The organism is Verrucomicrobiaceae bacterium (assembly GCA_016713035.1).
In the GTDB taxonomy this organism is placed as follows: domain Bacteria; phylum Verrucomicrobiota; class Verrucomicrobiia; order Verrucomicrobiales; family Verrucomicrobiaceae; genus Prosthecobacter.
Genome location: JADJPW010000011.1, coordinates 1 through 115,343, shown reverse-complemented (window position 1 = coordinate 115,343; position 115,343 = coordinate 1). Strand labels below are relative to the sequence as shown.

Below are 115,343 nucleotides of genomic sequence, written 5' to 3'. Positions count from 1 at the left end.
GGCGGTGGTGACGCTGCCGAATGGGCTGGAGGTCATCGTGCGTGAAGATCAGGCGCATCCGTTGGTGAGTGTGCAGGTGTGGATCAAAGCCGGCAGCTTGCAGGAGCAGCAGCACACGGGTGCAGGGATCGCCCACTGCGTAGAGCACATGCTTTTTAAAGGAACGGAGAAACGCAGTGCGACAGAGATCAGCCAGGGCATCCAGCGGCTCGGCGGCTATGTGAATGCTTACACCACCTTCAATCGCACGGTGTACTGGATCGACGGACTCGCAGAGCATACGGATGGCTACTTGGACATCCTGGCAGACATGGTGCGGCACTCCAAGATCGACGCTGAGGAGCTGACGCGTGAGATGGATGTGATCCGCCGTGAGATGGCCATGGATCATGATGATGCGAGCAGCACACTGCAGCATTTGATCCTCTCCACCGCATTCCGCCAGCATCCGCTGCGGCATCCGATCATCGGCCACCGCGAGGTGTTTGATCAGATCACACGGGCGGATGTGGCGGGCTTCGTGCAGCAGCATTACGTGCCAAACAACAGCTTCATCGTCATCGCGGGTGCGGTAAAGACGGAGGCTGTGATCGAGGAGGTGACGCGGCACTTTGGCACCTGGAAGCGCCGCGCTTATGACCCTGCACTCTTACCCGATGAGCCGCGGCAGCAGAGTGGGCGCTTCGCTGCAAAAAACTTCGCCACGGACCTCACACGCATCGCGTTTGGCTGGCAGATCCCTGGGGAAAGCCATGCGAACAAGCCCGCGCTCGATGTGCTAGCCTTCCTGCTAGGCAGCGGACGTAGCTCACGGCTGTACCAAGAGCTGCGGGAGAAAAAAGCACTCGCACACTCGGTCTGGGCCGGTGCGTGGTGCGCGGCGGAGTGCGGCATTTTCATGACGGAGGCAGAGTGCAATCCGGGGGACCTCACGGCCGTGAAAAGTGGCATGCGCCGCGTCATCGCGGAGATGCAAAATAGCGGTCCAGGCAAAGCAGAGCTCGAAAAAGCCGTGCGGGCGACGCTGGGGCACCAAATCCGCACTCTGAGCACGGTGAAGGGGCAGGCCAGCTCGCTGGGCAATGGCTGGTTACTCAGTGGCGGGCTCGATTACCAGCGTGAGTATCTGGCCACCATCGCCAAGCTGACGCCACAGATGATCCGCGATGCCGCACGGCGCTATTTGCCTGCGGATGGCTTTACCACGGCCATCGTCGGACCAGACGTGGAGACAAATGGTGTGGCCAAAAAAGCGGACGATGTCAGTGCCCCAGTGATCCATGAGTTCACGCTCAAAAATGGTCTCAAACTCTTCGTCGGAGAAAATCCGCGGCTGCCGCTGGTGAGTCTGCGTGTGAATTTCCTCGCGGGCGTGCCTGCGGAGACGGACACGAATGCCGGGGTGACGCAGATCACCGCCCAGATGCTGCTCAAGGGCACGCGGAAGCGCAGCGCCGCACAGATCGCTGCGGAGCTGGAGAATCGCGGCGGGCAGCTCAGTTGCACGGCGGATGCGCATCGTTTCATCTTCGGCGCGGAAGTCATGCGTGGAGATGAGGTGGCCGCGCTGGGACTCATCACGGATCTGATTCAAAATCACACCATGCCGGTCGCTAGCCTAGCGGGTGTGAAGAAGCGCCAAATCGCCAGCATCCAGGAGGAGCAGGAGGACCCACTCACCGTGGCGCTGCGGAAGGCACGGCGTGAAATTTTTGCCGGGCAGCCTTTTCACCGCACCGCACTGGGGACGGAGAAAAGCGTCTCCGCACTGCAACTCGCGGATTGCCGCGCAGCGCTCAAAAATGCCCTCTTTGCCCAAAATGGCGTGGTGAGCGTGTTTGGCGATGTGAAGGCTGTAGTGGTGAAAAAGCAGATCGAGGCCGCTCTGGGCAAACTGCCACGCGGAGCTCGCCACGCGGCCCATAGCCGTGTTTTTGAGCCCAAATCGCCCCCTACGGCCTTCACCGAGCACTTGGAGAAGGAGCAGGCCGTCATCGTCGTGGGTTTTCGCACGGTCGGACTGGCGCATGAGGACATCCCCGCGCTGCAACTCATCGACGAAGCCTGCAGCGACATGGGTAGCCGCCTCTTCAACCGCATCCGCGAGGAGCTAGGCCTCGCTTATTATGTGGGCGCACAAAATTTCGCCGCGATGGGAGCGGGCGCTTTCTACTTCTACCTGGGCACCGATCCGGCGAAGGCGAAGCTGGCGGAAAAGGAGCTGATGGCCCAGATCGACGACCTCGCGAAGAACGGACTCACCACCGCAGAGATCGAGCGAGCCCGCACCGCATGGCGCAGCAACTGGCTACGCAGCCAGCAGGGCAATGGCGCGATGGCGGACATCCTCGCGTGGAATGAGATCAGCGGCCTGGGAGCGGGTTATTTCCAAAAACTGCCCGCTATCATGGCCTCCATCGACGCGGAGAAGCTGCGAAAGGTCGCCGCGAAGTACTTTGGCGCGAAGAAGGCCTTCATCGTGCGTGTGCTGCCAAAAGCGTGATGGCGCAGCCCTTGACCTGCTAGTGCACCCGCGCTTCTGATCGCCTGCCATGCGTATCCTGCTGCTCGAAGATCAATCGAAGCTCCTCTCCTTTGCCAAAAAGGGCCTGGAGGAGCAGGGCATCCAAGTGGATGCCGTGAGTGATGGCGATGAGGCATGGGAGATGGCCACCAGCGTGCCCTACGATGCGCTAGTGCTCGATATCATGGTCCCTGGCCGCGATGGCCTGAGTATCCTGCGTGGACTGCGTGAGAAACGGAGCAGCGTGCCGGTGATCCTGCTCACCGCACGCTCCACGCTGCCAGAGAAGATCGAGGGACTGAATTTGGGCGCGGATGATTACATGACGAAGCCCTTCTTTGTCGAGGAGCTGGCCGCACGCCTGCGCACGGTGGCGCGGCGCAAGGTGGGTGAGACGAGCCACATCCTCCGCGTGGAGGATCTCTCCATCGACCTACTGGAGCGCAAAGTCAGCCGTGCAGGCGAGCTCATCGAGCTGAGCACGCGTGAGTTCGAGCTGCTGGAGCACCTGATGCGCAGCCCAGGGCGGGTTTTTGGCCGCATGCAAATTTATGAGCACGTCTGGGGCTACAACATGGACCCAGAGACGAACTTAGTGGAGGTGTACATCCAGCGCCTGCGCAGCAAGATCGATAAAGACCACGATAAAAAGCTCATCCGCACCGTGCGCGGTGTGGGCTATGCGCTGGGTGGCGGATGAGGGATGGTGGGCTCTACTCGAACTTTTTGATCAGCAGCGCGGAGTTGTGGCCGCCGAAGCCGAAGCTGTTGCTGAGGGCGGCGGTGAGTTTCGCGGGGCGGGCGGTGTTGGCGCAGATGTCCACATCGACTTCGGGGTCGAGGTTTTCGACGTTGATGGTGGGCGGGACGACCTGATCACGCAGGGCCATGATGCAGGCGGCGAGCTCGATGCCGCCAGCGGCTCCGAGGAGATGCCCGGTCATGGATTTGGTGCCAGAGACGAGGAGGCCTTTTTGCGCATACTCGCCAAAGGTGCGCTTGATGGCGCGGAGCTCGCAGAGGTCACCGACGGGGGTGGAGGTGGCGTGGGCGTTGACGTAGCTGACTTCGTTGGCGTTGAGCTTGGCGTGGCGGAGGGCCATTTCCATGCATTTGGAGGCTCCGAGGCCTTCTGGATGCGGTGCGGTGAGGTGGTAGGCATCTGCGGTGACGCCGTATCCGGCGAGCTCGGCGTAGATGGTGGCTCCACGCTTCTTCGCGTGCTCGAGCTCCTCGATGACGACGACGCCGGCGCCTTCGCCCATGACGAAGCCGTCACGGCCGATGTCCCAGGGGCGGGAGGCACGCTCGGGCTCATCATTGCGCATGGAGAGGGCCTTCATGTTGCCGAAGCCGGAGAGGCCGCAGGGGCGGATGGAGGCCTCTGAGCCGCCGCAGATGATGGCGTCTGCATCGCCGAATTTGATGATGCGCCAGGCTTCGCCGATGTTGTTGTTCGAGGTGGCGCAGGCGGTGGTGATGCACATGTTCGGGCCCATGAAGCCGAATTCGGTCGCGATCATGCCAGTGGCGATGTTCGTGATCATCATGGGGATGAGGAAGGGGCTGACGCGGCCGGGGCCTTTGTTCAAAAGGATCTCGTACTGGGTCTCGATGGTGCTGAGGCCACCGATGCCGCTGCCGACCATGACGCCGATGCGGTGCGGGTCGAGTGCGTCTGGATTGAGCGCGGCGTCTTTGGCGGCCATTTTGGAGGCGGCCATGGCGAGCTGGAAGAAGCGGTCTGCACGGCGTGCTTCCTTGTGGTTGTTGAAGTAGGGCGTGGGATCGAAATCGACCACTTCACCGGCGATTTTGCAGTCGTACTTCTCCGTGTCCATGGACTGGATGCGACGGATGCCGCTTTTTCCTGCGACGAGATTTTTCCAGAAGTCATCCTTGTTGTTGCCGAGGGGGGAGACGACTCCGATCCCGGTGATGACGACGCGACGTTCGCTCATGAGTGTGTGCTGATTAGGGGTTGGATTTGGAGGGCGAGAGAACACGGTTTGCACACCGGGGCAAGGGAAATGACGATTCGGAGTGCGTGAGGGAGCCTCAGGCGGTGCGGGCGCGGATTTCTGCGGCGGCCCAGGTGGCGTGCTCGGCGATGAGGGGATGCGGATCGTGCGTGGCGGCATCTAGGGCGGGTAGATCGGCGCTGGTGCCGATGTTGCCGAGGGCGACGCAGACATTGCGCAGGAAAGCGGGGCGTTTGATGCGCTTGATGGGTGATTTGGCGAAAAGGGCGCGAAAGGCGTCGTCATCGAGCTGGAGAAAATCTCGCAAGGGCATGCGGAAGACGCTTTCACGGGCCTGGAAGGTCGCCTCGTGGGAGATTTGCGCGAAACGGTTCCACGGGCAGGCATCGAGGCAGTCGTCACAGCCATAGACGCGGCCACCGATGGCGCGGCGGAACTCTAGGGGGATGGGGCCTTTGTTTTCGATGGTGAGGTAGGAGATGCAGCGGCGGGCATCGAGCCGGCGCGGTGCCAGGATGGCCTGGGTGGGGCAGGCGTCGATGCAGCGGGTGCATTTTCCGCAGAGATCGCGTGCGGGCGGATCGGGCGGGAGATCGAGGGTGGTGAGGATGTCTGCGAGGAAGAACCAGGTGCCCATGCGGCGGTGGATCTGCATGGTGCTCTTGCCACCCCAGCCGAGCCCGGCCTCACTAGCGAAGTCACGCTCCAAAATGGGCCCTGTATCGACGTAGCGCCGCTGGGTGCCGCCGTGGGCGGTGAGGAAGTCTTCGAGCTGGCGGAGCTTTTTTTCGATGAGGTCGTGGTAATCGTCATTCCAGGCGTAGCGGGCGATTTTCCAGTCGTTCTGCGGCCCTGGGCCTTGGTAGTAGCTGAATGCGAGGACGATGATGCTCCTGGCCCCCTCCAGCACGAGGCGTGGATCACTGCGGCGCTCCACATTCCGCGCCATCCAGGCCATGTCGCCGTGCATGCCCTGGCTGATCCAGGACTCATAGAGGGCACGGTGGGCCGCAGGTGCGGCGACGGCCACGCGGCAGTCATCGAAGCCCAGTTCCCGCGCTTTGGCAGCGAGGGCGGTTTTCAGTTCAGCAGCGGTAGCAGCGGCAATCATTGCGCCATCCTTCTTTTGCATGTCTGTTTTCTCAATTCCTCTTTTCCTCTGCTGATGAATCTGCTGCCTTGCCCGTATCTCCCTGTACCCGCACGCGAGTACACGGCGGCAGACATCACGGCGCTGGGGGCGGAGCGTGGGGCGGCCTTTCACGCGACATGCCTGCTGTATGCGCAGAGCCTGTGGATGGCCGGTTTTCCAGCGAAAAGCCTGCTGCTGCTGAATCGAGCTCTCTCGGTGCCGCCAGAGGCTGCCTCGGCTCCGCCGCCGTACCGCGCCATCGCGTGGATGCTGGCGAATCGGCCCGTGGGCAGCTTCATCGGCAATCCGCGTCGGCATTGGCAGCATTACGCCACGCGGATGAATGAGCCGCAGCGTGAACTCCGCGTGTGGCGTGCGTGGGCCTGCTGGCAGCTCGCACGGCTGCTGCTGCCGGAGGCGGAATTCCCAGCGGATCATGTGCAAATCCGCGCGGAGGGCATCGTGGAGCCTGTGCGGAGCGAGATCGAGGCGCATCTGCCTGCGGCGGATCTGGCAGAATGGCTGCCGCTACTGCCCGCAGCACCTGCGCCGCCTGTCACCCGTATCCGCCGCATCCTGTGGGAGGAATTATCCATCATCCAGACGCTCGCCCATGAGATCTGGCATGCCTGCTACCCCGGCATCATCCCGGTGGCACAGATCGACTACATGCTGGGCCACTGGTATGATACCCGCGTCATGGCGGCAGAGATGGCCGAGCGCGGAGTGTGGTTCGCCCTCATGGAGGTGCAGGAGCATGGCGCGGTGGGCTATCTGAGCTTTGAGCGAGTGAGCGGTGAGCCCGTGCTCTTCATCAATAAGCTCTATCTGCGGCCCACGATGCATGGACGCGGTCTAGGGGCTGCGGCGCTAGATTGGGCTGCGCAACGTGCGGTGGAGCAAGGCTGCACGCAGGTGCGGCTGCGGGTGAATAAACACAATGCCACAGCGATCCGTGCGTATCTGCGTGCGGGCTTCTCCTTCGCTGGGGATGTCGTCACGGACATCGGCGGCGGTTTTGTGATGGATGATTACGTGATGGAAAAACGCATCGCATGACGATGCATCCAGCGAAGTCGCTGCACTCGGCTCATGCAGCAGCAGCGGCGGCGGCGGCTTTGTCCACCTCGTCCCACGGGATCTCGGAGAGCTCTGCGTTGGGATTGCGGCGCTCGAAGTAGTTGATGGCCCATTGGTCGCTGAAGAAGACGACCCAGCGATTTTCGGCGTCCTGGGCGGTGGTGACGCCACCAGGGATGTCGAAGTCCTCGATGCTGCCGCCATCCTTCGTGCGCACCCAGCGCAGGACGGTGTAGGGAGCTTGTTCGAGGCGGCTAGTGGCGTTGTACTCGCTCTCCAGGCGGTATTGCACGACTTCGAACTGCAAGGGGCCGACGGCACCGAGGAGTGGCACGCGTTGGCCCGCGTGTGGCTGGATGAATTGCTGCACGACACCTTCGCTGAGGAGCTGCTCCAGGCCTTCGCGGAAGCGCTTGAAGTGGGCGGTGCTGGGGTTGTGCAGGAAAGCGAAGACTTCCGGGGCGAAGCGCGGGATTTCGTCGTATTTGAGCTTCGGATCGGTGGAAAGCGTGTCGCCGATGCCGAAGCCGTAATTGCCGACGATGCCGACGACGTCACCGGCGTAGGATTCGTTCACGGTCTCGCGGTCCTGGGCGAAAAGCTTCTGCGAATTGGCGAGGCGCACGGTTTTGCCAGTGCGAGTGTGTGTGACCTGCATGTCACGCTCGAACTTGCCGCTGACGATGCGGATGAAGCTCATGCGGTCGCGGTGACGCGGGTCCATGTTTGCCTGGATTTTAAAAACGAAGCCGGAGAAGGCCTCCTGAGTCGGCTCGATGATACGGCCATCGGCGGACATGCGCGGCGCAGGCGGTGGAGCGAGATCGAGGAAGCCATCGAGGAGCAATTGCACGCCGAAGTTGTTGCTCGCACTGCCGAAGAAGACGGGCGTGAGCTCTCCACGGTCGATCTTTTTGCGATCGTAGGCATGGCCGGCACCTTCGAGCATTTCGATCTCCATTTTGGCCTGCTCCAGCGCATCGCTGGCGATGTGTTTGGCCACGAAGTCGTCATCCAAGCCGCCGACTTTCTCTGGAGCGCGGTAGGCACCATGTGCGGTGCGTTCAAAGAGATGCACGTCATGCTTGATGCGGTCATAGACGCCACGGAACTGCTGGCCGAGTCCGAGGGGCCAATTGATGGCGCAGGCACCGATGCCGAGGACAGTCTCTAGCTCATCGAGCAACGTCAAAGGCTCGCGGGCGGGCCGGTCGAGCTTGTTCATGAAGGTGAAGATGGGCACGCCACGGCGGCGGCAGACTTCGAAGAGCTTGCGTGTTTGCGCCTCGATCCCTTTACCGGCATCGATCACCATGATGGCGGCATCCACGGCGGTGAGCACGCGGTAGGTGTCCTCGGAGAAGTCTTTGTGACCCGGCGTGTCGAGTAGGTTCACAATGCTATCTTTATACTCGAACTGGAGCACGGTGGAGCTGACGGAAATGCCGCGCTGCTTTTCCAGCTCCATCCAGTCGGAAGTGGTGGCACGCTGGTTTTTGCGAGCGGTCACGCTGCCAGCGAGTGCGACGGCACCGCCATAGAGGAGGAGCTTTTCGGTGAGCGTCGTTTTACCGGCGTCCGGGTGCGAAATGATCGCGAAGGAGCGGCGGCGGGCGATTTGGGCTTCGTTGGGCATGAGAGGGGGCGGCTGTCATGCCGCAGACGGGCAGGCAGGTCAAGATGTGGTCCATGCCACGGCCTGCCAGGGCAGGGCTTGCGCACCAAAATGATGCAATTGTACAGATAGAAATGAGGACAGGATTAACAAGATTTTCAGGATTATGCAGGATTAACGGCTTGTAACTTGATAGCGGCTTAACATCAGCAAGGGCAGAGCTTTGAAATCGCCGTGACCAGACCGAGTTTCCCAGGATAAATCCTGCATAATCCTGTAATCTTGTTAATCCTGTCACCTGTTTGATTTGTTCCAGGTTCATTTCGTCATTTCATGCGTAAGCACTGCTGCCAGGGGCTCACTCCCGCGCCTGCGAGTCGATGCAGATCGTCACGGGGCCATCATTGATGAGGGCGACTTTCATATCCGCTCCGAAAATGCCACGAGCGACAGGGCGACCGAGCTCGGCCTCCAGCAGCGAGAGGAAGCGCTCGTAGAGCGGTATGGCCTGCTCGGGCCTCGCCGCACGGATGAAACTGGGGCGATTGCCCTTTTTCGTACTGGCATGCAGGGTGAACTGACTGATCACCAGGATGCCACCACCGGTGTCTTTGACGCTGAGGTTCATTTTCCCATCTGCATCGCCGAAGATGCGCATCTGCGTGACTTTCTGCACCAGCCAAGTGGCATCTTCCTCGGTATCCACGGCCTCAATACCACAGAGAATGAGCAATCCAGAGCCGATCTGGCCCGTAATGGCTCCGTCGATGGTGACAGAGGCTTCGGACACGCGTTGGATGACGAGACGCATGATCAAAGGCGGCGGGTGAGGGCCATCAGCCTGGACGGCGGTCGATGGTCGATTTCACACGGTCGAGCGTCATGGTGACAAAACCGCCCACACCAGCCTCCTCGGCCTCTGCGGTGCCAGTGACATGCAGACGGCGGATGTAGTGCTTATCGAGGAACTCGACGACACGCTCCGATGCACCCAGCACAGCACGGTGGACATGCAGCACGGGTTTTTTCTGCTTCTTGGAGTAGGAAACGGCCTTTTGGGCAGGCCCGGTAGCCTTTGGCCCCAGGGTAAAGACCACGGTGGCATCGGAGTCACGCACGTTCGACTCCACGCTCTCCAGCGGGGCCTCTGTGGCGGTTTCTTTGAGCCGATATTTCGGGTCCAGTGGCTCATCGCTCGCGAGCATCCCCGCTGGGCACCAGCCGCCGTGTGGCATTTCATTTGCGAGAGCCCAATCGAGTGCGGCACGATCCGCGCCGATCCGGGAACTGGTGATGATGGAGATTTTAAAGGGCATGATTAGGGTGGTCGAAGAACCCGCAAAGCGGCAGCCAAGGCGGCAGGCGGCCTCACATCGCAGTTGGAGGCATACTTATGGAGAAGAAAAGCAAATCCAGCGATTCTTCTACGTCTCCTCATAAAGTAACCAAGCCCTCCGAGCTCGAAAAAGCACCCATAGTGCCCTCGAAGACACTGCGGCACCTTTTCAAGGGTGGTGATTTTCCGCGTAAATGGCTTTTAGCAGACCTCCATTCGAGTTTGGCCACTATTTTTATGCGTGGCTGAAACTGGGCAGTGGCCAAAAAAAAGCTCCGCAGTTTTGCGGAGCTTTCTATGAAGGAAACGAGATACGGGCCTCACGGTGGGGGAGGCGGCGGGGGTGGCGGAGGACCTCCTGCGCCGGATGTCGGCCTTGTATTGCTGAGGGCTGCTCCGTGAGTGCCAGTGAACACCGAATTGATGTTGGCTGGGTCATCATTACGATGGCGGTGGATGAGTGAGCCACTGCCACCGAGGTAGAAGCGCAAGCCACCCATGATGTACTTGTGATCATTATAACCGAGGCCGCCTTCGACAAAGACGGCCATGCCCTTGATGGGTGTGAGATACTCTAAACGAGCGAGGTAGAAATTCCGCTCGAAACGATTTTGGTATTCCGCCGTCAGGGCGAGGTTTTCTGTGAGATAAGCCGTGGCGAACAACCGAACAGCTACAAAATCTATCTGGGTCGCTAGGTTTGGGATCAAGCCTGGAATGACATGTAAGTCAGCGTGATTGTAACCGACAAAGGCACCTAGCGTCAGTCGGCGAAGGTAGAGCTCACCTTCGAATCCGACGAGCACATCTGTAAAGTCGGTGCTGTGCTGGAAGCCGGTAGCCAGACCGAAAAGGCCTTTCGCTGGATTGCGGGTGAAGAAGTGCCCCCCAGCTCCATAGATGTCCGCTTCAAATGCTCGAAGATAGCTCGCGTCGATCTGTGCGCCATAGTGTTGGCCCATAGGTAGCGAGAAGCTAGCAGCTCCACCACGCAGATAGTTGCTATTGATCGCTCCATAGATGCCTTCGATCTTGCCATTTGGACCAGATACAGCGGGATCAACAATGGAGGCGTTTGCAGAGTTCGCGATGCTAGCGACAGGCCCTCCCGCGAAAGCCTGTGTGCAAAACGCTATTCCAGCGAGGAGGAGTGGGAGTGGGCTCGTGTATTGCATAGGCATGTGGTTGTGGTTTTGTGAGTTTAGTTTGTTTTGAGGTACAAACACAATGCCTATTTTTAGTGATCTTATGTTCATCGACTTATAAGTCGGATATAAAAATAGTCTGGCTTACCGTAGCACTTCACTCGAACCCGCAGAACCAAGTGATGCTACATTGCGGTGAACATGAACCATGTGGGCAAAGTATGGCGCTGATGGGGGAAGCCATCCCTACGCCAGCTCAACGCCCGAAGCGGCCGGTGACACGTCCGCGCACTCCGACTCCGAGCTGTACACCGCCTCCCAGGCCTACCTGGCCCTGGACGCCGTAAGAGATGCCATAACCTGGGCGTGCATAGCCGAGCGCGGGCCATACAGGTGGGTAAAAGGCATGTCCACCACTGGGGGGCACATAGTAGCCGCTGGAGCCATAGACGAGTGGATTGATGCCGATGTTATCCCAGCCGTGGCGGTGCTTTACGACATCCTTTCCATCGACGACGGGGCCGTGGATGGGCGGCAACTCTGGGATGAAGACATTCGGGTATGCGGTGACTGCGGTGAGGTTCCCGACGGGCCAAGCCGCTCCCTGGGCCTGCATCTGCGCCTGGGCACGCTGCTGTGCCTCGGCAAAGAGACGCATGTTTTCGCGGTGCTCATTCATGAAGGCCTCGAACTCGGCCGCTTCAGCTTCTTTGCTGGCTTTTTCTTCGGCGATGCGGCGTTTCTCTGCGGCGGCTTTGCGTGCATCGGCGAGCTTGCGGGTGTACTCAGCGGCTTTGCGCGGACTATATCCGTATTTGCTGCGCATGGAGGACGGCAGATCGGTGAAGAGGATTTTCGCTGCTCCACTATTATGCGTAAAGGAGATGCCGTCTGGATGCACACGGACGACTTTGCAGCCAAGGTACTTTTTGCCGCGCAGTGTGCTGATGGTCTCTGCCTGTGTGGTGGCAGTGAGTGTGGTGAAAACGAGAGCGAGGAGTAAAAGCAGGTGTTTCATACGATCTGGCCTCCATTTGGACATGCTCGCGCATGTTCCGTTCGGCATGCTGCGTCGTCCAGCGCAGTGTTTGCGCATAATTATGGATGGAAAGTCAGAAAGGCCTGACGATCTGGCTTCTTCAAGCAGTCGGGCAACTGAGCCAGAAGGTCGTGGTGTTGTTTTCAGAGGCGACTCCGAGCTGCATACCCATTTGGTGGGCTAGCATGGCAGCGATGGTGAGCCCGAGCCCGAGGTGGTGGCTGGGTTTGGAGCCGTGAAAGGGGCGGAAGATGTCCTGCATCTTTTCCGGCGGGATAGTGGAGCCAGTATTGCTCACGAGGATGTCCACGCGGCGTTGCTCCGCAGGTGTGATGGTGCCTGGGCCACAGATTTTCAGGGCACAGCGTCCTCCGCCTTTTTGGGCGGCTTCAGCGGCATTTTTGAGGAGCTCTAGGAGGAGTTCTTTGAATTTGCTGGGGTCCACCACGACGGGCGGTAAGCCGGGCTGCACATCGGCCTCCAGAACGACGCCGTTTTTCTGGGAGGGGTCCATGAGTGAGGTCTCCACTGCTCCCAGGTAGTCATTCAGCGAGAGGGATTGCGGGCTGAGCTTGGCACAGCCGCCAGCAGCGCGGATGCGCTCACTGAGTCCTCCGACACCGGTGGATGCCTCTTTGATATGCTGCATGTTTTCCATCACACTGGGATCGAGATCATCGGCCATGAGGATGAGGCTGCTGAATCCCTGAATGACGGCGAGCAAGTTATTGAGCTTGTGAGTGAGGCCACGCAGGAGCTCCTGGTGAAAGCCTTCGCTGTGTTCGTTACCGAGATTCAGATGAGTGGGGAAATAGAACTGCATAGAGCAAAAAAAGGGCGCGGATGAGGGAAGCGCAGGAACCTAGCAACTCTGCCCTCTAGGTGGCAAACGTTTTCGCCGCTGGAGGTGGAGCTTCAGAGAAGGATCTAGCTTACTGGGCCTGTGGCTTGGTGGGGGCGGGGTCTGTTGGCTTGACGGCGGTGGTCAGCTTTTGCTCGTGCTGGATGAGGTCACGTAGGACCTGAACGGTTTCAAATTTCACGGGCTCGACACCATAGGGGAATTTGGAGCCGTCAGAGGCGGTCTCTTCTTCTTCATCTTCCTTTTTAGCGGTTCGCATGCCGGTATTCTGCTCCTTGGTGAAGGTGGATTCGAGGACGAGCTCTGGGCTATCCACGTTATCGAGCGTGAGGCGATAGATTTTGAATCCTTGGTCTTTAAGGCGGTCTGCGACTTCCTTGGTGCGCTTGGAGCGGTCTTCGGTGATTTTTTCGCGACGTGCTTCTGTTTCGAGGCGTTCCTTTTCACGCTCGGCGAGGTTGAGAGTGACCGTATTTTTATCGAGGCGTTCTTTGAGGCGCTTGGCGTCCTCTTGGATGATCTGGAATTCGGCATTGGCCGTGACGCGGGCTTGAGAGGCCGTGCGGAGCGAGTCAATAGGCAGGGCGTCTTTGCGCACGGCTTTGAAGGGGCGGGACTCGATGTTGTCGTAGGGCAGTGGGTTTTTCGCTGCGTCTTCACCGATATCGAGGACATCATAGCGATTGGGCAGCGTGATGTCTGGGATGACGCCTTTGAGCTGAGTGGAGCCACCCGCGATGCGGTAGAATTTCTGGATGGTTACTTTGAGCGAGCCTGCGCGGTCTTTTTTGCTGAAAAAGGGCATGTAACGAGCCACATCGAGGATGGTCTGCACGGTGCCTTTACCAAAGGTCGAGCTGTCTCCGATGACCACGGCCCGGCGGTAATCCTGGAGCGCGGCAGCGAGAATCTCAGAGGCGGAGGCAGAGGCTTTATTGGTGAGGACGATCATCGGGCCGTCATAGACGGGTTTATCACCTTCACTGTCTTTCCAGGTGATGCTGCCGCGCCAGTCCTTTGCTTGGACGACGGGGCCCTGCGGCACAAAGAGGCCGGTGAGCTTCACTGCTTCATCGAGGGAGCCACCGCCATTGTCACGGAGGTCAAAGACGAGGCCCTGGATGCCTTCCTTCATGAGGCGGCGCAGGAGCCGCTCCACATCGGTGCTGGCGCTGATTTCGCCACGCTCCATATCGCCGTAGAAGTTGGAAAGATTGATCCAGCCGAGCTTGAATTGCGGCCCGAACTCGGGCGGCGTGACCAGCATTTCTGCGTTGGCGAGTTTTTCCTTCAGAGGCACTTCCTCACGCACGATGGTGATGATTTTCGGGGCACCCGTGGGGTCTGCTGCGGTGATGACTTTCAGGCGCACGGTGCTGCCGATGTCGCCACGGATCATGTTGACGATTTTTTGCAGCTTGAGGTACTTCACATCGACGAATTCGGCTTCGCCCTGGGCGACGGCGATGATGCGGTCGTTGAGCTTCAGAGAGCCTTCTTTATCGGCTGGGCCACCGACGACGATGCCCTGGATCTCTGCGGCGTCGTCTTTGGTTTGGAGCAGGGCTCCGATGCCCACCAGCTTGTGCGTCATGTGCTGATTGAAGCTATCACGCTCATCGGTGCTCATGTACTCGGTGTGCGGATCATAGGCGGTGGCCAGGGAGGAGAGGAAAAAGTTCACCGTGTCCTCGTTGTCGTTTTCGTTGGTGACTTCGAGCAGGCGGTCATAGTCTTTGGCCACGCGTTCGGCGGGGGGGAGATCATCGTCGCTTTTCTCCTTTTTAGCCTCCTCGGCCACTTTGGGCTCGGGTTTGCCTTCAGCTTTGGCTTTAGCGGCTTTTTTAGCTTTCTCGCGTGCTTTGGCATCATCGGAGATGCGCTCCTGGAGGAGGTTTTCCTCGATGATGTCGAGCCAGAGCTTGTCGGCTTCTTGCTTGTTCTTGGGCCAAGGTGCTTTGTCACGCTTCAGCTCGACGACACGCCCGGAGTCAAAGGTGAACTTCTGTTCCTTGAGTGCTTTTTTGGCGAAATCGACGCGTTCTTTCACGCGCTGCTTGAAGACCTCGTAAATTTCGAGCGCGGGGCTGATGTTGCGCATCAGGAGGTGGTCATCCAGCGTGGTGTCATACTTCTCGCGGAAGCCATCCACGTCCTCCTGGGTGAAAAAGGTGTGTCGGAAGTCGATGAGGTCGAGAAAGTTCGCCAGCATGTCCTTGGACATGGCATCATCGAAGTCGCGATGGGAGTAGTGGTGGTTTTGGAGCATGTAGGCCACATGCATGGCCACCTGGCCGAAATTCGGATCTTCAGCCCGCGAGTAGGAGGAGAAAGAGAGGGCCGCCGCTGCTGCGAGGGCGAGAAAAGACGAGGGTTTGGCAATCATGGGCTTCCTTAAAGAGGGTATAACGTGCCGCGTGGGGGTTTTAGCGCGGGAATTGTGCCGTTTCCGCCTTGAATTGTCCACCGGTTTCCAGCAATTCGAGACCCATGACAAACATCCAGATCTACACAGGTGGCATCGCTGAGACGAATTCCCATCTTTTTACTTTGCCCGGTGGAACGCTGCTCGTCGATGCGCCAGAAGGAGTGGCCGAGTGGCTCCGAGAGCGCAAAATCCATGTGGATGTGCTGTTTCTCACCCATCAGCACTTTGATCATGTGATGGACGTGGCAGCCCTCAAAGCAGCGCATGGCTGCCGTGTGGTGGCCTGGGAGCCCTTTTCGCCCCAGTTGACGCTAGAGGGGCTTTTCAATGCCTTCATGGGCACCCAGATCAACGTACCTGCCTATGAGGTGGATGAGATTTTGAGCTCAAAGTCGCTTGTGACGGCCTGTGGAGTCGATTGGAGGCTATACCATGTGCCAGGGCATTCACTAGATAGCGTCTGTTTCCACTGGGAGGCGGAAAAGCTCCTCTTCGGTGGCGATGTGTTGTTCGCGGGCAGTGTGGGCCGCACAGATCTACCTGGTGGATCGACCAGCAGGCTCATCCGTGGCATCCAGGAAAAGCTACTGCCGCTAGCGGATGATACCCGCGTTTTCCCCGGCCATGGAGGCGATACCACCATCGGTGCAGAGCGAGTGAGCAATCCCTATCTGGTGTGATCCTTGCCAGCGGCAAAAAAGCGACCTAGCATCCCACCAACATGAAAATGACTCATTTCGCTCTCGCCCTGATGGCTCTGCTCGTCTGCATCACTGGCTACCTAGCCTGGGAGGGCAATTTGGCCGCCAAAGGCCAACGCGAAGAACTCGAATACCAGCGCAAAAAGATCGCCGCGCTAGAAGCAGCCTATCCAAAGCGTGCCAGCAGCTTCGAGCCCGTGAGCAATGACCGCGTGACAGAGCCCGCCCCACCACCCCAGCTACCGGGGACCCCCGCCGTGCCCACCGCCCCCGCCCAGCTCACTGCGCTGCAAAAACAAGTCCTCGGCATGGCCGTCGTCGCCCGCATCACCACCGTGGAGCTCGAAAAAGGCTTTGTGATCATCAATGCCGGGAAAAATAAAAAACTCACCCAAGGCCAAGCCTTCGACATCCGCCGTGGAGATGGCGTCATCGGGCGCGTGCTCATCAGCGATGTCATCGAGGAAGCGGAAGCCGTAGCGGACATCGACGTGAAGCGGAATCTCCCCGGCGTCACCCTTGAAGCCGGCGATGAGCTCATCCTGCCGGTCACCAAACCCTGAGCGCAGCCCCGCCTTTCTCAGACCCCATCTCATGCCCAGGGAGCGACTCGATTTAGCCATGCTGCGCCTGGGGCTCGTCCCCTCACGTGAGCAGGCCAAAAGGCTCATTCTCGCGGGCGAAGTGCGCATCGGCGACCGCCGCATCACCCAGCCCGGCTGGGAAGTCCGTGAGGGCGAGCAAATCATCCTCCGCCAACCTCCCAAATTCGTCTCACGCGGCGGATTGAAGCTCGAAGGTGCCCTGGAGGCCTTCCAAATCGACGTCACGGGCTTCACCGCGCTAGACGTCGGCGCCTCCACTGGTGGCTTTACCGACTGCCTCCTCCAGCGCGGTGCGAAAAAAGTCTTCGCCTTCGATGTCGGCACCAACCAGCTCGTCTGGAAGCTCCGCAGCGACCCCCGCGTCATCAGCCGGGAAAAAACCAACGTCCGCCACCTCCAGCCCGCCGATGTCGGTGAGGAGGTGGACATCCTCGTAGCGGACGTCTCCTTTATTTCCCTCACACTCGTATTACCCGCAGCACTGAGTGTCCTGAGGCCCGGTGGGCAAGCCGTGGTGCTCGTAAAACCCCAATTTGAGCTCTCCCGCGAGGAGGTCGGCAAAGGCGGCATCGTCCGCGAGCCAGCCCTTCACCAAAAAGCCTGCGACAAGATCGAGACCTTTGTCCGCTCCATTCCCGAGCTCGAATGGCGCGGCATCGTCGAGTCCAGTCTCCAGGGCACCGATGGAAACAGAGAATACCTCGCTTGGTTCCAAAAGAAGATCGACTGAGGGCCGAGGTGGGCCATGCGGGCGGTCAAAACGCTCGAACCAAAAAGTGAACAATTCCATTTCAGGAGCTCCTGGAACTCTCGCCGCGGTATCACGATCCATAAAAATCGTAAGTTACACTAGATGTGAGAACTTGGAATCAGCGCTCTAGAGATCACCTCATATCTAGTAATTAGATTATTCACACTCCAAAGGCCAAAAGTTAAGAGTTATTTATTTTACACTTTACGTTTTTATCAGCATTGAGAGCAATATGTGATAAAAAATGAAATTTTGATAACAAAACTCTTGCAAGTGCAGTTTAATTATCATAATCTAGCGGCACACACGAGAAAACAATGAAAACAGCCATCCACTCCCATCGCACTAACCTTCAGAAGGGCTTCAGCCTCTTCGAAATGCTCATGGTAGTCGCTTTCATTGGCATCTTAGCCTCCATCGCCGTCCCCATGATGAGCACGGATGATGGATTCTATGCCGCACGCGATCGTCGCAATGCCCAGGAACTCGTCTCCACGAGTGTGATGGCGCAGGCTGCTGGACTCGACTTCGTCCGTGGAGACAGTCTAGAAGACATTTTACGAGCCGTCAGCCGTGGTGGCGTGGTCACCCGTGGATCGCTCAAAGGACGCAGCTTTTCAGTCCCAGGACTGAGCGAGGAAGACATCAAAGGTGCCGCCAAGTATGTGAGCCTTAATAATGGTGCTCTCCAGTATTCTTACGCTGGCCAGACCTCCGTGGCCGCCACGGTCAGCTACCGGATGGAGCAATAAGCTCCGTCTCTCTCCCACTTTCGCCGCCCCGTCTGGAGATCTTCTGGCTGTTGACTCCAGGCGGGGTAAGGCGAATCACCAGAAACGGAGAGAATGTGATCAGGTAAGGATCATTGTAGCCTCGCGTCAGCAAAATTTCACCAATCCGCATCCACCTCGAACTCATCCGGCACCTTCACTCGGTCCGTTTTGAAGCGTTGGATCGAGCGAACCATCGCTGGGGAGGTGTGTTGCTCGAACCAGGAGGCGGAGCACCACGGGTAGTCCGTCGCGACACGGGCGAGTCCGTGATGCACAGCGTTTTGATGTGTGTAGTTCAGCCTGGCGAAATAGGAGGTCGGGTGGGTAAGCTGTGTTTCGCGGAAATTGTGCCACACATTGCGGTCAGGTGTGCCGTCGAGGCGGTTCACCCAGCCTCCAAGCTTGGAATGCAGCACGCTAAGCATGTCCGGCAAAGTCTTCGCCGAAGCAGGCGACTTCGCGACAAAGTGGTAGTGATTGGAGAACACCGCCCAAGCCTCCAAATCCCAGCCATAACTCGCAGCCACGGTCAGCAATCCACGCTGCAAAACCTCCAACCGTTTTGCCCCGCGAAAGTGATGTGCTTTGAGGTGCGTCGCTGCCGTCACGAAATAGGTCCCTCGCTCAGTGAGACGGTGCGGCGGCGCATGCGGCCAATGGATGACGGGCGGTGTCTCCAGCATGCCGCACAGGTGCAAGGTACACGCGTTTTGGCAAATCACGCCTCAAGGAAATGGCATGCCGCAACGAAGGGTGACTGAACCTACTTCTTCGCCTTCTGAGCGATGGCTTTGTAGTAGCTTTCGATGGCGGCGCGGTATTCGGGGGCGGCTTCGGTGAGGTCGTCGGCCATTTATGGAGGAGGCATGGCTCACGAAGATATGCCTGCGGTTCAGTCCGGATTCACACGCCCGTCAATTTTGTCTTTGGCACCACCTATGTAGCCTTCATCGCGGCTGAGGAATTTAAAGAACCAGTTTTCCATGGTTCCCGAACCATTCTTTTCACCCGTGACTTCCACAATGCCATCTACGCCGACTTTCCAAACGATAGGTTTTTTGTCGGAGCCGAGCTGTCGAGTGCCTGACCCGTCACGCTTAAAGTCAAATTTCGTTCCGAGGCCAGTTTTCCAAGTACGTCCGGCAAAAAAACGTTCGACTGATTTTTCGGGCGATGCTGGCGTTCCTGCGGTGTCTTTAATCACTCGGCCAGTCAGCCGTTCGATTTCCTCTTTGACTTCAATAGCCTCGGCCAGTTTCCCAGCTTTGGTATGCTTTTCCAACAAGCGGAGCAGCTCCTTCTCATAGGTGGCGTTGATTGGTTCCAATGCACGCTTGGTCGCGTCTTGGTAGGATTGCTTCAAACGACCCAGTTCAACATCAGCGGACATCAGGGGCGTTGCACCGAAGACAAAAGGCAGGAGCAGAAAAGGGATGTGTTTCATGGCAGTTAAAGACTACCAAGTGAGCTGCCGACTTGGCAACTTCTACTTCTTCGCCTTCTGGGCGATGGCTTTGTAGTAGCTTTCGATGGCGGCGCGGTATTCGGGGGCGGCTTCGCTGCGGGTGGCTTCGGTGAGGTCATCGGCCATTTTTTGAGGCAAATGGCCCCAATCGCCGGGGACGAGGACGGTGATGGTGCCGAGCTCGCCTTCGGCCTTCACGAGCTGGCTCTTGTTGCCGCCTTCGTTGCTTTGAGCGCCGTTTTGCTGACTCTGCTGCTGGTTCTGAGCCATCTGCTGCGGGCTGGGTTGTTGGCCGGGGGTTTGGCCGCTGTTGCGGGAGTCGGCCATTTGTTGCTGCTGGGCTTGTTGGGCTTGGTTGAGGGAGTTTTGGGCTTGTTGGCCTTGTTGCTGGCCGGGTTGGCCCTGCTGGCCTTGTTGCGGCTGACCGCTGGCGCTTTGCGCGGCGGGGTGGAGTTGGGCGTCGATTTGGTCGAGGGCTTGGGCGAGCATTTGGCCCTGCATTTGGGCGAGGGGGCTGGTGAAAAGGGGCGGCGCGGTTTTGCTGTTGGTGGCTTCGGCGGCTTTGGCGGCCTGGGCGGCGTTCGCCTGGGCTTGCTGGGCGGCTTGGGGATTGGCCTGGGGCGTGGCTTGGGTGGCTTGGGCTTGTTTGCCGGCGGCTTCGAGGGCTTGGGCGGCTTCGGCGGTGGTTTGGGCGGCGGGTTTGTCGCCGAGGCGGTCCTGATGGCGGGCGACGCGTTTGAGGTCGTTCGCGGCTTCGAGGGTGGCCATGCCGGTGCTGCTGAGCTGCTGGCTTTCTTTGGCGACGGCGGCTTCGCTTTGCTGGGCGGTGTCTTTGGCGAGGGTGGCGAGGGCTTTCTGCATGGCGGGGTTTTTCGGCAGCTCTTTTTCAAGGGCGGCTAATACGGCCTGCGGGTTCTCTTTGGCGTTTTGAGCCATTTCGGCGAGTTCCTGTGCTCGCTGGTAGGATTCGTCGAGGGGCTCTTGGACGCCGAGTTCCTGCTCCATGCCGGCCATGGCGGCCTGCTCAGCTTCGGTGAGCTGCTGGCCGTCTTCGAGCTTCTGCATGTTCTGAGCGAGCTGGTTCAGGGCCTGCGCGGCTTGCTGCTGGGCATCGGCGGCTTGCTGCAAATTTTGGGCCTGGGGTTGGCTTTGGGTGGCCTGGGCGGCTTGTTTGAGGTTCTGGGCAATTTGAGGGGTGTTTTTCTGCATTTGGGCCAGGGCGACATCGGCGGCGCGGGCCATCTGCATTTCGGGTTTTTGCGTCAAATCGGCGGCGTTGGCTTCCTGACGGAGGGCAGCCTGCAAAGCGGCCATTTTCTCGGTGTTTTCGGCATTTTCGGCCTTCAAGGCCTGCGCCTTCTCCGCGACGGCGGCGACGGGTTTTTCGGCTTTGGCTTCGTTGGCGGCGTTTTGGGTCTGCTCCTGCGTTTTCTTCAAATCGGCGGCGACCTTCTTCATCATGTCGCTGACCTCGGGGGTGAGAATGGCGAGATCGGCGCGGGCAGCGGTGGTTTGCGGTTCGATGAGGGCGGCGAGCTCGTTGGCCTTCATCTGGGCCTGGGCGGTGGCTTGCTGAGCGGGGTCTTGATTGAGCTGCTGGTTCGGCTGGGCCTGGGCGGCTTGATTGGCGAGGTTTTTGTTTTGCTCGGCAGCGTTCTTGGCGGTGTTTTTGGCTTCTTCGCTGAGCTGGCGGAGTTGGTTGGCGGCCTGGGGATTTTGTTTGGTCAGCTCGGCGGCAATGGTGGTGCGGCTGAGCTGGTTTTGAGCCTCAGCGAGGGTTTCGGCGGCGGATTTGGCCAGGGCGGCGGTTTGCGGGAGGTCCTGTTTATTCGCAGGCTGCATGGCGGCCTGCTGGGCGCTGGCGAGGGCCTGGGCGGCTTCTTGGATGGCGGCGTCGGCCTCAAGGGTGCGGGCGATTTGGGCGAGCTTTTCGGTCTGCGCTTTGGCGGTGGCGATCTCTTCGGGCGTGGCGGCTTTTTTGGCGTTCTGGGCGAGTTCGTCGATGGCGCGGGAGGCGCGGTTGGTGTCGAGCGCGGCCTGGGTGTTGGTGAGCTGGTTTTGCTCGCGGAGTTCGGCTTGGTCCTGGAGTTGTTTGGAGGCTTCGGCGAGTTTCTGCTGAGCACGCTCGGCGGGGGTGATGCCGTCTTTTTCCTGCTTCTGCTTTTTATCGGGCTTTTTCGCAGCGGATTCGGCCTCGGCGAGGGCTTGGCGGGCTTCGGTCAAGGCGACGAGGGCGGGGTTGTCCTGACGCATGAGCTGCTCGCGGCGCTGCTCGGCTTCTTTGGTGGCTGCTTCGGCGATCTGGCGCGTGGCGTCGGCGGTTTGTTGAAGGCGATTGCGGAGGTTATCGCTAGCGCCGTAGAGGTGCTCGGGGCTTTTGGTTTGATCCGGCTTGTCGAGCGAGGCGTTGAGATCGGTGGCGGTTTCGGTGAGCTGTTTGTCGAGGGTTTTGAGCTGACCGGCGTGACGCTGGCGGCTGGTTTCGTCGAGGGTGATGAGGTCTTTTTTGAGGGCCTCGGTCTGGGCGATCATGGCCCGCTGCTGCTCCTGCCACTGCGGGCGCTGATTGGCGTCGCGGTTGGCGGGCAAGGCGTTTTCGGTGAGGAGTTTGGCCTGGCGCTGGAGCTGCTGGGATTCCTGGGCGGCGATCTTGGCGGTGTCTTCATTGGCGAAGGCCTTGGCAGCGCTGGCGATGGCATCGGCGTCGGCATCGGCCACGCGGGAGGCTTTTTTGAGGGCGTCGAGCTGTTCGGTGTCGCCTTTTTCGAGGGCGGCCATTTTGGGCAAAGCCTCACGGCGGAGCTGGGCGAGCTTTTCGCCGAGGAGCTGGGCCTCAGCGGCATCGAGCTGATTCGGGGCGTTTTTGGCGGCTTCTTTGAGGTCGGTCCAGAGCTGCTCAGACTGCTCTTTGACCTGCTCCAGTTCGCTCTGCGCCTTGGCGAGGGCGGTGTCGGCATTTGCAGGATCTTTTTTCTCCTGCTTGCGGACTTGGTCGAGGGATTTGGTGAGCTCGCGGGTTTGCTTGGCGAGGGAATCGGCCCGCTGCGCAAGGCGTCGCTGGTTTTCGGCCCAGTCACGCTGACGCGGATCAATGGTCTGCTCCAGAAGGATGACGCGGACGGTCTGGGACTCGGCTTTCTGGCCTTTGAGGTCGGTGGCGATGAGTTTCAAGAGCACGGCATCGCCCGCTTTGACACCGAGGGGGGCGAGCGGGAGGAGATGGGTGACTTGAGCTTCTTTGGTGGCTTTGGTGATGACGAGCGGGGTCTCGGTCCATTTGGTGCCGTTGATGGCGTGAGAGAGGGAGACGGCGGCGAGGCCCACGTCGTCGGTGGCGAGGCCGGTGAGGCGCACGGCTTCATCCGGGAGGAGCTCGATCTGCTGCGCGGGCTCGGAGATCTGCGCGGTGGGCGGGAGGTCGGGGATGCTGGTGATGCGCCAGGGGGTGGTTTCTTCGTTGGTGAAGCCGGTTTCATCAGCTTTCAAAAGAACCAACCATGATTGGTTTTCCGTTTTCACTTCGATTGAAGCAGCAGCGTGGCTTGCGTAATTCTCGTTGAATACAGTCAGGGGGTAGACAGCCTTGTTTGAGGTTTCCGCATTCAATACGAGTTGGGCCTCGGATAAGTAGTCGTTGGCTTCCAACACCACTTTGACGGTGGAGCCTTCGAGGGCCTCCAGGTCGCCCTGGTCCTCTGTGAGCTTCGTTTCGGGCAAACCGGTGTATTTGGGCGGGACGATGGTTTTTTCGAAGCTGACGATGCGTGGCCGTGCGCGGGCGGAAAGCGTGTGCCAGGGCGTGATGGCATCCTCGGCGTGGACGCGGTATTGGATGTCGTTTTGACCGACGGGGACGAGTCCGTCGAAGCGGTTGCTGCCAAAGGCGGTGAGCTCGATTTTGCGCGGGCGGCTGCCATCGGTGAGGATTTCCAACGTGGCGGTCGCGGCCTTGGCACCTTCGGTTTCGATGATGAGGGGCACCTCGCTGCCGATGGGGGCGAGCGTGGAGGCGGGTGCTGGCTCGACGATGGTGATTTTGAGCGAGGCGGGGCGCTCGAAGTTGGCAAAAGGTACGGCCGCCCGGACGAGGAAGCCGGGGAGGTGCAGGCCGGGGATGAAGCACAGGCCGCCGACGACTGCGGCGGTGCCGAGTGCGGCGAGGAACCAGGGCCGCAGTGAGCGACCAGGCAGGCGCTTGTCCCAATCGACGCCTTCGACGGCGGTGGCGACATCGTCTTGGAGCTTTTGGCGGAATTCGGCGCTGTCTTTGACCTCGCCAGAGGCGGAAAGCTCCACGGCGGCGAGGATTCGCTCGCGGAGAGCGGGCTCAGCCGTTTCGATGAGCTTGGCGGCACCTTCTTGGCCTTTTGCCTGCGAGATGAAGCGCAGGGCGACTTTCCACGCAGCGAATGCAGCTCCAGCGTAGGCGGCGAGGGTGAAATAGGGCCGTATGGCATCCGGCATGAACCACGCACGGTCGAGCAAGGCGATGACGGTGAATGCCGCGAGTGCGATGGCGATGGCGCAAAGGATGCCGCGAGTGCGGAGCAGCTCAGCACGGCGAGCGCGGAAGGCATCGAGCGAGGCGAGCGTGGCGGGGCGGAGGGAGAGATTCATGGAGGAAAGGCCTGCGCGGGGAGATGGGGACTGAAAGCTGAGAGCTGAAAAATCGGGAATGGGGCGTCAGGGAACGCGGAGGAGATAGGTGTTCTCTCCGTTTGGAGGAAAGGAAAAGCGAGGACTATGGGAGGACTCTTCCCTTGCGATGAAACAGTCTCAAAAAAACACCCCCGGCCAGCAGAGCTGACCGGGGGCGGTTCCAACCATGGAATCAGACTAACCGAGAGAGTGAATTAGAAGGCGAGGGAGAGCTTGGCGCCCCAGAAGACTTCGTTGTGGGTGGTGAAGTTCAGAGCGGAGCGGGTGTCAAAGCTGTGATTCCAGGCCACGTAGGGCGTGAAGGTCGCAATTTTGGTGAGCTTCATCGGAGCACTGATGGAGGCCAGCAGGTGGGTGAAGCCCGAGCGGGGTGCATTGGCGAGCGGGAGGCCGACGTTGTTGGTCAGGGCGGAGCCATTGCCAGTGTAGTAGTCGATGCCATAACCGGTCTGGACGGCAGGGACGATGCTGAGCCAGTCATTGACGGCCCATGTGTAGTCCGCACCGAGCTGGAAGTAGGAGCCACCGACGCGGAAGTCGTAGTAGTAGCCGCCGTAGAGGTTCGCAGCACCGAGCGGGACAGCGACGGTGAATCCGACCTCACCAGCACCTTTGATGCCGAATTCTGGGTCCGTGCCGCCATTGGCACCACCGGGGGGGAAGGAGCCCGAATAGGTATCTGGATAGAAGTAGTGGAGGTACTGCACGCCGAACTTGGCCCAGCCGGCGTTGTAGTTGAGGGAGGCGAGGGCATCGATCTCGGAATAGTCAAAGCCGCTGCTGTTCTTCGGATTGCCGAAGGGGGTCTGCACGGTGGAGATGTAGGTGGCACCGAGGCCGAGGGAGAGCTTCTCTGTGAGAGGCACGCTGAGGTTCAGCGAGGACCAGACGATGTTATCGGCAAACCAGAGGCCACGGTAGTAGTAGCGGCTGTCATAACCGGCATCGAGCGTGGCTCCGATGCTGTCAAAGAGCGCGGAGGGAGCTGGTTCGACGGGAGCAACGGGGTTTTTCGGAGCCGGGGCGGGGGCGGTGCCTGCTAGCGCTGTGGATGCGGCACTGAGGGCGAGTAGCGTGGTGAGGCGGAGGAGCTTCATGCGTGGAGGTGTGTGTTTGAGTTGAGTTGAGTTGAGGTTTTGCCCACCCGAAGCCGGGTAGTTGAACGACCACTCCTCTCAGCACGGCCCGTGCCAGCTTTTCTGCCGAGTTAGAAAAAATCCATCCGCAGGAGTCCTGCGGCTCCTTTTCACGGTCTGCCGAGCATACGCTTCAGCTCATCCTCGGAATACGTCTTCTCCCCAGCGCCGCTGCCGGTGGGGCGATTCTCGATGATCTTGGGCCACTTACCCCTGCTCATGCTCCGCGTCAGTGCTGGATCAGTCTCGAATACCTGGTTGCCTTCGCTGGCCATGTTCTTGTTTTCACGGGACATCATGGTGGCATTGCGGTTCAGGGATGTATCGAAGGCCTTATCCCCGATCTGGCTGGATTTCCCCGCCTGACTAAAGGCATCGTTGCCATAAGGGGAGGAGCCCAATCCTGCGGCGTAGTTCACCTTATGCCACTTCATCCCGCCTGCTTGGCGATTCCCGCTGAAGCTGCCGTAGCTGTGCATCTGCTTCTGGTAATGCGAGCCGATGTTCCGATCCCCACCGCTCGTCATCATCTTCTCATACCGGCTGCGCTTTTCGATGCTTGGCATGTCGAGCCGCTGTTGCAGAGTTCGTTCTGAATCTGGTTTGGAGCTTTTCTTTTTCTTCTTCGGTTCACCAAAGCCGCCGCACGAGCACAAAGCCACCGCGCAGAGGCAGAGGGCGAGCACTGGAAGTCGTTTCATCATGGTTGATCAGGCGTGAGGGAGCGTGGCGTGTGAGTGTCCCTCAATCGCCACGCAGTTCAAACAAAGAAACAGACTCTCTGCGGTGCTCAATTCTTCGCTTTCTTGCCTTTGCCCTTCTTTTTCGGCTGCTCAGGGGGCTGAGGCTCGCCATCGAAGGCCTTGTTGCCATGGGTGAAACGTGGTGGCGGCATGGTTTCGCCGAGTTCCTTCTGGAGGCGCAGGATTTCGGCCTTGAGCTCCTTCACAGTGTCTGCGTATTCGGGGTCATTGTAGAAGCTCTTGGTCTCCAGCGGGTCCTTTTTGCGATCCAGCAGCTCCCAGTCGTCCACGTCCGGCTTGTAGTAATGGATGAGCTTGTAGCGATCTGTGATCACGCCGTAGTGCGGGCGCACGCGGTGCGGCACGGGATACTCGTAGTAGTGGTAGTAGTGCGATTTTCGCCAATCGGCAGGCGTTTTACCTTTCATGATCGGCACGAGGCTGCGGCCATGCACGCCCTCCATCGGCGGAGCCTGCGCGATGTCGAGAAAGGTGCTGGCGAGATCGACGAGGCTAGTGAGCTGCGAGTTGCTGCTGCCGGCTGGGATGACACCGGGCCAGCGGGCGATGAACGGCGTGCGCACGGACTCCTCAAAGATCCAGCGCTTATCGAACCAGCCATGCTCACCGAGATAGAAACCCTGATCGCTGCTGAGCATGACGACGGTGTTCTTGGTGAGATCGTTTTTATCGAGGTAATCGAGCACACGGCCCACGTTTTCATCCACCGCCTTCACGCAGGCGAGGTAGTCGTGCATGTAGCGCTGGTAGCGCCATTTGACCAAATTACGGCCCGTGGGCGCTGCGGCGGCGTATTTAGCGTTTCGTGGCTCGTAGTAGTCATTCCAGGCTTTCTTCTGTTCCTCGTTCAGATTGCCAGGCACGACGAGTTTCGCGTCGCGCTCGGTAAAGGTGCGGTCGATGCCCATGTCGTGATCGCTCACCGCTTTGCTACGGCCGCTGTAGGCATCGAAAAGCGTCTCCGGCTCATCATAGACACGATCCTTGTCAAAACCGAGCAGGCGCAGCGGCGGCTCCCACTCGCGGTGCGGAGCCTTGTGCTGGCACATCATCATGAAGGGTTTTGTTTTGTCGCGGGAGTCCAGCCATTTCAAAGTGAGGTCGCCGATGATGTCGGTGCAGTAGCCTTCATACTTCACCGGTTTGCCATTTTCGATCATCGGTGGGTTGTAGTAGGCACCTTGGCCAGGGAGGACGTTCCAGTAGTCATAGCCCACGGGATCGGTCATGAGATGCCATTTACCGATCACGGCCATTTGGTAGCCGCTTTTCTGCATGACCTTCGGGAAGGTGGGCTGAGAGCTATCGAACTTGCTATTGCTGTTGTTGTAGAAGCCGTTGGCGTGCGAGTACTTGCCGGTCTGGATCACGGCACGCATGGGGCCGCAGATGGAATTCGTCACGAGGCAGCGGTCAAAGCGCATGCCTTCTTTGGCGAGGCGGTCCATGTTTGGCGTATCGAGCAGCTTCCGCTTGTCGCCATAGGAGCTGATGGCCTGGAGCGCGAGATCGTCGCAGAAGATGAAGACGATGTTGGGCCGCTCTGCGGCACGAAGGGCGACCGCAAAGGTGAGGAAGGCGAAAAGAAGACGAATCATGACTGGGAGGGCGTGTGAACGCTCATTCAGCCGGATTCTTCGTCATGCTGCTAGCAAAAAGTCAGCCGCTTCGGTGCACTCATGCTGGAGTAACTACCTCCACCTGTTCGGTGGGTGGTGATTCGGCCAGCCCACTCACCACCTTCAGCGGAGCGACGATGTTCACGGGCCAGGGCTGGAATTTTTCGATGATGCCCGGCGCGAGTTCTTTGCCTGTCTCATACGCTTTGCGGAACATCTCCAGCTTCGCGTCAATGTTATCGACGTGATGCAGCGCGATGGCTTCTGGCGTCTTCGGTAGCACGGGGAGCCAAATTGCAGCTCACCGTGATGCGCGGCGATGAGGTGCAGCAGGTGTAGCCGCGTCGTATCGGCGCTGGGCTCCAGATGTGTCCACTCGGCGGCTTCTGGGCGCTCCATGACATCTCGCCACATTTTGTTCACCAGCTCCATGCCCAGCGGGATGTGGCTCAAGAGCTCCGCTGTGAGATTATGCGGCTGGGTGAAGCTATTTTCCGCATGCGCATTCTCCCAGAGTTTGCCGCAATCATGAAACAACACGCCTGCGATCAGCAAATCGCGGTTCAGGGCTGGATACACGCCACAGATGGCCACCGCGCAGCGCATCATCTGCGCCACATGCTCCACTAGGCCGCCACGGCGTGCGTGGTGGTTGCGCCGGGCCGCTGCGGTGCGCTGGAAGCGCTCGCCATGCTTTTCTAGAAACAGCACGCAGAGTGTGTGCAGCCGTGGATCGCGGATTTCACCGGTGAAGCGCCGAATGTCGGCGTAGTCGGCCCTTTGTTGCACGGCGAGGTCTGGATCACCCAGCAGCAGCGTGGAGCGCTCTGGTTCACTCAGATGCCGCAGACGTGGCTGCTTGGGCTCCAGGCCGTATTTTCCAGTGTCGATCCACTGCGCCGCTAGCTCGATGAAGTCGCCGCGCTTCAGCGAGCCGGCATCGAGAAAGAGCGGATTGTTATCAAACACACGCCACAGCAGTGAATCGCCCGCATCGGCCAGTCGGATCTCCAAAAACGGTGCGCCACCTGCCGTGGTCCGCTGCGAGTGCTGCTCCACCTGCACATGGATGCGGTAAGGCTGCGCTTGGGATGAGGCGACTTGCTTGAGCTGCGGGATCGTCAGCAGATCGAGATCGGCGGCGGTGGTTTCGGACATGTGGCAGAGCGTAGCGGGCCTTTGGGCGCTGTCATCAGGCCAGAATCTCCCGCACCACATTCCCATGCACATCCGTGAGGCGGAAATCGCGGCCCAGGTGCCGCCAAGTCAGCTTTTCATGATCCAAACCGAGCTGGTGCAGGATCGTGGCATGCAGATCATGCAGATGGACTTTGCCCGACACGGGTCGAAAACCGAAATCGTCCGTCTCGCCATGCGTGATGCCTGGCTTGATGCCGCCACCGGCCATCCAGGCACAAAAACTCTCCGGCTGGTGCTCGCGCCCGTGTTTGTCGATGGGTGATTTCCCACTGAGATCCTGACTCCACGGTGTGCGGCCGAATTCACCGCTCCAGACCACGAGTGTGTCCTCCAGCAGGCCGCGAGACTTCAGGTCTTTGATCAGCGCAGCACAGGGGCGATCCGTTGCCATGCACATGTTCGGCAGTTTGCTCGCGATCCAGTCATGGTGATCCCAGCCGCTCATGGTGACTTGGACAAAGCGCACCCCGGCCTCGCTGAGTCGCCGCGCGAGCAGGCAGGCGCGGGCATTCGGATCGACACCTTTTTCGCCCACACCGTAGAGTTTTTTGGTCGCTTCCGACTCGCCGGAGAGATCCATGAGCTCCGGCGTGGCTGTTTGCATGCGAAAGGCCGTCTCTAGGCTCTCGATCATGCCCTCCATGCGTGCATCGCCGCCGCTTTGCGCCAGGAGGCGGCGATTCATGCGCTGGGTGAAGTCGAGCCTCGTCCTTTGCGCCTTCGCATCACCAGTGATGTCCGCGAGGTAGTCGATGGGCGGCTCTTTGTCGTTCTTTGGGATGACGACTTTCGTGCCCTGATGAGCAGCGGGCAAAAACGAGGAGCTGTACAGCCGCGTATCGCTATCTGGCAGGATGGTGATGAAGCTGGGCAGATTCGCACTTTCAGAACCGAGCCCGTAGCTGATCCATGAGCCCACGGAGGGCCGCGCCTCGGTGGTGTAGCCGGTGTGAAACTGGAGCGCGGCAGGCTGGTGCTGATTATTGTCCGCATGCACCGCGCGGAGCATGCAGATCTCATCCGCGATGCTGGCCGTATGCGGCAGCAAGTCGCTGATCATCAGGCCGCTCTGTCCGCGCGGCCTCACGGTGCCCTGTGTGGCCAGGGCCAGGAATTTATCCGTGCCGACTCGCAGCTCATTGGTATTGATCGGCGCATGGATGGTCTGGCCGTGCATGCGCCGGATGTAGTCCTTTGGATCAAACAAATCCGGCTGGGATGGCCCGCCGGACATGAAGAGAAAGATGACCCGCTTCGCCCGCGCCGGCAGCTGCGGCTCCCGCGCTGCGAGTGGCCCACCCGCCGCATGCAGAGCGTGGTGGCACGCCAGCGCACCGAATCCCGCCGCGCTACGGCGCAGCCAGTCACGGCGGGAGAGTGGCATGGCGGTGGACTTTTTCATGTCTTTAAAGCGTGTATTACGAGTCGGTTCATTCAGCAGGCTGTGAGAAGGTGTGCAGAGTCATCCAGATCACCGACGGAATAAAAACTCATTCGAGGTGAGCAGCGCATGGCAGAGCTCGATCCATGCTTTTTCTGCGGGCAGGGAATCGAGTAGGCTCATGGCCTCCTCACGCTCGGCAATGCTGATCGGGCGGTTTAAGACGAGAATCCACAGTCGTTGGAGCCGCTCTGCGGTGGGTGATTCCGCCTGGGTGATGCGCTGCGCGATGTCGGTGGCGCGAGCGCGGATGAAGTCACTATTCAGCAGATAGAGAGCCTGTGTGGGGACAATGGTTTCTGGCCGTTTGCCAGCGATCTGGGCGGGCTGGGTGAAATCGAACACATCCCGCAGCCGCGCGGTGCCCGGCTGCGCGGCAGTGCGGATCACGGGGAGAAAAATCGTGCGCTGAAAATCCTGCACGGCCCGTGCTTTTTTAAAGCTGAAGGCTGGTGGATTCACCGCGCCGGGACTGAGGCTCTGCACATTCTCCGGGAACTCCAGCGGCAGCGCCGTGCCGCCATGACTGGCGATGAGCTTGCCACTGAGTGCCAGCATAGAGTCCCGCAGCGCCTCCGCATCGAGCCGGAAGGAATTCTGCATCACCAGCCGCGCATCCGTGAGGCTGCTCTGCCGGTAGGCCCTCGAGAGCACGATCTCACGAATGAGCTGCTTCTGCGACCAACCGTTCTTCATGAACTGCGTGGCGAGGTGATCGAGCAGCTCGGGATGGCTGGGCCTTTCGCCACGCGTGCCGAAGTAATCGACCGTGCGCACGAGTCCCTCACCGAAGAGCTTCTGCCAGATGCGATTCACCGTGACGCGGGCCGTGAGTGGATTGCTCGGGTGGGCGATCCAGTCAGCCAGTTGCACGCGGCCACTTTGGCCCGGTGGGATGGCTGGAAAGGCGGCCCAGCTCGCGACACGGAGCGTGCCGCGTGGCACACTGCTGCCTAGGGCGTAGGGATTGCCACGGATGGTGATGCGCATGTCGGCGGGTTTTTCGGCATCACGCACGGCAAAGGCTTTTGGCACCGTGGGCGCAAAGAACTTGGCGTGCTCGATAGCGGCCTGGAGGGCCTTCACATCGGCTTTTTGGGCCTTTTTGGCGGCTAAATCGGCCTCCAGCTCCTGGAGGCGTTTTTGGTGATTTTCAGCCACTTTTTGCCGCAGAGCCATTTCGGCCGGTTTTTCCGGCAAATCGCTTTTGAGCACGCTGCTCCACACGCCGTTGTCCGTCTTGTAAGTGCTGCGAGTGCTCCGCAGGATGCCCGCGATGGCGTAGTAGTCACTCTGGGCGATGGGATCGAATTTATGATCGTGGCAGCGCACGCAGCCCAGCGTCATGCCGAGGAAGGCGGTGCCGATCTTGCTGACCTGCTGATCGACGAGATCATGCTCCATTTTTAATTTATCGACCGCGACGATTTCGACATCACCGAGCACGAGAAAACCGGTGGCCGTGATGCTTTCCGCCGTGGGAGTGGCGAGTAGATCCCCGGCGATCTGCTCGCGGATGAATTGATCGAAAGGTTTGTCGTGATTGAATGCGTCGATCACGTAGTCGCGGTAGCGCCAGGCATGCTCCGCAAAGACATTGTTCGAGGTGCCGATCTGGTCGGCGTAGCCAGTGAGATCCAGCCAGTGGCGTGCCCAGCGCTCACCAAAGGCGGGATCGGCGAGCAGCTTATCAATGTAAGCTGGATCGGTGGGATCGGACGCATCGCTGGGATCAGGAGGGAGCCCCAGCAGGTCAAAGGAGAGCCGCCGCCGGAGCGTGGCGGCATCCGCATCTGGTGCCGGGGTGTGGCCATCTTGCTCCATCTTCGCCAAAAGGAAGGCATCGAGCCGCTGCCGGGGCCAAGCGCTGTTCTTGACGGCAGGAGCAGCCGGATCACGCACAGTCTGGAAGGCCCAGAATTGTTTTCCAGCTTCGAAGTCGATGCTGCGGGCTGCTGGGGCCGTGGTTTTGGCCACGCGTGTGTCTGGGGCTCCCTGGGCGATCCATTTTTCGAGCACAGCGACTTCACTCGCAGGGAGCTTCCCCTTCGGGGGCATCTCAAAGTCGGGATTCGTGTAGCGCACGGCCTCGATGAGTAGGCTCTTGGCAGGATCACCGGGCTTGATGGCCGGGCCGTGGTCCCCGCCTGTCTGCCAGCCGCTTTTCAGATCCAGTGCCAGTCCACCTTTGATCTTCTTCTCATGCGAGTGGCATTCGTAGCAGCGCCTTTGCAGCAGAGGCAGCACCTCCTGCTCGAAAAGCGCCGCGCCATCCTCCGCATGCGCGGTGAGGGCGAGCAGCAGATATGGCAGGAATCGTTTCACGCTTGGAAAGACGGTGGATCTAGGACGTTGCTTACACAGTCCACTTTTTACCATGCGCTTCCTGCTTCTTTATCTCGCTGTTCTTTCCTGCTCGCTTCTCGGCGCAGTGCCGCCGAACATCGTTTTCGTGCTCGCAGATGATTTTGGCTATGGCGATCTGGGCTGCATGGGGGCCACGGACATTCGTACCCCGAATATCGACCGTCTCGCGGCAGAGGGTGTGCGCTTCACGGATTTCTACGCGAACGCTCCCGTCTGCACTCCGACGCGGACGGGCTTCATGACCGGCCGCTGGCAGCAGCGTTGCGGCATCGAGTTCGCTTTCGGCTACCAGGTGGAGCAATTCCGCCGCGTGAAGGGCGAGTGGGTGCCGGAAAAGGACTTTCACGGACTGGGGCTGCCTTTGACGGAGATCACGCTGGCGCAGAAGCTCAAAGCAGCGGGCTACGCCACGGGTGCCTTTGGGAAATGGCATCTCGGTTTCAAAGATGAGTTCAATCCGGTGAATCGCGGCTTTGATGAATACTTTGGCGAGCTGCTGGGCCACGCTGATTATTACCAGCACGCCTATTATGATGGCACCTATGCGCTGCGAGATGGCCTAGCCCCGGTGAAGACCAAGGGCTACTTCACCGATCTGGTGAATGAGCGTGCGGTGAACTTCATCCGCACGCATGCGAAGCAGCCCTTCTTCCTGTATGTGCCGCATCTCGCTGTGCATGCGCCTTTTCAGCCGCCAGATGCACCACAGACACCCATGGTGACAAAGGACAGCATGCACCACGGCAGCCGCGCCATCTATAAAGCGATGGTCGAGCGCATCGACAAAGGCATGGGCATGATCTTGGCCGAACTCGAAAAAAACGGCCTCGCGGAGAATACGCTGGTCGTTTTCTCCAGTGACAACGGCGGTGAGCGCTACAGCCGCAATGCGCCGCTGTTTCATCACAAAGCCACCGTGTGGGAAGGCGGCATTCGTGTGCCATGCGTGATGCGCTGGCCCGCCAAACTGCCGAAAGGCAAAACCACGGCGCAAATGGCCATCACCATGGATTTGCACGCCACCTTCGCCGCTGCCGCAGGTGCCAAAACTCCGCCAGAAAAGCCGCTCGATGGCATCGACCTCGTCCCGATGCTCACTGGTGGCGGAAAGCCCGTGGATCGCACCTTCTTCTGGCGCATCGACCGCTCAAACCGGAAGCAAAAAGCCATCCGCCACGGCAAATGGAAGTACATCAATGATGGCAACACGATGGACCTGCTCTTTGACCTAGAGGCAGACATCGGCGAGCGAACAAACCTGGGCTACCAGCATCCAGAAATCATGGACGACCTAAAATCACGCCTGAAAGCGTGGGAGGCGGAAATCGACGCGACGGAGAGAGAAATCTGGGTGAAATAGCCGCCCCCCAATCTCCACCCCTCCATGCTCCGAACTGTCTGTTTTCTCGCACTCGTTTCCTGCCTCTCCGCTGCCGATATCTCACTCACTCCAGGCAACCTCACCGCCGTGCTCGAACAAGCTCGCAAGGCTCCGAAACCCGTGCGCATCATCGTCGAGGATGGCGTGCATCCGATCACGGAAACGATCACACTCGGCAAAGATGACTCACAGGTGACATGGAGCGGCAAGAACGCCGTCTTCATGGCTGGCAAGCCCATCACCGGCTGGGTCAAGCAGGGCGCGATGTGGAAAGCCGCACTGCCGGACAAGGCGTGGAAGTTTGAGCAGCTCTGGATCAATGGCCGCCGCGCCACGCTGGCTCGTTCGCCGAACAAAGGCTACCACCACATCACCGAGGCGGTCGGAGCGGGTGTGTTTCCGGATTTGAAGGAGAACATGAACTTCCACGCCTTCAGCATTCCGGCGGAGCAGTTCGAGGTGCTCAAAGGCATCCCACAGGCCGAGCGCGACGACGTTTTGATCACTGTGACTCATGCCTGGGCCGTGGGGCAGTGCCGCATCAAGGCGCTGAACGACGAAGCGATCGCCGTGCAGATCAAAGGGCGGGCGCGGTATCCCTTTGTCGAGTTCGAGCCGGATCAGCGCTTCTGGATGGAAAACTACCGCGCCGCGCTGGATGCGCCGGGCGAGTGGTTTCTCGACAAGGCGAAGAGCGAGGGGCTTTACCTCCCACTGCCCGGCGAGGACATGACGAAAGCCGAAGTCATCGCACCCGTGGTGACGAAGTTCATCGTCATGAAAGGCGCACACGACGTGCGCTTTGAAGGCATCTCGTTTCAATACAGCCAGCATCTGTATCCCGCCGATGGCCTGCACGACGGCCAGGCTGCAACGACGAGCGATGGCTGCATCGAGATCGAGGACTCACGCGGCATTCACTTCGAAAACTGCGAGATCGCCCACATCGGCCTGCACGGCATTTGGTTCAAAAACGGCTGCGCGGACTCCTCGGTGAAGCATTGCCACCTGCACGACCTCGGCGGCGGTGGCGTATATGTCGGCGAAACGGCCCGGCCCAATGAAGAGCGCGTGAATCATCACATCATCGTCGATGACTGCATCATGCAGCACGGTGGGCGGCTGCATCCGAGCGCTTGCGGCGTGGTCTTCACGCACACGCAGCACTGCGCGGTCACGCATTGCGACATCGGCGACTTTTACTACACCGGCATCAGCGCCGGATGGAACTGGGGCTATGGCGACACGGCCTCGCGGCAGACGCTGGTGGAGAACAATCACATCCATCATCTCGGCTGGGCTTATCTGAGCGACATGGGCGGTTTTTACGGCCTCGGCACCTCGCCCGGCACCATCATTCGAGGCAATCACGTCCATCACATCGCCAGCCATCGCTACGGCGGCTGGGGACTCTACAATGACGAAGGTGCCACCGACACTCTGATGGAAAACAACCTCGTGCACGACACTTGGAACGCGGGCTTCCATCAGCACTACGGCTACTTCAACACCGTGCGGAACAACATCTTCGCCTTCGGCAACTCCGCGCAGATTCAGGCCTCGCGAAACGAAGCACGGCTGCGATTCCGCTACATGAACAACATCGTCGTCTGGGACCCCGCATCGCCACTGCTCGATGGCGGCGAATGGAACTGGAAGCTCTTCGACAAGATTGATCGCGGCGATCCGAAGGACAGCCTCATCTTCCGCAAAAACCTCTACTGGCCCACCGACGGCAATATCCCCGCCAAACTGACCAAAAGCCACTTCACCTGGGAAGAATGGCGCAAAATGGGCCGCGACCGCGAAAGCCGGTTTGCTGATCCCATGTTCGAAAATATCGAGAAACGCGATTTTCGCCTCAAACCCGGCTCACCAGCCGAAAAGCTCGGTTTCAAGCCCTGGGACCTCACCTTGGCCGGAGTCCGCAAAACCGAAGCCGCATGGCAAGAACTCGCCGCGAAAGGCCACGACTATCCCACGTGGCAAACCGACGCCAAACCGTGGCCTGCGCCGCCTTACAAGGTCGATCAGAGCTTTGAACGCGCCTCACTTGGCACCCTCGGCATTCGCAACGCCAAATACTCCACCGAAAACAAGGGCGAGAGCATCGGCGTGACGGATGAAGTGGGCTTTGCATCCAAACGCAGCCTCAAAGTGCAGGACGCCCCCGGCTTGAAGCACAGCTACGATCCCGTGCTCGACATCTACCCGAAGTGGGCCGAGTCCGGCACTTACCACGTCACATTCGACATCATGGCCCAGCCCGGTGCCGACTGGTTCTTCGAGATGCGGAACAAAGCCGGCGAGTTCGGAGCTGGGCCGTATGTGCGCTGGCAGAATGGCAAGATTTCCCCTGGCGTGCAGGGCCATCCCGTGCCGTTTGCAGTCGCACCCAACCAATGGGTGCATGTGGAAATCATCGCCACCCCCGAAGTCGCCGCCACGGCTACCACACCCGTCAAGCCTGGCACCTGGACGGTCTCCTTCACCTGCCAGGATGGTGAGAAAAAAGGCTACCTCACCTTTGCCGCCAAACCCGGCTGGACCGACGCCCACTACCTGCTCTTCAGTGCCCTGGGCACCACGAAGACAGCCTTCTTCATCGACAACGTGAAGCTGGAATCGCGCTAGCCTTACCTATTCAACAGCTTTCACATCAGCATCACTGATGCTTAGTATGCTTACTGGTGGAGGGAGCATCATGGCGAAAGGCAATCCCATCTCATATATTCCAGTATTGCAATATATGGCAAGATGATGAACAATCTTGCGTTTACCACCACTCCATTCACACACATGTCTTTCGCCCGCACTCCATGGTATGCCTCTGTCACTCGCTATCAGTGGCTTGTTTTGATCGTCGCTTCATTGGGATGGATCTTTGATGCGTTTGAAGGGCAGATCTACAATCTCACGCGGGCGGACATGCTGCCGGATCTGCTGGATGTGAAGGCGGATGATCCTCTGGTGAAGCTGTGGGGTGAGCGCTTCCTGGGCATCTTCCTCATTGGTGGGACCTTCGGCGGGTTGTTGTTCAGTTCGCTGGCGGATAAATGGGGGCGCAATCCGGTGATGGCGCTGACGATCTTGTTTTACTCGGTGTTTTCCGGCATCACAGCTTTTGCCGATGAAATCTGGCAGGTGGGAGCGCTACGCTTTCTGGTGGCGATGGGCGTGGGCGGTGAGTGGGCCGTGGGCGCGGCGCTGGTGGCGGAGGTTTTCCCAAAGGAGGCCCGTGAGCGTGCAGGGGGCATCTTTCATGCGACGAGCGTGGCCGGGCTGTGGCTCGCAGCGGCGGCGGGACTCTGGGTGGGCACGGAATGGCGCACGGCCTACCTGATGGGGGTAGCTCCTGCACTGCTAGTCCTGTGGGTGCGGCTGAGCATCAAAGAGCCGGAGAGCTGGAAAGCCGCCCGCGAGGCGAAGAAGGAGCGCATGGGGAGTTTTAGCGAGCTGCTCGGGGACCCGCGCTGGCGGGCACGGGCGATTTTCGGCGCTCTGCTGGCGATGGTGGGCCTGGCAACTTTCTGGGGCGTGGTGGTGGCCGGGCAGGACATCGCGGCTGAGTATCTGAAGGGTGTCAAAGACCCGGACTGGTCCAGCAAGTCCAAGATCGCCTTTGGCTTCATCCAGACGGCGGGGGCGGGGGCTGGGATGCTGGCGTTTGGCCCGCTGGCGGCACGCTGGGGCTGCAAGAAGACCTTTGTCGTAATGCACATCGCGGCGCTGATCATGACGCCCATCGTCTGTTGGGTGCCGTGGCAGTTTGGCAGCTACACGCTGCTGTTGTTCTTGATGCCCGTGTTCGGCTTTTTTGCGCAGGGCATTCACGCGGGTTATGCGGCGTATTTTCCAGCGCTGTTCCCCACGCATCTGAGAGCGACGGGTTCCGGCTTCTGTTTCAATACGGGCCGCATCTTGGCCGCTCCGGTGCTGATCTGGCTCTCCGCATGGATGAAAGCGACTCTGGACCTGCGAGTGGCGATTTCCTGCCTGGGTGGCTTCTTTTTGCTGGGACTGGTGTTCTTGGCTTTCCTGCCTGAAACGAGCGGCGAGGAGCTGCCGGAGTGAACGAACTCAAGGCACCCCAGGCACCCACGTCTCCATCGCCAGGCTGGCGGCACCGAGGGCTCCGGCATCATCGCCGAGTCGTGATGCGATGAGCCGGAGGGGTTTCCCCTTCAAGGCGGGCACTGCATTTGCCATGCCGGTGGCGATGTCGGCACAAAACGCATCACCCAGAGCGGTGAGGGGGCCGTGGAGAAAGTAGCTGTGGGTATCCAGCAAAAGATGCAGGCTGGCGAGGACGCGGGAGTAGTCGGCGATGATGGCCGCGCGAGCTTCGTCACGTTGACCAGCGAGGGAGGCGAACGCGGTATGGAGGTCCGCAGGCTGGCTGGCGCGTTTGGTTTTGCCGGTGAGACGACGCCAGACGGCGGGTGAGGAGAGCGAGTCGTGCAGCTCGCCACCATCGGCCAAGGGCCAGCGGCCGATTTCACCAGCGGCGTGCTCGGTGCCAGTGACGACGCGCCCGCCGATGACGATGGCGATGCCAAATCCGCTGCGCGGGCCGAGGATGACGAAATCAGCCAGATCACTGGCTCCGCCGAACCAGCGCTCGGCGAGGGCGATGGTGCGGAGGTTGTTATCGAGCGTGACAGGCACCTCGTGCTTGGCGTGGAGCGTTTGGGCGAGTGGGACATCTTTCCAGCCTTCGATGAAGGCGTAATCGCGGGCGGTGCCGCTGACGGGATCGACGATGCCGGGCACGCCGACGCCGATGCCGAGCAGCGGGCAGGGGGTGCCTTTAGCCAATGCGCTGATCATTTTATTGATCTCAGTGATGACGGCTTTGGGGGTGACGGATTCGGGAAGCGTGGTGCTGCGGGCCTCGGTTTTCACACCGGAGAAATCCACACGCACACCCTGAATGCGCTCGGCATTGAACTCGATGCCGGCGAACCACCCGGCATCTGCGTTGGTGGTGAGGGATCGCTTGGGGCGGCCCATGGGGGCTTTTTCGAGGCCGTTTTCATGCAGGTGACCGCTGGCGATGAGCTGGTCAGCATACTGCCCCGCCGTGGTGGGTGAGAGGCGGATGACATCCGCCAGAGTGCGGCGGGAGGTGGCCCGCTGGCTGCGCACATGCAGCACGGCCTGGGCGAGGAGATGGCGATGGTCTTCGGGGTTGCGCATGAAGGGGATGAAGAAATGACGAAGGGTTTCTACCACCTCAGATCATGAACTCCATCATCACTTGTTGCGATTCCTCGCTCGTTCCGAGACCGAGGAGGGTTTCTGCGACGTGTTTGGCCTGACTGCGGAGTTCGGGCACGGCGATGGTTTCCCAGTAGGTGCCACGCAAAATCGGCCCGAGGGCGAGGAGGAGCGGTGAGGGCTTGCCATCACGATCGACGACGATGTGATCAGGCTGAATGCGCACACCCATTCCCATGTCGTCTGGGGCGATGAGGCCGCGACGAAGCAGGTTTTGCAGCAAGACGGATTTGGTGGCTGTGAAACGCGTTTGCGGGCCGGTGGCGTTGAGCACGAGATCGCCTTCGAGGTGCTTGCCGCTGCTCAAGACGACGCGCACTTGGCCTCCAGCCGCCTCCACGCGCTCGATGTTCGCCGCATGAATCTGGAGCTGGCCTGTGAGCTGGGCGCTGGTGATCTGCGCATAGATTTCTGGGGCGATGCGGTGCCGGAGGATGTTCCAGCGTGCGGCGTGATGACGTGCGAAGGTTTTCTTTTCCTCCAGGGTGAAACGCGCCCAGATTCGCTGCGTGTGCGGGCGCATCTTATCGACGATGATGGCGGGGTTGGCTCCCATTTCACGCAATCGGGTGCAGTGCTGCTCCATGAGCGCGGTGAGCTTTTCGAGGCCGAGGTTGGCGAGGTCGGTATCCGGCGGAGGGAAGTCGGGATAGTCGATGCCGCGGAAGTGGGAGTTCGGCAGCCAACCATGCCTGGAGACGGCGTGGATGCGACCGAGCCAGCCGAGTGAGCGCAGCGTGATGATGGCATCGACAGTGGTCAATCCAGTGCCGAGCAGGATGATGGTGCCGATGTCAGGCGGCAGCTTTTCATGCCAGGGCAGCCACGGGTTGCCGACCCAAGCGGGATGAGCGGTGAGGGCTTCGGAGCCTGGGAGATCAGCCGGTGCTTCATTGCCGGTGGCGAGCACGATGCGGTCGGCTTTGACCTCCCGACCGCAGGCTAACTTTACCGTGCCATCACTCTCCACACCCACCGCCTCACCTTTGACATGCTGAACCTCAACAAGGTGGTGATGAGCGAGCGATTTGAGGTAGTCGCCATAGATGGCTCGCGGGATGAAGCGCTCACGCAGCTCGTAGTCGGGCACGAGATCGTAGTCGCTGCGGGTGCGCAGCCAGTTCACGAAATGATCCGGCAGATCGGGAAAGGCGGACATGTTCCGCGCGGCGACATTGAGCAAGTGCTCCAAGCGCCGCGTGCCATACGCCACTCCTCGGCCTTCGGGACGGTGATCGTTGATGATCGTGATGCGCGGAGTGTTCGTGGCGAGCCGGACGAGGTTCACCGCGGCGAGCGTGCCGCTGTAACCACCACCGAGAATGGCGATGTGGGGCGTGGTTGCAGAGTTCATGAAAAGAGGTGCGGAAGGGAGAAAGAGGTTGAGCATCTGTATATATTCCAGTATTGGAAGAAATGCAATCGCGCATTGCTCTCATCATCCTATGAATGCTCTCATTGTCACCACCGCCCTGAAACCCGGCAGCAAAACCCTCTCCGCCGCCCGCACTGTCCAACAACGCCTTGTATCCTCTGGCATGACCGTGGACCTAGCCGATCTGTCCGCAGAGCCACTGCCGCAGTGCGATGGTGCCACCTGCTACGCGGATGAGCGGGTGAAGGCGATGACCGTTCGTGTGAAGAACGCGGGCCTCATCGTGATGTGCTTCCCTGTTTATAACTACCAGGCGAACTCGGCGGCAAAAAACTTCATCGAAGTGACCAATGAGGGTTGGAAGGACAAGGTGGTGACCTTTGTGGCGAACGCGGGCGGTGACCGCTCGTATCTGGCCCCGCTGCCGCTGGCGAACTCGCTGATGGTGGACCACCGCTGCGTGGTGGTGCCGCAGTTCCTCTATCTATCCCCAGCCGCCTACGATGCCGCCGGGCAAGTGATGCTGGAGGGCCTCACTGGAGAGCTTTTTGAGCAGCAGATGAAGTCCGCCTGCCATCTGGCGCAGTCCTGGGCCACCCGCTGAGATGAACGCCTCTGTATTGACCTGCCTATGAAACGCTTTGCCCTCTCACCCCACGGCCCTGAAGTCTCCGCCCTCGCCTACGGTGTCTGGCGTCTCGCCGATGACCCTGATGGCTGTGATGTCGCCCGCGTGCGCCAGAAGATCGATACTTGTCTGGAGCTGGGCATCACCACCTTTGACCATGCGGACATCTACGGCCACTACACCTGCGAAGGATTGTTTGGGAAGGTGCTAAAGGATGCGCCGCACCTGCGTGACCAGATGGAGATCGTGACGAAGTGCGCGATCAATGTTTCGTGCGAGAATCGCCCCGGCACGCGGGTGAATCACTACGATGCTACGGCAGCTTACATCACGGCCTGCGTGGACCGCTCGCTGAGTGAGCTGGGCACGGACCACCTCGATGTGCTGCTGGTGCATCGCCCAGACTGGCTCACGGACGCGGCGGAGACAGCAGCGGGGCTGCAATCCCTGATGAAGGCTGGCAAAGTGCGCAGTGTGGGTGTCTCCAACTACAACACGCATCAGAGCGCCCTGCTGGCCCGCTTTCTGGGCCATGCGCCAGTGACGAACCAGGTGGAGCTGAGTCTCGCCCGCATGGATGCGATCTATGATGGCACGCTGGACCAATGCCGCTTGAACGATACGCATCCCATGGCCTGGAGCCCGCTGGCAGGCGGCAAGCTGATGACGGCGGAGGATGCGGACAGCGTGCGACTGCGGGCAAAGCTGGTGGAGCTGGCGCATCTGCATGGCGTGACGCCAGACGCCATCGCCCTAGCCTGGGTGGCGGCGCTGCCCAGCCGCCCGCAAGTCGTGATCGGCACGAATCAGCCTGCGCGGATACGCCAGGCCGCCGCAGCGGACACCGTGAAGCTGGATCGGCAGCAGTGGTATGAGCTATGGGAGGCGGCGAAGGGCCATTCGGTGCCCTGAGCCCATTCCAGGCTGGTGCTTGGATCAAAAACACGAATGGCAAACCGAACCACCAGCCAGATAAAAATGCTCGACGGTCAAAAAAACCTTGTCACATATTCCAATACTGCAATAACTAAAGTCGGCACGCCGTTACTCTTCTTCACCCCATCCCCGCTCACCACCATGTCCCCCATCTCCCTCCGCACAGAAGGCCGCCAATGCGAAGTCGCCTGGTTCTCCGCACTCTGCTCCGACGACTATGAGTTCCTCGGCGTGCCTGATGGCAGCCTCCGCAGCAGCTATGAGCACTGTGGCGACATCGTGCGCAAAGCGGATGCTCACGGCTTTCAAAACATCCTCCTGCCCTCCGGATGGATCGCGGGACAGGACGCCCTAGCCTTTGCCTCCGCGTTGGCACCACAGACGCAGCAGATCAATCTACTCGTCGCCCTGCGCATGGGCGAGGTGTGGCCGCCGATGCTCGCGCGTGCCCTAGCCACCGTCGATCACATCCTCAAAGGCCGACTCTGCATCAACATCATCTCCTCCGACATGCCCGGCATGAAAGAGAGCAATGAAACCCGCTACGAACGAGCCAGCGAGATCATCCAGATCCTCCAGGGCATGTGGCGCACGGACGGCCCGTATGAGTTCAAGGGCAACCACTACAACATCTCCCTGCCCACCACCGAGCCCGCGAAGACTTATCAGCAGAACGGCGGCCCACTCATGTATTTCGGCGGCATCTCGCCCGCCGCACAGGATTTGTGCGCGAAGCATTGCGACGTTTTCCTCATGTGGCCGGAGACGGAGGACCGCATCGCCGAAACCATGCGCGTGATGTCCGAAAAAGCCGCCGGTTATGGCCGCAAGATCGACTTCGGCTTTCGTAGCCACGTCATCGTGCGCGAAACTGAGGCCGAGGCCCGCGCCGCTGCGGATCACCTCATTTCCAAACTCGATGCCGCCAAAGGCGCGGAGATTAAAGCCCGCTCGCAGGATAGCAAGAGCGCCGGGGTCATGCGTCAGGACGAGCTCCGCGCCAAAAGCAAAGACCTCTACATCGAGGATCATCTCTGGAGCGGCGTCGGCCTCGCCCGCAGCGGCTGCGCCAGCGCCATCGTGGGCGATCCCGATCAAGTGCTCGCCAAACTGAATCGCTACATGGACATGGGCATGCGTGCCTTTGTCCTCAGCGGTTACCCACACCTCGACGAATGCGATCTCTTCGCGAAATACGTGCTGCCAAAACTCCCGACCTGCCGCATCAACGAACTGCAAAACCGCCGTGTGGCTGATCCCGTCACACCCTTGACGACCGCCCCTCGCATCTAATCAAAATCCGTCACCCTCAGCCCTTCTCTCTCCGCCTTATGCCACCTGTTCGTTTCGCTCTCGCCGGATTCGGCGCTTGGGGAAAATTCCATGCGCAATCCATCGCCGGAAACCCCGATGCCCGCCTTGTCGCCATCACCGCGCCTTCCGAGGCTTCGCGGGAGGAAGCTCGGAAACTCTATCCTGAAGCCCAAATCTTCGCCGACAGCCTCGAAATGATCGCGCAGGCCGATTTCGACATCATCGACATCGCCACGCCGAGTCACACGCATCGCGAAATCGCGCTCGCGGCCATGCAAAAGGGCAAACACGTCCTTCTAGAAAAGCCGATGGCCATCACGCTCGAAGACTGCAAAGCCATCGTAGCTGGCGCACGCGATCACGGCGTGCATCTCGCAGTCGGCCACGAGTTGCGCCTTTCCTCACAGTGGGGCCGCATCAAAGAAATCATCGCCGCAGGCACCATCGGCGATCCGCAATACGTGCTCGTCGAGCTGCTGCGCAAACCCTACCGCACGGGAGCGAGCGGCTGGCGCTATGACCAGAACCGCGTCGGCTCCTGGGTGCTGGAGGAGCCCATTCACTTCTTCGATCTCGCCCGCTGGTATCTCGAAGACAGCGGCGACCCCGTGGAGCTCTACGCCTATGGCAACTCCCGCGATCCGCAGCGCCCCACACTCTACGATAACTTCAGCGCCATGTTCAAATACGCCAATGGCAGCTACGCGGTGGTATCGCAGACTTTGGCCGCCTTTGAGCACCACCAGACCGTCAAGGTCAGCGGCACCAAGGGCGCACTCTGGGCTGGCTGGAGCGGTGCGCTAGATCGCACCCTGGAACCCAACGCGTTTCTCAGAGTCTTCGACGGTGAAAAACTGGAGGAAGTGACGCTCACCAAGCAAAGTGGGGAAGTCTTTGAGCTGCGGGAAGAAATCGCCCAAAGCATCGACATGGTGCGTCGTGGTAGAAAACCCATCGCCACCGGCCTGGATGGCCTCTGGAGCGCCGGACTATGCCTCGTCGCGGAGGAGTCCATCCGCCAAGGCAAACCATTGCCAGTGGGAAAGATGCTACAGTTTTGAGTGACACGCACTTCTTCACAAAACCACACAACCAGTTTCACGCCGAAACCTCCATGAACACCCGCCGCCATCATTTGAAATCCCTGGCCGCACTCGTCGCTGCCGGGCGCCTCCCCTCGCCAACCTTGCATGCACAAGACCGCCCCGCACCCTCAGAGCGCGTCACGATGGCCGTCATCGGCACGGGCAGCCAGGGCACGCAGGACATGCGGGGCTTCCTCCAAGACGAGCGCGTGCAAGTGGTCGCCGTATGTGATGTGGAAAGGCAGAGCGCACGCTACAATCGCGCCTTCAAATCTGATTTCGGTCGCGAGCCAGCACGCCTCATCGTGGACCAGCACTACAAGGAAGCCTCGCCCACGAAATCAGGCAGCGGCAGCTTTTGCAAAGCCTATGAAGACTTCCGTGAAGTGCTCGCTCGCGATGACATCGACTCCGTCCTCATCGCCACCCCTGACCACTGGCATGTGCCGATGAGCATCCTCGCCGCCAGGGCCGGAAAGCACATCTACTGCGAAAAACCCGTCTCGCTAACCGTGCGGGAAGGCAGAAAGCTCTGTGATGAAGTCGCCAAGGCCGGCGTGCGCTTCCAAGTCGGTTCTCAGCAGCGCAGCGACATCCGATTTCGCATGGCCTGCGAGTTCGTGCGCAATGGTCGCCTGGGCAAGATCCAGCATGTCACCATCGGACTCGCCAGCCACAATCGGGACAACAACAAAAGCGCCCACCTCACCGCCACCGAGCCAGTGCCCGAGGGACTGAACTACGACCTGTGGCTCGGCCCCTGCACGGGCGATCTCCCCTTCTGCCCCGCACGCCTGCACAGCAACTGGCGCTGGCTCTGGCCGCACGGTGGCGGCAATGTGACCGACTTTGGAGCCCACCACCTCGACATCCTGCAATGGGCGCTCGGCATGGACGGCAGCGGCCCCGTGGAGATCTTTGATCCCAAACCCGAATGGCCAGCGAAAGGCGGCTTTTATCAGACCCCGGAACTCTTCTCCTTTGGCGTGCGCTACGAAAGCGGCATCACCGTGACCGTCACCGATGCAGAAAAAAACAAATCTGGACTGGTCTTCGAAGGGGAGAACGGCAAAACCCTCACCGTCGGCCGTGGAGCCCTCCAGAGCACGCCTACCGACCTGCTGCGTGACCGCATCCGCCCAGAGGAGATTCATCTCTACGAGAGTAAAAGTCACTCGCGCAATCTCATCGACTGCATCCTCGAAAAACGGGAAACCATCTGCCCACCCGAAGTCGGCCACCGCAGTGCCACCATCGCGCATCTGGGCAATATCTCCCTGCGACTGGGCCGTGGACTGCGCTGGGATCCAAAGTCCGAGAGCATCCTCGGTGACGACGCCGAAGCGGCCGCCATGCTCGCACGGCCAGCCCGTGAGCCCTGGCAGATTTCATAACGCCAGACCATCGAGAGCGGTGCCTTTAGTTTCGTCTTTATCCCTCAATCCGAGTGTCAGGTTTCAGGTTCTCCGAATCACGGTGTTACGAGGCATTGCCGGAACTCCTCAAAAAGTGTGGCACACAACGATCGCAACGCTTTGAACCTGAGCGCTTGATACTTTGAACTTGAAACTTGAACCAAGTTTTTAGGTTATCTCATGCCCGCCACTCTCCACGTCATTGATGCCTTCACGGACAAAGCGTTTGGCGGCAATCCGGCGGCAGTTTGCCTGCTCGATCAACCTGCGGACGAGACGTGGATGAAGTTCGTTGCGCGGGAAATGAACCTGTCGGAGACAGCTTTCTTGGAGGTGATCGACGAGGGTTTTTCGCTTCGCTGGCTGACGCCCACCGTCGAAGTAAAGCTCTGCGGTCATGCCACGCTGGCGGCTGCATTCACGTTGTGGGAGACGGGAGAGCTGTCGAGGGATCAGGCCGCGCGTTTTCACACGTTGAGCGGCTGGCTCACCTGTCGGCGCGATGGCGACTGGATCGAGATGGATTTCCCAGCAGTGGTCTGTGTGTCCAGCGATGCACCGCGAGGATTGGCGGACGCTTTGGGCTGCGAACCGATTGCCTGTGGCTTCAACGGCATGGATTATCTTGTCGAAGTAGCGAGTGAGCAGGTGCTGCGCAGCTTGACGCCCAACTTCACCGCGCTCTCGACGCTACCGATGCGAGGCGTCATCGCGACGTGCCGAAGTGAGGCACCGGAGTTTGATTTCATCTCCCGCTTCTTTGCGCCTGCCGCAGGAGTGAATGAAGATCCCGTGACCGGCTCCGCGCACTGCGCTCTCGGCCCATACTGGCAGCCGCAGCTCGGCAAATCAGACTTCACCGCCTACCAAGCCAGCGAACGAGGTGGCGTGGTGAAACTGAGTGTGAATGGTGATCGTGTGCTGTTGCGTGGCCGGGCCATCATGATGAGCCGGGTAGAGCTGATGCATGGAACTCTGCCAACTCGTTGATCATGCGATGATCAACGATCACGGTAAGTCGGTCCATACCGAGGAGGACTGCAACCCACACGCCACCGCGCTCTTCATGAGTGACGCGTGGTATTGGGCAGCCGTGGATGAGCAGCCGAAGCTAAATGCCAAGTCGGACCTCGTGGTGGAAATTTGTGACAAAGCTCATTCCAGCCTCGACTCGGCAATTTCCCAGAAGTTGCGAGCGGATAAGCTGCTCCTTGACGCTGTTTTCTCTCGTAAGCTCGCCGCATTTGTCTTTTGCCATTCGTCGGCTTCCGGCAAAGTAGGTTTTCGACTCCATGAAACGCCTTCTCAGCCTTACTTTGCTAACAACGCCTCTTTTTGCTACTGAGCCTGCCACCAGCGTCACCGGCACTCCCGGCATGGTCGCTTTCTGGGACTTCGTGAAGCGTGAGTCGGACGGTCAGAAGCGTTTCATCGCCCATGTGCCCGCCGGCTCAAAAACCGACTACCCGCTCGATGCCGCGAACTACATCAAAGACTACTGGGGAGCAGGTCGTGAGGCCACGTATGCCGATTTTCCTCTGCTGGGTCGTGGACCCTTCGGAAATGCCGTCCGCATCGTCAAAGAAACCGATCCCGACTTCCGCCCCTTCCTCTTCGTGCCGCGTGAGCGATTGCACGACACGCCACTCGACATCAAAGGCGCGGGTAAGTCAGTCACGGTCGTCGTGTGGGCCATCCGTGAGAGCGGAAATCACGCTCTCGCAGGTATCTGGCATGAAGGCACCGATTTGAAGGAGAAGACCACGACCACCATCGCCAAAGTGGAGCGTGGGCAGCGTCAATACGCGCTCTTTGCCGGCCTGAACAAGCAAGGCAGCGCCTGTGGCCATGTCTCGGAGAACGGAGCCAGCTCCTTCCTGAACAAATACGCCCTCCACAAGTGCAACTCCACCGACCTCGCGCCCGAAGTGCCCGCCGAATCGTCCGCCGAGGTGCTCGACAAGTCCTGGCAGTGCTTCGCGATGAACTTTGATCATGAAAAGGACGAACTCACCGGTTGGCTGAACGGCGTCTCCGGCGACCGCTGGCTCGACAACCCGAAAAAGGATGGCCTTATCAAGTCCGCCTACAACGCCTACATGCAGGGCTACTTTGCGACGCTGCCCGGCAAACAAGACGGCGAGGACGAAACCTTCCCCAAAGAGCAATACTACAACCCGCCCGAAGGTGAGCCGCTGAACGTGAAGGTGCTGCGTGAGTCCGCCGATGAACGCGTTGAGCTGCGCGAGCACCGCTTCACCAAGATCGAAGTCACCCTGCACGGCGGAAAAGAGGTCGCCCGTGACCTCGTGGCGCTGCGCCTGAACCCCTGGTGGTATCCGCACGACCTCTACACGCCAAAGGAACCCAACGGCGGCGGTCCCTTCACCATCGGCCGTGTCATTCACAGCAGCCGCAGCGTGGGTTTCACCGGCTGGATCGGCGGTGTGGCGGTTTTCAATCGGGCTCTGAGCGCGGAGGAGTTGGCAAAACTGTCGGCGATTCGATAAAGTGGCTTCAGGCGAAACTCTGCATATCCCATGCGGCTTTAGCCGCAGCCATCGGGCAATCACCGAACCATCTGCTTTCTTCAGGTGTTGGTAGAAAAATGTCCAAAGCAAGCCGTGGCTGGCAGATTAGAGATGCATGGCCAACTGGGCCACGTCTCGCGATTCTCACCCACATGCCTTCCCTCAAACTCATTCTGGCCTTATATTTCGTGGGCCTGTTCCCACTCTCAGCGATGGCGCAGGATCAGGTGGCGATGCTGCTGCACGAGCGCACTTTCAGGTCGCTTCAGGGGCCGTTGGAGCAATATGTGCAGGATGTGGAGGCACGTTTTCCGGTGAAGATGCATGTCATCCAAGGCAAATGGGAGACGCCGAAGGCGGTGCGGGAGACCGTTAAGAGCCTGCATCGCGAAAAGGTGATCAACGGCGTCGTCCTTGTCGGTGCGATGCCGATGCACCGGTTTTTCATGCATGAGAATGCCAATCCAAATCCGGTCTATTATGAGGACTTCGACATTGCGTTTGTGGACAAAAATAAGGACGGCGTGGACGATTCCTACGTCGGCAACCTGCAACTCAAAGTCTGGGTGGCGAACATCCGAGCGACCGAAAAGGCTCTGGAAGATGATCTTCCCGCACTGCGGCGATTTTTTGCCAAGACGCACGATTTCTACACGGGCAAGGTAGTCCCGGAACCGCGCACGCTTTTCTTCAGTTCAGACGAGCCCACAGAAGATTGGGCTGGGTCGGGAGATTGGTTCAAGCGGCGCGGTGGTGCCCGCTTTTCTGCGCCGGGGGATGTGACGATCCTGGAGGGCAAGGGCTGCACGCACAAGGCGGCGCTGGAGGCCTTCAAGAAGCATAGCTACACTCTCACCTGCATCGCGCTGCACTCGGATGAGACGGGGCACGCGTTGTTTGACGAGGATCTGATGGCGCAGGAAATCTTCGACTTTAAGACCGGATCGCTCATCACCATTAGTCATGGCTGTTTTGCGGCGAACTGGACTAAGACGGAGAAGGATGACAACGGCCCGAATTGCGGCCTGAGCTGGGTATTCTCGAAGCATCTCGGCCAGGCCTTAGTCGGCCAAGTCCGCAGCGGCGGAGTTGGTTTCGATGATCTCATTTACGAGCGCCTGCGTGCCGGAGATTATCTCGGGAAAGCCTATCTGCCGTGCAAGCAGGCGCACGAGATTGAACACGCTATGGGCGACAAAGCACCTGGCGATATCGTCTCCGGCATTCTGATGATCGGGAACCCGTTCTTGATGCTCAAGCCGGTGAAACGTGAGACTAACACACGCCTCATGATCAAAAACGCGGTCTATGGCGATCTCGCCAACAACACTGTGGTCAATGTCACCCAAAAAGTGGCGGACTGGATCGAGGAGGCACTCCCGGTGGCTGCTACGGCTGAAAACTTTGGTGACCCTGCGAACGGCATCGAGAAACAACTGAAGGTCGATTACACCCTGGATGGGGTCGATGGGACGATGACCATCGAAGAGGGAGAGTTATTGAAGATTGGGAAGTGAGTTCACCTTTTCTGCTCTTCTCATGGACACTCATTCAGCTGCTCGACGTTACGGAATCTTCTGCGTGCTCTTTATCGCTCTGGCGACTGTCACGGTGGCGGCGGAGCCGATCACGCGGATTGCGGATGTTCGTGCGTTGTCGCGTGAGGTGGCTGCAGAGGGCTTGCCGGTGCGGGTGCGCGGTGTGGTAGAATGGTTGCGCGGGGGCAAGGGGCCTGATTTCACTTTGGCGGATGAATCGGCGGGCATTTATGCGCTACCGAGTGCCGAATCAAAGGCGGAGGCGGAGGCGTGGAAGTTGCATGCGAATTTGGAGATCGAGGTGGAGGGGGTGACGAGCGCGGGGGGCTATGCGCCGGTGATTGTAGCGCAGCGAGTTTCGGTGCTCGGTCCGGGAAAGGCGTGGCCGCTGAGGAAGGTGAGCATCGCGCATCTGAGTGGTGGGCACGAGGATGGGCAGCGGATCGAGTTGGAGAAGGTGGTGGTGCAGTCGGTGATCGAGGATGGGGAGGACGAGATGCGTGCTTTGCGTGTGTGCAGTGGCTCGGGGGACTACACGCTTTTGTGGATGAAAAAAGAGCCGTGGAATGAACCGGAGAAGGTGATCGATGCGGAGGTGGTGGCGCGAGGGACGGTGCTGACGCTGTATAACTCGCGCCTGGAACAAACAGGGGTGCGTATCGCGGTGAGTGCGATGGATGACTTCACGTTGATGAAGTCGCCGCCTGATCCGTTTTCGGTGCCGCGAGTGGAGATTGGGGCGTTGCGGTTGTTCCGGCCTGAGGGCGTGTCACGGCATCGGCGGTCGGTGGAGGGCTCGGTGACTTGGGTGTCGGCGACGGAGCTGGTGATCGAGTCGGAAGAGCGTGGCGTGAGTGTGCGAGCCACGACAGCAAAGGGCATCCGGGTGGGAGATCGCGTTTTGGTTTCGGGCTTCATCGAGGCGCGGCAGCCGATCGCGTTTTTTACCAATGCGGCGGTGAAGAAGATCGCCGATGGCGAGGCACCGCCTGCCGTGACGCCGAGTGTGGAGGAGATCCTGAGAGCGAGCCATGATAACTCAGGTCGGTCCTGGGGACTGCCACCGAAGGATTTTAATTATCGACTGGTGCGGATCAAAGGCACGCTGATGGCCCATCTCGCGGCTGGGACTGAGGCGTTTTCCATTCAGGCGGAATCCGGCGAACAGGTGGCGGTGAGGTTTGCCTCGGGGGCGGGTGGATTCTCGCAGGCTCCGCTGGCGGGCAGCGTGGTGGAGGTGACGGGTGTGGCCACGGTGCTGCATGGTCCGGGCGATCCGCTGCCGGAGTTTCGGCGTCCGGTGGGCGTGGAGCTGCTGCTGCGTGAGGCGGGTGATTTGCAGGTGCTGAGTGCGCCGTCGTGGTGGACGCTGAGGCGGCTTCAGTTGGCCTTGGCCGGTGTAGCTGCTTTGCTGAGCCTTGTGATGGCTTGGGTGCTGCTTTTGCGCCGGACGGTGAAGCGGCAGGCGCTGCGCATCGAGAATGCGCTGCGCACGCATCGTGACGCAGAGCTGGAGCACGAGGCGGCAAAGCGGGAGCGCATTCGCCTGGCGGGTGATCTTCATGATGGGGTGCATCAGCTTCTCAATGCGGCGTCGTATCGACTGGAGAGTGTGGCCAGACTTTCGGAGAGTGATCCTGTTGCGGCACTGCCGCATGTGGCGGCGGCGAAGAAGATCCTCGACCGCAGTCAGCATGAGATGCGCTCCATCATGTGGGGTATTCATGAGCTGGCGAAAGGCGAGCCGGATTTCTCCGAGCTGCTCACTCATGCGCTCGCGGGCATGGATCACTGGCCTGCGGATGTGGTGAAGGTGAGTCGCGAGGGCTCGCCGCAAGCGGTGCCTGCACGTGCGGCGGGGAGTCTGCTGCTGCTCACGCAGGAGGCGGTGCAAAATGCGCTGAATCACGGGCAGGCGACCGAGATCCAGGTGCAGGTGAAATTTGCCGATGAGGCACTGCATTTGACCATTGAGGACAACGGTCACGGTTTTGATTCGGCGACGGTTCAACCCACCGCGCAGGGTGGACTGGGCTTGGGCAGCATGAAACGCCGCGTGGATGAACTCGGGGGCACGCTGCAACTGACCTCCGCGCCCAGGCAGGGCACGCGGCTGCACATTGAACTGCCTTGGGACGCACTTGCGTCTCTTTTTCCGAAAACCCCTTCTCCAAACACAGCCCCATGACCTCTGCCAAACCCATCCGCATCCTGCTTGTCGATGATCACGCGGTGCTGCGAGAGTCGCTCGCCTCCATGCTGGCACTGGATGCAGCCTTTGAGATCATCGGCCAGGCCGGTAATGCCAGTGAGGCGATCCAACTCCATGCCGCGCTGAAGGCCGACATCACGCTGCTGGACGTGCGTCTGCCGGGAAAGGATGGTTTTTATGTGCTCGAACAACTGCTCCAGACGAATCCGCAGGCCCGCGTGATCTTGTTTGCCTCCAGTTCGCTCGCCAATGAGGTGCGCCGTGCTCGCGATCTGGGTGCTCACGGCTTTTTGCCAAAGCAGGTCACACTGGAACAACTCAGCCAAAGCATCCTCCAAGTGCATGAGGGCAAGAAGTGCTGGGAACACTCGAATACCGTGCCCCAGCCGCTCATGGAGGCCCTCAGTGCACGCGAACTGGAAACGCTCGATGGTTTGCGGCGTGGACTCACCAATGTGCAAATCGCCAAAGCTCTCGGCATCAGCGAGCACACGGTGAAGCATCACGTCAAAGCCGTGTGCGGCAAGCTGGATACCTCCGACCGCACCGAGGCGGTGGCACGGGCGTTTGAATTGGGGCTGCTGTAGGGGGGATCTCCCACCTCCAAAATAGCCTGATCGGGCCATATCGGTGATCGGGTTCTGGGGTGTCTCTATAACCTTGCCTTTTTGGTTATATGACAAAGCCCCTCAACCAAGCGCTCCGACAGCTTTTTTTCCTGATACGTTCACGGCCATGCCTGGGTTTGCTGGCAGCATGGGCCGCTCTGAGCACGTCTGGCTTAGCTGCGACTGGCACTTGGACTGGCCCCGGCACCACGTGGGACACTAGCGCCACCAACTGGTCCGGCGTCTCCGGCACCCCTTGGGACAGCACCAACGGCGCGACCAACAACGCCATCACCGGCAGTGACCTTACCGTCAGCGGCACGGTTTTCACCAACGGCATCACCTTCAGCGCCACCAAAGCCATCAGCGGTGGCACGATCACGCTGGCGGGCAGCAATCCGTTCATCGACGTGACCACCTCCGGCCAGACTGGAACCATCTCCTCGGTTCTCGCTGGCACTTCCGGTTTCACCAAGACCGGCGCAGGCAATTTAACTCTCACCGGCAGCAACACCTTCACCGGAGCACTCACTGCAAACGCTGGAACCGTATCCTTCTCCTCCCTCAACTCAGCGGTCAGTTTGGTCCTCGCTGGCGGCAATTTTACGGCCAACGGCAACACCACGGTGGCTTCGCTGGCAGCGAATTCCGCAGGCGGGATTACGGTGAATACCAGCTATCTTACCGTGGGCTCTCTGACCGGCTCCAGTGCGTTGACGGTAACGCAGGGCACGGGGACACAATATACAAGCGGTCTCAAATTGACCGGCACCTCGAACAGCGGCTTCAGTGGAACCATCACCGCTGGGGCCTCGCTCTACCTCGCCAACGAGGACCTGCTTGGCACCAACGCTAATGCGCTGACTCTAGGTAGCGCTCTATATAATAATAGCGGAGTAACCACGCTCACGGTGGCGAACCATCGCATCACTCTGACGAGCGGGGGGCATAGCTTGAATGGTAACATGAATCTTACAGGCGGCCTCACCGGCACCGGTGGGATCAGGGTGCGAAGCGCTTCTGCCGGTGCAATCGTGATTGGGGGCACGACCAACGATTACGCTGGCAACACCGAGGTTTACACCGACAGCGGCAACAACTCGACCCTGCGATTGGGTGCGGGCAATGTCTTGCCCTCCGGCACCGGCAAAGGAAATCTGCAGTTGACCACGTGGAGCACCGGCTATGCGATCCTAGACCTGAATGGTTTCAACCAAACCGTCAATGGCCTAAACAACAGCAATTCCGCTGGAACTAGAGCAATCATCGACAACGTGACGGCGGGCGGCAACGTCACGCTGACGGTCGGCGCCGCGAACGCCACCGGGAACACCTTCGCTGGCGTCATCAAGAACACGACCGGGACAGTGAACCTCACCAAGATCGGCACCGGCACCCAGACTCTCACTGGCGCAAATACCCACACCGGTGGAACAACCGTGAATCAAGGCACTCTGACCGTCGGCACGGGCGGCACCCTCGGTGCGACCACCGGGGCACTCACGGTCAGCAACACCAACAGCACCGCCGCCGGGACGGCCTCCGTCCTCAATCTCGCCACCGCCGTGGACACCACAGTCGGCAGCCTGAGTGGAACGATTGCCACGCCGACCAGTGGCACCAACACCGCCACTATCAATACACAGACAGGCCGCAACTTCACCGTCAATCAAACCGCCGCTGGCACCTACGCCGGTGTCATCGCTGGAGCAGGCAGCGTGACCCTCGGAAGCCTGAGCACCAATACGCTCACTCTCACAGGCACTAACACCTACACCGGCACCACCACCGTCACCGCAGGCAGTCTGCAAGTGGGCAGCAGTGGCACCGGCACCACCGGCACAGGAGCTGTCACGGTGCAGACAGGCGGCACCATCTTCGGCACGGGGACCGTGAAAGGTTCCACCTTCACTGCACAGAGTGGCTCCACCGTTCAGGCTGGCGATGGCACCGCACAAGCCAACTACGGCACACTGAACTTCACGCCTGCATCGGGCAGTGGCACCTTCGACTTCCAGAGCGGCAGCAGCACCATCTTGGGACTCAATCCAGGGGGGACAGGTGATTTGCTGAACTTCAACGGCTTGTCGGCTGGCACCTTGAACTTCAATGGAGGCCTCACCGTAACGGCCCCAGGCTACACACCCATCGGTGTGGATGTCTTTAACCTCCTAGATTGGACCAACATCTCCACCACCACCTTCGCCAGCCGTTTCAGTGCAGGCTCTTACAGCGGCTATCTCCTCGGCAATGGTGATGACAATCTAGGCTTCAATCTCCCCGACATCTCCAGCTCCGGCTACGCCTGGGACATCAGCCAGTTCACCACCAACGGCACCATCAGCACCGTCTTCGTCGCACCCGAGCCCAGCCGCGCTCTGCTGCTCATGCTCGGCCTCATGGGTCTCATTGCTCGCCGTCGGCGTCGCTGACTCTCGACCAAACCCTCGGCATCAGTGAGCACACGGTGAAACATCACGTCAAGGCCGTGTGAACCAAGCTGGATACTTCTGATCGCACCGAGGCGGTGGCTCGGGCATTTGAGCTGGGGCTGCTGTAGGGGGCGCTTCCACCTCCAAAATGGCCTGACCGGGCCATATCGCCAATTCCCTGGTGAGTTAGGGATAGAGCAGTCCTGCCATCCATCTTGGATGCCCAGCCCGGGACGCATCGACATGGCACCTGAATAGGCCCCTCTACTGCCCAACCATGAAAAAATATCTTTTGCAGAGCTGCCGAGCGATCACCGCTGCAGCAGTCGTCTATGTGAGCCCCAGTGCCTCCGCTGACGTCACCAAAGCTGATAACACCACCGCTCTGAATCTCGGCGGTAGCTACACGGGGGGCGTTGCACCAACCGGAACTGATCTGCTGCTCATTGATAGCACTTTGACTGCGGCGAGGACGGCGGCTCTGGGCGGCAACGTGTCGGTCTTGGGCATCGCCGCCACCTCTGCGAATGCACTGACGATCAACAACACCGCCGGTGCCACCCTCACCATCGGGGCCAGTGGTATCACCAAGTCTGGAGCCGGCGGATTGACCTTTAACCACGCGACTAGCCTGGGCGGAAATATAACGATGAGCACCGGCACCTCGGCGCTGTCGTTCAATGGAGGCCTCACACTGACTGCGAATCAGACGTGGGCGATAGCGAATAGCCGCATCAATTTTAGTGGCCCCCTAACTACCGGGGGAAATACCCTGAACATCTCTGGCACGAGCGGCAGTTCTGGCATCGTGAGTTTTTACACCACCAACACCCTTGGCACAGAAATCACCTTTGGGACGATGGATCGGATATACGTCCAAGGCGGCACGGTCACGTTCAACGGCACGAACAATACCAATTCGAGGTTCCAAATGTTTGGCGGCACAGCGAATGTCGCTTCCATGGGCAATCTGACCGGAGCCAGCAGCATTGGCAAAGATAGTGCCTATGTTCAGTCAGGTGCCACGCTCAACTACACGGGAAACACCTTCTCCAGCAACAAGGGCTTCAGTCGTGATAACAATGGCAACTCAACAATCAACGTCACCACATCTGGCCAAACCCTCAGCATGAGTGGCAATCTCACCACCGGCACGGCCACTGCTACGGGCGGTTGGGTTTTTGGAGGGGCTGGCAATTTGACACTGACGGGCGTCATCAATAACGCCAACAACACCACAGTCACAAAAAATGGCGCAGGCACACTCACCCTGGGTGGCCTCAATACCTACGCTGGCACCACCACAGTGACCGCAGGCAGTCTGCAAGTCGGCATCGCAGGAACCGGCACCACCGGCACAGGCGCTGTCACGGTGCAGACAGGCGGCACCATCTTCGGCACGGGGATCGTGAAGGGTTCCACCTTCACTGCACAGAGTGGCTCCACCGTTCAGGCTGGCGATGGCACCGCACAAGCCAACTACGGCACACTGAACTTCACGCCTGCATCGGGCAGTGGCACCTTCGACTTCCAGAGCGGTAGCAGCACCATCTTGGGCCTCAACCCAGGTGGGACGGGTGATTTGCTCTCCTTCAATGGCTTGTCGGCTGGCACCTTGAACTTCAATGGAGGCCTCGCCGTGACAGCCCCAGGTTACACACCCACCGGCGTGGAAGTCTTTAATCTCCTTGATTGGACAAACATCTCCTCCACCACCACCTTCGCCAGCCGTTTCATTGCGGGTTCGTATGGCGGCTACCTCCTCGGCAATGGTGATGACAATCTGGGCTTCGATCTCCCTGATATCTCCAGCTCCGGCTACGCCTGGGACATCAGCCAGTTCACCACCAACGGCACCATCAGCACCGTCTTCGTCGCGCCCGAGCCCAGCCGCGCTCTGCTGCTCATGCTCGGCTTCGCAGGCTTTGTGACGCGTCGCAGGCGTCAGTAGCTCCATCGAACCTCTGCGGCCAATGCATTGAGTGTGTCGATTTGCGGTCAGTGACTGAACGAGAGCTGGAATAGGCTAAAAAGATGTCCAAAAAGGCCCGACTTCGGCAGAGAGTGGCTACATGGACTTCGCACCCACCCATCCCTCCACCCCGCCGCTGACGCATCAGCAGTTCATGCGGCTGTTCTTGGAGTCAGAGCGGGAGTTGTTGCGCTATGTGATGGCACTGGTGCCGAATGTCAGTGATGCGCGGGATGTAGTGCAGGAGACGGCGGTGGCGCTGTGGCAGGCCAGGGAGAAGTATGATCCTGCTAAGCCTTTCATTCCTTGGGCTTGTCGCTTTGCGCTGAATGAGGCGCGGATGCATCTGCGGACGGAATCACGGCGCCGACGGCTCATTGATGAGGATGTGGCGGTGCTGTTGGACGAGCGGCGTGTGGAGGTGGCTTCGACGTTGGATGTGCGGCGTGAGCATTTGCGGGATTGCCTGAGCCGATTGCCGGAGGAGCAGCGCCGGCTGGTGCGTGGCTACTATTTTGATGAGGAGAGCATTGAGGCTCTCGCGGGGCGACTCGGTCGGGGTGTGGAGGCGATTTACAAATCGCTGCAACGCATCCGGCAGGCCCTGCACCAGTGCATTGAGCGAAAACTTCAACAGGAGTGTTAAACGATGAAGAACGATCACCCAGAACTCAGCGATCTCATCCAGGCCTGCCTGGACGGTCAGGCCTCGGACGAGCAAATCACGCGGCTCAATGCCGAACTGCGATCCGATGCGGCAGTGCGTGATTTGTATCTGCAACTGGCGGACACGCACTCCTGCCTCGCGGTGGATGAGAGTCTGTGGATGGATGAAATCGCCGATGTCCGCGCTTTCGAGGCACCGACGCGTCAGCCATCGACGTTCAACTGGCTCAACTGGCGGCCCATCGCGGCAGCGGCAGCGGGATTGGCTCTGGGCATGTTTTGCACGTCGGTGGTGTTTGCCTACACGCAGCCGAAAGCGCCCGTGGTGGTGAGCAAAGCATTGCCTGTGGCGGATGCGGACTTTGAATCGGGATCGCAAGTGCCTGCGCGGGGCATTCCTTCGCAGGCGGGGGCTTGGAGCGGTGACTTCTCACGCGTGGTGACAGCGGAGAATGGCATCACACCCAAGCAAGGCCAGCACATGTTGCGTATCCTGCGAGCGGACCATGAGCTATCTCCAAAAAATACACTCAGCTATGTGGGATCAGTAGCACAGGTGATCGATCTGCGTCCGCTGCGAGCGGAGTTATCGGGTGGCGAGCCATTGGTCGAAGTGTCCGCGCAGTTCAATGCCATCCCGATGCCGCAACGCGGATCGTTCGAGTTCAACGTGAAGGCCGCAGCCTTTCGTGGCGACATCGCCGCTGCGCCGAGGCTTTGGGAAGATCATGAATCCAGCGTGAGCCGATCCGCTCGCACCGTGGTCGCCGACTCCGATGCAGCGACCTGGCAATGCGTCTCCATGCCACTGGTGGTGCCAATGGATGCCGATTTCCTCGTCATCGAAGCCGCCGTGGTCTCCAAAGCCCCTCAGTCGGAGCAAAACGTGGCCGAGTTCCCCGGACACTACGTCGATCAAGTCGAAGTCCGCCTGACCGGCTCCGCCAACGCCTGGGCTGTGGCCCATAACGCGAACTGACGCAGAACAACACGCCGTTAAGCCATCTTCTGCTTCCGCATGTTGCAGCAGACCGGTGTGGAAACCGAGCCGCTCGGGAGCGGGACATCCGCCGGGAATCCATCGGCAGGATCAGTGGCACTACCATGAGTGAATCTGTGAATGGTGGTCGAACTCGCTGTGGCCGCCGCTATCCCTGATGCCTTTTTCGAAACTCCTTCGGTGTCATACCGGTGCGTTTGCGGAATTGCTGGGTGAAGGCGCTCTGGTCGCAGAAGCTATGGTTGAGTGCGATTTCGACGATGGGGGCGGAGCTTTTAGCGAGAGCTTCTGCGGCTGATTGAATGCGTGTTCGGATAAGCAGCTCGTATGGGCTGAGCCCGAGGGCGGAGCGGAGTTTACGGTGCAGGTGGCGTTCGGAAAGGCCGGCAGCTCGGGCAAGCTCACCTGTGGTGACGATCTCGTGGCAGTGCTCGCGGGCGTATTGCACGGCGGCGGTCACCTCACGCACATCGTGGTGGTGCATTCGGTCCTCGTCGCGTCGGGTGATGCCCATGACTCCGATGACTTTGCCACCCTTGTCTCGCACGGGCAGCTTGGTGCAGAGGAACCAGTTTAGGTTCCTCTGCTCGTCATACCAGACCTCAAGGCGGTTGATGAGTGCTTTTCCACTGCGGATGACTTTTTGATCGTCCTCACGGTAGGCCTTTGCGACCTCCGGCGGGAAGAACTTTTCGTCCATCGCGCCGACGAGCTCGGTCTCGCTCTTAATGCCGAATCTCTCGAAGGTGGCGCTGTTAGCAGCGATGTGGCGTCCCTGGTCATCCTTCATGAAAAAGAACACTCCGGGCATGTGCTCGAAGATGACTCGGACGCTCTGTTGATCGGCGATTTTGGCAAAGAACTCGGCTTGAAGGCGGGGCAGGCTCATGGCCGGATTTTAACAAAGAATGGCGGCCTGTCTCTAAACATTGGGAGCAGATCAGGCTAGGATCGGAGCAAGTTTATCACACTCAGACCGCTATTCTGAACCGAGTCTTTTGTCCCGGTCGGTGACCAAGCGGCGCAGATTTTCAAAACCAGCCACGAATCACCCATACGCACGCCACTTTGCCATGCAAAACATACTCACCCACGCCAAGGACTCCGCGATGAGTCACGAACACTTTCCCGACATCAAGGCCATCGTCTATGAAGGGCCAAAGACCAAGAACCGCCTCGCATTCCGTCACTACAATCCAGATGAAGTGGTGGGCAACAAGACCATGCGTGAGCACCTGCGCTTCTCGCTCGCGTATTGGCATGCTTTGAAGGGGACTTCTTCCGACCCCTTTGGTGCGGGCACACGCCAGCGTCCCTGGGATGATGGCGGCGACAGTGTCGAAAACGCAAAGCGTGTGGCCGATGCTGGCTTTGAGATGATGCAGAAGCTGGGCTTGGGCTTTTACTGCTTCCATGACCGCGATGTCGCTCCCGAGCTTGATGATCTTCAGGCCAGCAGTGATGCACTGGATGCCGTAGCAGATCATCTCAAAGGGCTTCAAGAGCAGACAGGCATCAAGCTCCTCTGGGGCACCGCCTGTCTTTTTGCCCACCCGCGTTACATGCACGGGGCGGCCACTAGCCCGAATGCGGACGTGTATGCTATCGCCGCAGCACAGGTGAAGAAGGCGATGGAGGTCACACATCGTCTCGGTGGTGAGGGCTACACGTTCTGGGGTGGTCGTGAAGGCTACGCGACGTTGCTCAACACCGACATGAAGCGTGAGGTGTCGAACCTCGCCCACTTCCTGCACATGGCCGTGGACTACAAAAAGAAGATCGGCTTCAAAGGGCAGTTCTACATTCAACCCAAGCCACGTGAGCCCTCGACGCATCAGTACGATAGCGACGCGGCTGCGTGTTTGAACTTCCTCCGTGAGTTCAACCTGCTCGAACATTTCAAGCTCAACATCGAGACCAATCATGCGACGCTCGCGCTGCATCGAGTCGAGCACGAACTCGCCGTTGCGGCCAACGCGGGGGCCTTGGGCAGCATCGACGCCAATACCGGCGACGAACTCGTCGGCTGGGATACCGACCAGTTCCCAACGAATGTTTACATGACCACGCAGATGATGCTGCAGCTTCTCCGCGCAGGCGGTTTCACCACAGGAGGGCTGAATTTTGACGCCAAGGTTCGACGCGAGAGCCACGAGGTGGTGGACATCTTCCACGCCCATGTCGGTGGCATGGACGCCTTTGCTCGCGGTCTGAAAATTGCCCACCGCATTGTGGCGGATGGCGAACTCGACGGTTTCGTAAAAGCCCGTTACGCGACCTTCAACTCTGGTATTGGTGAGACCATCACCTCTGGCAAGGCCACGTTTGAGACACTGGAGAAGCACGCCCTCACAGTTGGCCGCGTGATTCCCACGAGCGGACGCCAGGAGATGCTGGAGAATCTGATCAACGACTACATGGATTGAATGGAGCACGAATCATGAAGCCGCATTCTATTTGGCGTCCTTTGGTCCTCGCACTTTTGCTAGGTGCCGCACAGGCCCACGCGGCGGAGCTTGGTATTGATTTTCCTCTCGGCGGTCACGACTTGCTCCCATCAGGCAATCTAGCTGGGTCGAAAGTGTCCGCGCCCAAGGACGGCAGTGTTGCGACGTTCGAGATTCAGCGGGTGGGTGACGTGCCTTGGGCTGAGTTCTGGCGTGTTCATGTCAAACAACGCCCGGCGAACTCATGGAGTGTGCAGGTCGTCTCCGACGTGCGCGGTGCCATTGCAAAGGGGGACGCCTGCCTGCTTGTTTTTTATGCCCGCGCTGTGGAGGGTGCAGCCTCGGGTTTCGCCTCGGTGGAAGCACACAAGCCGCCGAAATTTCCAAAACTCGGCAGCACCCTTTTCCGGGCAGGGACTCAATGGCAACCAGTCGTCCTGCCCTTCACTGCGAGCGACGAGGGGCCGGAGGGCAAATGCGCCGTCTCCATCCATCTCGGCGGCGAGGCGCAAAAAGTGGACATCGGCGGGCTGCGCCTGCTGAACTATGGACCGGCTTTTCCCCTGCAAAAGCTGCCCCAGCCACGTTTCACTTATGCAGGTCGGGAGCCTGACGCCACGTGGCGGAAGGCGGCGCATGAACGCATCGAAAAGAACCGCAAGGCCACTTTTTCCATCACGCTGCGCGATCACGAGGGCAAGGCCATCACGGATACCCCAGTGGATGTCCGTCTGAAGCGGCACTCCTTCGGCTTTGGCACCGTGGTGACGGCAAAACAGCTTTGTGACACATCGACTGACGGAGAACGCTACCGGGCCATCGTGGACGAATGCTTCAGCCGGGTCGTTTTTGAAAACGAGATGAAGCGCGGACCGTGGCAGAGTGCCAAAGACAATACCGGCAGCCTGGGCTATCGCAGGGCCTGGCTCGATCAATCGCTCACTTGGCTAGCCGGGCGACATTTCAGCGTGCGCGGGCATTACCTGTGCTGGGGACCGTTTGAGCAGTGGTCGGAGAAGCTCAAGGACCAACCCCAGGCCATCCGTGAGGGGGTGCTGGCCCACATGCGCGACATCGTCCCCGCCATGGAGCAGCACGTCACCGAATGGGACGCCCTGAATCATCCAGCCGGATGGGAGCCTCAAAGCACCATCGATACCGTGCTCGGAGACGCCTTCTATGCGGAGGTCTTCCGCGAGGCGGAGCGGCTCACCGCACTGCCGCTGTGGATCAATGAAGATCAGGTCTTCCGTCCCGGTCGCCAGCAGGAGGAGTATTTTCAGATCATCCAGAAACTCCTCGCCAGCGGCGTGAAGCCTGCTGGTTTAGGGAATCAGGCCCATTTTCACTTCAGCTACCTTCCTTCACCGGAGGAGATGCTCGCAAACTCGGAGCGCTTTGCTCAGCTCGTGCCAGCACTGCAAATCACCGAGTTCGATGTGGACACCAGCGGCGACGAAGCGCTGGCCGCCGACTTTACGCGTGATGCGCTCACCATGGCCTTCAGCCATCCAGCCTACACCGGCTTCGTCCTGTGGGGATTCTGGGAGGGTGCTCATTGGAAGCCTGCAACGGCCCTCTGGCGGAAAGACTGGAGTGAAAAGCCAGCGGCGAAAGTCTGGCGTGACCTCATTTGCAACCAATGGCACACCGAGGAGCAGGTAAAATCGGATGAGAAGGGGGGCGTCTCCTTTCGAGGATTCTTCGGCATCTACGAAATCAGTATTCGCACACCGTCAGGCCTGCGAACCCTGACCGTGGATCTTGGAGCCGACAAGCCACGCACCACGATAATCAAACTCCCCGCCCCCTGAAGGAGCCCGAGCACCCGCTCAACTCGAAATGAGGCTGACGAGAAGGTCGATATTTTCGTGTCCTCGTGATCAACAACCACGCCCGCCGCGCAGCACTGCCCCACGACGCTCATGACTATGCCAAGCGCATCGGCGAGCGGCTGCCGCGCAGCCTTCTGGAGCTGCGGGAACGCGGTGGCTTAAGCAAATGCGGTCTGGCTCGTAAGAACGGCATCAGCCGCGAATACATTGGCAAGCTGGAGTATGGATTCACTTCTGCGGTAGAAGTGACGATGCCTCACCTCACCTTGGGGACAAAATAAATGTCCAAATGGGGCCTGTGTCGGCAGAGGTCAGACACATGGACTCCCCCCTTCCTTTTTCCCACACTCTGCCGCTGAATCATCGGCCGATCATGCAGCTGTTTTGGGTGTCGGCGTGGGAGTCGTGGCGCTATCGACTCCGCAGTTTTGTTCTCCTCCTGCTCGCCTCACCCGCGTGGACCGCTCCATCGCTGACGAAGCCTTTCCTCGATGCCAACTGCATCGACTGCCATGACAGCGAAACGCACAAAGGCGGCCTGAATCTCGACGATCTCGCCTTTGAGCCGACGAAGCACGCCAATGCGCTGACCTGGGAGCACATCCATGACCGGGTGGCCGCAGGCGAGATGCCGCCGAAGAACAAACGCCAGCCGGATGCCATGGAGAAGACGGCTTGGTTGGCGGAGCTTTCTCAAAGCCTGAAGTCAGCATCTCTCGCTGTGCAGCAAAAGGAAGGTCGCGGTCCGGTGCGGCGGATGACACGCACGGAGTATGAAACGACCGTCTGCGATTTGCTGCACATCAAGTGCGATCTAAAGGGCCTCTTCCCCGATGACGCGGTGACGGCGGGTTTTGACAAGGTGGGCGAAGGCCTCACACTCTCCGCCACCCACTTCGCCCGTTATCAGGAAGCAGCCGACAAAGCGCTCGCGGATGCGATTTATCATGCGGGCGGTCTGCGCTACTCGCAGGATGGCCTCAAGTATTTCAAAGGAAACGAGAAGACCTTCACCAACTACGGGAACTGGGTGGAGGGTAACAACTTCGTGCTCACCTCGCAGATGTTTTATCCTTACACGGTCATCATGGGACCATGGGCACCGTTGAGCGGCAGGTATCGCATCCGCATCACGGCGCAGGCTCGCAACAACGGCGGCAAGCCCATGCCCATCGCCATCGGCGTTCACAGTCATCAGTCATCCAAGCCGGATGCGCCCGACCTGCTGGACATGCGCGATCTTTCCGAGACGGAGATGCGCACCGTCACGATGGAAGCCGATCTCCAGCGCGAGGAGCAGATCAATATCTTCGGCCCCACGCTCTACGGCCGTGATTATCTATTCCCAGTCGCCCGCAAAGGCGAGCGCTGGACGAAGCAGGCGCTCGTGATCCAGAAAGTGGAGATCGAAGGTCCGCTCAAAAGCGATGGCAGCGTGGGCGGTTGGCCATCGCAGGGTTATGTCGAGTTGTTTGATAACTTGCCGCTGCGTTCGCTCTCGGAGATCACCGGCGTGCCTGCGTTCAAAGGGGCACCCAATCCATCGCGACCCTTTTCCGCCAAGCCCAAAGAGGACGCGGAAAGGCTGATCCGGCGCTTCTTGCCAAAGGCCTTTCGTCGCCCTGTGACGGAGGAAATCGCCGCGCCGTATGTCGCACGCGTGCTGAAGGCACTGGATGCGAGCGTGCCTTTTCATCAAGCCATGCTCGATGGCTACAAGGCGATCCTTTGCTCACCACACTTCCTCCTGCATGAAGAAACACCCGGGCCGCTGGATGCTCCCGCGCTCGCCAATCGCCTCGCCTATTTCCTCTGGAACGGCCCGCCCGATGAAGCACTCATCAAAGCCGATCTCTCGCAAGCCAAAGAGCGCCATGCGCAGGTCGAGCGACTGCTGCGCGATCCGCGATCCGCACGCTTCGAGAAGTCCTTCGTCGATCAATGGCTGGACCTCAAAAAGATCGACGCCACCTCGCCTGACGGCCTTTTGTATCCCGAGTTCGACGACGCGCTGCAGCACTCCGCCTTGCGCGAAACGCAGCTCTTTTTCCATGACCTCGTCACCGAGAATCGCAGCCTCTTGGAAGGCGTGCAGTCCGACTGGACTTACCTGAATGCACCGCTCGGCTGGCTCTACGGATTGCCCGAGATCATCGGCCATGAGTTGCGAAAGGTGAAATTGCCCGCTGGTAGCCAGCGCGGCGGATTCATGACCCAGTCGAGCATTCTCAAAGTCACCGCCGATGGCGCGAAGACCTCGCCCATCCTACGCGGCAACTGGATCAATGAAAAAATCCTCGGCATCATCCCGCCCGCACCACCGAGCGACGTGGCGAAGATCGAGCCCGACATCCGTGGTGCCACCACCATCCGCGCCCAGCTCGCCAAGCACCGCAACACGCCCGCGTGCATGAGCTGCCACACCGTGATCGATCCGCCGGGCTTTGCGCTGGAGACCTTCGATGTCATTGGCGGCTATCGCGAGTTTTATCGCGGCGCAGGTGGCAACGGCGGCATCATCGAGATCCTGCCCAGTAAGAAACGAGTCCATCGCGGACCTGCCGTCGAAGCTGGCTACACCATGCCGGACGGACGCGCCTTCGCGAATGTCACCGAGTATAAAACCATGCTGCTGGAGGACAAAGACGGCCTCGCCCGAGCACTCACCGAAAAACTCCTCATCTACGCCACCGGAGCACGCGTGCAGGTTGCCGATCGCGATGACGTGGCCGCCATCGTGAAGTCCCTCCGCGCCGAAAACTACGGCCTCCGCAGCCTCATCCATCACATCGTCGATAGCCGCCCGTTCCTGAACAAATAAACGAAGAACCAACAACAAGGAACCAGGAACCAAGAACTCACTTTCTGACCATGAACATCAATCTCCGCCAACCCATCGTTCGCCGTCACTTCCTCAGAGCGGGAGCTGTCAGCCTCGCCCTGCCCGCATTGGACGCCATGCTTCCACGCGGCCTCCGCGCCTCCGCGCCAGCCACACCGAAACGACTGCTGCTCATCGGTCGCAACCTCGGCCTGCACGCACCGTTCCTTTTTCCAGAGACCGCCGGTTTGAAATACGAGAGCACGCGCTACCTGAAGCATCTCGATGAGCATCGCGGCAAGTTCACGATTTTCTCCGGTGTCTCGCACATCAAATACAACAACCATCACAGCGAGGCCGGACTCTTCACCGGCGTGCCTTGGGACCGCATCAAAGAGCCCGCCAAAAAGCACGACAACGGCATCTCGCTCGATCAATACGCCGCCGAACGAATCAAAGCCGACACCCGCTATCGCAACCTCGTCATCGGCCCGCCCGTGCAGTGGAACTTCTCCTGGAACGATCGCGGCGTGCCCGTGCCCAGCGAGCGCAGCCCCAGCAAGGTCTTCAAGCAACTCTTCATCAACGGCAGCGCCGATGAAGTCGCCTCCGAAACGCACCGACTCCAAACTGGACGCAGCATCCTCGATCAAGTCGGCAGCGAGGCGAAAAGCTTCGGCAAGAAACTCGGCACTGAAGACCGCGAGCGACTGGAACTCATGTTCAGCTCCATTCGCGAAACCGAACAAAACCTCCTGCGCTCCGAAGCCTGGGTGAACCGCCCGAAACCCAGCGTCTCTTACCCCGCACCGAAAGCCGATCCGAGCGGCGAAGAAATCATCGCCCGCGAAACCCTCTGGTTCGACATCACACGCCTCGCCTTCCAGACCGACTCCACCCGCGTCATCCTCCTCACCATGGGCGATGCCGGACGCGCCAAGCTCGACGGCCTCACCCTCGCTCACCACGACGCCTCGCATCACGGCAAAGACGAAACCAAGATCGAGCAACTCGCCATGATCGAGGAGACCGAGCTGAAGCAACTCAGCCGCTTCCTCACCACCATGCAGCAGGCCAAGGAAGGTAACACCAGCCTCTTCGACAGCACCTCCATCCTCAACGTCAGCAACCTCAGCAACGCCTCCGCCCACACCTGCGAGAACCTCCCCATCATCCTCGCCGGCGGCGGCTACAAGCATCAAGGCCACGTCCTCAAAGACCTCAAAAACAACACGCCGCTCAGCAACCTCTTCGTCCGCATGTTGCAACAAACCGGCATCGAGACCGAGCAGTTCGGAGCGAGTGAGGGTGTGCTTGGGGATGTCTGATGCGCTCTTTTCTTCTCACCTCTTTCTCTCTCATGAAAATCATCTCGCCCCTTTACCTCGCCCTTCTCACGGGCATCTCGTTTCAACTCACTGCCGTGGTTCACGCGGAGGCACCTGTGACCACGGCGTCCATCAAGCAGCGAGGCCTTGTCTCCCAAGGGGATGTGAGCCGATTGGCAGCAGTAATGGCGAAGGCGCGGCGTGGGGAGGAGATTTGCGTGGCGGCGATTGGGGGATCGATCACGGCGGGTGGGTTGCAGACAAAGGAGCCGAAGAATCGCTACATCTCACGGGTGGCGGATTGGTTCACGCGGACCTTTCCGAAGGCGAAGGTGCGCTTTGTGAATGCAGGCATCGGCGGCACGAACTCGCTCTACGGTGCCATGCGGGTGCAACGCGATGTGCTGAGCAAGAAGCCAGACCTCGTCATCGTGGAGTATGCGGTGAACGACAATCACCCGGTGCCGATGTTCTGGGGCAGCTATGAGGGCGTGCTGAGGCAGATCCTCCGCGAGCCGCAGCAGCCGGCCCTGGTGTAGTTGTTCTTCATGCAGCGGAAGGGCGAAAACGCTCAGGAGACGCAGCACATGCTGGGCCGTCATTATGATCTGCCGATGGTCAGCTTTCGCGATGCCTGGTGGCCGGAGATTTACAGTGGTCGCGCGGTGTGGGAGGTGATGTATGCCGACGTGGTGCATCCGAACGACACCGGACACATTCTCGCCTCCGAGCTTTTGATCGCGCTGCTCAATGACGTAAATGCCAAGCCCGAATCGAGCGCCACCGCGAGTCGTGCGGACCTCCCCGCGCCAATGATCACGGACCTCTTTGCCAATTGTCGCTATGCCCAAGGCACCGACTTGAAGCCCACTCAAAACAGCAGATGGACCCAAAACGCGGACCACACCAGGTGGGAAAGCCCCGCTTCGACCGATGGTAGCATTGAGTTTGGCTTCGCGGGCAAGCTGCTCTTCGTGGGATACGACATCGACAAGGACTCTGAACCCTTCGCCAGCTTCTCCATCGACGGCGGCAAAGCGCAGCCTTTGAAAAACAGTCCCAACCGCTTGCCGCTGGCCGAGGACTTGCCCCCAGGCCAGCACCGCGTGCGTATCGACTTCGCAGGCAGCAAAGTGCCCGCAGGATCAGCCGCCAAGGTGAAGATCTGGGCCGTCGGTGCCGCTGGACTGGTGAAATGAAGTAGAGCCGGGAAAGACGAAAACAGCTCTTTCGTCTTCTTGAAGCCACACCTTGCCACGTTCTTCTATTTTCATGCTGAAAACCGCCTTGTCGTTGACCTCCCTGCTGTTCGTTACGCTCACCTCGCTCCATGCCTCCGATGCTCGCGATCACCTCTCGCCGCATCAACGTGCGATCTTGGAATCGAAGTCGCCATCGCCGGAGGAGTATCGCTTCGGCTTTGATCTGCCCGCCGGGCCGCAGTTCACGGAGGCGGAGAAGGAGGCGCAGCGGGAGCTGGGCAAAGGTGTGATGCCGATGGTGATGAAGGCGTTTGAGGCGGGGGCGGAGTCGGTGACGCTGGCTCCGGGGGACTATCGCTTCGGCCAGGAGCGCTGGCAGGGGGCGAAGGTGATTTTTCCACTGGGCTTCGAAAACATGCAGCGCGATGCCGCGCATCCCTTCGTGATCGATGCCACGGGCGCGACGTTTTGGTTCGATCTCGATGACAAGCAGATGCCGCCGGGGCATCGCTGCGTGGGTTTTCGCAACTGCCGCAACCTCGTGCTGCGCGGCGCGATCATCGACCGCGGCACACGCGGCTGCATCGAGGGCCGCATCACGCGCATCGACCGCGAGGGCAATCGCTTTGAAATCCAGCCCTCGCCCGGCGTGGTGGTGCCCACGAGCTACAAGGGGGCCGACGAGCAGCGCTTGTTTCCCTTCAAGAGCGACGGCCGCTTCTGCGTGCCGCTCTACGACATGCAGGCCGGTGTGCGGAAGCTGCGCTACAAAGACATCACGCCTTCCGAGGGCGGGCGTTACTGGGTGAACATGCTCGAACCGCAGCTCATGGAGCGCCTTCACGATGCGAACTGGGAGCGTGCGTATGGCGACCTCGGGGTGGTGCGCGTGGGCGATGGCCTCTCCTGCCTCTACACCGGCACGGGAGCCATCGTGCTCGATGATTCGGCGAACATCACCCTGCACGGCGTCAGCGTATATGTGGCCAAAGGCGGCCCCAGCGAGAGCGGCGGCGATGGCGCACATCTGTGGAAGGACTGCTACTTCGGCCCGCGACCCGGCAGCAGCCAGTGGAAAGGCGCGGACGGCTTCCTCTGCCGCTCCACGCGATATGGCTGCGTGATGGACAACGTCACCATCCGCCACACCGCCGATGATTTGCAGAACTTCCACGGCATCTGGGGCAAGGTGAAATCCGTGTCCGGCAAACAGGTCACGCTGGAGACAAATGGCGCGCTGCTTCCCACGCTCCGCAACGCCCGTGCTGGCGACCGCTTGCGCTTTATCCATCGCAAAAACGGTGCGCTGCTCGGCGAGGCGAAGCTCATCTCGCACCAGGATTACCAACTCACCCTCGATCAAGACGCCACGCCCTTTGCCGAAGCGCAGGCCGAGTGGCTCGACCACGAATGCGGAGGCTGGGTAGTGCAAAACTGCCGCTGGGAGGACAACTTCCAGCGCCTGCTCATCATGTCCGGCCCCGGACTCGTGCGCGGCTGCACCTTCACCCGCATGGGCAGCAACATCAGCCTCAACACCGGCATGGGCCTCGTCGGCGGCATCCCCAGCGACATCACGATCACCGACAACACCTTCATCGACGTCAGCTCACGCCCTCACAATGCCGCCATCGAGGCGCACGCCCACAATGCACAAGGCGGCTTCGGCACCCCGCCGATCGAGCGCCTCATCATCACCGGCAACACGATCACCCGCAGCGGCGGCCCCGCCATGAACCTCATCGGCATCCAGGATTCCCGCATCGAAACCAACGTCATCAACTCCCCCGTCCGCGCCACCCTCCGCGCCACCCTCCTCGCCCGCCCCAACGACGAACCCGACCGCCAAGCCATCCTCCTTCGCCACAGCACCCGCGTGACCGTGAAAGGCAACACCCTCACCGATCCCGAAAACCACACGCAACCCGATGCGACGAGCAAAAGCCGCGTTGTTGGTCTTGATGCAACGAAAGAGATCACACTCGATGGGCAGAAGCTCCGCGATACGCCTGCTCGCGCGAAACCGCGCGGCAAGAAGTGATGGCAGTTGGGCAGACTCGCGGAGATGAGGAATGCGGCGGCGTAGAATCCCATTGGCGGGAAGCGTGGCACTGCTCACAGTGTCGGCATCGTCATGAAGCCCGCGCCCATCCCGCAAGACTACACCACGTTCCTCGCTCAGTTAAAGCAGCGAGTTGTCGCCGCTCGTGTCCACGCCGCCCGAGCGGTCAATTATGACTTAGTGCTGCTCTACTGGGACATCGGGCAAGGCATCGTCGAGAAGCAGAAGAACGCCGCTTGGGGTGATGCCGTGGTGGAGCGCTTGGCGAAGGATTTGCAGCGAGCGTTCCCGGAGATGAGCGGGTTTTCGGCTCGAAACATCTGGGACATGAAGCGGCTCTATCTTGCTTATTCAGACCCCAACTTTTGGCGTCAAGGTGTCGCCAAAACGCGGACGGCAGGCTTGGAGCTAATTCTGCGACAGGCTGTCGCAGAATTGGAACCCATCGGCTCCGAGACGAGTCTGCGACAGCCTGTCGCAGAATTGACAGAGACTCGGACGAATACGGGCATCAATCCTCTGGAACAAGCTGTTCCAGAAAAACTCTCACAAGCTGTGAGAGAATTGGTTGCCAGGATTCCATGGGGGCAACACCTCGTCATCCTCAACAAAATCACCGACCCCGCCGCCCGCCTCTACTACCTCCGCGCCACCGCGAAGCTCGGCTGGAGTCGCAGCGTGCTGCTGAACCAAATCAAGGCCGGAGCCTTCGAGCGCGCCGTCAAAGAGAAGAAGACGCACAACTTTGAACTCGCTCTGCCCGATCACTTTGCCGAGCAGGCTGATGAAATGCTCAAGAGCCGCTACAACCTGGAGTTCCTCTGCATTGGCCGTGCCATGAAGGAACGAGAGCTGGAGAACAGGCTCATCGAGCGGCTTCAAAGCTTCATCCTCGAACTCGGCTACGGCTTCTGCTTCGTTGGCCGGCAATACAGGCTCGCGCTTGGGCGGAAGGAATACTTCGTGGACCTGCTTTTCTACCATCGCTTCCTCAAGGCCCTCGTCGCCTTCGATCTGAAACTCGGCCCCTTCGAGCCCGAGCACGCGGGCAAGATGGACTTCTACCTCAATCTCCTCAACGAAACCGAACGCGCTCCTGACGACCGCCCGTCCATCGGCATCATCCTCTGCGCTGAGAAGGACGACATCGAAGTGGAGTTTGCCCTCAAGACCAAGCAGAACCCCATCGGCGTCGCCGAATATGAACTGCAAGCCAAGCTGCCCGCCGAGTTCAAAGGACGTCTCCCTACCGCAAAACAACTGGCCGAAGTGTTGCGTGAGGCGTTGCCGTGAATCACCGAAGCGCCTGCGACGCTTCATGATCGGTCGCCCTAGAATGCAGATGGCGAATGCCGGCCCCCTGCACACAGTGACGACCTCAAACTCATGCGGCAGGCACTCCGACTCTTCAATGCTCTTCTTTTCACCTCGATGACAGCGCTGCACGCCGCCGATGAGAAGCCTGTCGTCAGGCATCCCGATTACCAGATGGTGCTCGATGGTCAACAGCTCCAAGATGTGCCAAAGACAAACTCAAAAGCGAAATGAAACACATCCCCTCACTCATCACGGCTCTGCTTCTCGCGCCGCTGGCCGTTCTGCATGGCGCTTCAGGAACACCGCAGGCAGGAGTGCCTGCGTCACGGCCCAACGTCCTCATCATCCTCGTCGATGACATGGGCTGGGGCGATCCGCATTGCTTCAATCCGCAGTCGAAGATCGCGACGCCGCACATCGACAAGCTCGCGGCGGCGGGGATGAAGTTCACGAATGCTCATGCGGGGGCGTCCATTTGTGTGCCGAGCCGGTATAGCCTGCTCACGGGACGGATGCCGTATCGCACCTGGAACTCCAGGGACGCCAAAAAAACGACCCGCAACGGCCACGAACTGCTGCATTTCCCGTTGCCCATGCTCCAGTCGGAGCCGCAGCGCTTGAACCTCGCCACGCTAATGAAGCGGCAGGGCTACGCCACAGCCTGCGTCGGCAAGTGGCATCAGGGCATGTCAACAACTGCTCAGGCGGATGGGACGCTGAAGATGTCGCCCGTGGACTTTGGCTTCGATGACTACTTCGGCTTCGATGCACCGGAACAGGCACCGTATGCGTTCATCGAGAACAAGCGCTTCGTCGTCGAACCGACCGAAACCATCGAAGACCATCCCGGCGAAGGCGTGACCAATCCCGAGACGCAAGGCGCACACTGGCGCAAAGGCCTCGCGGCACCGGGATGGAAGTTCGAAGGCTATCTTTCCACCCTTGCAGCCAAGGCAGATGCCTGGCTCGAGAAACGAACCAAGAACCAAGAACAGGGAACCAAGAACAACATCCCCTTCTTCCTCTACTACGCCATCCCCGCGCCTCATGCGCCGTGGGCCACCGCGAGCGAGTTCAAAGGCAAGAGCAGCGCGGGCCAATACGGCGACTATGTGATGAATGTGGACGCCATGATCGGCCAAGTGCTGACCACTTTAGACAAGCTGAAACTGCGGGACAACACACTCATCGTCTTTTCCAGCGACAACGGCCCCGTCTGGTATCCGCAGGACATCGAAAAGTTCGATCACCGCGCCGCTGGTCCGTGGAATGGCATGAAAGGCGCACTCACCGAAGCCGGACATCGCATGCCCTTCATCGCGAGCTGGCCGGGTCAGATCCAAGCAGGCAGCTCGTGCGACGAGTTGATCTGCTTCAGCGATATGATGGCCACCATCGCGGCGCTGCTCGATGAAAAACTCCCGAACGACGCAGGCGAGGACAGCTTCGACATCTCACCCCTTCTGCGCGGCGAGAAACCCGCGCAACCCATTCGCAACGGCATGGTCCACGTGAACTACGGCTCCTACACGCTCGCCATCCGCGACGGCGACTGGAAACTCATTCTGCCCTCCTGGATCTATACCGTGAAGGACGGCACGATAACGCCTGACACCATCGTCGAGACCAAAGGCAAAGGTCTCATCGACAAGTTCCAACTCTACAACCTCCGCACCGATCCGGGCGAGACCATCAACGTCTTCACCCAAGAGCCCAACAAAGCCAAGGAACTCTTCACCGCGCTGAAGGCAGACATTGCACGAGGACGGAGTCGTTGATTCCAAACCCACGCTCAGACGGGCGAACTTCAACGCAGGCAAGACTCGGGTGGCTCTTCGCGGACAAGTTGCTTGGCATGATGAGTAATGGTGAAAGTCAGCGTGGATCAAATCCGCGTTCCTCGTCAGCCCGCCATAGTTTTGAATGTGGCTTCGGCTTTAGCCGAAATTGATGCTAGAAGCTGCGGCTTAAGCCGCAGCCACTTTTATGACACGCCTCTTCGCTCTCTTCCTCGCACTCACCTTGTCCGTCGCTCATGGGCAGGAACTCGATCTCAGCCGGTTCAAGCTCACTTTCAGCGATGAGTTCGAGGGCGACAAACTCGACACCACGAAATGGCAGGCACCCAAGATGCCGCGACAGGGAAGTTGTCGGTGGGTGGAGTCGCTGGCGACGGTGAGCGATGGGGCGTTGCATCTTGGCATCCGATTGAGCGACGATCCGGTGCTGCGCTATGACTGCGCGGCGGTGCGGACGCGGAAGGACTATGATCCAAAGCAGACGATGTTTGCGCAGCGTTACGGCTACTTCGAGGCGCGGGCGAAGTTGCCGAAGAACATGAAGTCGGACTACTGGGCCGCGTTTTGGATGATGTGCGGCAACGTGAACAGCTCCGATACGCGTGAAGGCATCGAGACGGACATCATGGAGAGTTTTCAGCAAGCGGGTGAGCCTCACTACGGCATGGCCTTTCACTGGAACGGCTATGGCAAAGAACACAACTCCACCGGGGTCAAACTCGCGCCGACACCAGAGTTGAGCGATGGCGGATTTCATCGCTTCGGTTTGTATTGGGATGAGCACTTCTATGTGGCATTCTTCGACGGAAGAGAGGTCGGCAGGACGGATCTCATGCGGCTCGGGCAGAAGGGCGATGGCAAGACGCCGTCGAAAGGGCCATGTCAAAAGCCGGGCTATCTGAAGCTGAGCTGCGAGGCGGCTGTCTGGGCCGGCGCGACGAATCAATGGGAGAAGGACCCGACGAAGGAAGATGAGTTCGTGGTCGATTATGTGCGTGTTTATGAGGGCACGTTGCCTGCGCCGGTGGCGGAGACCATTCCCGTTCACATCCAAGTCGATGCTGCAAAGCCCATCGGCCCGCTGAAGCAGATTTGGCGATTCTTTGGCGCGGATGAGCCGAACTACGCCTACATGCCGCATGGTCGCGAGTTGCTCGGCGAGCTGGGGGAGTTGAAGAAGGACGAGGTCTTCTTTCGCACGCATAGCTTGCTCACCACGGGCAAGGGCGAGCATGGACTGAAGTGGGGCTCGACGAATGCTTACACGGAAGATGCGGCGGGGAAGGCGATCTATGATTGGAGCATCGTGGATCGCATCTTTGACACGTATCGCGAGCAAGGCCTGCGGCCGTATGTGCAGATCGGCTTCATGCCGCAGGCGCTTTCGGTGAAGCCGGAGCCGTATCGGCATCACTTCCCAGATGCGAAGTATGAAGAGCTGTTTGGCGGCTGGGCGTATCCGCCGAAGGACTTCGCCAAGTGGGAGGAGCTGGTCTTTCAATGGGCAAAGCACTGCGTCGAGCGCTACGGCAGCGATGAGGTGCTGCGCTGGTATTGGCAGACGTGGAATGAGCCGAACATCGACTACTGGCGCGGCACGCGGGAGGAGTTCTTCAAGCTGCACGACCACGCCATCCATGCCGTGCGTCGCGCCATTCCCGGAGCGAAGGTCGGCGGGCCGGATCTCGCCGGTGGGAAGGGTGGCGACTTCCTGGAGGCCTTTCTCAATCACTGCCTCAAAGGCACGAATCGAGCCACAGGCGAAAAGGGCACGCCGCTCGATTTCATCTCCTTCCATGCCAAAGGCAGCCCCAAGCAGGCCGATGGACATGTGCGCATGGGCATCGCCAATCAGCTCCGCGAGATCGATGAAGCGTTCGCTGTGATCGCCAGCCATCCCGAGGTCAAAGACAAGCCCATCATCATCGGCGAGTCCGATCCCGATGGCTGCGCCGCGTGCAAGGGCGCGGACCGCGACTATCGCAACGGCACGATGTATTCCAGCTACACCGCCGCCATCTTCCCACGCAAGCTCGACCTCGCCGCGAAGCATGGCGTGAATCTCGAAGGAGCACTCACCTGGTCCTTTGAGTTCGAGGCGCAGCCCTACTTCGCCGGCTTCCGTTCACTCGCCACCAATGGCATCGACAAACCCGTGCTCAATGTCTTCCGCATGTTCGCCCGCATGACTGGCGACCGACTCCCCGTGCAAAGCGATGCCGCCACCTCGCTCGACGACCTCATCACCACCGGCGTCCGCAGCAAACCCGACGTCTCCGCCTTCGCCGCCCGCCATGGCAAACGCATCACCCTCCTCGCCTGGCACTACCACGACGATGACCTCCCAGGCCCCGACGCGAGCATCACGATTCAACTCACGAATACGCCCGACGGCAAACCCAAGCAAATCCGCACGCTCATTGATGAAGGCCACTCAAACTCCTTCATCGCCTGGCAAGCCCTTGGCTCACCCCAAAAACCCACCGCCGATCAAATCCGCCTGCTGGAAGACGCCAGCCGACTCACTCCTGCCTCCGATCAAACCGAGCTCAAGTCCGCGAACGGAAATACCGAGATCCGCTTCACGCTCGCGCGGCAAGGAGTGACGTTGGTTGAGCTGGAATGGCCTTGAAAAGTAGCTTCGGCTTTAGCCGAATCATCACGGAAGGGTGCCAATCTCCACCTTGCCACTGCCTTTCTGGTTCCATAAACTCGGCCCATGAAGACTCTGAGCATCTCATACCCCGAATCGCTTCTCGGCTCCCTGCACCTTTCCGAAGGCGAGTTCGAGCGCGAGGCACGCATGGCCATGGTCGTGAAGCTCTTCGACACGGGAAGGCTCAGTTCCGGCCAGGCGGCCGAGATCGCGGATATGCCACGAGTGCATTTTCTCCTTGAACTCGGTCGCTGGGGCGTCTCCGCCTTGCAGACGAGCGAGGACGAGTTGGAGAGTGATCTGAACGTCGCCCGCACGCTGCATGACCGTCATCAACACTAGCCCGGCCATTCATCTCCACGCCGTCTTGCCTGGAGGACTGGGTTCGTTGGCAAAATTGATCGGTGAGGTCATTGTCCCCTGGGAAGTCAGCCAAGAACTCGCCGCTGGTCATGCCAAAGATGCCACTTGGCAGGAAATCCTATCCTCCTGCAAACATCCTTCATCGACGACCTCAACACCTGCCGCGTCGCACTTAACCGCCTTCAGCTGCATAACCCACCTCGATAATTCTATCTGTCTATCATCACATCAATCGGCGTCTGGACTGGTATCGCTAGAGCAGTCGCAACGGTATTGTAGATCGGAAGATCGGCCTCAGTTTCGATACTCATGGCCAGCGCATAGCGGACTCGACGGTCGTGACAATTGTGACGTTCATGACCTGGAGGGAACGAACGGGTTGCCCACCAGCCTTTGATTGGAATCACGGCGACACGATCCATCGTAGCCAGTTCGGCGGCAGTGCCAGTCCACACATCCTGATGCAGCGAGCCTCCAATGCGCCTGGCCTTGGGGCCAAGTGCCCACTGATGATTGCTGGCATTTGCATCCACCGTGATCTCATCATCACTTTCACCTTCGTCGTCCTGCTGGATCGCTGCGTTGAGTTTCGCCCGAAAAACATCTTCGGCTTCATAGGTGTGCTTTACCTCGAACCGCAGACCACATGACGCATATCGATAACGATTTTGAGTCGGGTGTGCGCCGGGGACGGCTCTTGACCCCGGATTCGGTTCAATGAAGTAGGACAGCGTGATTCGAAGCGTGGCTGGTGTCTCGCCAGCCCTTAGCAGCAAGTCGCGAGGCCACCAAGGCAGTTCATGGATATGCCAATCGCGAGTGCCTATTCTTTTCTGCACTTTACCCTCGGAGTTACGGGTCTCGATCCGCTGAAACGGTTGGAGCGTATTCTGCGAAAGGATCGTGGCCCGATTGTTGGCGCTTTTCATCGCACGTGCCAGATCAGGCTCTCCCCATCCATAGACTCGGAGCAGTTCTCTGACTCTCTCCTTTGGCACACGGGCATGAGGGTCAAGACCAGCCAACATCCGCCTGTTCCAACGAGCAGAATGAACGATCAACGCCCGCACCGACTCAGGCCAAAGTTCAGGATACTGCTGCATCAACATCGCTCCCAACCTTGCAGCCAGCGCTGTTGCAGCACTTGTGTCGTGCATGGTGCGGAATGGATGGAGACGCCAGCTCTCGGAGGTGCTCAATGGCCTTAACGATTCCAGCGCAATAATCTCATTGTCTGCGGTGCGTGCCAGGTTGCCGCCTTCCATGACGATGTCCGGCTTGAATGGCCACTTCGGCTCCCAGATGCGGGAGGTGCGACTCGTTGGGCAGAGGGTGCCGGATTGGGCAATCGGTTGAGCATTGGTTGCTTCTTCATCACTCTCAACAATGCGGTCGTAATGCGTGATGGCTCCAACAGAGATGGCGTTCCATGCTTGTGCAGGTTCTTGGACAGGCTCATTCAGGAGCGTGTCGGGATACACATACTGATCTGGCGCTTGGATGGGCACATCTGAGTTGCCTGCGGAGATCAGCATCAGGCGCTTAACTGGCACCTCGTCGGAGTCTCCCTCTGCTGATCCAGCGCACAGTTCATCAACGGCAGATGACCACGAGGTTGGGCCGCCAGTTTCATGAGCTGGTGGAGCGGTCACCGCCATGCAATAGGCACGGGCACGCTGGCTTTGTGTCTCTGGATAATACACTGCTTGAGCTGTGACGGCTCCGTAAAGCTCAGGCTCGTGTGAGCCAGTATTCTTCAACAGCTTCACTGACTCAAGATTGTGCTTCTGTTGATGAGTCGCCGACGATTCGAGCAGAGGAACCAGTGGGCCATAGGCAGCGAGTCCAGCCATACGAGTGCCATGCGCCCGCTGTGGATCGGGATGGTCGGCAGTGCCCGAAGGTGGATCGACTGTGAAGCAGTCCTCATCACGAAGCAACGGCTCCAGCAATGGGTGCTTGTTGTTCACTCCAGTGTCGAGGAGGCATACGGCTGGCGCGTGGGTGTCTGGCCACTCGATACGATCCACCAGATCATCCTGAAACTCACGCTGCTCACGGCTACTCATCTCCCGCAAAGGCAATGAACAAGGGCGAGGCAGCCGAACTTCCGCGAGTGTGTTCAGCAGGCTCAAGGAGCCCTCAAGTTGCTGCCGTGTGGCGTAAACCAATCGCACCACGTGCTCGGGTAAGCGCAAGCGGGTGAAACGTGTGTCTGCGGGCAGCGAGATATGTGCATCGGCGCAAGCTGCGACAAACTGATCCTCCCAATCGCCTAATCTACGTCGAATCCACAGCTCCCACCAATGGGGAGAGTCGTCCTCTGGCAAAGGCAGGTCTTCCGTCCAAAGCGCTTTCAAAGCGCCGAGGCGAATGGCGGCGACGTTAGCAAGATGAGCGTTCTCGGGATGCCCCTTGGCAGTCTTCTCAGTCCCATAGTCCCTGAGCATGTTCTCCACTATCCCCAGTTTTCCATAGGGCACAAAGACGGAGGCACAGGTCGAGATGGCTCCGGTTTTTGGATCAGTGATCTCACGCAGATTAAGCAGCTCAATCTTTGAGCGTTCGTTGCCAAAACTCTCCGCTTTCAGTGCAAACCCTGGTTCGGCGACGAACTCAATAATTAAGCCGCAATCAGAGAGATCGTCTTTTGCGTAGAACGCTGGCGCGTTTACTTGCAGGTCGCGAAACTCATCCAGGAGCTTCTTGCCGTAACTCGCTGCGTCTCGCTCTTTAAGTTTTAACTTCTTGGAGCCACGCACTCGCGGATGCACATAGCGCTCTGGTTTTCCCGAGTCCTGGATCTGAAGATGTGGCAGGTTTGGCTCGGACATGGAACGGGATTAGGTTTCGGCAGGTGGCAGAAACAGCCTTCGCTCGTTCAATGCGGCGAGCAGGCTTGCCGTGCTCACATTGGCCGTCTCCTTCATCACCGCCTGTTTCATCCCGTCATCACAAGCACGCCCGATCTCACCAAAGCTCAATCCCCGCGCCGCTTTGACAATTCTTTGCCAGCCAAGCTTTGGAGCCGAAACTGACTGGAGCCGAGTTTCAATCATCTGACGAATCTCGTCGTCCCCTGGCAGGCTAAACTCGATCAAGTCGTCAAAGCGTCGATACAGCGCCTTGTCCAGTCGTGAGCCATGATTCGTTGCCGCGATCACCAAGCTATGACTGTGCATGCTTTCGATAAAGACGAGAAAGGCATTCAATACTCGCCGCATCTCGCCCACATCCTGTCCACCGTCCCTGGAGTAACCAATACTATCGAACTCGTCGAAAAGATAGACCGCTCTGCTTTGGTTTACGGAGTCAAAGATGAGTCGGAGCTTGTTTGCCGACTCGCCGAGGTAACGCGTGATGAGGGCATCCAGGCGCACAACAAACAAAGGTAAGTGAAGTTCCGAAGCAATGGCCGAGGCGGTCATCGTTTTGCCGCAGCCTGGCGGCCCCGTGAATAATAGACGCTGCCGCGGGCGTAGGCCATGTGCCTGAAGTCGGCTCATCTGGCGTTGCTCATGAATGACTCTCATCACGCGTTCACGCACCGAGTCTGCGAGCACCAGATCTTTGATGCTAAACTCAGGCAACCGTGAATCCAAAAGCTCTGCCGCCTCCCCCATAGGCTGCGCGATCTGGACCACGTTGAAACGAGCCTTTGACTCAGAAGTCCTCGTTTTGGCCTGATCGACAATCGATCTCAAGTCCCGTGCCAAAGTCTCGTGACCATTGCGGGCTTCAGCAGCTGCAACCTGAAGTGCCACTGCATAAAAGCGCTCGTCATCGCCACTGCTGTGACTCTGAAGTAGGGCTTTAACTTGGGCGGCGGAAGGCATGAAGCAATTTGCGTGCGAGGGAGACGAACGAGACTAGCTCATCGGTTCAGTGAGGCAACAACCAACCTCTGGCCGAGTGGGGTCTTTTGTGCCTCTATTCCCAGCTAACGCACCCAGTCCTCCCATTGATCCTTCCTAGCGCCCAAATACAAGCGCGAATCCTGGATTGGGGGCTAATTCCATAGATTGGATCCGATTCTCGCATATTACACTTATTTCAGATATTGCACCCAATGCGGTTGTGTGGCAGCCTTCAACCAGAAGGAAAACCGCCATGCCTGCACTCTCTGAAGCTCTTGTCCCCACGGAACGCGATGTGATCGTCGCGAAGGAATCACAGCGCCAGATGGGCGGGATGAAGTTTGGGCGGAAAGAGTCGGTGGCGGTGCAGATCGACGGCAAAGAGGTGGCTGTGCCGGTGGGCATGATGCAGATGATGATCGCGGCGGTGGCGCGGCTGGCCGAGGGCAAGGCGGTGGCGATGATGCCAGTGGAGGAGGAAATCTCGCCCCAAGAGGCGGCGGAGATCCTGAAGGTGTCGCGTCCGTATGCGGCGAAGCTTTTCGACGAGGGCGCGATCCCGAGCCGCCGCGTGGGCACGCATCGGCGGGCGCTGTCGGCGGATGTGCTGGCCTACAAGCAGCGTGAGAAGGAGGCGCGGCTGGCGGTGCTCGACGAGCTTGCCGCTGAGGGGCAGAGGCTTAAAATGGGGTATTGATTCCCAGTCCTCCCATCGTCCTGCTTGATGCCTGCGTCCTCTACCCAGCGGCGTTGCGGGATCTGTTGATGCGGTTGGCGGTGCATGAACTGATCCAGGCGAGGTGGTCGGAGAAGATTCACGAGGAATGGATGACGGCGGTGCTGCGTGAGCGGCCAGATTTGACCCTCGAACAACTGGAGCGGACGCGCCAACTGATGGATCTGCACGCGGGAGACTGTCTAGTGAGCGGCTATGAGTGGAGGATCGAAAACCTTTCCCTGCCAGACGAGAACGACCGGCATGTGCTGGCTGCCGCCATCGAAGCTGAGGCGGATGCCATTGTGACCTGGAATCTCAGCGACTTCCCACCGGCGACTCTGGTAGCACAGGGCATCGCACGCTGGACGCCTGATGACCTGCTCATGCAGTTGCTCTCCACGGATGAAGATGCCGTGGTGAAGCTCATGCGCCAGCATCGAGCCAGTCTCAGGAACCCACCCAAGTCCGCAGAGGAGTATCTGGAAACGCTGGAGCAACAGCGGTTGTCGAGGTCCGTGCAGGTGTTGAGAAGGCGGCTCACTGAGCTTTGACGGCACAAAACATTGCACTTAATGCAAACTTCTGTGGAGTCAGGTCATGCCGGACCTCTGGCAAATGCCTCGTTTAATTGAGCTGTCCAAAACCGGTCCGAAAACGCCTATTCAACTGATTCATGAAGTCTTTCCTCGTCATCCTCTTCACCTCCCTCGCGATCTCCGTTTCGGCGGCACCACTCGAAAACGATCTCTGCATCTACGGCGGCACGAGCGCGGGTGTGATCGCGGCGGTGCAGGGGGCGAAGATGGGGAAGAAGGTCATTCTCGTGGAGGCGGGGCAGCATCTCGGTGGCATGAGCGTGGAGGGGCTCGGCGGCACGGACATCGACAACCAGCCTTTTCAAAACAGCCCGGCGGTCGGTGGGCTGGCGCTGGAGTTTTATCGACGCGTGAGTGCGCAGTATGGTCGCAAGGCGGCGTTTGAGGCGATGCTGGCGGCAAAGGGCAAGAACACGTCGCTTTGGCGCTTTGAGCCGCATGTGGCGGAGGCGGTTTGGGAGGCGTGGGCGAAGGAATCGGGCGTCACCGTGCTGCGCGGGCATCGTTTGAAGGAAGCGAAAGGCGTGACGAAGGACGGCACGCGCATCACGGCGCTGCATTTTGACAATGGGGCCGAGGTGCGGGCACGGGTGTTCATCGACGCGACGTATGAGGGCGATCTGCTCGCGTTCGCGGGCCTGAGCTTTGCCTTGGGGCGTGAGGGCAATGCGAAGTATGGCGAGACCAACAACGGCATCCGCACCGACACGACGCACAAGCAGCACGACAAGCCCATCGACCCGTATCGCACGCCCGGCGACCCGAAGAGCGGCCTCATCTTTGGCGTGCAGGATACGCCGCTCGGCGAGCACGGCGCGGCGGATGAGAGCATCCAGGGCTATTGTTTTCGCCTCTGCCTAACGAAGGCCCCGAAGAACCGACGCCCCATCGAAAAACCCGCGAACTACAATGCGGCGCACTACGAGATGCAGCGACGCTACCTCGCCGCAGGTGGCGTCATCAGCCCGCCCCATGCCGCCGTGCCGAATGGCAAGAGCGATCCCGGCACCTGGCACTCGCTGGCCTCGAACTTTACCGGCTGGAATCATCGCTACCCCATCGCGAGCTACACCGAGCGCGAAACGATGCTGCGTGAGAGCCGCGATTACATCCACGGCCTGTATTGGTTCATGGCGCATGACGAGACCGTGCCCGCGAAGCAACGCGAGGCCTGGGCCGCGTGGGGCCTGTGCAAAGATGAGTTCACCGACAACGCCGGCTGGCCGCGTGCCTTGTATGTCCGCAACGGCCGCCGCATGGTCGGCGACTTCGTTTTGACGGAGGCGCATCTGCGCAAAGCGAACCCCGAGCCCGTGAACGACAGCGTCGGTATGATCTGGTGGCCACCGGACTTCCACAGCGCCCGCTGCCTCGTGAAAAACGGTCGCGTGTGGAATGAAGGCGCGGTCTTCAATGTGTCGAAAGAGCCCGACTGGATCCCCTGCGGCATCCCGTATCGCTGCCTTGTGCCCAAGGCCTCCGAATGCACCAACCTCCTCAGCCCCACTTGCCCGTCATCGAGCTACGTGGCCTACGGTGCCTATCGCATCGAGTTCACCTTCATGGCTGCGGCACAGGCTACTGCCGCTGCTGGAGTGATGGCGGTGGAGTCGGGCATATCCGTGCAAAGCGTCAGCTATGCGAAGCTGCGGGAGCGATTGCTGGTGGACAAGCAGGTGCTGGCGGTGCCGCCTCGTGAGTGAAGCAGTAGCCGAGTTTGAGTGGTTGTTTCCAATGATTGGCTCATGGGATTGGTCATGGCCTGAGGTGCCGCACGAGAAAATCCAATCTTAACTTTGATCCATACGGCGTCTCTGCGGCGCCGTGGCCGGTGCTGGCGATGGGCATGAAGTCAAAAGCCTTCCCGGCTTTTTGCAGTGCGGCGACGACTTGCATCGTGCTGGCGGGATCGACGTTGGTATCGAGTTCGCCGACGATGAGGAGGAGGTGGCCTTGGAGCTTATGGGCGTCTTCCTTGTTGGAGCTTTTCACATAGGACTCATCCACGGGCCAGCCCATCCACTGCTCGTTCCACCAGATTTTATCCATGCGGTTGTCATGGCAGCCGCAGTCCGCGACGGCGACTTTGTAGAAGTCGTGATGATCGAGCAGTGCACGCATGGCATTCTGGCCGCCTGCGCTGCCGCCGTAGATGCCGATGCGGCTCAAATCCATCCATGGCCGTGTTTTGGCGGCTGCGGTGATCCAGAGCTTCCGATCTGGGAAGCCTGCGTCTTGGAGGTTTTTCCAGCATACATCATGGAAGGCCTTGCCGCGATGATTGGTGCCCATGCCGTCGAGTTTGACGACGACGAAGCCCTGCTCGGCGATCTGGTGCATGCGGAGCTGACGATCAAAATCCTTCGGGGCAAAGGCACCGTGTGGTCCGGCATAGATGTCCTCGACGATGGGGTATTTCTTCGACGCGTCGAAGCCCGAGGGCCTGATGATGATGCCGTGGATGTCTGTTTTGCCATCGCGAGCCTTTGCGATGACGCGCTCGGGCATCGTCCAGCCTGCGGCGAGTAGCGCGGAGGCATCTGCCTTTTCCAAATCGCACACGAGGCTGCCATCACTGCTGCGGCGTAGTTCGGTGACGGGGGGATGGTCGGCACGGGACCAGGTGTCGATGAAGAAGTCACGTTTTGGCGAGAGCTCGACGTGGTGATTGCCATCGCCCGCAGTGAGGTGCTGGAAGCCGCTGCCGTCAAAGTTCACGCGGCAGAGATGGAGGTGATAGGGGTCCTCCACCGGTCGTAAACCACTCGCGAGGAACCAGATCTCCCGCTTTGCCTCATCGACGTGTAGCACCTCCCGGACGGGCCACTGGCCCCTGGTGATTTGATGCATGGGCTGGCCCGTTTGCACGTCGTAGAGCCAGAGATGGCACCAGCCGTCGCGCTCACTCATCCAGATGAGTTCGTTGCTGCTGTGCAGCCAGTGACGCCAGCTTTTGCCGGAGTAGTGGATGAAGGTTTTGCTCTTTTCTTCCACCACCACGCGTAGGGTGCCCGTCTGCGCATTCGCGGCGAGGATGCGGTAGAGCTGGTGGCCGCGCTGATTGTAGTCGAAGTAGAATTCACGGCTGTCTGGCGACCATGTGACGTCGATGTGGCCTTCCGTGTTGAAGGGGTTTTCATACAAGTCCCGTGGCAGAGGAATCTTCCGTCCATCGGACTGCGTGATGACCAATTGAGGCTTCGGCAGCGGATCGCCGGGCTTGATGTAGTCGATGACGAGCGTTTTCGGCTGGAGGCTGTCTTTTGGTGAGGAATCCACGATGGTCACCTTCCGCTTCGACACGGCCTCTGCCTCGCTGGAGACGGTGAATGCACCATTGGGCGATTTTCCGGGCTGCTGGGGCTTCTTCGGCTCATTTTTGGCTTTCGTGAGACCTTTGCCGTCGATGATGAATGTCTTCACGGTGGCCTCTGCTTCGACGATGGCGAGGTGCTCGCCGGTGCGGCTGGTGATGAGCCATACGTGGCCTTCAAAGCTGTGCTGCTCGCGTTCGCTTTCTGCTCTGATGGAGCCGTAGCGCAGGTGCTCGCCTTGTTGATTGATCCAAAACAGATCGACATCTTCACCGAGCTTGTTGATGAATTTCAGCCCCGAGGATTCGCCCGTGCGCTTTGTGGAGCGTAGCTCGATTTTCAGCGTGGAAGTCTTCGCGGCTTCTTTTTCTGGCAAACCGAGTCCTTTGAGAGAATTGGCCGTTTGTCGGCTGCCCTTCGTGGCATCGATCAAAACGTACTCGGTCTTCCCAGGTGCTGTTTGGATACGATACCAGAACGTTTTGCCATCTGGCAGCCAATGCGCCTTCACACGATCACGGAAGACGGTGTTTTCGGTGCGCTTGGGGAGATCGGTGATCTGGGCTACCACAGAGGACACCGAGAGGCACAGAGGAATGAAGAGGAGAAGGGATGGGCTCATGGCGTGACGGGATCGGTGATTGTGCCGATGCCGAGCTGAAAAGGGTCTGCGGGATCAAGAAGTAGGGTTGTTTCAGCGGTGATGAAGGCCTGTCCTTTGATGGTGGGGATGATGCCGCTTTCAGCAGGCTCGTAGCGGCCTTCAAAGACGCTGCCGAGGATGCTTTCCTGCTGCCAGAGATCGCCGGGGGCGAGTTTTTCATCGGCGGCGAGGCAGGCGAGTTTTGCGCTGGTGCCGGTGCCGCAGGGGGAGCGGTCGTACTCGCCGCCGGGGCATAAAACGAAGTTTCGGCTGTGATTCGCGGTGTCGTGCGGTGGGGAGAGAAGCTCGACGTGATCGACTTCTGGGTAGCCAGCGGCTCGCACGGCCTCACGCATCGCTAAGGTGGCCTGCGTGAGCTGTGGGACGTTTTTCAGCGTGAGATCGAGCCCATGATCTGCGACGAGGAAAAACCAGTTTCCGCCCCAGGCGACATCTCCAGTGACTCCACCTGCGCTCACGGCCTTGGCTTGGCGGTAAGATGGCACATTGCGAATGCTGACGCGGCCATCGGCATGCAGCGTGGCCGTGACGATGCCCACAGGTGTCTCGACGCGGTGCTCGCCGGCGGTGATGCGTCCGAGGTGCCGCAGTGTGGCGATGAGGCCGATCATGCCGTGTCCGCACATGCCGAGGAGGCCGACGTTGTTGAAAAAGATGACGCCAGCGGCGCAGGATGTGTCTTTGGGCTCGACGAGCAGTGCGCCGACGATGACCTCATGGCCGCGTGGTTCGCAGATGATGGCACGGCGGTAGGATTCGAGGTTTTGGGCGGTGATGCCGCCGATCACGACACGGGTGGGCTCCCCGCCAGTGTGGGAGTCGATGATGGAGATGCGCTGCATCGCAGAGGATGAGGCCGGAGTGGGACGAGTTCTTGCACGAATCTGGCCCCGCTGAGTGTGAAAATGGTCAACGGCTCAACTCAGGCCGATTCTCGAAAAGAGTGTCGCTCTAGAGCAGGCGGCGGGTGTTGCGCAGGCCGTCGGCTGTCATGACGGCTTGGTGGCGAGAGGCGACCATGAAGTCGAGGTGGTTCTGCCACTGCATCGGGCGCAGGGAGGCGATGCCGAGGCTGCGGCGGCTGTAGCCGTAATCGGCGATTTCCCAGCCGAATTCACTGCGACGATTCCGGTACTCCTGGCGGTGTATCCAGGCTCCGAATTCATCTTTGCGCCAGATTTCGGGGTCGTTCCCGGCGACGACTTGGGCCAGAGCCCACACACCGCGCACGATCTCGACATCGTAGCCTTCGGGGAGGGTGGATTCTTCGGTGTCGCTGCTGCTCATGCCTGGGGGATTACGGAACGTCACACCGCAAAGATTCGCGGCAGAGGAAAGGAGGGGCTTACTTTTTCTCGTCGCCGGGGGTGACTTTGCCGCCCTTGATCTTCGCACGGAGGCGGGACCAGAAGTCGTCATCCTCGGGATTGAGCATTTGGGGTTTACGCACCTCGGTGGGTGGAGTGAGGGGCTTGCCGCTGAAGGAGGGCACTTTCACATCGGAGTTGGAGTCACTGCGGTCATCGTAGGAGGAGCCGCCGTATTTGGCGAAGTTGTTCACGGGCACATCATAGAGGCGTGTGTCGGTAGCGAGGCTGCGGCGGGCATTGATGAAGGCGGTGGGGCTGTAATAGACGCTGTTATCGCGAGGGAACTGCATGCGATTCATGCCGACGTGGAGGTTATGCCGCACTTCGAGGTGGAGATGCACGGGGTATTGGCCGCTGTTCCCACCCATGGTGCCTACGAGTTGGCCTTTTTCGACGAGGTCATGGAGATTGACGAGGCGCTGGAGCAGGTGGGCGTAGAGTGAGTCCACCATGGCGATGCGGCCGTCTTTTTCACGAAACACATGGCGCACGAGGATGCAGTTTCCCCAGCCTTTGTAGATGTTTTGAGAGAAGATGACGACGCCACGCCCGATGGAGTAAATGGGGTCACCTGAGTCGGAGTCGCCGCCGCCGTTGCCATTCCAGTCCTCACCGAGGTGGCCATTGGGCCAGTAGCCGCGGGCTTTGTAGTAGCCATCGGCATTGGGCTTGCCGACAGGGAAGTCAAAGCCGTCTGCTAAGCGTAGGCGGATGGTGGTGCCTGCCTGGGCAGAGGCCTGTTGGGGGGCGCAGAGGACTGCGAGCGCAAAGGATAGAGCGCAGCAGAGGAAGCGGGCAGTGGATGGGGGGAAAAGGACGGGCATGCCGGAAGCGAGGTGCGCGATATAGCGTGAACTGGCGCAAAAGGCCAGTGTGAATGCATGGGCCGAGGGGCCGGCGCAGGGTGCTGGCCCCGCGATGGCGGTCTAAAGCCAGTCGAACGGCTATAAAGTGCGGACGAATCAGCCGCGCTGCTTTTTGAGCTCGGCCGCGAGGAGGTCGATGTGCTCCTGCATTTTGCGGAGCTGCTGGCGCAGTTCTTCGAGCTCTGCTTGGGGGACATGGTGCTTCGCTGGGGCTGCGGTTGCGGCTTTCTGGGCGTGCTCATGCTTCATGCGCTCCTCCATCTCGCGGCGCATGTTTTGCGCCATTTGGGCGATGTGGTGGGCGGGTTCTTTGAGTCCGGCGGCATGGAGGTGCTCGACGGCCTGCATGATGTGGTGCAGACGCTCGGCCTCAGGGCCTTTCATGGGCACTTTGTCGGCTGAATGTGCCGGGGGAGCTTCTTTGTGGTGCTTTGGCTCTTTTTTGAGCTCGGGGCTGCCCTCGGGTTTTTTTTGCATGCGCAGCTCATGCATTTCGTGGCGGAGTTTTTCGGCCTGGGCGGCGAGTTCACTGGCTTCGTCGGTGCGGCCAGCATTCTTGGCGTCCTTGGCCCGCTCCATGAGCTGCTCAAAGGCTTGTTTTGGATGGGGTTTCGCCTCCTGGGCGTGGATCAGGCCGCTCGTGGCGGCGACGGCTGCGAGGATGAGTGTGGTCGATTTCATAGCAATGGCTTGAACGCGGGAATGGGCGTGTTTTTCCGCTTTTCCTGTGCTGCGGGTGCTTTATCCCCGTGCCACGGTGAGTACGATGATCTGAGCGGCCTGGCCTTGCTGCTTCAAAACACGAGCGCACTCGCTGGTGGTGGCACCGGTCGTGAAAACATCATCCACGAGCAAAATGTGGCGGCCGCGCACATCCGGCGCAGGAGCCCTGAAGCGCTGCGGGCACATGCGGAAGGCTCCGCGCAGGTTTTCCAATCGCTGGTGCCGGGTGAGCCGTGCCTGAGAGGGCGTCTCGCGCACGCGCTCCAGCACGGATAGCGCGGGGATGCCCGTGCGCTGGGAGAGCCGTGCGCAGAGCTCCCAGCTCTGGTTGTAGCCGCGCTGTGCCTCACGCGCTGCATGCAGTGGAACAGGTACGAGCAGCCAGCTCCCGAGATCGAGGGCTGAGAGGCGCTTTTCCTCCAAAGCATGGGTCAGCAGGGCCGAGAGCGCTCCGCGCAGGTAGAGCTGATCACCGTATTTGTAGCGGTGGATCATTTCCCGCACGGGATCGCTCGCAGAGCATGCTGAGATGGCAAAATCAAAGTGGTAGCTCAGCCCCTCACAGTTCTGGCACTGAAAATCCCGCTGGATCGCTCCATCATACATCTCGCCGCAGCGCTGGCAGTATGGGGCCTGTGCCCAGGGCAGCAGAGGGATGCATTTCGGGCAAAACCACGCCTTCAGGCTACTCAGCTCCTCGTGGGCGGGGATGGGTTGGGAGCAGGCGGTGCAGGAGTTTGGGTACACGAGGTCTCGCACAGCAGCGAGGGGCCTGTGGAGCAGTTTTTGCAGCCGGGAGGGCAGCCTGGGGCCTGGATAAGACACGCCGGATCGTAATTGAGAATTGCCGCACGCCAAGTCTCTGCCTACATCCTGGCCGTATGGCCACCATCGGCACCCCACTCTCCTCCTCCGCTACCAAAGTCATGCTCCTCGGCTCCGGGGAGCTGGGCAAAGAAGTCGTCATCGAGCTCCAGCGCCTCGGCTGTGAGGTCGTCGCGGTAGATCGCTACGAAAATGCGCCGGCCATGCAGGTCGCTCACCGACACCACGTCGTCTCCATGCTCGATGGAGAAGCGCTGCGCAGACTCATCCAGGTGGAGAAGCCCGACTTCATCGTGCCTGAGATCGAGGCGATCGCTACGGACACCCTCGTGGCACTGGAGAATGAAGGCCAGTGCGTGGTGCCCACAGCACGTGCAGCGCAGCTCACCATGAATCGCGAAGGCATCCGCCGTCTCGCTGCGGAGGAGCTAGGGCTCAAGACATCGCCCTACATCTTCGCCGCTACCGAGGCGGAATTCCGCGCGGGGATTGAAAAAATCGGCATGCCCTGCGTGGTGAAGCCGATCATGAGCAGCAGTGGCAAAGGCCAGAGCGTGGTGCGGAGCGCAGCAGACATCGATCACGCTTGGAAATATGCGCAGGAGGGAGGCCGCGCTGGCAAGGGCAAGGTCATCGTGGAGGGTTTTGTCGATTTCGACTACGAGATCACCATGCTCACTGTCCGCCATGTCGGTGGCACCTCGTTTTGCCCGCCGGTGGGCCATATCCAGATCAAAGGTGACTACCGCGAGTCCTGGCAGCCACATCCGATGAGCGCTGCCGCACTCGCCGCCGCGCAGGACATGGCGGGGAAGATCACGACGGCACTCGGCGGGCGCGGTCTCTTTGGCGTGGAGCTCTTTGTCAAAGGTGACGAGGTCATTTTCAGTGAGGTATCACCACGGCCGCATGACACGGGCCTCGTCACCCTCATTTCGCAGGATTTGAGCGAGTTCGCCCTCCATGTGCGTGCCATCCTGGGCCTCCCGGTGCCGAACATCCATCTCCACGGCCCTAGTGCTAGCTGTGCCGTGCTGGTGGAGGGTGAGTCCTCCCGCGTGACCTTCGGTGGGCTGGATCAAGTCCTCGCAGAGCCAGACACGCAAGTGCGCCTCTTTGGTAAGCCGAACGTCAGTGGCCAGCGCCGCATGGCCGTCACTCTCGCACGAGATAGCAGCGTGGATGCCGCCCGCGCAAAAGCCGTGCGCTCTGCACAAGCCATGCGCATCAGTCTGTGAGCGGAGTCGCGTATTCTTGAAATCCAGATTGCCACCGCCATCGCTACGATGTTAAACCCACTGCACGACCGCTGAACACGCATGCCCGGAGTCTTCCAGTTCAATCACCTGCGCAAATTGCTCGACGACGACTCCCAAGTCGTCCGCGAAGCTGTGCAGCATGAGCTAGCAGGCATGCGCCATGAGCTACCGCGCTATTTGGACCAGCTCGAAGAGCCGCTCTCCGTCCAGGAGGAGCATATCGTCGCCGAGCTGCTCGAGCCCTCACGGCGTGGTGAGATGGAGGAGATCTGGATGCGCTGGCGCTGGCTGGAAGGTGAGAATGCGCAGCTCGAAGAAGGCCTCAGCCAAATATCCGCCTTCCTCAGTGGCTGGCGCACGCAGACGGGTGATCTCACCAAAAAGCTCGATGAGCTCGCACGTCAGGCCTTTGACGAAAAAGGCCGTATGGATGCCCATGAGCTCGCGGTGTGGATTTTCGGCCAGGAAAAAGGCATCGCACGCTTCCGTGGCAACACCAAGGACTACTACTCCTCACAAAACAGCAATCTGCACTGGGTCATCGACACTGGGCTGGGCAATCCGCTAAGCCTGTGCTGCCTCTATCGCCTCGTGGCGCATCGCTTTGGCATCGAAGTCGGTGGGTGTAATTTCCCCGGGCACTTCCTCGCCCGCGTGGACTATTCCGACGACTTCTGGCTCGTGGATTGTTTCAACCGTGGCAAATTCATGCATGCAGAGGATGTCGCCCGGCATCATCCCACGGCTAATCCTGCGATGGAGGATCTCGTGCGTGAGCATGCCAGCGTCGGAGCCATCCTGCTACGCGTGCTGCGGAATCTCGATGAGGCCTTCACCCGCACGAATCGCTTCTCTGAGCGTCAATTCATGCGCAAGCTCGCCGTGAAGCTCATGGACGAAGCCTAGGCCGCTCAGGCTTTCTTTGATGGATCGTAATAGATGCGCACCTCTGCGTCCTTGATGCCCAGGATCTGCTGGGCCCGCTTCAGTGCATTGCGGGTGGAGAGATTCGGATTGGTCGGACTGGCTAAAAAGATGTTATCACGGCCCACCACATCCACCATCCCTGCGTTCTTCAGCACCCGGTAAACATCCTTGCTCGCTCCGCTGATGATCAGGTGCCGCTCCTCCGCACGCAGGATGCGTAGCAGCTCATCCAGAGCCAAAACGCTCGTGGCATCCAGGTGGCGGGCATTTTTCAGTCGTAGGATGATCACCCGCAGGCTCCATCCGCGCAGGAGCGCTGGATCTGGGTGCGGAAGATCTCCGCCGCGCCGAAAAAGAGCTCCCCCTCCACATGCACGATCGAGATGGCCGCATGCTGCCGCGCACCGCGCTGCGCCTCCGCCAGATTCCCCTCCGCATTGAATTCATACTCGATGAGCTGCGGCACACTGGCCTTTCGCAGGTACAGAACGACGGAGACGGCTACGCCCAGAAAGATCGCCACATGCAGCGGCAGCATGCAGGTGGCCGCCAGTGTGAGTAAAAAGACGATCCCGTCACTCCGCGTCGCATTCATGCAGATGCGGATTTGCCTGCGGCTGAAGAGGGACAGTGCCACACACACCACCAGAGTCGCCAGCACAGCTCGCGGCAGGTGCCCCACGGCAGAGCCTAGGGTGAGTGCGCCGACAAGACAGAACAAGCCATTCCACATGCTCGCAAAGCCCGTGCGTGCACCACTCAGGTAATTCAACGCAGATCGCGTGAGGGAGCAGGATGCCGTCATGCCACTGAGGTACGTGCAGGCCAGATTCGCGACGCCGAGACTCAGCATATCCTGATTTTGGTCCACCCGTGCCCCCCGCGGCTTGCGAGTGTGCGTGCCATGACACTCATTTCCATGGTGGAAAGGAAGGCCAGCGCCAAAGCCAGACCAAAGAGACGACTGGAGTCCCCCAGCGCCTCCGCAGAGACAAAATCAGGGAATGCCGGTAGTAGCTCCCGCCAAGTGAAGGTAGCGTCCTTGAAGGTCGCCGTCTTGGATGCCAAAGCCATCGAGAATCCACCACACGCACGACACAGAGATCAGCGTCAGCGCAAAGGTGGGCCAGCGAGGCTGCCACTTTTTGAGCGTCAGGAACACCAGCAGCGTAGAGACTGAGCAAGCGATGCTCAGTCCCTCCACAGAGCTCAGGTGGCTGATGATGCGGTAAATATGGCCTGGGAGCGTGATGGCAGGCTGTAAGCCATCATTGAGCACCTCACGGGGGATGCCTAGCAGCACCGGGAGCTGATTGGCAGTGATGAGTAGCGATGCGCCTGTGACATACGCCACCACGACAGTGCGGCTGATGTACTGCGTGAGGTCCGCTACACGCAAAATTGCGCCGGCCAGCAGCAACGCGGCTGTGATGAAGACCAACAGCGGCATCATGCTCATTTGATTGAGGTTCGGATATGCCGCGAAGTAGGAGAAAACCATGAAGGCGGACGCATTCGTCGGCCCCAGGATGGTCTGGCGCGAGCTAGCAAAGAGCGGCCCCACGATCGCCGCCACCGCAGAGCAAGTAATGCCGTAATACAGGGGCAAGCCCGCAATCAGGGCATAGGCCATGCCCTGAGGGATGTCGATGATCGCCACCGTCATCCCTGCGCGTAGATCGGCGAGGAAGCTGCGCCTGCCATACCCGAGTAACGACCGCCGCAGAGGGAAGGGGTCCAGAGCACTCTCCGACACCACTCCTCGTGCGGCAGCAACAAATCGCCGTGTGGTGTGCACCACATCATGCCATCGGTCGCGTAAGGAGAAATTCATTCAGAAAGGTCGAACGTCTCCTCTATGCCGAAAGTTTACTCATTCGTCATTCAGGATTTCGATCCGTGAGAAGAAACACCACGGACACACTTTCTCTGAGCGTTGGCATGAATGCCTGCCAAGTGCCGTCTCGGCAGCCTGGCAGGCTCATTCATTCGGACAGCGCATCAGCCGTCGATGTTCCAGCCATCGCGGTATTCTTTTTTCATGAAGGCATTGGCCTCTGGCGTGTCGGGGCTGGTGCCAGTTTTGCCGTCGTAGCTGATCTTTTTGCCTGTGCGGTAGGCGACGAGCCCCAGGAGCATCATTTCGATCATATTCGCGCTGTAACCGAAGTCGCAGGCGGTTTTTTTGCTCGGGTCGCGGCAGGCATCGAACCACTGCCTCTGGAAATTGCCCAGGCCCACATCGGGATACTGATCTTCTTTTTTGCGGGGCTTGTAGTAGCTCATGTCGGCGTCGTTGCCGTAGGGAATGATCAGGCGTGAGTCAAAGTCGGCGATGATGAAGCCCTTCGTGCCTTTGAACATCGCACCGTGGCCGATCTTGCTCAGATCGATGTGCTTCTTCGGCGAGCTAGGCATCGCGCCGCCTTGATACCAGCTCACCGTGATGGGGCCACGCCAGTCATTGGCCGGGTGCTCGAAGTGGGACTCGCATTTCACGGGCGTCACATCGGAGTTGAAGGCATCACCTTTCGCCTCCGCGCTGGTGGGCAGGGTGGCGTCCACGGCATTCCACAGCAGATCCATGGTGTGGCTGCCCATGTCGCCGATCTGGCCTGCACCGAAGTCCCAGAACATGTTCCAGGACAGGCAGTTCGCACCGGCTCCGCCGGAAAAATAAGCCGGATTGTAGGGATGATACGGCGAGGGGCCCAGCCACAGATCGTAATGGAATCCTGCGGGCGGCTGGCCCTCTTCTGGGAAGTAGCCGGGCTTCGGGATCTGTCGGTTGCCCCATGCGTAGGCGGCTTTTAATTCACCGATGGCCCCATCGCGGATGAGTTCCTTCACGCGGTTGAAATTCGGCTGCTCATGACGCTGCATGCCGACTTGAGTGGCCAGTTTGCCCTTTTTGGACTCCCACGTCGCACGCACGGTGCGGGCTTCATTCACCGTGATGGCGAGCGGCTTCTCGCAATAGACATGCAGATCGCGCTTCAGGGCCCAGTTCGCGATGAAGGCGTGCGTGTGGTCTGGTGTGCAGATGACGACGGCGTCGAGGTCTTTGTGATCCAGGCACTTGCGCCAGTCGATGTAGGTGGTGGCGTTCGGGAAGCGCTTCAGCGCCTCTGGGAAGCGTGCTTCATTGATGTCACACAGAGCGACCACATTTTCTTCCGCGATGGAGTTGTAGTGTGCCAATCCACGGCCCCACACGCCGATCAGGGCCACGTTGAGCTTATTGCTGGCGGCATTTTGGCCAAACAGCGGGCGAGTGATCATCGAGCCAGCGACGAGGCCAGCCGCACCGACGAAACGACGACGAGAAAAAGGAGCAGGAACAGTGGATGAATTCATAGCACTGCAGCAAACGATGATCTGATCCGTGTTTTGAGCACTATCTCATAAAATCGCCGCCCAGGGCCAGATGCAGCGCGGCGCGGTTCCGCAGGCGCTGGGCGCGGGCGGTGAGTAGGGCGCTGCTGGCATCAAAGGCACGCTGCCGTGCTCCCAGCAGTGTGATGACCTCCGTGAGGCCCTTTTCATATTGGCTGAGAGCTAGTTTTTCAGCCTGCTCGGCCTGGGTGGCGGCGTTCCCGAGTGCGGCCTCCTGCTCGCTGAGGAGCTGATCTGCGACCAGAGCCGTCTCCACCTCGCGAAAGGCCGTGAGCACACTGCTGGCGTAGGTTTGCAGATTTTCATCGTAGCGGGCTTTTTCGAGCGTGATGCCTGCGCGGAGCCTGCCACCCTGGAAGAGCGTCTGCGCGGCCTGGGTGGCGATGCTCCAGAGCGCAGACTCGGGGCGGATCAGCTTATCGAGATGCTGCGAGGTCCGGCCAAAGGCACCCGTGATGCGAAAACTGGGCAGCAGGGCTTTTTTAGCCGCACTTTCCTCCGCCAGCGCAGCCGCCACGCGTCTCTCCGCAGCACGCAGATCGGGGCGGCGCAGGAGCATTTCACTGGGCAGCCCCACGGGCGGTGCTCCACGCAGCGCGGGCAGTGCGCCGAGTCCTTTTTCCAGTCCAGCGGGGTATCCGCCCATCAGTGTCTCCAGCACACGCCGTGCAGCATCGGCTGCTTGGCTGCGCTGGAGCTGCGTGGCCTCTGTGCGGGACAGATCAGCCCGTGCGAGGCTCACATCCAGCGCGGCACGCTCTGGATCGAGTCCGCGCTCGAGCTGCTTTTCCAGGATGCCTAGCTCGGTGCGGCGTGCGGCTACATTTTGCTGCGCTAAGGAACGCAGTTGATCCGCCTCCGCCAGGGCTACGGCCGCCTGCACGGTCTGAGCGGCCAGGGAGAGCCGTGCAGCATGCCATGTCTCCTCACTGGCCTGGAGCCGCGATACCGCTCCACGACGCTGATCGGCCACCATGCCCCAAAAATCGAGCTCCCAGGCCACATTGACCGTCCAGTTGAAGCGATTGGCGATCTGATTCACGCCCGCAAAGCGCTGGTCACTCGGTGACTGCGTGCGGCTGCTAGAGCTCGTGGCTCCGACTTGTGGGAGCAACGATGCCCCGTCCTGGATCACCAGCGCACGGGCCTGGCGCACGCGTGCCTCTGCCGCCAGCAAATCGGGATTCGCGGCGATGGCCCGGTGGACGAGGGATTCGAGCTTTGCACTGCCAAAGTCGCTGATCCAGCCCGTGGAGGCTGATCTCGGCATCTGCGGCAGCGCCACCCAGCGGTCGGGTGCAGTGCCCTGGATCGCCGCGATGTCCGCAGAGAGCCGCTTCGAGCCCAGCGGAGCCATAAGCCCGCAGGCAGGCAGCACGAGCAGCCAGGGCAGGTGACGGAGTGCACGTATGCACCTGCCGGCATCTGCGCCGTTCTGGCCTCTGTCCTCTTTTTGTATTTGCTGCGTCATTTTAAAAACACCCATCCCACGATCGTCAATACAGGCAGCAACACCGGGATCGAGAACATCGCCATGTAGGCGAGGAAGCTCGGCGTGCGCACCTTCGCACGGTCGGCGATGGCTTTGACCATGAAATTTGGCCCGTTGCCGATGTAGCTGCCCGCTCCGAAAAACACCGCGCCCAGGGAGATTGCCAGCAGATGCGCCCCATGCGTGCTCGCAAAGGCCAGCACATCCGCCGTAGAGTCCAGCGACACATGCGCCTGCCCCATCGACGCTGCGAGAAAGGCCAGATACGTCGGCGCATTATCCAAGAAGGCCGATAGTGCTCCTGTGGCGAAGTAATAACTCAGCGGTGACTCCACACCGCTGATGCCGCCACTTTGCAGGAGCTGCAAAGCTGGGATCATCGTCAAAAAGATGCCGATGAAGAGAAATCCGACCTCTTTCACCGGCCCGAAGCTGAAATCGTTCGCCTCATGCACCTCCGCCTTCGTGGTGAAGTAGGAAATCACTGCGGCTGCGATCATGATCAGTGCGGGCACACTCAGCACACCTCCCAAAGTCATCTCCTGGATGTTTTTCGGCAGCAGCACCGCTCCCAGCACCAGCAGCAGCCACAGCACATTCATCAGCCCACGGAAGTACCATGTCTCCTGCGCCGTCTCCGCCTCACGCACCTCTTTGGGAGCGCGGAGGAAGTTTCTGGCATCAATGACGAAAAACACCGCCAGCAGCAGCGCCACCGCTAGCGCCCATGCAGGCCAGCAGTGCTCCACCGTCCAGAAAAACGGCACCCCGCGCAGAAAGCCCAGGAACAGCGGCGGATCACCGATCGGCGTCAGCGCACCACCGACATTGCTCACGATGAAAATGAAAAACACGATGTGAAAACCCGTGATGCGGTACTTGTTCATTTTGATCCAGGGCCGGATCAGCAGCATCGAGGCTCCCGTGGTGCCGATCACGTTCGCCAGCACCGCACCGATCAGCAGGAAGAGCGTATTGATCACCGGTGTAGCCTCTCCCCGCACGCGGATATTGATCCCGCCGCTGATGACAAAGAGAGAGCCCACCAAGGCCATGAAGCTCACATACTCATGCGCCGCATGATGCAGCGGATGCCAGTCCTGCATGCCAAAAGCATAGTAACCCGCCGTCACCAGCCCCAGCCCCACTGCCACCTTCGGATAATGATGCTCCCAGAAGTGTGCGGCAAACAGCGGCATCAGCGCGATGCATAGCAAAAGGATGACAAACGGTGCCACCATCCACGCAGAGGGTAGCGCAGCAGTGCTCGCAGCGAGAAAAGGCAAGATCATGCGTGCGGGCGATTAGTTTTGCTCCGCCTTCGGCTCGGGCAGGAACATGCCCACGATCAGGGCGACGACCGCGATACCCAGACCGACGTAGCCTGCGGCCTTCGCGAGGTGCATGGGCAGGATTTTTGTCGGATCGCCGGAGATCATCGGCGCGACGAGATTCGTCGTCACAAAGGCCATGCTGGTGCCGATCATGCGGCCGCCCACATTCGTGGCAAAACTGCCTCCCGTGCCGCGCAGGTGCATCGGGAACACTTTCGGCAAGTATTCACCGAAGTAGCTGAACTGCGCCACCGTGACCAAGCCGCACAGTGCATACGCCCACATGAAATTGGAGCCACCCGCCGTGAAAAGGCTCAAATACGTCAGCGGCAGCAAAATCAGCGCCGGCACCTGGAAGACCTTCAGCAGTGCCACACGGCTCAAACCGACCATGATCAGCACCGCCAGCAGGATTCGACCCACGAGGCCGCCCATCTCCTGATAAAACTGCACTTTGTTGCCCACGGCCTTCACCTCTTTGTCCAGCGGAGCCATCTCGGCCTTCACGGCAGCGAGCTTCGTCTTGGCTTCGGCCTGCTCGGGTGAATCTGGCGCAGCCTTGCTCACCGCGACGGCCAATTCGGCAGCCTGCTTGCGTAGTGGAGCCATTTTCTTGCTCGTATCAGCGAGTTCCGGCAAACCAGGCGCGATTCGCAGCGGCGTGACCTGCAATGCACCGAAGGCGATGCCATACGCACAGGCAGAGAGCACCGCCGTCACGATCGTCACGCGACGCAGCTCGGGCGCGAAGAGTTGGCCGATGCTGGCCCGCTTCAGAAGCCCAGCAGCCTTCTTTTCCTTCCACACCTTCGACTCCGGCACAAAGGGCAGCATCAGCGCGATCGGGATCGCAGGCAGGATGCCCGTCATCAGCAAGTAACGCCAGGAAGAGGCCACCGGCAGCCCCATCGCAGGCAGATCCTTCATATGACTCAGAATCCACACATTGATGCCCGTCACCAGCAAGCCGCCGAGCGAGGCAAAAGCCTGCGTGATGCCCAGCCACTTCTCTTTTTGGTGTTTGTCCTCAAACACCTCTGCCAGCCAGGTGATCGCCGCGATGAACTCCACGCACACACCGATGAACGTCAGGCAGCGGAAGAAGATGAACATCCCCAGCGAGGTCGAATACGCCGCACAGAAGGGCGAGGCCGAATACACGAAGATACTCGCCGCCATCACAAACTTCCGCCCCAGCACATCCGTGAGCTTGCCCCCGATCAGGCCAAAAATCCCGCCACATAGCGCCGTCATCCACAGCAGCCGTCCCGTCCACAGCGTCACATCCGGGTGCGTCATGTCGATCCCCAGCAGCTCCGCAATCGCCGGCGGAGCCGTCAGCGGCGTCATGAGCAGCTCATACGTATCAAACAGAAAGCCAATGCTAGCGATGATGATGATGAGCCAGTGCGTGGAGGTGAGCTTGGGAACGGAAGTCGAGGACATAGTGAGCGCGGATGCTGTCAGCAGATGCAGCGCCAGTCAACGCACACGGTAGGCTGAATCGATCAGCAGACTAAAAAGCCCGGTGACAACCGGGGATGCCAGAGTTGTGTTCACACGTATGGGTGATCCACGCTTCTACGAACTCCGCGACCTGCTCCACAATGACATGGCGGCGGCTCTAAAACGCATCCGTGCGGACAAATCGTTGCTGGATGTCCGTAGAGGACTCGGCGAGACGCTGCTGCACTGGTACGCCATCGAATACCGCGAGGACATCGTGAAAGCACTTGCTGGAATGGGGGCGGAGATTGATCCACAAAACAGATCTGGAAACACACCTCTATTTAAAGCCGCTTTGATTCACCAAGAGAGCATGTGCAGACTCTTGTTTTCCCTGGGCGCTTCGCCTGACACCATGAACGACCTCGGCGACCGGCCTCTCATCAACGCCGCCAGAGCTGGTTCGCTCAAAATATGTAGGCTGCTGGTCGAGAATGGGGCCAAAATCGACGCTCAGGATTTAAACAAGGAGACGGCTGTGAGTGCTGCCGCGACATCCGGCCAGTTGGAGGTTTTAGACTATTTTCTCGAACGCTTGGGGCCTGATTTCGACGTCAATGTAGTTTTTGGAGATAGCGACGCGGACCTCGTTCATCATATTGGCGGCCATGTGGCTGACTTACTCGCAAGACGGGGTCTGAGGCATCCATTTCAAGAACTGATGGACTCCGTACCGTGATTCAGTGCCATGCGTGTCATAAAGTTTTTCGAGCTGGGCGGATCGCGTCATTCACCACAGGGACGGATGCCGTCGCGGAGTTTGTCTAATTTTTCGTGTCTGCTGGTTTCTGGCAGTTCCAGCACAGCTCAAACTCCGCCGGATTCACCTCACCACAGCCCGCGCAGGTCCATTCGGCGATGCTTGGAGCCGTTTGGTCATGGTGCGGACGCAGCAGCGCCATGGCCGCGTCGTAATCCTCGTCATTCACCACGCACAGAGACGGCTGGCATGGAGCGATGAGCACATTGATGAGCTGCGCCGTGTGCTCATTGCGGATGAAGCTGGCGATGCCCGCTTCATCGAGCACCGACTTGTAAAAGCCGAGCCGTGTCCAATCGAGGCTGGTGAGGAGTTCTCGCATAAAAAATAATCGACGTTCACGGACCTATTCGCCACACCCAGTCCCCGGTGAACTTCTCGCTCTCGACGCTGTCCTTTTTAGTGGGCATCGCAGCGTTGTCATCCTCGCCATCGAATCCATCGGCCCATAGAGCATAACCTGCTCCATCCGCATCCAGGCGGTAATGCACCGCTTTTTGTGTGACGGGATCGGTGGGCAAACTCGGAGACTCCGGCAGTCTGCCGCTTTTGAGGCGTTCACTTTCGATCTCCAAAGCAGCGAGGACCAGCAGCCGCATGGTTTCTTCGTAGATGGCCTGGCGCAAAACAGTTCGCTGCGACCAACGGGAAAGTCTGACGAAGACATATCGAAGAGCTTGCCATTCGTTTTGCGCGGCCAGCATGCTTTCCGAGCGACGAAATTGCTCTAGCAACTCGGCAACGTTTCCCTTTTCGAGCGGCTGAATCAGTTGCTCCTGGTTCACTTGGACGATGGTGGCCATATTGTGGTCGAAGAATCCGCTAGGCACCAGATAGAGCAGTCCTTCTTTAAGCCATGAGCTTTCTTGGGCGAGTTCAGGAGGAAGACCATTTCTGGCAATCACCCCCGCCGCCTGCCAACGACGATTCGTAGGCCTGAAGTAGTCGATGGTTGAGGCCTGAAAGGCCAATTCGCCACGCATGGAATGCAAAGCGCTTTTCATGAAGTCGATACGGCGTATTTCGTCCTGCAAACGCTGGATTTGTGAGGCGTCTGTTAAGCGACTGCGCAGCAGCGCCCAAATGGAATCATGCACAAACTGCTCGGTCGTGATGGCAATGAGGAGACTGATCAAGGTAGGCTCATTCAATCCCGCCTGAGTGAGGCGAATCATGGCCTGAATGCTACGCACCGCGTCCTCAGCATTCCCTGCTGCCAGTGCGGTGTGTGTGCGGAATGCGAGTCCCTTTGAGATACTGTAGGCCGTATTCATATGAGGCATTGGCATGTGACAGGCCGGGCCGTCATGGCCTGTGCCAACAGGCGGCGTCCATGCGGCATCCATATGGGTCAGCGCTGCATCTGCAAATTGGGCCAACAAAGCGAATTTGTGATCCAGCGATTGCAGCACCTCACTGGCGGAGGCGTTTTCTTCTGTGTCGAGGTAGCCACGATCGCGCAGGTAAGCACAGGCAGCTTTCCAATCAAAAGGCGTGGCAGTGATGTAACCCGATCCAACCGATGGAGATGGCTTCAAGAGCAGTTTGACTCTTTCTTTATGGCTAGGGGAGTGCCAATCGAGTTCCTTCAGCGCCAGACGTTTGGCATCCGCAGCTTCATTTTGAAGTGTGACGCCGCTGAGAGGCTCCAGGGCACAAAAATTACCCTTTTCTGGCACAGCCGAAGAAGAGAGTATTTTTTGCAAATCCAGGCTGCCGCCCTCTTGGGCGAGTTTTTCCTTCGCAGCGGCTAGTGCGCGTGCGCCGGAGTAGTTTTCGGTAACGACAAAAAGCACATAAAGCAGCACCAAGCCCGCAAAGAGCCAGGCGAAGAGTCGAAGGATGCGCTTCATGGTTTTCATCATTGAGTTTACACCTCAAATTCATCCGCCGGATCAAACGGCGGCATGGGGACATTGATGATGCGTAGCTTGCCCACGGCGCGGTGCACGCAGCCGGGGCGGATCATCACGGTGGTCATCGGTTTGAGTGGGATGATCTGGCCATCCGCCTCCAGGTGGCCTTCACCTTCGAGGACGATGTAGATTTCCGTCATCTTCTGGTGGTAGTGCGCTTTGCTGTCCGCGTGGATGTCCGTGAGGTGCACGGTGGCCAGGGTGTTCCAGTCTTCTTTGAACGCTCGCCGCGCCTGACCACACGGGCAGGGCGTAGGCGGGATTTCATCGAGCTGGGCGACGGCGAAGCGGGGGGAGGACATGCAAGAGCGAATGACAGATGGTTTAGTGGCTGCGGCACTCCTATACTTAAGGGGATCAAACATGGGCGCACTGCTGCTGAATCGAGGTTAGAGCTTTCTTCATCACACAGTCCACCAAATCATCGGGCACAGGGATAAAAGGCCCTTTGTCCAGCTCCTCTAGGATGTTCTCCAACCCCTCGCGGGCTGGGTCGGCTGCGGGCTGCTCGTCGTTTTCGAGGCAAAGCATCACATAGCTCGAAAGGAAGCCTTCGGGAGTCAGCTGCCAACCCTCCGCTTTGCGGCTCAAGACGGGCATGATCGTCTCAGGCAGGTCGATGGTGAACTGTGGCATGGTTCGATTCTAGCATAATGCGCCATTGAAAACAGAACTTTCTGGAGGGCCTCGTCTTTGGTAAATTGCCGCTGCGACCACAATCCTTTTTAGCTCTAATATGAACGTCCACAATACCCCAGCTCCAAAGCGTTTATCCGCCTGGACGTTGCGGCGGTGGACTGGAATATTTTTTCTTTTTGTCCTGCCTGCGGTTCTTTTCATCGGTGATCCATTAACGATCGTGATGTTTGCACCCATCTTTGGTCCAGCTGCGCTGATCGCTCACATTTTAGTTTGGAAAGTCTCGCAGAAGTTCATCGCCAATGAGTTCGGGCGACGCCTGCTTTGCTTTCTTGTTCCTGTGACAGCCTCGGGGTGGCTGCTCTTCACTCTCAGCTTCTTTTATGGAAGACCGAGATCAGTGATAGCCATGGCAATGCAGGAGCCGCCTCCATTGTTGTTTTGGACTCGATCCTTCGTGGAAGACGGATGGACTGATTATGTCTTTCGAATGCACGTGACCATTGATCCAGATTACCTTAAATCGGCATTGGAACGGCACTTTAACGGTCCAATCCGACATGGTGGCACCAACAGCTACCATTGGAAGAACCACACCGAAGGAGCCACATGTACCGTGGAAACCGATGATGCCTTCAGCTTTGCCAAAATCAGCTACGGCACAGATTGAGTATTACAACGCCTCCAACGCCGCGGCAGCCACTTCCGCCGTTTGTTCGAGGTCGTCGCGGCTGTGGGCCATGCTGATGAAGCCGGTTTCGAACTGGCTGGGGGCGAAGTACACACCGTGGTCGAGGCAGTGGTGGAAGAATTTGCGGAAGGCGGCGAGGTCGCTGGTTTTGGCGTCTTGGAGGGTGTGGACTTCCTTTTCGGTGAAGAAGAGGCAGAACATGCTGCCTTTGCGATACCAGCGGTAGTTGAGGCCCTTTTTCTTGAGCACGTCGAGCACGGCGGTCTCCATGATCTGGCCGAGGTTTTCGAGCAGGGCGTAGCCGTTTTTCTTTTCTAGCTCGCGGAGCTGGGCCAGTCCGGCTGCGAGGGCGACGGGATTGCCACTGAGCGTGCCGGCCTGATAAACGGGGCCGAGCGGGGCGAGGTAGTCCATGATCTCGGCGCGACCGCCGAAGGCTCCGACGGGCAATCCGCCGCCGATGACTTTGCCGAGGCAGGTCAGATCGGGCGTGATCTTTTCCAGCTCCTGCACGCCACCTTTGGCGAGTCGGAAGCCGGTCATGACTTCGTCAAAAATGAGCAGCGCACCGTGTTTGGCGGTGATTTCGCGGAGTTTGGCCAAAAAGCCCGGTTTGGGCAGAATGAGGCCCGCATTGGCCGGATACGGCTCGACGATGACGCAGGCGATTTCGTGGCCTTTTTTGTCGAAAAGCTCTTCCAGGGCCGCTTCGTCGTTGAAGGGCAATACGCTGGTCAATTCGGCGAAGGCCTTTGGCACGCCAGCGCTGTCGGGATTGCCATGGGTGAGCGCTCCGCTGCCTGCGGCGACGAGCAGGCTGTCGCTGTGGCCGTGGTAGCAGCCGTCGAATTTGACGAGGCGGTCACGCTTCGTGAATCCGCGTGCGAGGCGGATGGCGCTCATCGTCGCCTCGGTGCCGCTGCTGACCATGCGGACTTTTTGGATGCTCGGCACCCATTCGCAGATCGTGCGGGCCATTTCGACCTCGTAGAGGTTCGGGATGCCGAAGCTGACGCCTTCTTTGGCGGCATTGTGGATGGCCTCGATGACGGCGATGGGCGCATGGCCGAGGATCGCGGGACCCCAGGTGCCGACGTAGTCGATCATGCAGCGGTCATCCACGTCGTAGATGCGGCAGCCTTTGGCACGCTTCACGAAAAAGGGATCACCACCGACATTGCGAAAGGCACGCACAGGCGAGTTCACCCCGCCGGGGATGTATTGCTTGGCGAGATCGAAGAGTTTGGTGGAGAGAGGGCCGTTGGGCATGGGGTGGAGGGGATTGGGGCGGGGGATGAACCTCAACAATCAAAAATCCTCAATCAGCAATCATCATTGCTGTGCGCCACAGAGATTGACGATTGACGAATATCGATTGCTGATTGTTGAAGGATCAAAACCGGCCTTGAGCCATACGCGAAAGCTCTTGGCCGTCGAACAAAAGGTTGCCGGGTGGCGTCGGAGGCTGGTAATCTCTCCCCTGTCATGAAACACCTGCTTTTCCTCACCATTGGCCTGCTGCTCGGACTTGATGCCCAGGCGCAGCTCTCAAAAAACAAATCCTCACTGCCGCAGGAGCCCGGCACCTTTTCCATTGAGGGCCTGACGCCGAAGCCCGTGCAGGTGCGCATCCCCGCAGAGGCACCCGCTTACACGACGAGCAAGTTTGATCGCGCGATCGGCAGTTTTGCGCCGGGCTCCGTCGTCACGCTGGTGGCGATGAGTGATTCGGCCTACCGCGTGCGTGGTCGGGCACGGCATGGCGACATCGCAGGCTGGCTGCGGCAGGCGGATGTGCTGTCCAAAGATCCGCAGCTCGCCACGAAGCTCAAAGCGCTCTTCACCCGCACGCAGCAGGTGGCGGAGCTGATCGAGAAGAATCAAATCGCCCTCGGCATGACCAATGAGGAGGTGCAGGCCTCACTGGGCAAGCCCACACGCAAGAACTCCAAGATCAACATCACCGGTAAGACCGAGCGGCTGGAGTACGCCATCTTTGAAAAAGTGCCGCAAGTCACCACAGGGCGTGACGCCTTTGGCCAGCTCGTGCAGACGGTCGTGTATGTGAAGGTGGAGGTGGGCACCCTAGCGGTGAATTTCAAAGACGGCATCGTCGATGAGATCGAGGAGACCAAGGGCAATCCCCTCGGCGGTGGCGGCGTGAAGATCGTCCCTGCGCCGGTTTTCTTCTGAGCCGTCCAAGCTTAAAAAGACTTCATCGGAGTCCGCGACAACACTTTCTCAGTTTCCAAATTCTCAGGCAGCGGCTTTCCACGCTTCTGCAAAAAGCGGCGAGCGATACCGCGGAGTTTATAGTTTTTGGTTACCACCAGTTCGGTGACTCCCAGGCTCTGGGAGTCCATCTGGTAGCTCGTTTGCAGCTCGTAGCCGCCATGTTTGAGAAGCTTGGTCATCACTTCATCGTCTTCTTCCATCTGCCAAGAGGCCAGCATTTGCAGCGCCTTCCCCAACTGTCCTGCCCTACGTGAGTCCATCGTTAGTTCGGCAGTGCCACTCGCAGCTTCTTTTATGAAATACTCGCGCAGAGGGTCGTGAATGAGGCGATTGAAGGGGTTGCGGTCTTTGAGGAAAAACTCGGGGTGGTAGAGCTTCTCAGCGGTTTCTAGTGGCATCGTTTGGGCGCATTCAGCCCAGAAGTCCCATTCACCGCTTTTCTGATCCGGTTGGCGTGCGTCGGGGCCGCCATCTGGGCGAGCCATGATCGCCAGCATGTCGATTTTCTCTGCTGCGGGCATTTGGCGGGCGATTTTGACGAGCGTCGCGATTTGCGAGCGACGGATCAAAGTTGTGGCGCCGATCTCGCGCAACCATTTGGCATCGGCAGTGGCCCAGCTCTCGATTTCGGCGGTGGGCACGATGGCATCCACGATCCATGCGGCGGACAAAATGGCGTGCTCATTGCCGGGAAGGCTTTGTTTGGTGTTTTTCTTCATTCTCGCCACGGCTGGCGCGATTGCTCCGCGCCAAGTCTCTGGTTTGGAAAAGCGGGAGGCAGACTTGCTGGTGGCGGTGGGCACTTTCAGCAATTCCCAGGCTGTCTCTTCGGACATTGCTGGATGAGCTTTGGGGTCTGCACTGATTCTGGCGATGCAGAGCTGATTGAGTTCTTCCGTGCTGGGGCATGGCTTATCGAGGTTGGCGCGAAATTCCTCGATAGCGGCCAGCAGGTCATCGCGCTCAGGCGTTTTTGCCATGGAGATGGCGGCAGCTTGGAGTTTTAAAACCTGACGCAGTGCGGGTTCATTGCGCGGATACCACGCCAGAGTTCTCACCGCTCGTGTTCGCTGTGAGAGGGTGATTTGTGACGGAGATGAGGGATTCTCCGTGTAGTCCAGAACATGGCGCAATCCCCAGGGAATCTCGCCAGCGGTCATGTGGTCGGTGGCGACAGCATCGAGGTCTTGTTTCGAGATGCGTCCCTTACCCGTGTTGGATATGAACTCACTGCCTTTCTTCGCATAGCGCACTGTTTTGAGTTCGCCTTCAGCTGGCCGGTAGCCGTGCCATTTGAAAAACTGCCGCGCTGGTAGATTGACGGGGTAGTAGCTGTTACCGCACCAACTGGACATGTGGACCTGAGCACGCTTCCAACTGCCATCTGTGTCTTGGTACTCCAGTTTGATGTATAAATCGCGATCCTGCGTGTCGAGCGAGATGTCTTCGTTGGTCTTATTGACCAGATAGAGGGGCACTCCTTGGGACTCATTTGCTTCAAAGTCTGCCCATAAAGTAAGAACACCCTCGGTAGCCTGAACCTTCGCGGGCAAATCCACGAGCGGCGACGAATGCCCCACACTGGATGAGTGCATGGCTGAGGGGTTCTTGATGAGTTCCTCATCAAGCGCGAGTGCGATCCAGGGCGTCAAAAGACAGGCCGCGAGTAGCTTTGAGTTCATGGGAAAGATTACCTCTACGTCAGCACGGCACGCCAGACTTTTTATTGGGGTGGTTTCGCGTATGCCGACCTGAAAAGATCAGGGTCAGCTAGGACAGGTGGATGGTGCTGTGTGCGTTTTCAGAGGCACATGAGCGTTCATCTTCACTTTAGTCCTTCATTTTCTACTTTTCTGCGGACCTCTGCGATCTCTGCGTTTGTTTTTCTATTCGTGATTGGCTCGGCGTTCGCACAGATGGCGAATCAGCCGCCGGTGCCGATGTGGGTCATTGCGGAGAAGGAGGGGATTGTTTCATTGAGCGTGCAGCACAGCGGCAAGCTACTCAAGGCGGTGCTGCTGACGGCGAGCGACGCCACGGTGGAGGTGTGGGTGGATGGGAAAAGTGTCGCCACACTGCCAAAGGCGGAGACGGCGACGGGGACCGACCTCACGCGGTATTTGAGCGATGGCAAAAGGCATGAGATCGGGCTGAAAACAGCCGCCAACAGCCGTGTAGCGGCCTTGCTGGAGCTCAATGGCGATCTAGCGGCGGTGCGGTGGCTGCCGACGGATGCGAGTTGGGCGAATGCGAAGGTCCTCGGGCCTACGGACGCGGACGCTGCGAGCAATCCCTTCGATTTGAAGAAGACTTTTGATGCCTACAATTCTTGGCAGCTCGCCAAGCCGGGTGCGCAGGCTCAGGCCACAGCAGTGGAGGCGCTCACGCTTTTACCAGGCTTCCAGGCGGAGCTGGTGCGCTCTGCGCAGCCGGGCGAGGACTCGTGGGTGTCGATGGCGTTCGATCCACAGGGCCGGATCACCCTGGGGAAGGAAAAGAAGGGTCTGCTGCGCCTCACACTGAGCGGCAGTGGCGATCAGAAGATGGAAACCATCGACGACGAGCTGCTGGAGTGCCGTGGGCTGCTGTATGCGCACGGATCACTCTTTGCGAACGCGAACAATACGAAGGCGCTTTTCCGACTCACCGATGCAGACGGAGATGGCGTCTTTGAGCAGCGAAAGGAGCTCATGCGCACAGGCGGCGGTGTGGGCCATGGGCGCAATCACATCAAGCTCGGCCCCGATGGAGACATCTATGTGGCGCATGGGAACAATGTGCTCATCCCAGAGAACACCGCGCCGGATTCGCCACTGAAAAACGATGCGCACGATCAGCTCATCCCCAATCCGTGGGATGGCAGCATGTTCGACGGCAATGTGGAGCTGCCCGCTGGCCACATCCTGCGTGTGAAGCCTGATGGGTCCAAGATCACACTGCTCGCAGGTGGGCTGCGCAACCCCCTGGACATCGCTTTTGATCAGCGCGGGGAGCTTTTCACCTTCGATGCGGACATGGAGCGGGATGTGGGCACGCCGTGGTACATGCCCACGCGTGTGCTGCATGTGCTGCCGGGCGCGGACTTTGGCTGGCGGCGCGGCACGGGGCGTTTCCCGGCTTTTTATGCGGATACGCTGCCCAGTGTGATCGACATCGGTCTGTCATCGCCCACGGGCATCTATTTCGGCTACGGAGCGGCTTTTCCGGCCAGGTATCAAAGGGCGCTCTACATCATGGACTGGAGTTACGGGCGGATCATCGCGGTGCATTTTGGCAAGGTGGTGACGCAGGAGGATTTTATTACTGGGAGGCCGCTGAACGTCACGGACGGCTGCATCGGGCCAGATGGCGCGATGTGGTTCATCACTGGAGGGCGGGGGACGCAGGGCGGGCTGTATCGCGTGACGTGTGCGAAGACGCAGGAAACGGCTGACGCAGCGGAACAGACCGTCTTTAGCGAGCGTGAGGAGCAGCTACGGCAGCGCTTGGAGCTGGAAAACCGGCCCGTGGGCGAATGGAGAGAAAAAGTGCTGCAAAGTGGCCAGATGCATGAGTTGCTGGCTTTGGCCCGAGTGGGTGAAAAAGCCGATTTGGAGCCTCTTTTGACGGCGGTGATGAAAAGAGAGCCCAAACCGACTTTGGAGGCTCTGCGGGTGATTTCAGTCGCCATCGCGAGAAGGGGAGAACCCGCGCAAAAGGCCGCTTTGCAGGCCTGGGCGGCCTTCCCGGCGGGAGAGACGTTCTTGAACCGCGAGCTGTGCCGTCTGTTGGTCTATTTGAAGTCACCGAGTGTGATTGAGAAGACCATGCCGCTACTCCAGGCGGCCACTTCATCGGAGGACTTGCTGTTTTACCCATTCATCCTGCGCTACCTCAAAGATGGCTGGACGTTGGAGCATCGCCGGATCGTTTTTGAGGCGCTGAACAAGGCGGAGAAGATGAACGGTGCCTCCACCTTCTTCAAAGCCATCAGCGACACTCGCAGCGAGCTCGCTGCGGCGCTGAAGCCCGATGAGGCGCTGAAACTCGCCGCCGTGATTCATCCGCCGAAGCCCGCGACACTCTCGCCGCACGCGCTACCGGGCCACACCTTTAAAAACTGGACACTGGCCGATCTAGAGCCGCTGCTGGCGAAGATGGATGCGAAGAGCCGCAGTCGCGAAAGTGGCCGCGATGCACTGGTGCGCACGCAATGTGTGTTTTGCCACCGCGTGAGTGCGGACAATGCGCTGCCCGCAGGCGTGTTCGGGCCGGATTTGACACTGGTTTCCGCTCGCTTTGGCCGACGTGATTTGCTGGAGCACATTCTGAGCCCATCGAAGTTCATCGACGAGAAATTCCGCTACCTGACCGTGCAGACGAGCGATGGAAAGACGATCACCGGCAGTCTGGAGAGCGAGGATGACGAGCGCGTGGTGCTAAAGGTCAATCCACTAGCGACGGAGACCACAGAGGTGGGCAAGTCGATGATCCGCGAGCGCCGTATGAGCGAGATCTCGCCCATGCCCGCCGGTTTGCTCAATTCCCTGAAGGCGGAGCAAATCCTGGATCTCCTAGCGTGGTTCGAGACGCAGAAGAAGTGAGTCTCAGTCCTGCGTCACCGGCTTTTCAGCATTCACAAAGAGGCCGAAGATGCCTGCGAGCACGAAGGCGATGGCGCAGACCCACACGCCCTCGTGGTAGTCATGATTGGTGTCGAAGAGTAGCAGGGTTTTGGTGAAGATGAGCGGTAGCAGAGCGGCACCGAAATTGCCCCACATGTTTCCCCAGCCGAAGAGCTGCGCCTGATACTTGCCACTGATGTCCTGCATCGTCGTCCACATCGCTGGTAGGCCGAAGTCTGCAAAGAACGTCACCATGCCGAAGCTAAAGGCCATGCCCCAATGCGTATCGGTGGTGAGGGCGAGCAGGTAGCAGGCCGCGGCGGCGAATTTCGTGATGGAGAGCGGCAGCATGCGCCCCAGGCGCTTGCCGTAACGGCGGGTGAGTGCATCCGTGGCGATGCCGCCGATGGGCAGGGCCGAGATGCCGATGAAAAGCGCTGCCGTAGTCACCCAGCCGCTCGCAGCGTCATCGAGGCCCATGACTTTTTTCAGATAATCCGGCAGAGAGAGCACCAGGAAGGCCCAGCCGATGTTGGTGAAGAATTGCACCGCATTGGCGAGCCACAGATTGCCACTGGTGCAGGCGGCGGCCCAGGGGAAGCTGCGCGGCGGGTTTTTCACCGGTTGGAAGTCGCCGCGGCCTTCAGCCAGCAGCGTGATCTCGGCTTCATTGCAGCGTGGGTGCAGGCGCGGGTGCTCGCGGAAGACGGTCCAGTAACACACCGCCACGGCAAGCCCACCAAAGCCGTAGATCCAGCCCGCGTAGCGCCAATCACCTGATTTGAGGATGACGAAAGCCGTGAGCCACGGTGCGGCAGCACCACCGATGCGCCCGCCCCAGGAGATGATGGCGCTAAAGAGTCCGCGTGCTCCGATGTGGGCCCAGCGTGTGACCAGACTGCTGCTCGCAGGGTAGTAACCCGCCTCCGCCAAGCCGCAGAGCATGCGGGCGACAAAGAGCGTCCAGAACCCTGTCGCGAAGCTGGTGGCGGCGGTGAAGAAGGACCACGCTGCGATGTAGATGGTGATCAGCATGCGGGCTCCGAAGCGGTCACTGAGCCAGCCTGCTGGCACCTGGAAGAGTGCGTAGGCCCAGAAGAAGGCTCCTTTGATGCCATCGATCTGGCCTTGATCGAGCTTGATGTCTGACTGGAAGGAATCCGAGCCCAGGATGTTCGCCAGGCAGATGCGGTCCAGGTACATCAGGAAGGCCACGACGGTGCCCGTGGCGAGTACTTGGTGACGGACGGCAGTGGGCGGCGCGGATGCAGCGGACATGATCAAGTGGTGGACGTGACGTGGATAGATGTGAGACGCAGCAGCAGCGCGGCGTTTAGCGTGGCAGCCATGAAAGCAGCCATCACCCTCATTCTTGCCGCCAGCACCCTGATTTCAGCCGCCGCAGACCGCATACCAAAGGAAATGCGCCCGAAATTGGTCAAAGAGGGCAAGGTGCTGGTGCAGGATGATTTCAGCACCGAAAAGCTGCATGAGGGCTGGCTCATGCCGAAGGGGGACTTCGCCGGAAAAGTCACGCGGCAGCCGGATGGCACTGTGCAGATCGAGACGGGAGTGGGCAGGCAGGGCTACATCTATCGCAAGCTCGATCCCGGCACGCAGGACGCCTCTGTGCAACTCCTGATCAAGCCCCAGACGAGCACCTGGATGGGCGTGCGTTTCACCGTCGCGGGTGAGGATGGCGTCGGGGACCGGCACTGGAAAATCGCCACCATTGCCTATGCCAGTGGCTTCATCCGTGTGGTGGAGCCAGATGCCGCCGCAGACGTCAATAAACTGAAGGTGCTGAAATCTGCGAAGACCGACATCAAGCCCGGCGAGTGGTGGCGCATCAGCGTGGAGTCCCGCGAGGACAAGTATCTGGTGCGGGTGAATGGCGAAGAAATGATCGAGCTGAAGCATCCTGGCACCGCAGGTGAAAAAGTCGCCGTCATGGTGAATCTCTACGGAGGCACGGGCCTGATCGATGAAGTGAAGGTGATGGCTGGGGGAAAGTGAGCGCGGCTTGCTTTCATCTTGCGCCACGATCAGGCGCGGCGAATCGTGAGTCATGACTGCTATCAAAAATCTCGTCGCTCTCCTCGTTATCTCCGTGCTCGGAGCTGGTGTGCTGGGCTGGTTTCTTTTCCAGACACGCACGCAGAATGATGCCCTGCGGGCCGATATACTGCGCATCGAGGCAGAGCATGATGCGCAGCTCCGTGATAAGGATGGTGATGCAGCGGTCGCTGGAGAATCAGGCCGCGAAGCACCAGCTCGCGCTCGATGCTCTGAATGCCGAGCATGCGCAGACTGTGGCCGCGATGCGCCAGGATGAGCGGAAGCGGCTGACAGCAGCAGCGCGGGAGTTTAGCAGCATTTTTGAGGGGAATCAGGCCACGCTGGGCTACATCAATGCGCTGGAGGATAAGGTGAAGTCCGGCCAGCAGCTCTCCAAGGCCGAGGTGGAGCGCCTCACGGTGATCACCACCGGCCTGGGCTACCTGAAGAAGCAATACCAAAAACCGATGGAGGAGTTCAAGGAGCCCCAAGATTGCTTTGAGGCCCAAGCGGCGAAGGTGGTGGAGAAACCGAAGGGAGCTTCTTCAAACGCCTCTTCAGCAAAAGCTACCGCGAGGCAGAAAAGGAATACGAGCGCAATCAGGGTGCAAAGCAGGCCTTCGAGCAGGCGCAGGGCGTGTTTTCACAGGTTTTACCAAGGCGCAGAAGTCGATGGCCGGTGTGAGCCTGGATGCAGATGCGCAGATCAAAAGTTGCGGGGATTACATCGACGATAAAAAGCAGCAGAATGCAGATGACCTGAGCTCCCTCTTTGGCCAAGCACGCAAGGCACTGCGCACGCACCAGGCAGTGCTGGATTTCGAGCCAGAGGCAGCCCCGACTCTGCCCAAGACGAGTCCGCCGCAGCCGTGATGCCTCCGCCATTCACCATCCCACTCCTCACACTGTGCCCACTACCCGACCTGAAGTACTCCTCGCGGTGCCGTTGCCGGATTTTCTGCGTTTGCCGCTAGAGGCTGCTTACACCTGCCATGTGCTGAAGGATGCGCAGCCGCACCTGGGGCGCATCCGTGCGGCGATCCCACTGGGCGGCACGGTCTTGAGCACGGAGTTGCTCGCGAGCATGCCTGCGCTGGAAATCGTGAGCGTGATGGGCGTGGGCTATGATGGGGTGCCTATTCCGTACTGCCGTGAGCGCGGTATCCGCGTGACGAATACGCCGGATGTGCTGACGGATGACGTGGCAGACATCGCGGTGGCGCTGGTGCTCATGACGAGCCGGCGGCTGGTGGAGTCCAATCGCTACCTGCATGCCGGGAGCTGGCTGACGGGGCCATTCCCACTGGCACATGCCGTGCGGGGCAAAACAGCGGGCATTTTCGGCCTCGGCCGCATCGGAAAGGCCATCGCACGGCGTCTTGAGGCCCATGGGATGAAAATCGCCTACCACGGCCGGAAGCCGCAAAATGTGCCATGGGCGTATTTTGATGATTTACAGGCTCTCGCGGCAGAAAGTGACTTTTTGGTCATCGCATGCCCCGGCGGCCCAGAGACGCAAAAACGCGTGGATGCGCCTGTTTTGGCCGCTTTGGGCCGTGATGGCACGCTGATCAATATCGCACGCGGCAGTGTGGTGGATGAGGCGGCGCTGATCACCGCGCTGCGTGCCGGGACGATCCGTGGCGCAGGCCTGGATGTCTTTGAAGATGAGCCCCGCGTGCCTGCGGAGCTGCTGGCATGCGAAAATGCGGTGCTACTGCCGCATGTGGGCAGCGCCACGCATGAGACACGCCTCGCGATGGCGAATCTGGTGCTGGAGAACCTCGCCGCACACTTCGCCGGCCGGGAGCTGATCACGCCCGTGTGCTAAAAGGGCATCCGTGTGAATGCGGAGAAAGTTAGAAATACCGCCCTACCCGATTACGCACTAGCTTTCATCATGCGCCTTCCGACTTTGTTCTTCCTGACAGGCCTCTCGCTGCTGCACGCCGCCGAAAAGGACACCCGACTCGTGCGTGAGACCGAGGCACTGTCTCCAGATGCGGAGCGAGCCGCGCTGCATGTGCCCGCAGGCTTTGAGGTGCAGCTTTTCGCCGCGGAGCCGCAGATCAACAAGCCCATCAACATCGCCTTCGACGCGAGGGGCCGACTGTGGATCAGTAGCACCGTGGAGTATCCGTATGCCGCCGATAAAAGCCGCTGGTCCGATCCTCAAGGCACCCGCGTCCGAGATAGCCGCGATGCCATCAAGATCCTCGAAGACACCGATGGCGACGGCCACGCCGACAAAGTCACCGACTTCGCCGACGGGCTCAATATCCCCACCGGTGTCCTTCCTTGGCATAAACCCGATCACAAAGCGGGCTGCATCGCCTTCAGCATCCCGAACATCTGGTACTTCGCCGACACCGACGGCGACGACCGTGCGGATGTGCGTGAGGTGCTCTTTGGCCCGCTGGGCTACGAAAAAGACACCCACGGCATGTGCAGCAGCTTCCGCCTCGGCCTGGATGGCTGGGTCTATGCCACGCATGGGTTTAACAACATCAGCAAATTCCAAATCCTCCCGCAACACCGCCAACCGGGAACTGAGAACCGCGAACCGGGAACCTTGGAGCTTCACAGCGGCAACGTCTTCCGCTTCAAGCCCGACGGATCAAAGGTGGAACTGTGGACCAGCGGCCAGGTGAATCCTTTTGGCCTCGCGTGGGACCGTTACGGCAATCTTTACAGCGCAGATTGCCACAGCTCGCCTATTGTATCAGGCTCATTCGCGGTGCCTGCTATCCCAGCTTTGGCAAACCG

At 59.6% G+C, this 115,343-nt stretch carries 93 protein-coding genes and 1 pseudogene (1 of these 94 running past the window's edge); 50 read left to right on the top strand and 44 right to left on the bottom strand.

Features of this window, described 5'->3' with window-relative positions; all coding sequences use genetic code 11:
- Positions 1 to 2,503, top strand: partial view of an insulinase family protein gene (locus IPK32_23800; protein MBK8094909.1) — the 3' portion only. The gene continues 68 nt to the left of window position 1, outside the view; the window shows 2,503 of its 2,571 coding nt (coding positions 69-2,571); its start codon lies beyond the left edge, outside the window; the stop codon is at positions 2,501 to 2,503.
- Positions 2,504 to 2,552: 49 nt separating this feature from the next.
- The gene (locus IPK32_23795) at positions 2,553 to 3,224 is read left to right on the top strand and encodes a response regulator transcription factor (GenBank protein MBK8094908.1); all 672 of its coding nucleotides are present in this window, start codon (positions 2,553 to 2,555) and stop codon (positions 3,222 to 3,224) included.
- 13 nt (positions 3,225 to 3,237) lie between these two features.
- Here IPK32_23795 and fabF read toward each other — a convergent pair whose 3' ends face one another.
- Together fabF and queG are read right to left on the bottom strand one after the other, a co-directional pair.
- Positions 3,238 to 4,485, bottom strand: coding sequence for a beta-ketoacyl-ACP synthase II (fabF, locus tag IPK32_23790; protein MBK8094907.1), 1,248 nt, complete (start codon positions 4,483 to 4,485; stop codon positions 3,238 to 3,240).
- Between the two features lie 97 nt (positions 4,486 to 4,582).
- A complete protein-coding gene (queG, locus tag IPK32_23785; protein MBK8094906.1) occupies positions 4,583 to 5,617 on the bottom strand; it encodes a tRNA epoxyqueuosine(34) reductase QueG in 1,035 nt (344 codons plus the stop codon).
- A gap of 54 nt (positions 5,618 to 5,671) precedes the next feature.
- Here queG and IPK32_23780 point away from each other — a divergent pair, with 54 nt between their 5' ends.
- Positions 5,672 to 6,697 carry a GNAT family N-acetyltransferase gene (locus IPK32_23780; GenBank protein MBK8094905.1) on the top strand — a complete coding sequence of 342 codons (1,026 nt, stop codon included), beginning with the start codon at positions 5,672 to 5,674 and terminating at the stop codon, positions 6,695 to 6,697.
- Positions 6,698 to 6,728: 31 nt separating this feature from the next.
- On the opposite strand, the gene IPK32_23775 is transcribed toward IPK32_23780, so the two are convergent.
- The 7 genes from IPK32_23775 to IPK32_23745 form a co-directional block, all read right to left on the bottom strand.
- Complete coding sequence (locus IPK32_23775) at positions 6,729 to 8,354, bottom strand: peptide chain release factor 3 (protein MBK8094904.1); 1,626 nt, start codon at positions 8,352 to 8,354, stop codon at positions 6,729 to 6,731.
- Between the two features lie 337 nt (positions 8,355 to 8,691).
- A complete protein-coding gene (locus IPK32_23770; protein ID MBK8094903.1) occupies positions 8,692 to 9,144 on the bottom strand; it encodes a D-tyrosyl-tRNA(Tyr) deacylase in 453 nt (150 codons plus the stop codon).
- 25 nt (positions 9,145 to 9,169) lie between these two features.
- A complete protein-coding gene (locus IPK32_23765; protein MBK8094902.1) occupies positions 9,170 to 9,652 on the bottom strand; it encodes a hypothetical protein in 483 nt (160 codons plus the stop codon).
- A 337-nt stretch (positions 9,653 to 9,989) separates the two neighbouring features.
- Positions 9,990 to 10,850, bottom strand: a complete 861-nt coding sequence (locus IPK32_23760; GenBank protein MBK8094901.1) for a hypothetical protein — start codon at positions 10,848 to 10,850, stop codon at positions 9,990 to 9,992.
- 220 nt (positions 10,851 to 11,070) lie between these two features.
- Positions 11,071 to 11,832: a hypothetical protein gene (locus tag IPK32_23755; protein ID MBK8094900.1), complete on the bottom strand. Its 762-nt coding sequence runs from the start codon at positions 11,830 to 11,832 to the stop codon at positions 11,071 to 11,073.
- 121 nt (positions 11,833 to 11,953) lie between these two features.
- Positions 11,954 to 12,676: a HAMP domain-containing histidine kinase gene (locus IPK32_23750; protein ID MBK8094899.1), complete on the bottom strand. Its 723-nt coding sequence runs from the start codon at positions 12,674 to 12,676 to the stop codon at positions 11,954 to 11,956.
- Between the two features lie 109 nt (positions 12,677 to 12,785).
- Positions 12,786 to 15,101, bottom strand: coding sequence for a carboxy terminal-processing peptidase (locus tag IPK32_23745; GenBank protein ID MBK8094898.1), 2,316 nt, complete (start codon positions 15,099 to 15,101; stop codon positions 12,786 to 12,788).
- A 104-nt stretch (positions 15,102 to 15,205) separates the two neighbouring features.
- Here IPK32_23745 and IPK32_23740 point away from each other — a divergent pair, with 104 nt between their 5' ends.
- From IPK32_23740 to IPK32_23725, 4 genes are all read left to right on the top strand, one after another.
- Entirely contained in the window at positions 15,206 to 15,823 is a 618-nt protein-coding gene (locus IPK32_23740; GenBank protein MBK8094897.1) for an MBL fold metallo-hydrolase, read from the top strand.
- Between the two features lie 41 nt (positions 15,824 to 15,864).
- The gene (locus IPK32_23735; protein ID MBK8094896.1) at positions 15,865 to 16,407 is read left to right on the top strand and encodes a hypothetical protein; all 543 of its coding nucleotides are present in this window, start codon (positions 15,865 to 15,867) and stop codon (positions 16,405 to 16,407) included.
- Positions 16,408 to 16,438: 31 nt separating this feature from the next.
- Positions 16,439 to 17,179, top strand: a complete 741-nt coding sequence (locus tag IPK32_23730) for a TlyA family RNA methyltransferase (GenBank protein MBK8094895.1) — start codon at positions 16,439 to 16,441, stop codon at positions 17,177 to 17,179.
- Positions 17,180 to 17,529: 350 nt separating this feature from the next.
- Positions 17,530 to 17,952 (top strand): prepilin-type N-terminal cleavage/methylation domain-containing protein, encoded by a 423-nt coding sequence (locus tag IPK32_23725; protein ID MBK8094894.1) that lies wholly within the window; start codon positions 17,530 to 17,532, stop codon positions 17,950 to 17,952.
- Positions 17,953 to 18,089: 137 nt separating this feature from the next.
- Here IPK32_23725 and IPK32_23720 read toward each other — a convergent pair whose 3' ends face one another.
- The 9 genes from IPK32_23720 to IPK32_23680 all read right to left on the bottom strand — a co-directional run bounded on the left by IPK32_23720 (position 18,090) and on the right by IPK32_23680 (position 32,582).
- On the bottom strand, positions 18,090 to 18,656 hold the full coding sequence (locus tag IPK32_23720; protein MBK8094893.1) for a hypothetical protein: 567 nt from the start codon (positions 18,654 to 18,656) through the stop codon (positions 18,090 to 18,092).
- A 209-nt stretch (positions 18,657 to 18,865) separates the two neighbouring features.
- Positions 18,866 to 19,417 (bottom strand): hypothetical protein, encoded by a 552-nt coding sequence (locus tag IPK32_23715; protein ID MBK8094892.1) that lies wholly within the window; start codon positions 19,415 to 19,417, stop codon positions 18,866 to 18,868.
- Positions 19,418 to 19,459: 42 nt separating this feature from the next.
- Complete coding sequence (locus IPK32_23710) at positions 19,460 to 24,055, bottom strand: DUF4175 family protein (protein MBK8094891.1); 4,596 nt, start codon at positions 24,053 to 24,055, stop codon at positions 19,460 to 19,462.
- Positions 24,056 to 24,291: 236 nt separating this feature from the next.
- Positions 24,292 to 25,194, bottom strand: coding sequence for a hypothetical protein (locus IPK32_23705; protein ID MBK8094890.1), 903 nt, complete (start codon positions 25,192 to 25,194; stop codon positions 24,292 to 24,294).
- Positions 25,195 to 25,343: 149 nt separating this feature from the next.
- Positions 25,344 to 25,937 carry a hypothetical protein gene (locus IPK32_23700; GenBank protein ID MBK8094889.1) on the bottom strand — a complete coding sequence of 198 codons (594 nt, stop codon included), beginning with the start codon at positions 25,935 to 25,937 and terminating at the stop codon, positions 25,344 to 25,346.
- An 86-nt stretch (positions 25,938 to 26,023) separates the two neighbouring features.
- Positions 26,024 to 27,595 (bottom strand): sulfatase, encoded by a 1,572-nt coding sequence (locus tag IPK32_23695; GenBank protein ID MBK8094888.1) that lies wholly within the window; start codon positions 27,593 to 27,595, stop codon positions 26,024 to 26,026.
- 162 nt (positions 27,596 to 27,757) lie between these two features.
- Entirely contained in the window at positions 27,758 to 28,774 is a 1,017-nt protein-coding gene (locus tag IPK32_23690) for an HD domain-containing protein (protein ID MBK8094887.1), read from the bottom strand.
- Between the two features lie 34 nt (positions 28,775 to 28,808).
- Complete coding sequence (locus IPK32_23685; protein ID MBK8094886.1) at positions 28,809 to 30,218, bottom strand: DUF1501 domain-containing protein; 1,410 nt, start codon at positions 30,216 to 30,218, stop codon at positions 28,809 to 28,811.
- Between the two features lie 69 nt (positions 30,219 to 30,287).
- Entirely contained in the window at positions 30,288 to 32,582 is a 2,295-nt protein-coding gene (locus tag IPK32_23680; protein ID MBK8094885.1) for a PSD1 domain-containing protein, read from the bottom strand.
- Positions 32,583 to 32,634: 52 nt separating this feature from the next.
- On the opposite strand from IPK32_23680, the gene IPK32_23675 reads away from it, so the two are divergent.
- The 3 genes from IPK32_23675 (at position 32,635) to IPK32_23665 (ending at position 38,079) form a co-directional block, all read left to right on the top strand.
- Positions 32,635 to 33,984, top strand: coding sequence for a sulfatase-like hydrolase/transferase (locus tag IPK32_23675; GenBank protein ID MBK8094884.1), 1,350 nt, complete (start codon positions 32,635 to 32,637; stop codon positions 33,982 to 33,984).
- A gap of 24 nt (positions 33,985 to 34,008) precedes the next feature.
- Positions 34,009 to 36,639, top strand: a complete 2,631-nt coding sequence (locus tag IPK32_23670) for a right-handed parallel beta-helix repeat-containing protein (GenBank protein ID MBK8094883.1) — start codon at positions 34,009 to 34,011, stop codon at positions 36,637 to 36,639.
- Positions 36,640 to 36,804: 165 nt separating this feature from the next.
- Positions 36,805 to 38,079 (top strand): MFS transporter, encoded by a 1,275-nt coding sequence (locus IPK32_23665; protein MBK8094882.1) that lies wholly within the window; start codon positions 36,805 to 36,807, stop codon positions 38,077 to 38,079.
- Between the two features lie 6 nt (positions 38,080 to 38,085).
- On the opposite strand, the gene IPK32_23660 is transcribed toward IPK32_23665, so the two are convergent.
- Complete coding sequence (locus IPK32_23660; protein ID MBK8094881.1) at positions 38,086 to 39,204, bottom strand: ROK family protein; 1,119 nt, start codon at positions 39,202 to 39,204, stop codon at positions 38,086 to 38,088.
- A 37-nt stretch (positions 39,205 to 39,241) separates the two neighbouring features.
- Positions 39,242 to 40,639: an FAD/NAD(P)-binding protein gene (locus IPK32_23655; GenBank protein MBK8094880.1), complete on the bottom strand. Its 1,398-nt coding sequence runs from the start codon at positions 40,637 to 40,639 to the stop codon at positions 39,242 to 39,244.
- A 91-nt stretch (positions 40,640 to 40,730) separates the two neighbouring features.
- Here IPK32_23655 and IPK32_23650 point away from each other — a divergent pair, with 91 nt between their 5' ends.
- From IPK32_23650 to IPK32_23585, 14 genes and pseudogenes are all read left to right on the top strand, one after another.
- Positions 40,731 to 41,264, top strand: coding sequence for an NAD(P)H-dependent oxidoreductase (locus IPK32_23650; protein MBK8094879.1), 534 nt, complete (start codon positions 40,731 to 40,733; stop codon positions 41,262 to 41,264).
- A gap of 27 nt (positions 41,265 to 41,291) precedes the next feature.
- The gene (locus IPK32_23645; protein MBK8094878.1) at positions 41,292 to 42,200 is read left to right on the top strand and encodes an aldo/keto reductase; all 909 of its coding nucleotides are present in this window, start codon (positions 41,292 to 41,294) and stop codon (positions 42,198 to 42,200) included.
- A 165-nt stretch (positions 42,201 to 42,365) separates the two neighbouring features.
- Positions 42,366 to 43,517 carry an LLM class flavin-dependent oxidoreductase gene (locus IPK32_23640; GenBank protein ID MBK8094877.1) on the top strand — a complete coding sequence of 384 codons (1,152 nt, stop codon included), beginning with the start codon at positions 42,366 to 42,368 and terminating at the stop codon, positions 43,515 to 43,517.
- Positions 43,518 to 43,555: 38 nt separating this feature from the next.
- Positions 43,556 to 44,599, top strand: coding sequence for a Gfo/Idh/MocA family oxidoreductase (locus IPK32_23635; protein MBK8094876.1), 1,044 nt, complete (start codon positions 43,556 to 43,558; stop codon positions 44,597 to 44,599).
- Between the two features lie 53 nt (positions 44,600 to 44,652).
- Positions 44,653 to 46,017 (top strand): Gfo/Idh/MocA family oxidoreductase, encoded by a 1,365-nt coding sequence (locus tag IPK32_23630; protein MBK8094875.1) that lies wholly within the window; start codon positions 44,653 to 44,655, stop codon positions 46,015 to 46,017.
- Between the two features lie 201 nt (positions 46,018 to 46,218).
- Complete coding sequence (locus IPK32_23625; protein MBK8094874.1) at positions 46,219 to 47,028, top strand: PhzF family phenazine biosynthesis protein; 810 nt, start codon at positions 46,219 to 46,221, stop codon at positions 47,026 to 47,028.
- The gene (locus IPK32_23620; GenBank protein ID MBK8094873.1) at positions 47,006 to 47,383 is read left to right on the top strand and encodes a hypothetical protein; all 378 of its coding nucleotides are present in this window, start codon (positions 47,006 to 47,008) and stop codon (positions 47,381 to 47,383) included. Before IPK32_23625 ends, IPK32_23620 begins: the two co-directional genes overlap by 23 nt.
- A gap of 22 nt (positions 47,384 to 47,405) precedes the next feature.
- Positions 47,406 to 48,548 (top strand): annotated as a pseudogene (locus IPK32_23615) (hypothetical protein).
- Positions 48,549 to 50,108: 1,560 nt separating this feature from the next.
- Positions 50,109 to 52,295, top strand: coding sequence for a sensor histidine kinase (locus IPK32_23610; GenBank protein MBK8094872.1), 2,187 nt, complete (start codon positions 50,109 to 50,111; stop codon positions 52,293 to 52,295).
- Positions 52,292 to 52,906, top strand: a complete 615-nt coding sequence (locus IPK32_23605) for a response regulator transcription factor (GenBank protein ID MBK8094871.1) — start codon at positions 52,292 to 52,294, stop codon at positions 52,904 to 52,906. Before IPK32_23610 ends, IPK32_23605 begins: the two co-directional genes overlap by 4 nt.
- Before the next feature lie 158 nt (positions 52,907 to 53,064).
- Positions 53,065 to 55,359, top strand: a complete 2,295-nt coding sequence (locus IPK32_23600) for an autotransporter-associated beta strand repeat-containing protein (GenBank protein MBK8094870.1) — start codon at positions 53,065 to 53,067, stop codon at positions 55,357 to 55,359.
- Between the two features lie 277 nt (positions 55,360 to 55,636).
- Positions 55,637 to 57,310: an autotransporter-associated beta strand repeat-containing protein gene (locus IPK32_23595; protein ID MBK8094869.1), complete on the top strand. Its 1,674-nt coding sequence runs from the start codon at positions 55,637 to 55,639 to the stop codon at positions 57,308 to 57,310.
- 121 nt (positions 57,311 to 57,431) lie between these two features.
- Positions 57,432 to 57,977 (top strand): sigma-70 family RNA polymerase sigma factor, encoded by a 546-nt coding sequence (locus tag IPK32_23590; protein MBK8094868.1) that lies wholly within the window; start codon positions 57,432 to 57,434, stop codon positions 57,975 to 57,977.
- Positions 57,978 to 57,980: 3 nt separating this feature from the next.
- Positions 57,981 to 58,976 (top strand): hypothetical protein, encoded by a 996-nt coding sequence (locus IPK32_23585; GenBank protein MBK8094867.1) that lies wholly within the window; start codon positions 57,981 to 57,983, stop codon positions 58,974 to 58,976.
- A gap of 169 nt (positions 58,977 to 59,145) precedes the next feature.
- Here IPK32_23585 and IPK32_23580 read toward each other — a convergent pair whose 3' ends face one another.
- Complete coding sequence (locus IPK32_23580; GenBank protein MBK8094866.1) at positions 59,146 to 59,847, bottom strand: AraC family transcriptional regulator; 702 nt, start codon at positions 59,845 to 59,847, stop codon at positions 59,146 to 59,148.
- Positions 59,848 to 60,106: 259 nt separating this feature from the next.
- Here IPK32_23580 and xylA point away from each other — a divergent pair, with 259 nt between their 5' ends.
- From xylA to IPK32_23515, 13 genes are all read left to right on the top strand, one after another.
- Positions 60,107 to 61,423, top strand: a complete 1,317-nt coding sequence (gene xylA, locus IPK32_23575) for a xylose isomerase (protein ID MBK8094865.1) — start codon at positions 60,107 to 60,109, stop codon at positions 61,421 to 61,423.
- A gap of 14 nt (positions 61,424 to 61,437) precedes the next feature.
- Positions 61,438 to 63,258: an endo-1,4-beta-xylanase gene (locus IPK32_23570; protein MBK8094864.1), complete on the top strand. Its 1,821-nt coding sequence runs from the start codon at positions 61,438 to 61,440 to the stop codon at positions 63,256 to 63,258.
- A 65-nt stretch (positions 63,259 to 63,323) separates the two neighbouring features.
- Entirely contained in the window at positions 63,324 to 63,560 is a 237-nt protein-coding gene (locus tag IPK32_23565) for a hypothetical protein (GenBank protein MBK8094863.1), read from the top strand.
- Positions 63,561 to 63,652: 92 nt separating this feature from the next.
- Positions 63,653 to 66,100: a DUF1592 domain-containing protein gene (locus tag IPK32_23560; GenBank protein MBK8094862.1), complete on the top strand. Its 2,448-nt coding sequence runs from the start codon at positions 63,653 to 63,655 to the stop codon at positions 66,098 to 66,100.
- 50 nt (positions 66,101 to 66,150) lie between these two features.
- Positions 66,151 to 67,428: a DUF1552 domain-containing protein gene (locus IPK32_23555; GenBank protein ID MBK8094861.1), complete on the top strand. Its 1,278-nt coding sequence runs from the start codon at positions 66,151 to 66,153 to the stop codon at positions 67,426 to 67,428.
- 32 nt (positions 67,429 to 67,460) lie between these two features.
- Positions 67,461 to 67,967 carry an SGNH/GDSL hydrolase family protein gene (locus IPK32_23550; GenBank protein MBK8094860.1) on the top strand — a complete coding sequence of 169 codons (507 nt, stop codon included), beginning with the start codon at positions 67,461 to 67,463 and terminating at the stop codon, positions 67,965 to 67,967.
- A gap of 9 nt (positions 67,968 to 67,976) precedes the next feature.
- Positions 67,977 to 68,627 carry a hypothetical protein gene (locus IPK32_23545; protein ID MBK8094859.1) on the top strand — a complete coding sequence of 217 codons (651 nt, stop codon included), beginning with the start codon at positions 67,977 to 67,979 and terminating at the stop codon, positions 68,625 to 68,627.
- A 73-nt stretch (positions 68,628 to 68,700) separates the two neighbouring features.
- Positions 68,701 to 70,671: a right-handed parallel beta-helix repeat-containing protein gene (locus tag IPK32_23540; protein MBK8094858.1), complete on the top strand. Its 1,971-nt coding sequence runs from the start codon at positions 68,701 to 68,703 to the stop codon at positions 70,669 to 70,671.
- A gap of 93 nt (positions 70,672 to 70,764) precedes the next feature.
- Positions 70,765 to 71,985: a DUF1016 family protein gene (locus IPK32_23535; GenBank protein ID MBK8094857.1), complete on the top strand. Its 1,221-nt coding sequence runs from the start codon at positions 70,765 to 70,767 to the stop codon at positions 71,983 to 71,985.
- Positions 71,986 to 72,078: 93 nt separating this feature from the next.
- On the top strand, positions 72,079 to 72,240 hold the full coding sequence (locus tag IPK32_23530) for a hypothetical protein (protein ID MBK8094856.1): 162 nt from the start codon (positions 72,079 to 72,081) through the stop codon (positions 72,238 to 72,240).
- Positions 72,237 to 73,787, top strand: coding sequence for an arylsulfatase (locus IPK32_23525; GenBank protein ID MBK8094855.1), 1,551 nt, complete (start codon positions 72,237 to 72,239; stop codon positions 73,785 to 73,787). The genes IPK32_23530 and IPK32_23525 overlap by 4 nt, the downstream gene beginning before the upstream one ends.
- Positions 73,788 to 73,995: 208 nt before the next feature.
- On the top strand, positions 73,996 to 76,440 hold the full coding sequence (locus tag IPK32_23520) for a family 16 glycosylhydrolase (protein MBK8094854.1): 2,445 nt from the start codon (positions 73,996 to 73,998) through the stop codon (positions 76,438 to 76,440).
- Between the two features lie 87 nt (positions 76,441 to 76,527).
- Positions 76,528 to 76,806 (top strand): UPF0175 family protein, encoded by a 279-nt coding sequence (locus IPK32_23515; protein MBK8094853.1) that lies wholly within the window; start codon positions 76,528 to 76,530, stop codon positions 76,804 to 76,806.
- A gap of 230 nt (positions 76,807 to 77,036) precedes the next feature.
- On the opposite strand, the gene IPK32_23510 is transcribed toward IPK32_23515, so the two are convergent.
- Positions 77,037 to 79,661 carry a S8 family peptidase gene (locus tag IPK32_23510; GenBank protein MBK8094852.1) on the bottom strand — a complete coding sequence of 875 codons (2,625 nt, stop codon included), beginning with the start codon at positions 79,659 to 79,661 and terminating at the stop codon, positions 77,037 to 77,039.
- Positions 79,662 to 79,670: 9 nt separating this feature from the next.
- Positions 79,671 to 80,663: an ATP-binding protein gene (locus IPK32_23505; GenBank protein MBK8094851.1), complete on the bottom strand. Its 993-nt coding sequence runs from the start codon at positions 80,661 to 80,663 to the stop codon at positions 79,671 to 79,673.
- Between the two features lie 274 nt (positions 80,664 to 80,937).
- On the opposite strand from IPK32_23505, the gene IPK32_23500 reads away from it, so the two are divergent.
- From IPK32_23500 to IPK32_23490, 3 genes are all read left to right on the top strand, one after another.
- On the top strand, positions 80,938 to 81,381 hold the full coding sequence (locus IPK32_23500; protein MBK8094850.1) for a helix-turn-helix domain-containing protein: 444 nt from the start codon (positions 80,938 to 80,940) through the stop codon (positions 81,379 to 81,381).
- Complete coding sequence (locus tag IPK32_23495) at positions 81,381 to 81,953, top strand: PIN domain-containing protein (GenBank protein ID MBK8094849.1); 573 nt, start codon at positions 81,381 to 81,383, stop codon at positions 81,951 to 81,953. Before IPK32_23500 ends, IPK32_23495 begins: the two co-directional genes overlap by 1 nt.
- Positions 81,954 to 82,075: 122 nt before the next feature.
- Positions 82,076 to 83,701 (top strand): FAD-dependent oxidoreductase, encoded by a 1,626-nt coding sequence (locus IPK32_23490; GenBank protein ID MBK8094848.1) that lies wholly within the window; start codon positions 82,076 to 82,078, stop codon positions 83,699 to 83,701.
- A gap of 52 nt (positions 83,702 to 83,753) precedes the next feature.
- Here IPK32_23490 and IPK32_23485 read toward each other — a convergent pair whose 3' ends face one another.
- From IPK32_23485 to IPK32_23460, 6 genes are all read right to left on the bottom strand, one after another.
- Positions 83,754 to 85,934, bottom strand: coding sequence for a prolyl oligopeptidase family serine peptidase (locus IPK32_23485; GenBank protein ID MBK8094847.1), 2,181 nt, complete (start codon positions 85,932 to 85,934; stop codon positions 83,754 to 83,756).
- A complete protein-coding gene (locus tag IPK32_23480) occupies positions 85,931 to 86,809 on the bottom strand; it encodes a proline racemase family protein (GenBank protein ID MBK8094846.1) in 879 nt (292 codons plus the stop codon). Before IPK32_23480 ends, IPK32_23485 begins: the two co-directional genes overlap by 4 nt.
- 118 nt (positions 86,810 to 86,927) lie before the next feature.
- Entirely contained in the window at positions 86,928 to 87,263 is a 336-nt protein-coding gene (locus IPK32_23475) for a hypothetical protein (protein ID MBK8094845.1), read from the bottom strand.
- 58 nt (positions 87,264 to 87,321) lie between these two features.
- Positions 87,322 to 88,170: a M23 family metallopeptidase gene (locus tag IPK32_23470; GenBank protein ID MBK8094844.1), complete on the bottom strand. Its 849-nt coding sequence runs from the start codon at positions 88,168 to 88,170 to the stop codon at positions 87,322 to 87,324.
- A 138-nt stretch (positions 88,171 to 88,308) separates the two neighbouring features.
- The gene (locus IPK32_23465) at positions 88,309 to 88,893 is read right to left on the bottom strand and encodes a hypothetical protein (protein MBK8094843.1); all 585 of its coding nucleotides are present in this window, start codon (positions 88,891 to 88,893) and stop codon (positions 88,309 to 88,311) included.
- Between the two features lie 60 nt (positions 88,894 to 88,953).
- Positions 88,954 to 89,760: a ComF family protein gene (locus IPK32_23460; protein ID MBK8094842.1), complete on the bottom strand. Its 807-nt coding sequence runs from the start codon at positions 89,758 to 89,760 to the stop codon at positions 88,954 to 88,956.
- 56 nt (positions 89,761 to 89,816) lie between these two features.
- On the opposite strand from IPK32_23460, the gene purT reads away from it, so the two are divergent.
- Together purT and IPK32_23450 are read left to right on the top strand one after the other, a co-directional pair.
- Entirely contained in the window at positions 89,817 to 90,998 is a 1,182-nt protein-coding gene (gene purT, locus IPK32_23455) for a formate-dependent phosphoribosylglycinamide formyltransferase (GenBank protein MBK8094841.1), read from the top strand.
- An 81-nt stretch (positions 90,999 to 91,079) separates the two neighbouring features.
- Complete coding sequence (locus IPK32_23450) at positions 91,080 to 91,925, top strand: transglutaminase family protein (protein MBK8094840.1); 846 nt, start codon at positions 91,080 to 91,082, stop codon at positions 91,923 to 91,925.
- 5 nt (positions 91,926 to 91,930) lie between these two features.
- Here the strand turns inward: IPK32_23450 and IPK32_23445 are convergent, their stop codons facing one another.
- The 7 genes from IPK32_23445 to IPK32_23415 all read right to left on the bottom strand — a co-directional run bounded on the left by IPK32_23445 (position 91,931) and on the right by IPK32_23415 (position 99,614).
- Positions 91,931 to 92,236, bottom strand: coding sequence for a sodium-independent anion transporter (locus tag IPK32_23445; protein MBK8094839.1), 306 nt, complete (start codon positions 92,234 to 92,236; stop codon positions 91,931 to 91,933).
- On the bottom strand, positions 92,233 to 92,799 hold the full coding sequence (locus IPK32_23440; GenBank protein MBK8094838.1) for a SulP family inorganic anion transporter: 567 nt from the start codon (positions 92,797 to 92,799) through the stop codon (positions 92,233 to 92,235). The genes IPK32_23445 and IPK32_23440 overlap by 4 nt, the downstream gene beginning before the upstream one ends.
- 144 nt (positions 92,800 to 92,943) lie before the next feature.
- Positions 92,944 to 93,780 carry a SulP family inorganic anion transporter gene (locus IPK32_23435; GenBank protein MBK8094837.1) on the bottom strand — a complete coding sequence of 279 codons (837 nt, stop codon included), beginning with the start codon at positions 93,778 to 93,780 and terminating at the stop codon, positions 92,944 to 92,946.
- 167 nt (positions 93,781 to 93,947) lie between these two features.
- Entirely contained in the window at positions 93,948 to 95,303 is a 1,356-nt protein-coding gene (locus IPK32_23430; GenBank protein MBK8094836.1) for a Gfo/Idh/MocA family oxidoreductase, read from the bottom strand.
- Between the two features lie 40 nt (positions 95,304 to 95,343).
- Positions 95,344 to 96,699: an efflux transporter outer membrane subunit gene (locus IPK32_23425; protein ID MBK8094835.1), complete on the bottom strand. Its 1,356-nt coding sequence runs from the start codon at positions 96,697 to 96,699 to the stop codon at positions 95,344 to 95,346.
- Between the two features lie 110 nt (positions 96,700 to 96,809).
- Positions 96,810 to 98,126, bottom strand: coding sequence for a sodium:proton antiporter (locus IPK32_23420; protein ID MBK8094834.1), 1,317 nt, complete (start codon positions 98,124 to 98,126; stop codon positions 96,810 to 96,812).
- Positions 98,127 to 98,138: 12 nt separating this feature from the next.
- Positions 98,139 to 99,614, bottom strand: a complete 1,476-nt coding sequence (locus IPK32_23415) for an MFS transporter (protein MBK8094833.1) — start codon at positions 99,612 to 99,614, stop codon at positions 98,139 to 98,141.
- Positions 99,615 to 99,732: 118 nt separating this feature from the next.
- Between IPK32_23415 and IPK32_23410 the strand changes: the two genes are divergently transcribed.
- On the top strand, positions 99,733 to 100,353 hold the full coding sequence (locus IPK32_23410) for an ankyrin repeat domain-containing protein (GenBank protein ID MBK8094832.1): 621 nt from the start codon (positions 99,733 to 99,735) through the stop codon (positions 100,351 to 100,353).
- 85 nt (positions 100,354 to 100,438) lie between these two features.
- Here the strand turns inward: IPK32_23410 and IPK32_23405 are convergent, their stop codons facing one another.
- The 4 genes from IPK32_23405 to IPK32_23390 are packed head-to-tail and all read right to left on the bottom strand — an operon-like array spanning position 100,439 to position 102,986.
- Positions 100,439 to 100,756: a DUF2007 domain-containing protein gene (locus IPK32_23405; GenBank protein ID MBK8094831.1), complete on the bottom strand. Its 318-nt coding sequence runs from the start codon at positions 100,754 to 100,756 to the stop codon at positions 100,439 to 100,441.
- Between the two features lie 16 nt (positions 100,757 to 100,772).
- Entirely contained in the window at positions 100,773 to 102,287 is a 1,515-nt protein-coding gene (locus tag IPK32_23400; protein MBK8094830.1) for a hypothetical protein, read from the bottom strand.
- Between the two features lie 17 nt (positions 102,288 to 102,304).
- Positions 102,305 to 102,652, bottom strand: a complete 348-nt coding sequence (locus IPK32_23395; protein ID MBK8094829.1) for a cupin domain-containing protein — start codon at positions 102,650 to 102,652, stop codon at positions 102,305 to 102,307.
- A gap of 55 nt (positions 102,653 to 102,707) precedes the next feature.
- Entirely contained in the window at positions 102,708 to 102,986 is a 279-nt protein-coding gene (locus IPK32_23390; GenBank protein ID MBK8094828.1) for a hypothetical protein, read from the bottom strand.
- A gap of 100 nt (positions 102,987 to 103,086) precedes the next feature.
- On the opposite strand from IPK32_23390, the gene IPK32_23385 reads away from it, so the two are divergent.
- Complete coding sequence (locus IPK32_23385; GenBank protein MBK8094827.1) at positions 103,087 to 103,659, top strand: hypothetical protein; 573 nt, start codon at positions 103,087 to 103,089, stop codon at positions 103,657 to 103,659.
- Positions 103,660 to 103,662: 3 nt separating this feature from the next.
- Here the strand turns inward: IPK32_23385 and hemL are convergent, their stop codons facing one another.
- A complete protein-coding gene (hemL, locus tag IPK32_23380; GenBank protein MBK8094826.1) occupies positions 103,663 to 104,949 on the bottom strand; it encodes a glutamate-1-semialdehyde 2,1-aminomutase in 1,287 nt (428 codons plus the stop codon).
- A gap of 216 nt (positions 104,950 to 105,165) precedes the next feature.
- Between hemL and IPK32_23375 the strand changes: the two genes are divergently transcribed.
- Positions 105,166 to 105,873 carry a hypothetical protein gene (locus IPK32_23375; protein ID MBK8094825.1) on the top strand — a complete coding sequence of 236 codons (708 nt, stop codon included), beginning with the start codon at positions 105,166 to 105,168 and terminating at the stop codon, positions 105,871 to 105,873.
- 11 nt (positions 105,874 to 105,884) lie between these two features.
- On the opposite strand, the gene IPK32_23370 is transcribed toward IPK32_23375, so the two are convergent.
- Positions 105,885 to 107,597, bottom strand: coding sequence for a hypothetical protein (locus IPK32_23370; GenBank protein MBK8094824.1), 1,713 nt, complete (start codon positions 107,595 to 107,597; stop codon positions 105,885 to 105,887).
- A gap of 210 nt (positions 107,598 to 107,807) precedes the next feature.
- Between IPK32_23370 and IPK32_23365 the strand changes: the two genes are divergently transcribed.
- On the top strand, positions 107,808 to 110,498 hold the full coding sequence (locus IPK32_23365; protein MBK8094823.1) for a hypothetical protein: 2,691 nt from the start codon (positions 107,808 to 107,810) through the stop codon (positions 110,496 to 110,498).
- Positions 110,499 to 110,501: 3 nt separating this feature from the next.
- Here IPK32_23365 and IPK32_23360 read toward each other — a convergent pair whose 3' ends face one another.
- Positions 110,502 to 111,797 carry an MFS transporter gene (locus tag IPK32_23360; GenBank protein ID MBK8094822.1) on the bottom strand — a complete coding sequence of 432 codons (1,296 nt, stop codon included), beginning with the start codon at positions 111,795 to 111,797 and terminating at the stop codon, positions 110,502 to 110,504.
- Between the two features lie 69 nt (positions 111,798 to 111,866).
- Between IPK32_23360 and IPK32_23355 the strand changes: the two genes are divergently transcribed.
- Entirely contained in the window at positions 111,867 to 112,535 is a 669-nt protein-coding gene (locus IPK32_23355; protein ID MBK8094821.1) for a hypothetical protein, read from the top strand.
- A 13-nt stretch (positions 112,536 to 112,548) separates the two neighbouring features.
- Here IPK32_23355 and IPK32_23350 read toward each other — a convergent pair whose 3' ends face one another.
- Positions 112,549 to 112,725, bottom strand: a complete 177-nt coding sequence (locus IPK32_23350) for a hypothetical protein (protein MBK8094820.1) — start codon at positions 112,723 to 112,725, stop codon at positions 112,549 to 112,551.
- On the opposite strand from IPK32_23350, the gene IPK32_23345 reads away from it, so the two are divergent.
- From IPK32_23345 to IPK32_23335, 3 genes are all read left to right on the top strand, one after another.
- Positions 112,724 to 113,314, top strand: a complete 591-nt coding sequence (locus IPK32_23345; GenBank protein ID MBK8094819.1) for a hypothetical protein — start codon at positions 112,724 to 112,726, stop codon at positions 113,312 to 113,314. The genes IPK32_23350 and IPK32_23345 overlap by 2 nt on opposite strands.
- 146 nt (positions 113,315 to 113,460) lie before the next feature.
- A complete protein-coding gene (locus tag IPK32_23340) occupies positions 113,461 to 114,408 on the top strand; it encodes a 2-hydroxyacid dehydrogenase (protein ID MBK8094818.1) in 948 nt (315 codons plus the stop codon).
- Positions 114,409 to 114,477: 69 nt separating this feature from the next.
- On the top strand, positions 114,478 to 115,343 hold an 866-nt coding region (locus IPK32_23335; protein MBK8094817.1), incomplete at its 3' end, for a hypothetical protein.

Coding starts and splice junctions, on each gene's coding strand:
- IPK32_23795 (MBK8094908.1), top strand. CDS start 2,553: ATGCGTATCCTGCTGCTCGAAGATCAATCGAAGCTCCTCTCCTTTGCC.
- fabF (MBK8094907.1), bottom strand. CDS start 4,485: ATGAGCGAACGTCGCGTCGTCATCACCGGGATCGGAGTCGTCTCCCCC.
- queG (MBK8094906.1), bottom strand. CDS start 5,617: ATGATTGCCGCTGCTACCGCTGCTGAACTGAAAACCGCCCTCGCTGCC.
- IPK32_23780 (MBK8094905.1), top strand. CDS start 5,672: ATGAATCTGCTGCCTTGCCCGTATCTCCCTGTACCCGCACGCGAGTAC.
- IPK32_23775 (MBK8094904.1), bottom strand. CDS start 8,354: ATGCCCAACGAAGCCCAAATCGCCCGCCGCCGCTCCTTCGCGATCATT.
- IPK32_23770 (MBK8094903.1), bottom strand. CDS start 9,144: ATGCGTCTCGTCATCCAACGCGTGTCCGAAGCCTCTGTCACCATCGAC.
- IPK32_23760 (MBK8094901.1), bottom strand. CDS start 10,850: ATGCCTATGCAATACACGAGCCCACTCCCACTCCTCCTCGCTGGAATA.
- IPK32_23755 (MBK8094900.1), bottom strand. CDS start 11,832: ATGAAACACCTGCTTTTACTCCTCGCTCTCGTTTTCACCACACTCACT.
- IPK32_23750 (MBK8094899.1), bottom strand. CDS start 12,676: ATGCAGTTCTATTTCCCCACTCATCTGAATCTCGGTAACGAACACAGC.
- IPK32_23745 (MBK8094898.1), bottom strand. CDS start 15,101: ATGATTGCCAAACCCTCGTCTTTTCTCGCCCTCGCAGCAGCGGCGGCC.
- IPK32_23740 (MBK8094897.1), top strand. CDS start 15,206: ATGACAAACATCCAGATCTACACAGGTGGCATCGCTGAGACGAATTCC.
- IPK32_23735 (MBK8094896.1), top strand. CDS start 15,865: ATGAAAATGACTCATTTCGCTCTCGCCCTGATGGCTCTGCTCGTCTGC.
- IPK32_23730 (MBK8094895.1), top strand. CDS start 16,439: ATGCCCAGGGAGCGACTCGATTTAGCCATGCTGCGCCTGGGGCTCGTC.
- IPK32_23720 (MBK8094893.1), bottom strand. CDS start 18,656: ATGCTGGAGACACCGCCCGTCATCCATTGGCCGCATGCGCCGCCGCAC.
- IPK32_23715 (MBK8094892.1), bottom strand. CDS start 19,417: ATGAAACACATCCCTTTTCTGCTCCTGCCTTTTGTCTTCGGTGCAACG.
- IPK32_23710 (MBK8094891.1), bottom strand. CDS start 24,055: ATGAATCTCTCCCTCCGCCCCGCCACGCTCGCCTCGCTCGATGCCTTC.
- IPK32_23705 (MBK8094890.1), bottom strand. CDS start 25,194: ATGAAGCTCCTCCGCCTCACCACGCTACTCGCCCTCAGTGCCGCATCC.
- IPK32_23700 (MBK8094889.1), bottom strand. CDS start 25,937: ATGATGAAACGACTTCCAGTGCTCGCCCTCTGCCTCTGCGCGGTGGCT.
- IPK32_23695 (MBK8094888.1), bottom strand. CDS start 27,595: ATGATTCGTCTTCTTTTCGCCTTCCTCACCTTTGCGGTCGCCCTTCGT.
- IPK32_23690 (MBK8094887.1), bottom strand. CDS start 28,774: ATGTCCGAAACCACCGCCGCCGATCTCGATCTGCTGACGATCCCGCAG.
- IPK32_23685 (MBK8094886.1), bottom strand. CDS start 30,218: ATGAAAAAGTCCACCGCCATGCCACTCTCCCGCCGTGACTGGCTGCGC.
- IPK32_23675 (MBK8094884.1), top strand. CDS start 32,635: ATGCGCTTCCTGCTTCTTTATCTCGCTGTTCTTTCCTGCTCGCTTCTC.
- IPK32_23670 (MBK8094883.1), top strand. CDS start 34,009: ATGCTCCGAACTGTCTGTTTTCTCGCACTCGTTTCCTGCCTCTCCGCT.
- IPK32_23665 (MBK8094882.1), top strand. CDS start 36,805: ATGTCTTTCGCCCGCACTCCATGGTATGCCTCTGTCACTCGCTATCAG.
- IPK32_23660 (MBK8094881.1), bottom strand. CDS start 39,204: ATGCGCAACCCCGAAGACCATCGCCATCTCCTCGCCCAGGCCGTGCTG.
- IPK32_23655 (MBK8094880.1), bottom strand. CDS start 40,639: ATGAACTCTGCAACCACGCCCCACATCGCCATTCTCGGTGGTGGTTAC.
- IPK32_23650 (MBK8094879.1), top strand. CDS start 40,731: ATGAATGCTCTCATTGTCACCACCGCCCTGAAACCCGGCAGCAAAACC.
- IPK32_23645 (MBK8094878.1), top strand. CDS start 41,292: ATGAAACGCTTTGCCCTCTCACCCCACGGCCCTGAAGTCTCCGCCCTC.
- IPK32_23640 (MBK8094877.1), top strand. CDS start 42,366: ATGTCCCCCATCTCCCTCCGCACAGAAGGCCGCCAATGCGAAGTCGCC.
- IPK32_23635 (MBK8094876.1), top strand. CDS start 43,556: ATGCCACCTGTTCGTTTCGCTCTCGCCGGATTCGGCGCTTGGGGAAAA.
- IPK32_23630 (MBK8094875.1), top strand. CDS start 44,653: ATGAACACCCGCCGCCATCATTTGAAATCCCTGGCCGCACTCGTCGCT.
- IPK32_23625 (MBK8094874.1), top strand. CDS start 46,219: ATGCCCGCCACTCTCCACGTCATTGATGCCTTCACGGACAAAGCGTTT.
- IPK32_23620 (MBK8094873.1), top strand. CDS start 47,006: ATGGAACTCTGCCAACTCGTTGATCATGCGATGATCAACGATCACGGT.
- IPK32_23610 (MBK8094872.1), top strand. CDS start 50,109: ATGGACACTCATTCAGCTGCTCGACGTTACGGAATCTTCTGCGTGCTC.
- IPK32_23605 (MBK8094871.1), top strand. CDS start 52,292: ATGACCTCTGCCAAACCCATCCGCATCCTGCTTGTCGATGATCACGCG.
- IPK32_23595 (MBK8094869.1), top strand. CDS start 55,637: ATGAAAAAATATCTTTTGCAGAGCTGCCGAGCGATCACCGCTGCAGCA.
- IPK32_23590 (MBK8094868.1), top strand. CDS start 57,432: ATGGACTTCGCACCCACCCATCCCTCCACCCCGCCGCTGACGCATCAG.
- IPK32_23585 (MBK8094867.1), top strand. CDS start 57,981: ATGAAGAACGATCACCCAGAACTCAGCGATCTCATCCAGGCCTGCCTG.
- xylA (MBK8094865.1), top strand. CDS start 60,107: ATGAGTCACGAACACTTTCCCGACATCAAGGCCATCGTCTATGAAGGG.
- IPK32_23570 (MBK8094864.1), top strand. CDS start 61,438: ATGAAGCCGCATTCTATTTGGCGTCCTTTGGTCCTCGCACTTTTGCTA.
- IPK32_23560 (MBK8094862.1), top strand. CDS start 63,653: ATGCAGCTGTTTTGGGTGTCGGCGTGGGAGTCGTGGCGCTATCGACTC.
- IPK32_23555 (MBK8094861.1), top strand. CDS start 66,151: ATGAACATCAATCTCCGCCAACCCATCGTTCGCCGTCACTTCCTCAGA.
- IPK32_23550 (MBK8094860.1), top strand. CDS start 67,461: ATGAAAATCATCTCGCCCCTTTACCTCGCCCTTCTCACGGGCATCTCG.
- IPK32_23545 (MBK8094859.1), top strand. CDS start 67,977: ATGCAGCGGAAGGGCGAAAACGCTCAGGAGACGCAGCACATGCTGGGC.
- IPK32_23540 (MBK8094858.1), top strand. CDS start 68,701: ATGCTGAAAACCGCCTTGTCGTTGACCTCCCTGCTGTTCGTTACGCTC.
- IPK32_23535 (MBK8094857.1), top strand. CDS start 70,765: ATGAAGCCCGCGCCCATCCCGCAAGACTACACCACGTTCCTCGCTCAG.
- IPK32_23530 (MBK8094856.1), top strand. CDS start 72,079: ATGCGGCAGGCACTCCGACTCTTCAATGCTCTTCTTTTCACCTCGATG.
- IPK32_23525 (MBK8094855.1), top strand. CDS start 72,237: ATGAAACACATCCCCTCACTCATCACGGCTCTGCTTCTCGCGCCGCTG.
- IPK32_23520 (MBK8094854.1), top strand. CDS start 73,996: ATGACACGCCTCTTCGCTCTCTTCCTCGCACTCACCTTGTCCGTCGCT.
- IPK32_23515 (MBK8094853.1), top strand. CDS start 76,528: ATGAAGACTCTGAGCATCTCATACCCCGAATCGCTTCTCGGCTCCCTG.
- IPK32_23510 (MBK8094852.1), bottom strand. CDS start 79,661: ATGTCCGAGCCAAACCTGCCACATCTTCAGATCCAGGACTCGGGAAAA.
- IPK32_23505 (MBK8094851.1), bottom strand. CDS start 80,663: ATGCCTTCCGCCGCCCAAGTTAAAGCCCTACTTCAGAGTCACAGCAGT.
- IPK32_23500 (MBK8094850.1), top strand. CDS start 80,938: ATGCCTGCACTCTCTGAAGCTCTTGTCCCCACGGAACGCGATGTGATC.
- IPK32_23490 (MBK8094848.1), top strand. CDS start 82,076: ATGAAGTCTTTCCTCGTCATCCTCTTCACCTCCCTCGCGATCTCCGTT.
- IPK32_23485 (MBK8094847.1), bottom strand. CDS start 85,934: ATGAGCCCATCCCTTCTCCTCTTCATTCCTCTGTGCCTCTCGGTGTCC.
- IPK32_23475 (MBK8094845.1), bottom strand. CDS start 87,263: ATGAGCAGCAGCGACACCGAAGAATCCACCCTCCCCGAAGGCTACGAT.
- IPK32_23470 (MBK8094844.1), bottom strand. CDS start 88,170: ATGCCCGTCCTTTTCCCCCCATCCACTGCCCGCTTCCTCTGCTGCGCT.
- IPK32_23465 (MBK8094843.1), bottom strand. CDS start 88,893: ATGAAATCGACCACACTCATCCTCGCAGCCGTCGCCGCCACGAGCGGC.
- purT (MBK8094841.1), top strand. CDS start 89,817: ATGGCCACCATCGGCACCCCACTCTCCTCCTCCGCTACCAAAGTCATG.
- IPK32_23450 (MBK8094840.1), top strand. CDS start 91,080: ATGCCCGGAGTCTTCCAGTTCAATCACCTGCGCAAATTGCTCGACGAC.
- IPK32_23440 (MBK8094838.1), bottom strand. CDS start 92,799: ATGCTGAGTCTCGGCGTCGCGAATCTGGCCTGCACGTACCTCAGTGGC.
- IPK32_23435 (MBK8094837.1), bottom strand. CDS start 93,780: ATGAATTTCTCCTTACGCGACCGATGGCATGATGTGGTGCACACCACA.
- IPK32_23430 (MBK8094836.1), bottom strand. CDS start 95,303: ATGAATTCATCCACTGTTCCTGCTCCTTTTTCTCGTCGTCGTTTCGTC.
- IPK32_23425 (MBK8094835.1), bottom strand. CDS start 96,699: ATGGCTCCGCTGGGCTCGAAGCGGCTCTCTGCGGACATCGCGGCGATC.
- IPK32_23420 (MBK8094834.1), bottom strand. CDS start 98,126: ATGATCTTGCCTTTTCTCGCTGCGAGCACTGCTGCGCTACCCTCTGCG.
- IPK32_23415 (MBK8094833.1), bottom strand. CDS start 99,614: ATGTCCTCGACTTCCGTTCCCAAGCTCACCTCCACGCACTGGCTCATC.
- IPK32_23410 (MBK8094832.1), top strand. CDS start 99,733: ATGGGTGATCCACGCTTCTACGAACTCCGCGACCTGCTCCACAATGAC.
- IPK32_23405 (MBK8094831.1), bottom strand. CDS start 100,756: ATGCGAGAACTCCTCACCAGCCTCGATTGGACACGGCTCGGCTTTTAC.
- IPK32_23400 (MBK8094830.1), bottom strand. CDS start 102,287: ATGAAGCGCATCCTTCGACTCTTCGCCTGGCTCTTTGCGGGCTTGGTG.
- IPK32_23395 (MBK8094829.1), bottom strand. CDS start 102,652: ATGTCCTCCCCCCGCTTCGCCGTCGCCCAGCTCGATGAAATCCCGCCT.
- IPK32_23390 (MBK8094828.1), bottom strand. CDS start 102,986: ATGCCACAGTTCACCATCGACCTGCCTGAGACGATCATGCCCGTCTTG.
- IPK32_23385 (MBK8094827.1), top strand. CDS start 103,087: ATGAACGTCCACAATACCCCAGCTCCAAAGCGTTTATCCGCCTGGACG.
- hemL (MBK8094826.1), bottom strand. CDS start 104,949: ATGCCCAACGGCCCTCTCTCCACCAAACTCTTCGATCTCGCCAAGCAA.
- IPK32_23375 (MBK8094825.1), top strand. CDS start 105,166: ATGAAACACCTGCTTTTCCTCACCATTGGCCTGCTGCTCGGACTTGAT.
- IPK32_23370 (MBK8094824.1), bottom strand. CDS start 107,597: ATGAACTCAAAGCTACTCGCGGCCTGTCTTTTGACGCCCTGGATCGCA.
- IPK32_23360 (MBK8094822.1), bottom strand. CDS start 111,797: ATGTCCGCTGCATCCGCGCCGCCCACTGCCGTCCGTCACCAAGTACTC.
- IPK32_23355 (MBK8094821.1), top strand. CDS start 111,867: ATGAAAGCAGCCATCACCCTCATTCTTGCCGCCAGCACCCTGATTTCA.
- IPK32_23345 (MBK8094819.1), top strand. CDS start 112,724: ATGATGCGCAGCTCCGTGATAAGGATGGTGATGCAGCGGTCGCTGGAG.
- IPK32_23350 (MBK8094820.1), bottom strand. CDS start 112,725: ATGCTCTGCCTCGATGCGCAGTATATCGGCCCGCAGGGCATCATTCTG.